The sequence below is a fragment of the Janibacter massiliensis genome (assembly GCF_900289115.1).
GTDB lineage: Bacteria > Actinomycetota > Actinomycetes > Actinomycetales > Dermatophilaceae > Janibacter_A > Janibacter_A massiliensis.
Map to the genome: position 1 here is coordinate 1,953,501 of NZ_LT985196.1, position 113,148 is coordinate 2,066,648.

Consider the following 113,148-nt stretch of genomic DNA (forward strand, 5'->3'; position numbering starts at 1 on the left):
AAACGAGATCACCCGTGCGCAGGACGTCGAGAAGGATCCGAACAGCTACCTCGACGGACAATCGATGGGCGCAACCGACGGCAGCTGCAAGCCGCTCCCGCCGAGCGGCAGCACCGGCTATTACGAGGCGAGCTGCAACTCGGGCACGAAGGTCGAGGAAGGCGAAGCGATCTGCCGCACGCCCCTCGTCGTCGACGTGATCCCGGGCTCGACCAAATACATCTATACCTGCGAGAACTGGGTGGGTCGCCGCCCGATGTCCAATGACAACACCGCTCGGCGTTGCACGCCGGCTTTCACGCAGCCAGTCGCCCAAGGCATTTGCCGCGAGCGATCACGCGCCACGGTTCTCTACAACGTCTGTCGTCAAGGCACGATCACCAAGTGCTACGAGCCCGACGTCGAAGAGGGCGAGGGCGGCCCGTGCGGCGTCGCACGTGACGGTCCCGTCGCCGTGGACCTGGGCCCAGTCCCGCACCCGGCGCAGCAGCCGGTTGGCGATCCGAGGTGTGCCCCGCGACCGGCCGGCGATCTCGGTGAGCGCCTCGTCGTCGGCCGTCAGGGCGAGCAGGCCGGCGGAGCGGACGAGGATCGCCTCGAGGTCGGCGACGTCGTAGAAGTCGAGGTGGCCGGTGAACCCGAACCGGTCTCGCAGGGGCGCGGGCAGGAGACCGGCCCGCGTCGTCGCACCGACGACGGTGAACGGCGGCAGCTCGAGGGGGATCGCGGTCGCGCCCGGCCCCTTTCCGACGATGATGTCGACGCGGAAGTCCTCCATCGCCAGGTAGAGCATCTCCTCGGCGGTGCGGGACATGCGGTGGATCTCGTCGAGGAAGAGGACCTCCCCCTCGACGAGGGAGGACAGCACCGAGGCGAGGTCGCCCGCATGCTGGATCGCCGGCCCGCTCGTCACCCGGATCGGGCGCTCGAGCTCGGCGGCGACGATCATCGCCAAGGTCGTCTTGCCCAGGCCGGGCGGACCGGACAGGAGGACGTGGTCGGGCACGCTCCCCCGCCGCCGCGCGGCCTCGAGGACGAGACCGAGCTGGTCGCGCACCCGCGGCTGGCCCGGGAACTCGCTCAGCCGCCGGGGACGCAGGGCGACCTCGACCGCGCGCTCGTCGTCGGCGCCGCCCGGGTCGACGATGCGGGCGGTGGCGTCGAAGGATCCGTCGTCCTCGCGCCCACCTCCGAAGCCCTCGACGATCTCCGACCGGAACCCCGGCCGGGGCTCGCCGGTCACGAGCCGAGCCCCCGCAGTGCGGTGCGCAGCGCGTCCCCGACGGGGGCATCGGCCGGCAGGGAGTCGGCGACGGCCGACACGGCGGACTCGGCCTGCTTGGTCGTGTACCCCAGCCCGACGAGCGCATCGGTCACCTGGCCGGCCCAGCCGGTCGTGACGACCGGGGCCGATGCGGCCTCGCCTGCCCCGCCCGCTCCCGTGCCGATCGTCGACGGGACCTTGTCGCGCAGCTCCAGGCAGAGCCGCTCGGCCCCCTTCTTCCCGATGCCGGGCACCTTCGTCAGCGTGGCGACGTCGTCGGTGGACACCGCGGCCGCGATCGCGTCGGGCGTGAGCACGGAGAGCATGGCCAGGGCGATGCGCGGGCCGACCCCGGACACCGTCTGCACCGACTCGAAGACGTCCCTCTCCCCCGGGTCTGCGAAGCCGAAGAGGGTGAGCGAGTCCTCGCGCACCACGAGGGTCGTCGCGAGGGTGGCGCTCGCGCCGACGCGCAGCTCGCCCATCACCCGGGGCGTCGTCCGCACAAGCATCCCGACGCCACCGACGTCGAGGACAAGGTGGTCAAGGCCGACGTGCGAGACCGTGCCGGACAGCGAGGCGATCATCGGGCCACCGCCGCGATCCGCGCACGCTCGGAGGCGGCGGCCACCGCGAGGCGGTCCGACCCGGCCCCCCGCCACTGGCGGCAGATGGCCACGGCGAGCGCGTCGGCCGCGTCCGCCGGCCGGGGCGCGGTCTCCAGCCCGAGGATCCGCACGACCATCGCCGCCACCTGGGCCTTGTCCGCACGGCCCGATCCGGTGACCGCGGCCTTGACCTCGGTCGGGGTGTGGAGCACGACCGGGAGGCCGCGGCGGGCGGCGGCGAGCATGACGACGCCGGACGCCTGCGCGGTCGACATGACGTTCGGCGTGTTCTGCCCGGCGTACACCCGCTCGATCGCGACGGCGTCGGGCTCGAAGCGGTCGAGCCAGCGCTCGACCTCGTCGCTGAGGAAGAGCAGCCGCTCGCCGGGATCGGAGCCCGCGGGGGTGCGGACCACCCCGACGGCGACGAGCGACAGTCCCCCACGGCCGGACGCCGCACGGCCGGGCCTGGGGCCGTCGACGACGCCGAGGCCGCACCGGGTCAGGCCCGGGTCGACACCGAGGGTGCGCACGACGGGCCTCCTGCGGACGATGTGGACAGGTGTTCGATCTCAGGCTACAGACGCCGGACGGCTCGGGCGGCGAGCAACACGCCCGCCGCCCGAGCCGTCCCGGGGTATCAGTCCTCGTCGAGCTGCGCGACGACGTCGTCGGGGATGTCGCCGTTCGCGTACACGTCCTGGACGTCGTCGCTGTCCTCGAGCGCCTCGACGACGCGGATCATCTTCCGCGCGCCGTCGGCGTCGAGCGGGACCTCGACGCTCGGCTTGAAGGAGGCCTCGGCCGACTCGTAGTCGATGCCCGCCTCCTGGATCGCCTTGCGGACCTCGACGAAGTCCGCCGCCTCGGAGACGATCTCGAACGCCTCACCGAGGTCGTTGACCTCCTCGGCGCCAGCGTCGAGGACGACCTCGAGCAGGGAGTCCTCGGTGACGCCGTCGGCCTTGGGCACGACGACGACGCCCTTGCGGGTGAAGAGGTAGGAGACCGACCCCGGGTCGGCAAGGCTGCCGCCGTTGCGGGACAGTGCGGTGCGCACCTCGGCCGCCGCCCGGTTGCGGTTGTCGGTGAGGCACTCGATGAGGATCGCGACACCACCGGGTGCGTAGCCCTCGTAGGTGATCGTCTCCCAGTCCGCGCCGCCGGCCTCGGCGCCGGAGCCGCGCTTGACGGCCCGGTCGATGTTGTCGTTCGGGACCGAGCTCTTCTTCGCCTTCTGGATCGCGTCGTAGAGGGTCGGGTTGCCCGCCGGGTCACCGCCGCCGGTCCGGGCCGCGACCTCGATGTTCTTGATGAGCTTGGCGAAGAGCTTGCCGCGCTTGGCGTCGATGGCCGCCTTCTTGTGCTTCGTCGTCGCCCACTTGGAGTGTCCGCTCACGTCTCTCTCTTCCCTCTGACCGGCGCTGGCTCAGCGGCCCACTGTAGTCACCGGGGGTCGCCCCCCCGCCTCAGGCGCCGACGACCCGCTCGACGAAATGGCGGTGGATCCGGCGGTCGCCGGTCACCTCGGGGTGGAAGCTCGTCGCGAGCACCCGCCCCTGCTGGACCGCCACGGCGCGCGTGGTCCCCGCGACCTCCACGGAAGCGAGGACGTCCACATCGGTCTCCCACTCCTCGACCCACGGTGCGCGGATGAAGACCGCGTGCACGGGCCCGCCGGGGATGCCCTCGATGTCGAGGTCGATCTCGTGGGAGTCGACCTGCCGGCCGAAGGCGTTCCGCCGCACCGTCGCGTGGAGCCCGCCGAAGGTCTGCTGGTCACGGTGCGCGTCGAGGATGCGGTCGGCCAGGAGGATCATCCCGGCGCACGACCCGTAGACGGGGAGCCCGCCAGCGATGGCGGCGCGCAGGGGCTCCCTCAGCCCGAAGATCCCGGCAAGGCGGTCGATGACCGTCGACTCGCCGCCGGGCAGGACGAGCCCGTCGAGCCCGTCGAGCTCCTGCGGTCGCCGTACCGCGGTCGTCGACGCGCCCACGGCCTCCAGGACGCGTCTGTGCTCTCGGACGTCGCCCTGGAGTGCAAGGACCCCGATCCTGGGGCGGTTCGCATCTGACACGGCCGGGAACGGTACCGCCCCGTCCGCACGCGGCGGACGGGGCGGTTCATCTCGGGTGGCTCGATCAGGCGCCGTGGCCGCCGGGCGGCGGCGGGGCGGGGTGGCCCGGGGTCTGCCCCGGCGCCGGCGGGTACGCCTGGCCCTGCCCCTGCCCGGGCGCGGGCGCGGCGTCCTGCCCCGGCGGCGGCGGGACGGGGGTGCCCGGCTGCGTCGCGTGGGGTGCCTAGTGGTGGCCGACCATCTGGTGCTGCGGGGTCTTGTTCTGCTGCGACTTCCACACGAGGAAGACGACGCCGGCCGCGACGGCCAGCAGGAGCAGGCAGCAGCACCCGAAGAGGCTGATCCCGCCGCCGCTGCGACGCCGGCGCCGGGTGACGACCTCCGCCAGGTCGGCGACCCACGGCTGGTCCGCGGCGTGGGCCACGAGGGCCTGCGCCTGCCCGACCACCGCGAACGGGTCGAGGGCGAGGAGTGATGTCGTGATCTGGCTCATGCCGTCATCCTGCCCGAGGAGGGGTCCGCGGGCACCGTGCTCACCAGCCGCGCTCGGCCAGGCGGTGGGGCTGGGCGATCTCGTCGACGTTGATCCCGACCATGGCCTCCCCGAGGCCGCGGCTCACGTCGGCGATGACCGCCGGGTCGTCGTGGAAGGTCGTCGCCTTGACGATGGCCGCGGCGCGCTGGGCGGGGTTGCCGGACTTGAAGATGCCCGAACCGACGAAGACGCCCTCGGCGCCGAGCTGCATCATCATCGCCGCGTCGGCGGGGGTCGCGATGCCGCCAGCGGTGAAGAGGACGACGGGCAGCGAGCCGGTCCGAGCGACCTCGGCGACCAGGTCGTAGGGGGCCTGCAGCTCCTTCGCCGCGACGTACAGCTCGTCCTCCGGAAGGTTCTGCAGCCGGCGGATCTCGGTGCGCATCGCCCGCATGTGGGTCGTCGCGTTCGACACGTCGCCGGTGCCGGCCTCACCCTTGCTGCGGATCATCGCCGCGCCCTCGGTGATCCGACGGAGCGCCTCGCCGAGGTTGGTCGCGCCGCAGACGAAGGGGACGGTGAAGGCCCACTTGTCGATGTGGTTGGCGTAGTCGGCGGGGGTGAGGACCTCAGACTCGTCGATGTAGTCGACACCGAGGGACTGCAGGACCTGGGCCTCGACGAAGTGCCCGATCCGGGCCTTGGCCATCACGGGGATCGAGACCGCGTCGATGATCCCGGCGATCATGTCGGGGTCGCTCATCCGGGACACCCCGCCCTGGGCACGGATGTCGGCCGGGACCCGCTCGAGCGCCATGACGGCGACGGCACCGGCGTCCTCGGCGATCCGGGCCTGCTCGGGGGTGACGACGTCCATGATCACGCCGCCCTTGAGCATCTCGGCCATGCCGCGCTTGACGCGGGTCGTCCCGGTCGTGGGGGTGGCGTCGGGGGCGGGGGACGGCTGGGTCATCGAACATCCTCAGGGGCTGGTGCAGGCGTGGGGCCCGGTGAGTCTAGGGACCCTTCCACCCCGACCGGGACCCCTGTCCGCCGATAGGCGTCCAGGACACGGTCCGTGACCACCGGCCATGCGAAATCGGCGACGCGCGCGAGGCCGCGGTCGACCAGACCGGCGCGTGCCTCGGCGTCCTCGAGCAGCCCGGTGATCGCACCGGCGAGGGCGTCGGGGTCTCCGGGCGGCACGAGGATCCCCGCGCCCCCGTCCGCGAGCACCTCACGGAACGCGGGGATGTCGCTCGCGACGACGGGGGCGCCGGCTCGCAGCGCCTCGAGCAGGACGATGCCGAACGACTCCCCCGAGGTGTGCGGCGCGACGAAGACGGTCGCCCCACCGACGAGCGCCTCCTTGTCGGCCTCGGGCACCGGGCCCAGGACGGTGACCCCGGCGTCGCGGGCGCGGGCGACGTCGATGCCGGCGACCGGACCCGCGACCACCACCTCGGCGCGGGCACCGATCCGACGTGCGGCCGCCAGGAGGACGTCGAGACCCTTGCGTGGCTCGCCCATCCGGCCAAGGGCGACGACCCGCGGTGGGGCGGCCGCTCGCACGCGACGCCCCGCTCGTGTCGAGTCGCCCAACAGCTGGATGCCGTTGGGCACGACGACCGGCCGCTGGCGCAGGTGGGGTGCGATCGTCTCGGCCGCCGTGCGGCTCACGGCGAGCGCGACGTCGACCCGCCGCAGCACGGGACCGACGACGCACCGACCCGCGTCGAGGACCCAGGGCGAGGCGAGGGCCGCGTGGAAGGTCGCGACGACCGGCACCTGCGCGGCGCGCGCGACGACCATGGAGACGCTCGGGACCGTCGGCTCGTGGACGTGGACGAGGTCGAACGGGCCCCCGGCCACGCCCCCGGCCAGCCAGCGACGCGCGGCCCGGGCCGCCACCGGTCCGGGGGTGATCCGCGCGACGGAGCCGTTGAACGGCACGGGCACGGCACGGCCCGCAGAGACGACGCGGACGCCGGCGACCTCCTCGCGCGGCTGCCCGGGCGCGAGGACCGAGACGAGGCAGCCGCGCCGGGCGAGCTGCTCGGCGAGCCCCAGCACGTGGGCCTGGACCCCGCCGGGCACGTCGAGGGAGTACGGGCAGACGAGGCCGACCCGCAGCGCCGCCCGGCTCATCGGGACCGCGCCGGGTCGAGGTCGACCGTGAACACGGGTTGCATCATGTGCCACTGGTGCGGCTCCGCCGCGATGGTCGTGCCGAGCGCGGCGATGCAGGCCTGGGTCGCCGCCCTGATGACGTCCGGGTCCGGCCGGCCAGCGCCTTCGGCTCGTGGCACCACGACCTCGTCGTGGAAGATGCACTCGATCCCGTACCCGCCGTCGGCCCGGCTCGCCTGCCGTATCGAGAGGGGGAACAGCGCGGCGCCGGTGGACGCGGCGAGGACCGTGGGGCCGGTCGCGACGCGGGCGGGCGAGCCGCAGAGGTCGACCTCGACCCCCGTCCGCCGCAGATCCCGGTCGGACAGCAGCGGGACGAGGAACGGGCCGCCACGGAGGTCGGTGATGTGCCCCTGCAGGGCGGGCACCACCGGCGGACCACCGGTGAGCGGAAGGATCGTCATGCCGAGCCCGGTCCGGAAGCGGACGAACTCGTCGAAGACCTCCTCCGGGCGGAGCCGCTCGGCGACCGTGACGACGGGCGCGAAGTGACGCTGCGACCAGGCGCCGGCGAGGTCCCAGTCCCCCATGTGGCCGAGGAAGAGGACGACGGAGCGTCCCGCGGCCAGGTGAGCCCGAGCCGGACCGTCGCCGACGAGCCGGACCGAGGCCGCGAGGGTCGACGGGGCGAGCGCGGGCAGCCGGAACACCGACCACCAGTAGCGCAGGTAGCCGCGGACACCCTCGGCGACCAGGTCCTCGACGGCAGCGTCGGACAGGTCGGGCCGAACCGTCGCGTAGTTGCTGCGCATCCGGTCCACCCCGGCCCCGCCGCGCCGGTGGACGACCTCGGCGGCCCGGTCGACGAGCCGGAGCGCGGGGCCCTCCTCGAGGTTCCGGACGGCCGCCCAGCCGCCGCGGAAGCCCGCCGTGACGAGCGCGTCCCGCAGCGCCATCCGCCCGAGGCTCACGCCGATCGAGCCTCGTGGGACTGGCGGTGGACCGCAGCGACCCGGTGGGCGATCGTCGCGGCACTGGCGAGGGCGATGAGAGCGAGCACGACCGTGAGCACGACCCGCGGCAGCCCGAGCCCGACGAGCCCGGTGGTCACCAGGGCGGCGACGAGACGGTCGGCACGCTCGGCGATCCCACCCGCCGCGGTCATCCCGAGCCCCTCGGCGCGTGCCCGCACGTAGGACACGACGAAACCGAGGACGAGGCACAGCAGCGCGAGCAGACCCGTCAGCCGGTGCTGACCGCCATCGAGGTACCACCACGCGAGGGCGGCGAAGACCGCGGCGTCGCCGAACCGGTCGAGGGTCGAGTCGAGGAAGGCACCCCATGGCCCGGTTCGTCCCTGCTCGCGGGCCATCATCCCGTCGATCATGTCGGAGAAGACGAACACGGTGATGACGACGACCCCGCCGAACAGGCGCCCCTGGGGGAAGAGCACGAGCGCACCCAGGCACACGCCGAGGGTCCCGATGATCGTCACGGCATCCGGGCTCACGCCGAGCCGCAGCAGTCCCCGCGCGATCGGCGAGAGGAGGCGCGTGAACAGGGCGCGCGCGTAGCGGTTGAGCATGGCGGTCGCCACCCTACCGACCCTCGACCCGGCTGGAGGAGCGCAGGGCGCCGGTCGCTGACCCGGCTGCGCCCCGGTCAGGCGCTCCGGGCGCGGGCCGGCCCCGGTCAGTCCGGGGTCGGCTCGCCCGGCCACGCCTCGAGCAAGCTTTGCCGGACGTCCTCGAGCAGCATCGGCAGCGCCTTCGTCCGTCCGACGATCGGGAGGAAGTTGGCGTCTCCGCCCCAGCGCGGGACGACGTGCTGGTGCAGGTGGGCGGCGACGCCGGCGCCCGCGACCGCGCCTTGGTTCATCCCGAGGTTGAACCCGTGCGGGCGTGAGGACCTCTCCAGGGTGCGGATCGCCGCCCGCGTCAGCGCGGTGAACTCGGCGAGCTCGACCCCCGTGAGGTCGACGTACAGCGGTACGTGGCGGTACGGGCACACGAGGACGTGACCCGGGTTGTACGGAAAGAGGTTCATCACGACGTAGCAGTGCTCGCCGCGGTGGACGATGAGCCCGTCGGCGTCGTCCTTGCCGGGCGCTGCGCAGAAGGGGCAGCCGTCCCCCGCCTCGTCGCTGGGCCGCTCGCCGCGCACGTACGCCATCCGGTGCGGGGTCCACAGCCGCTCGAAGCCGTCCTGCAGCCCCGCGTACTCACCCGCGGGCGTCGGCTCCGGACTGGCCTGCGGGATCGGCGTGTCAGGCATGGGGCGATCCTAGGACGATGCCCGTGTCGCGGGCGGCGTCCTGGACCGCCGCACGGAGGCGGCGGCCGATCCCCGTGCCCCGGTGGCCCGGGACGACGAACACGTGCTCGAGGTACCACCCCTCGGCGCGGCCCTCACGCGACAGCGAGGGCAGCGTCCGGACCCGCATGACCAGCGCGCACCCGACCGGCGAGCCGTCGTCCAGCTCGGCGATCCACCCCCTCCGGTGGTCCCACTCCTGCAGCAGCGCGTCGGCGTACTCGCGCAGGAACCCCGGCCGCGCCTCGCAGCCCTGCTGCCGGTCCTCCTGGATCCGCAGGGCCGCCAGGGCGAACGCGTCGGTGCGCTCGATCGGCCGGACGGTGACGTTCACCGGTCGCTCAAACCTGGACCCGGTCCGCGATCGCGCGCGTGATCTTCTCGATCGCGGCCTCGACCGGCACGCCGTTCTCCTGGGAGCCGTCGCGGTAGCGGAAGGACACGGCACCGGCCGCCTGGTCCTCCGCCCCGGCGATGAGGACGAACGGCACCTTGGACTTGCTGGCGTTGCGGATCTTCTTCGGGAAGCGGTCGTCGCTCGCGTCCATCTCGACGCGCACCCCGGCGACCGCCAGGCGGTCGAGCACCTCCTGCAGGTACGGCTCGAAGTCCTCGGCCACGGGCACACCGAGCGCCTGGACCGGCGAGAGCCACACGGGGAACGCCCCCGCGTAGTGCTCGATGAGCACGCCGATGAAGCGCTCGATCGAGCCGAACTTCGCCGAGTGGATCATCACCGGGCTCTGGCGGGAGCCGTCGGCGGCCTGGTACTCGAGCTCGAACCGCCGCGCCATGTTGAAGTCGTACTGGATCGTGCTCATCTGCCACGTCCGACCGATGGCGTCCCGCGCCTGGACCGAGATCTTCGGGCCGTAGTACGCCGCGCCGCCCGGGTCCGGGACGAGCTCGAGGCCGGTCTCCGTCGCGACCTTCTCCAGCGTCGCCGTCGCCGTGGCCCACTCCTCGTCGGACCCGATGAACTTGTCCTTCTTGTCCCCGTCCTCGTCGCGCGTGCTCAGCTCGAGGTAGAAGTCGTCGAGGCCGAAGTCACGCAGCAGACCGAGGACGAAGTCGAGCAGGTGGCGGATCTCGTCCGGCGCCTGCTCCGGCGTGACGTAGCTGTGGCTGTCGTCCTGGGTGATCATCCGCACCCGGGTCAGACCCGAGAGCACACCGGACTTCTCGTCCCGGTAGACGGTGCCGAACTCGAAGAACCGCAGCGGCAGTTCCCGGTAGGACCGCCCGCGGCTGCGGAAGATCTCGTTGTGCATCGGGCAGTTCATCGCCTTGAGGCGGTACGCCTGCCCGTCGACGTCGAGCGGCGGGAACATGCCGTCGGCGTAGTACGGCAGGTGCCCGGAGGTGTAGAAGAGGTCCTCCTTGGCCACGTGCGGGGTGCCGACGTACTGGAAGCCCTCCTCGATGTGCCGGCGGCGGACGTAGTCCTCCATCTCCCGCTTGATGACCCCGCCCCTGGGGTGGAAGACGGGCAGGCCCGGGCCGATGGTGCTGGGGAAGCTGAAGAGGTCGAGCTCGGGACCGAGCTTGCGGTGGTCGCGGCGCTCGGCCTCGGCGAGCCGGTCGAGGTACGCCTTGAGCTCGTCCTTCGTCGGCCACGTGGTGCCGTAGATCCGCTGCAGCTGCGGGTTCTTCTCGCTACCGCGCCAGTACGCCGCCGCGCTGCGCATCACCTTGAAGGCGTTGCCGATGAGCTTGGTGCTCGGGATGTGCGGGCCGCGGCACAGGTCGCCCCACGCGACGGTGCCGTCCTTGCGGACGTTGTCGTAGATCGTCAGCTGTGCACCGCCGACCTCGACCGAGGCCCCCTCCGCGGCGTCCTCGGCCGAGCCACCCTTGAGGCCGATGAGCTCGCACTTGTACGGCTCTGCGGCGAGCTCCTCGAGCGCGGCCTCGTCGGTGACCTCCCGACGGACGAAGGTCTGCCCCTCGTTGATGATCTTCTGCATCGCCTTCTCGAGGGCCTTGAGGTCGTCGGGGGTGAACGGCTCGGCGACGTCGAAGTCGTAGTAGAAGCCGTCGCGCACCGGCGGCCCGATGCCGAGCTTGGCATCGGGGTCGAGCTGCTGGACCGCCTGCGCGAGGACGTGGGCGGTCGAGTGCCGCAGGACGTCGAGACCGTCCTGCTCCTGCGCCGTCACGGGCTCGACGACGTCCCCGTCTGCGAGCACGTGGGTGAGGTCTCGCAGCTCGCCGTTCACCCGCGCGACGAGGACGGTGCGGTCGTCGCCGAAGAGGTCGGCCGCCGTCGTGCCGGGCTCGACGCTCCGCTCGTCTCCGGCGACGGTGAGGGTCAGCTGGCTGGCCACGGTGCGGCTCCTTCTCGGCGGGGTGCGGCGCCGGTCCGGCGCTCGGACGACTCTAGTCGGCCCCGCCCGCCTACGGCCGGGTGGTTTCGCCGCGACGGTCATCCCCCCGAGCAGGCAGAAGGCCCCCGGCGGCGCCGTGCGGGCGCTCCCGGAGGCCTTCTGCCTGGCGAGCGGGTGCTCAGTCCAGGGTGAGGACGAGGTGCTCGGTCTTCGGTCGCCGGCTGTCCCGGAGCCCGGCGACGACCTGCCCGTCGGCGACCGTCCCGGAGACGACGAGGTCGACCTTCCCGGGCAGGAGCACCGGCTTCATGAACCACACGTGCGACGTCGACGGGCCCTCCGGGCGACGCCCCAGGGCACCCAGCACCCGGGCGTAGGTCCACATGCCGTGGGCTATGGCGCGAGGGAAGCCCATCGCCTTCGCCGTCAGCGGGTGGAGGTGGATCGGGTTGACGTCGCCGGAGACCGCGCCGTACCGCCGACCGAGGCCACCGTCGAGGCTCCACTGCGCGGCGGCGAACCCCGTCGGCATCGGCGGGGCCGCTGCGCCTCGCTCGGCCTCCGGGTCGCCCTTGCCCCGCTTGAGGTAGGTGCTCCGCCCCGACCACGCGGACTCCCCGTCGACGGTGACCTCCGTGACGAGGTCGACCTGCGTGCCCTTCGGGTGTGCGCGCATCCGCTCGGCGTGGACGGTGAGCGTCAGCTCGTCCTGCGCGGTGAGCCGTCGCCGCACCGTGATCTCGTTCTCGATGTGGACGAGACCGGCGAGGGGCAGGGGGAAGGACCGTCGCGCCATGAGCTCGGCCTGGAGGCCGAACCCGAGCACGTGCGGGTACGTGTGCGGGAGGACGTCGTCGACGGTGAAGCCGCACAGCCGCTCGTAGTCCGTCAGGTGATCCCGGTCGATCCGGACGTTCTCGACGCGCAGCCTGGTGGTCGGCAGCTCACCCCGGCCCGACTTCTTCCCGCCGAGGACGGACCGCGCGAGGATCGGCGCGAGGACCGGCGTGCGCGGCAGCGTCTCGATCGTCGGCTCGGTGCTCTCGCCCGTCATGTCAGGCACCGAGGAGCATCTGGCCGCAGACGCGGACGGTGTTGCCGGTGACGCCGCGGTTGGAGTCCCAGGCGAGGAAGCCGATCGTCTCGGCGACGTCGACCGGCTTTCCGCCCTGCGACAGCGAGTTCATGAGCCGACCGGCCTCGCGCGTGGCGAAGGGCACCTTCGCGGTCATCTCGGTCTCGATGAAGCCCGGCGCGACGGCGTTGACGGTGACCCCCTTGGCGATCACCTGCGGGTCCGTCGCGAGCGCTCTGGTCATCCCGATGACACCGGCCTTCGAGGCCGCGTAGTTCGTCTGACCGCGGTTGCCGGCGATGCCGGCGATCGAGGCGACGTTGACGATGTGCCCGCCGTCGTTGATGGCCGGGACGAGCGCCTCGTTCATCCGCAGGATCGACAGGAGGTTGACCTGGAGCACGGAGTCCCAGCGGTCGGCGTCGGTGTTCGCGAGGAGCTTGTCGCGGGTGATGCCGGCGTTGTGGACGACGATGTCGAAGCCGCCGTGGCGGGCCTTCGCGTGCTCGACGATCTTCTCCCCCGCGTCCTGCGCGGTGACGTCGACCTGGAGCGCGGTGCCGCCCAGGCGGTTCGCGACCTCGCTCAGCGGGCCGCCCGCCGCGGGGATGTCGACGGCGACGATGGTCGCGCCGTCGCGCGAGAGGACCTCGGCGATCGAGGCACCGATGCCCCGGGCCGCGCCGGTGACGATCGCGACCTTCCCCGCGAGCGGCCGGTCGAGGTCGGCCGGCTGCTCGATCGGGGCGACCGGCGACCCGACGTGGACCACCTGCGCGGAGACGTAGGCCGATCGGCCGGAGAGGAAGAACCGGACCGGGGCGATGACGCCCTCGTCCGCACCCTCGGCGACGTACACGGTGTTCGCCGTGCCGCCGCCGCGCATCTCCTTGCCGATGGATCGGACGATGCCCTCGAGCGCCCGGCGGGCCGCGGACTGCGCCACGGAGCTCGCGTCCTCGACGGGACGCCCGATGACGATGACCCGACCGGTCGCCCCGAGCGTCTTCAGGGCCGGGCCGACGATGCCGCGCAGCGTCTCGAGGTCGGCCGGGGTCTCGATCTGCGTCATGTCGACGACGACCCCCGACACCGAGGTCGACGGGCTGGTCGCGATCTGGACGTCGGCCGACAGGGCGCCGGTGAGGAGCTCGGCGACGGGCGCATCACCGTGCCCGGCGACGAGGACCGCGCCGCCGATGAGCGGGTCACCCGGCTCGTGGCGACGCAGCCGCGAGGGCCGAGGGAGGCCGAGGGCGGTGGCGAGCTGCTTGCCGACGCCGGAGCTGACGAACTTGCCGTAGTCGAATGCCATGGGGTCTCTCCTGGTTCTCAGGTGGTCTGGTGTCCCGGGGTGCGCTCAGGCGCCCTCGACGATGGCGACGACGCCCTGGCCGCCCGCCGCGCAGATCGAGATGAGGCCGCGGCTGCCCGTGCCCTTCTCGTGGAGCATCTTCGAGAGCGAGGCGAGGATCCGGCCGCCGGTCGCGGCGAACGGGTGGCCCGCGGCGAGGGAGGAACCGTTGACGTTGAGCTTGCTCCGGTCGATCGAGCCGAGCGGCGCGTCGAGCCCGAGGCGCTCGCGGCAGAACGTCTCGTCCTCCCATGCCTTGAGCGTCGACAGGACGGTCGAGGCGAAGGCCTCGTGAATCTCGTAGAAGTCGAAGTCCTGCAGGGTCAGACCGTTGCGCTGGAGCATGCGCGGGATCGCGTAGGCCGGCGCCATGAGCAGACCCTCGGCGCCGTGGACGTAGTCGACCGCTGCCGCCTCGCCGTCGACGAAGTACGCCAGGGGCGTCAGGCCGTGCTCGGCGGCCCAGTCCTCCGAGCCCATGAGGACGACCGAGGCGCCGTCCGTCAGGGGCGTCGAGTTGCCGGCCGTCATCGTCGCGTTGTCGCCCTTGCCGAAGACCGGCTTGAGCTTGGCGAGCTTCTCCACGCTGCTGTCGTGGCGGAGGTTGGTGTCGCGCGAGACGCCGCGGAAGGAGGTGATGAGGTCGTCGAAGAAGCCGCGGTCGTAGGCGGCGGCGAGGTTCTTGTGCGATGCCGCGGCGAGGGCGTCCTGGGCCTCGCGGGTGATCCCCCACTTCTTCGCGGTGATCGCCATGTGGTCGCCCATGGACAGGCCGGTGCGCGGCTCGACGTTGGCCGGCGTGGCGATGCCGATGTCGCCCGGGCGGATCGAGCCGAGGGTCTTCACCTTGTCCGCGGTCGTCTTCGCGCGGTTGGCCTTGAGCAGCTTCCGGCGGAGCTTCTCGCTCACCATGATCGGGGCGTCGGAGGCGGTGTCGACGCCGCCGGCGATGCCGCTGTCGATCTGGCCCAGCGCGATCTTGTTGGCGACGAGGATGGCCGCCTGCAGACCGGTGCCGCAGGCCTGCTGGATGTCGTAGGCCGACGTCGTGGGCGCGAGCGAGGAGCCGAGGACGACCTCGCGCGTGAGGTTGAAGTCGCGCGAGTGCTTGATGACGGCTCCCGCGACGACCTCGCCGAGGCGCTCCCCAGCCAGGCCGTACCGGGCGACGAGGCCCTCGAGGGCCGAGGTCAGCATGTCCTGGTTGGAGGCCTCGGCGTACTCCTTGAACTGCCGGGCGAAGGGGATGCGGTTGCCGCCGAGGACGGCGACACGGCGGGGTGCGGTGAGGGCCACGATCAATCACTCCTGATGGGTGGGCGGGCGTCGCGAACCGGCGACAAGTACGCGGGACGCACGGTAACAGGTACGGTCAGTACCTGCTACCGTTCCCGCGTGAACCACACCCCCGACCGTACGCCCACGACCGGCGCCGACGTCGACGGGCGCAGCGCGCGCTGGGAGGGACACCGGCAGGCCCGCCGGGCCGAGCTCGTCACCGCCGCGATCACCGCGATCGAGGAGCGCGGCGCGGGCGCCGGGATGGACGAGATCGCCTCGGTCGCCGGGACGAGCAAGACGGTCTTCTACCGCCACTTCCACGACCGGGCGGGCCTGTACCGGGCGGTAGCGGAGCGGGTGGACCGGATCGTCCTCGCCAAGCTCCGGCGAACCCTGTCCGGTTCCGACGCCGACGCGGCCGAGGCCCCCGCGCGGGTGCCGGAGGACCCGAGGGGCGTGATCGGCGCCGCGATCGACTCCTACCTCTCCCTCGTCCAGGAGCAGCCGGAGGTCTACCGGTTCATCGTCGCCGCTCCCCTGCTGCGGGCGGGGTCGAGCGCCGAGGACGACCCGGCCGGGGAGGCGACGAGCCGGATGGCCGGTGCCGTCTCGGAGATGCTCGCGGTGTCGATGCGGGCGGCCGGGATCGACGAGGCACCGGCGCGGGTGTGGGGTGAGGCGCTCGTGGGGATGGTCCGCGCGGCCGCCGACACGTGGCTCGCGGGCGGGACGGACGCCATGCCGCGGGCGCAGCTCGTCGAGCACCTGACGACCCTGGCGTGGAGCGGGGTCGGGGACGTTCTCCGGCCCGCACGCTGACCGAGCCGGTCCCGTCGTGCAACCATGCAGGGCATGGCCGCGACGGAGCAGCTCGCCGAACGGATCCGGCACGTCCTCGACGGGCGGTGGGAGGAGACGCGCCAGCGCGTGCGGCGTGAGATCGACCCGGCGGCGTTCGCCCCGCCCACCGAGCTGCTCGACATCGAGACCCACCGGCAGCGCACGCTCGAGGCGATCCTCGAGCTGACGCACACGGACTTCGCCCGGGACGGCCTGTCCCCCGAGCAGGGCGGCACGGGGCGTCACGGCGCCTCGGTGACGGCCTTCGAGATGCTCGGGCACGCCGACCTGTCGATCTTCGTCAAGGCGGGCGTCCAGTTCGGTCTGTTCGGCGGCGCGATCGCGAACCTGGGGACCGAGCGGCACCACCGGGAGTTCCTGCCGGGGATGATCGACGGCTCCCTCCTGGGGTGCTTCGCGATGACGGAGACGGGCCACGGCTCCGACGTGCAGGCCCTGCTCACGACCGCGACCTACGACGCGGCGACCGACGAGATCGTCGTCCACACCCCGGACCTGCGGGCCCGGAAGGACTACATCGGCAACGCCGCGCGCGATGCCCGGATGGCCGCCGTCTTCGCCCAGCTCGTCGTCGACGGCGAGGACCACGGCGTCCACTGCGTGCTCGTGCCCATCCGGGACGAGCAGGGGTCCCCGATGCCCGGCGTGACCATCGGGGACTGCGGCGCGAAGATGGGCTTGCGCGGGGTCGACAACGGGCGGCTCACGTTCGACCAGGTCCGGGTCCCGCGGGCGAATCTCCTCGACCGCTACGGCTCGATCGACGACGAGGGGCGCTACCACTCCCCCATCGAGAGCCGCGGGCGCCGCTTCTTCACCATGCTCGGCACGCTCGTGCGGGGTCGGATCAGCGTGGCCGGCGGGGCCGGCGCAGCGACGCGGACAGCGCTGACCCTGGCGATCACCTACGGGCTGCACCGGACCCAGTTCGAGTCCGGCGACGGTGACGGGGAGGTGACGATCCTCGACTACCGGGCCCACCAGCGGAAGCTCCTCGTGCCGCTCGCCTCGAGCTACGCGCTCATGCTCGCGCAGAACGCTCTCGTCGAGCGGATGCACGAGGTCGCGAGCGGGCAGGACACCTCCGAGCACGCCCAGCGCGAGCTCGAGGCGCGGGCGGCCGGGATCAAGGCGGTGACGACGAGGCACGCGACCGACACGATCCAGACGTGCCGCGAGGCGTGCGGCGGCGCCGGGTACCTGTCGGCCAACCGGTTCGACGACCTCAAGGCGGACACCGACGTCTTCACGACGTTCGAGGGCGACAACACCGTCCTGCTGCAGCTCGTCGCCAAGGGGCTGCTCACGCAGTACAAGGACGCGTTCCACGAGCTCGACACCCGCGGCGCCTTCTTCTTCGGGGCGCGGCAGGTGACGGAGTCGGTCATCGAGCGGACGATCGGCGGGTCCCTGATCCAGCGGCTCATCAGCGGGGCGCCCGGGCGCGACGCGGACGACGCCCTGGGTGACCGTGGGGGTCAGCTGTCGCTCTTCGAGGACCGGGAGAGCCACCTGCTCGAGACGGCGGCGATGCGGCTGCGCCGCGCGGGCGAGGACGGCGCGGACTCGTTCGAGATCTTCAACGACGCGCAGCCGCACCTGCTGGAGACCGCGCGCGCCCACGTCGACCGGGTCGTCCTCGAGGCGTTCGTCAGCGCCATCGACGCCTGCGAGGACGAGGACGCCCGGGAGGTGCTCGACCTCGTGTGCGACCTCTACGTGTTCGCGACGATCGAGGCCAACCGGGCGTGGTTCCTCGAGCACGGCCGCCTGAACCACGCGCAGGCCAAGGGCGTCATCGCGCGGGTGGACGAGCTGTGCGCCCAGCTGCGGCCGCACGCCCAAACCCTGATCGACGCCTTCGCGATCCCGAACGCGTGGCGCGACACCGAGCTGCTCGAGTTCCTCGGCGAGACCTCGGGCTGATCCGGGGCCGGTCGGTCGGTCGGGCCGGCCCCCGGCGCGTCCGAGGATGATCGTCGGCAGCCCGCCCAGGGGCGCGAGCAGCGATCCGACCAGGACGAACGCGATCGAGATCAGCATCATCCTCTTCTTGCCGACCATGTCGGCCAGGCGCGAGACGATCGGCGTCGAGGCAGCGCCCGCCAGGAGGGTGGCGGTGACCGCCCAGGAGACGCTGCTGGGCGATGCCCCGAGGATCCCCGGCAAGCGCGGGATCGCCGGCACGACGAGCGTCTGCTGCAGCGCCACCACGAGTGCTGCGAGAGACGCCGCCGCCACCAGCGGTGTGCCGTGGGCGACCGGTGCCACCGGTTCGGCCAGTTGTGTCGGGGTGGCTGCGTGTGCCATCCGTCCTCCTGTGCGCTGCGAGTTCGGCACAGGGAACCAACGGCGCGAGCCCCGGGCTGCACGCGTGCAGGTTTCCGACACACAACGCGCCCGGAGATCGACCATCCGATTCCCGATCGCGGTGAGGGAGGCCGAGGACACCCGGCGCTACGCTGCGCAGGTCCAGCAGTCACGTCCCCGGAGGGTGCGTCGCGTGATCGACACCGTGGACCGGCGCCTGCTGACCCTCCTCGACGCCGATCCGACGTCGCCGTTCGCGGTACTCGCCCAGCAGCTGGACGTCAGCGAGCGAACCGTCTCCCGCCGCTACCACTCCCTGCACGCCCGGGGGCTGATCCGCGTCGTGGGCCGCACCCTCCCGGGCTTCGGGTCGCAGGTGGCGTCTCGTCCGGGCGCGAAGCACACCGTCACGGACCGAGCACCTGGCCGAACCCGGGGACATCGTCGAGGCAGGCACCCGTCTTCAGGCCCTGCCGGAGTGCCGGTTCTTCGCCGTCACCAGCGGCCCGAGCACCCTCGTCGAGAACGTCGCGACCGAGTCGGCACCGGCCCTGGTGGCGCTCGTCGACACCCATCTCACGGGGGTCGTGCGCCGGGTCGAGATGCTCACCACGGGCCGCGTGTTCAAGCGCCACGCAGGGCCGTCCACGCCGGTCTGAGCCTCGATCGGCCTGGGAACGACGCAGGGTGTGAAGTTCCCACAACTCCCTGACCTGCGGAAACGCTCCTTGCCCGGTGGGGGTAGGTCCCTAAGGATCGGGCACTTTTGTCCATCACCCGCGCAGCACCGCCGCTCAACAGTCCTCGTGGACCGTCAGTCCCTTCCCGACTTCGACCACGGAGAGCGCCACGAAGCACCGGGTGCAGACCACGGCCTTCGAGTTCGAGCACTCGCAACCCCGGCACTCCGGACACTTCCAGTCCCCACAGTTGGCGCACTGCCCGGATGAGGTGTCCGCCGCGAAGTACTCCCCGCACGCGGCGCACGCCTCACGCCAGTCCGAACTGTGGCGGGTGCGACTGTCGGGGCGCGTGGATGTCGCGACGGCGATCACGAGGCCCTCGTGGAGTGCGACGTCGATCCGGACGTCCGTGTCGGCCCAGCCCGTCGAGTAGCGGATGCCTTCGGAGCCTGACCCGGTTTCCCGGACAGTTTCGGTGTGTTGATCATGCCGCGGTTAGCGGCGTGGTGTGAAGGGCTTGGTATTCGTGCGGGCTGAGGTAGCCCAGTGCCGAGTGACGACGGCGGGGGTTGTACCAGCCCTCGATCCACTCGAAGATCGCCGAGGCCAGCTCGACGCGGCTGGTCCAGTGCCGGCGGTCGAGCAGCTCGCGTTGCATCGTCGACCAGAACGACTCGATGAGGGCGTTGTCGACACTCGACGCGACGCGACCCATCGAGCCGAGCAGCCCTGCCTCCCGCAGCCGGTGACCGAACACCCACGAGGTGTAGGCCGACCCGCGGTCTGAGTGCACGATCGTGCCCGGTGGTGGCCGGCGTTGCCAGCGGGCCATCTGCAGCGCGTCCACGACCAGCTCGGAGCGGATGTGGTCGGCGATCGACCAGCCCACGACCCTGCGGGTGCAGGCGTCGATGACCGCGCAGCAGTACACCCACCCGTCCGCGGCCCGGTGCTGCGTCACGTCGGTGAACCAGACCCGGTCGGGCGCGTCCGCGACGAACCGGCGCTGCACGAGGTCCTCGTGCACGGCCGGCACCGGACGATGCCCACGGCCCTTGCGATGGTGGCACACGCCCACCAACCCCTGCTGACGCATCAACCGGGCCACACGCTTGCGGCCGACCGCCACGCCCATCCCCAAGCGCAGCTCGGCATGCACCCGTGGCGCACCGTACGTGCCTCTCGAGGCTGCATGGACTGTCGCGATCGTCGCGCTCAGGGCCGCGTCCTGGGCCGCCCGCGCCGAGGGCGCCCGGCCCTGGCTGTCGTAGTACGACGAGCGAGGAATGTTCAGCACCCGGCAGGTCACCGCCACGGGAAACCCCTCAGCGGCCAGCTCACGGACCAGGCCGGCACTCATTTTGGGAGAACGTTCTCCTGCGCGAAGTACGCCGACGCGCGCTTGAGGATCTCGATCTCCATCGCCTGACGACGATTCTCCCGACGCAGCCGCACCAGCTCCTCCCGCTCGGCGCTCGACACGCCCTCCCTACGCCCTGAATCGACGTCGTCACGGGCCATCCACCGGCGCAAGCACGACTCGCTGATCCCCAGATCCTTCGCGATCGAAGCCACCGACGCGCCCGGCTCCCGGGTCAACGCCACCGCCCGACGACGGAACTCCAACGGCTTGGCTGCAGGCATCTTCCAGACTCCTCTCCGAGACGATCATCGCCCCAGCTCAGGTGTCCGGGAAAGCGGGTCAGGCTCCGNCGACGCGCCCGGCTCCCGGGTCAACGCCACCGCCCGACGACGGAACTCCAACGGCTTGGCTGCAGGCATCTTCCAGACTCCTCTCCGAGACGATCATCGCCCCAGCTCAGGTGTCCGGGAAAGCGGGTCAGGCTCCGGTGTCGGGTGGTAGGCCGGCGATCACTGCTGCCGGGTCGGTCAGGCGGCGCTGGGTCAGGCTGACAACGCGTTGCTCACGTTCACTACTTCGAGCAACGAGATGACGGTCCGGGCCGGCCCCACCCATTCCGGACGCAGCGGCCTCGTTCGCGGTGTGGCGGCGGGCTTCGACGGCGACGACGTCGGCGGACACTGCGCCCACGGACAGGGCGGCGATGATCCCAGCAGTCACCTGCTCGGTCGTGAGGGAGCGGTGGAGTAGGAGGACGTCGACGAGTTCGCGGGTGCCGTCGGCGTCGCCGTTGACCTTCCTCGAGGCGGCCCAGAACGCTTCATGTGCCGGCGTAAACACGCCGGCTGCACGGGCCTGGGCCAAGGCGGTCGACCCGGGCAGGGCGCCTGGTTTGAACCGCAGCACCTCCAAGGTAGTGATCGAGGGTGACGTGGCTGGTGCCGCGGGCCACGACCCGTGGATGGACCGCCGCCACGCTGCGGCCCTCGAACACGACGACCTCGGTCGCGCGCAGGCTGACGCGGACTCGTCGCCCGATGAGGTGTGCCGGGACGGAGTACTTCACCATCCGCACCGTGATCATCGAGGACCGGTCAACACGGGGGTGGAGCACCAGTCCGGGCTCGAACACCTCCATGGGCAGCGGTCGAAGCAATGGCTGCTCGAGCGCGAGGTCGTGGCCGATGGTCAGGACATGCCCGCTGATGCGCCGGCCCTCGTCAGCGGCCTCCCACCTCTTGATCTGCTCGTTGAGGTCGTCAAGGGAATCGACCTCGGGCATCGGGACCAGGTGGTTGCGACGGAACCAGCCGACCGCGCCTTCGACGCCACCCTTCTCGTGAGCGCCCTCGATGCCGGGCTGCAGTAGAACGCGTCGAACCCGTAGTGCGACCGGAACAGCACCCACCGATCGTTCTCGTTGCGGGCCCGGCCCGGGCCGTAGATGACGTTCGTGACGGCCGAGGTCAGGTTGTCGTACTTGATGTGCCGGGTCGGGACGCCGCCGATGGCGTCGAACGCTTCGATATGCCCTTGGAGGAAAGCTTCCTGAGCCTGGGTGGGGTACACCCGATGGATCGCCCTGCCCGAGTGGGAGAGCCAGAGCACGAACATGTAGCACTTGGTCTTCACCCCGCCGAGGACGACCCAGACCTCGCCGAAGTCGACCTCGGCCTCCTCGCCCGGGCCGTGTTGTTGTGCGATGAACGCCTCCAAGTGGCGCGCTCCCTCGAGGTCGATCTGTGCCCGCCGCACCCGGACGTAGTCACGCACCGTCGAATACGGCAACCCGGTAGCTGAGTGTTCGTCGACGAGGCGAGCGAGGATCCGGGTTGCGGTGTGGCGCTGCTTCTTGGGCGCGTCCAGATCCGCGCGGAGCATGCCGTCGATGGCGTCCTTAAACGGGTCCAACCGTGGCGAAGACCTCGTCGGTGCCTTACGGGTCGGTGGCTCGGCTGCGGCGAGGGCCCGCCGGACGGTGCGCCGGTGGACCCCATGACGGCGGGCGAGCTCGCGGATGGAGACCTCCTCGACCCGCGCGTCCCGACGTATCGCAGCGAACAACTCCACACGTGATCCCATCCCAACCCCGATCCCTCGAGTGCTCCGATGAAAGCAAGGCTGAGGTGGGGCCAGATCAAACCGTCACAACCACCCCGGCGCGTCGCCAGTGGGGCCAGTTCAGACAGTTGAGTCCCCGATAGTGGTGTAGCGCGGTCGCTGAGTTCGTCCCGGTCGTGGACGCAGGCGCGGCCACCGCGTGATCCTTCGAGTTCACCTTCCACAGCTCTCTCGAACGGAAACATCACGATGACCGCTCCACACATTGTCGACCCCGCCGGCCTGCTCGGTGAAGCCCTCGCTGAGGCCAGCCCTGATCTGATGCGCACCCTGCTCCAGTCGATCATCAACGCCCTGCTGTCCGCTGACGCTGACGCTGTCGTCGGTGCCGAGTACGGCCGGCCGACACCGGGCCGCACGAGTCAGCGCAACGGCTACCGGCACCGCGACCTCGATACCCGGGTCGGAACCATCGACGTCGCGATCCCAAGCTCCGCCAGGGCACCTACTTCCCCGAGTGGCTCCTGGAGCGCCGCAAGCGTTCGGAGTCCGCGCTGATCACGGTCGTGGCCGACTGCTACCTCGCTGGCGTGTCCACGCGCCGCATGGACAAGCTGGTCAAGACCCTCGGCATCGACGGCCTGTCGAAGTCCCAGGTCTCTCGCATGGCCGCCGACCTGGATGCCATCGTCGAGGACTTCCGCCACCGACCCCTTGGTGATGCCGGCCCGTTCACGTTCGTGACCGCCGACGCGCTGACGATGAAGGTCCGTAAAGGTGACCGCGTGATCAACGCGGTCGTGCTGCTCGCGACCGGGGTGAACAACGACGGCCACCCGTGGTCCTCGGGATGCGGGTCGCCACCGCCGAAACGGGGGCCGCGTGGAACGAGTTCTTCGCCGACCTGGCAGCCCGCGGCCTGACCGGGGTCCGGTGGGTCACCTCCGACGCCCACGCCGGGCTGGTCGAGGCGATCGCGGCGAACCTGCCCGGCGCCAGCTGGCAGCGGTGCCGCACCCACTATGCGTTCAACCTGATGGGCGTGACCCCCAAGAGCATGTGGCCAGCGGTCAAGGCCATGCTGCACAGCGTGTACGACCAGCCCGACGCGACCGCGGTCCACGCCCAGTTCGACCGTCTCCTGGACTACGGCCAGGAGAAGCTGCCCGAGGTGTTCGAGCACCTCGACCGTGCTCGTGCCGACCTGCTCTCGTTCACTGCGTTCCCCAAAGAGATCTGGACCCAGATCTGGTCGAACAACCCGACCGAGCGCCTCAACAAGGAGATCCGCCGGCGCACCGACGCCGTGGGGATCTTCCCCAACCGCGATGCCATCGTCCGGCTCGTCGGCGCGGTCCTGGCCGAGCAAACAGACGAAGGGGCCGAAGGCCGCCGCTACCTCGGACTCGACGTCCTGGCCCGCTCCCGCATCACCATCGTGCCCACCACCGAACCCGAGGTCGGAGCCGATGAACTGCCCGCCCTGACTGCCTGATCACCCCACCAAGGAACACGCAGCGCTACACCACTATCGGGGACTCAACTGCGCAAGACAGACTTCTGGGGCACCCTCCCTTCACTTCTCACCACGGTCATGCCGACCCAACCCTTCTAGCCCGCCCTCGAAATGAGAGCAGGCTGTCCGCGAACCCCTTCGAGGCCGTGCACAGCCTGGCGACAGGGCGACCCGAGCCGGTTCTGCGGGTCTTGGTGGAAAGTCACCGGAGGCGGTCGAGTTGGTTCGGACGGGTGGCGTTGACTCTCGCGACCGTCACGCGCGGCTGATGCCCTGGAGCGCCGCGCCGGGCCCTGACGGGCCCCTGGAGCGGCTAAGCGGGAATGGGTGCGGTCGAGTGAGCGCCCGGGTCTCCCGGACGCACAGAGCGACACAGGTCGCTCCAGTCGTGCTTTCGCTCGACCGGGACTAGATGCCCGGGAGCTGAGACGAGTACGCTGGCAACCACGGGAGACCTCCTAGATCTCTCGTCAGGCCCCGCACGGTGACCGCCGTGGCGGGGCCATATCTATGCCAAAAACCGACCCATCCGATGCATCTCGCGATGCAAGCAGGTAGACGAACGGCCTCTGACCTGGCGTTTGCCCAGGTGAGAGGCCGATCGTGGCTGGTGGACGTAAAGGGACTCGAACCCCTGACCTCTCGCGTGTGAAGCGAGCGCTCTAACCAGCTGAGCTATACGTCCAGGTCCAGCCCTGACGGGCCGGCAACCCGCAGATGGTACCGGTCCGGCCCGCGCACCTCGAAATCGGGTGGGCCGTCAGGACGGGTCGAGCCCCGGCAGCTGCACGAGGCGGTGCTCGATGACGTCGGGCACCCACCCGGGGATGCCGGTGAGCATGAACGAGGCGTACACGCACCCCCACGCGAAGATCGTCGTGAGGATCGCGCCGATGATGCGCCAGCTCCACGGGAGGGTGCGCACCCACCGTTCCTGCGCCTGGACGCGGGCCTTGCCGACGCGCAGCAAGCGCTGGGCGAACTCGAACTCGGTCGCCCAGATCGCGATGCCGAAGAAGATGACGAGCCAGCCCGGTCCGACGAACGGCACCATCGGGATGCCGACGAGGATGAGCCCGAGACCGACGATCCCCAGGACCGCGCGGTAGACGACGTTGGCCACCGGGTTGCGTCGGATCGCGCGTCGCCAGGCGATCTGGTCCTCGTGCGCGTCCACGGTGATGTTGTCGTCGGCGAAGCGAGCGTCGGACTCCTCCTTGGCCCGCCCGGCGGCCTCGCGCTGCATCCGCAGGAGGCGCTCCCAGTGACCCTCGCCACGGCGGATCTCGTCGTCCGGCGTCCACGGGTCGGCCTCCCGCCGCGCCCGCCAGCGCTCGAGTGCGCTCGTCACGGGTCGTTCCGCTCTGCAGCGAACCGGGCGAACGTCGCGGCGAGCTCGGCGGTGACGGGACCGGGGGCGACCGTGCGCGTCGTCACCTCGTCGGTCCGGGCGTCGAGCACCGTGTCGACCGGCAGGACGTCCTTCGTCGAGCTCGTGATGAAGACCTCGTCCGCAGTGGGCAACCGGTCGACCTCGATCGGCTCCTCGACGACGTCGAACCCGGCCTCGCGGCCCCACTCGATGACGAGCTCACGCGTGATCCCGGCCAGGCATCCCGATGCCAGGGCGGGGGTGACCACCCGCTCGCCCTCGACGAGGAAGACGTTCGATCCCGTGCCCTCGCACAGCAGGCCCCCGGTGTTGGTCACGAGCGCCTCGATCGCCCCGAGCTCCTGCGCACGTCGGAGCGCGACGACGTTCTCGGCGTACGACGTCGTCTTCAGCCCGGCCACCGCCGACCGCTCGTTGCGCGTCCACGGCACGAGGGCGACGCCGGCGGAGGCCGGAGGGTGGGGCTGCTCGGCGGCGAGCACGATGTAGGTCGCGGGGGCGTCGGAGCGGTCCGACCCGAGCGGGCCCATCCCCCCGGTGACGGTGTACCGCAGGCGGCCGAACTCGATCGGCCGGCCAGCGGCGAGGACGGCCTCGATCCCCGCGGCAATCGCGTCGTGGTCGGCGGGCGGCAGCCCGAGGCCGGCCAGGGTGCGATCGAGCCTCCGGAGGTGCCGGGTGGCAGCGAAGACGACCCCGCGGTCGATCTTCGCCGTCTCGAACGCCCCGTCGCCCACGGTCACGCCGTGGTCGAGCGCCCGCACGGTCGGCGCCTGCGGGTCGACGAGCGCGCCGTCCACCCACACCCGAACGTCGTTGTCCATACGGACCACCTTCTCACCCTGCAGCGGGCGGATGCTGGGAACCGCGGCCCCCACGGCCTCAGGCGCGGCGGGGGAACTGGCCGAAGTCGGGGGTGCGCTTCTCCTTGTACGCCTCGCGGCCCTCGCGGGCCTCCTCCGAGGCGTAGAACAGGAGGTTCGCGTCATGGGCGAGCTGCTGGATTCCGGCCATGCCGTCCTCGGCCGCGTTGAAGCTGGCCTTCATCAGCCGCAGCGCGAACGGCGACTTCACGAGCATCTCGCGGCACCACTGGACGGTCTCGTCCTCCAGCCGGTCGAGCGGGACGACGGTGTTGACCAGGCCCATGTCGAGGGCCTCCTGCGCCGAGTACATCCGGCACAGGAACCAGATCTCCTTGGCCTTCTTCACCCCGACGAGCTCGGCGAGCAGGCTGGCGCCGTAGCCACCGTCGAACGAGCCGACCTTGGGGCCAACCTGGCCGAACTTCGCGTTGTCGGCAGCGATGGTCAGGTCGCAGACGAGGTGAAGGACGTGGCCACCGCCGACCGCGTACCCGGCGACCATCGCGACGACCGGCTTGGGGAGCCGGCGGATCTGCAGGTGCAGGTCCGTGACGTGGAACCGGCCCACCGCACCCTCCTTGCCGGGCTCGGTGAGGTAGCCCGAGTCCCCGCGGACCCGCTGGTCGCCGCCGGAGCAGAACGCGTCCGGGCCCTCGCCGGTGAGCACGATCACCCCGACCTCGCCGTCCTCCCGGGCGAGGGTGAGTGCGGTCGAGATCTCCATGATCGTCTGCGGCCGGAACGCGTTGCGAACCTCTGGGCGGCAGATGGTGATCTTCGCGATCCCCTCGACGCTCTTCTCGTACCGGATGTCCTCGAAGGACTCGTGGGCGATCGTCCACTGCACGGGCTGGCTCGACTGGGTTTCGCTTGACATGCCCGCCACTCTAGGGCTCGGGTCAGACGACATCGGTCTGGCTCGTGCCGGTCGGGCAGATCCGTGCTCGCCATGGGGAGGACTCCCCGGGGTCACTCCGACGGTGGCGGCGTCGCCTGGGACCTCTTCAGCTCCTGCTCGGCCTTCGTCAGCTCGGCGCGACAGTCCTCGATGATCTTGGTCGCTGGGGTGCGCTTGCGCACGTTCTCACGCAGGCCCTCACCCCCGACCGAGTGCCAGCGGCCATCCTCGTAGACCATCGTCGCCACCCACGAGTCGCCGTCCTGGGTCGTCGTCACCTTGACCTGCGCGTGGGTCGGGTCGGTGAGGCGGACCCCCGTGGCCACCGAGGTCGGTGCGCCCTTCCCCGAGCACACCTCGAACATGTCGGTCATCTCGGTCTCGGTGTAGACCGAGCGGATCTCGTTGCTCAGGCGCAGGTACACCCGCTTCCAGTCGCCGGTGGCCGAGGCGTCGTCGAGCTCCTGGCGTGCGGCGGTCGCGGCCTCGAGGGTCTGTGGTTCCCCCGTCGGTGTCGTGCCGGAGTCATCGCCGCCGGCAACGCCGCAGCCGCCAAGCGTCAGCGCGGGCGCGACGACGAGGACGGGCAAGGTGCGCACGTGACGAGCATAGGGCGGCCGAACGCTCGCCGTGGTGCTCAGTCGCCGATCGCCAGGATCTGGCGACCGACCGCCCCACCGGCCAAGGCGTCCATCGCCTCGTTCACCTCGTCGAGGGGCCAGGAGTCGCCGGCGAGGGCGTCGATGGGGAGCAGACCCCGGGCGTGCAGTGCGGCGTACCGCGGCACGTCCCGACGCGGCACGGACGAGCCCATGTACGAGCCGACGAGGCGCCGCTCCTCGGCGACGAGACTCAGCGCGGGCAGCTCGAAGGTCGCGCCCGGTCGGGGCAGCCCGACGGAGACGGTCGTCCCTCCGCGGGCCGTCGCGCCGTAGGCGAGGGCGAGGGCGCCGGTGTGACCGACGGCCTCGACCGCGGTGTCGGCGCCGCCCCCGGTGAGGTCCTTCACCGCGGCGACGAGCTCGTCGGTGTCGTCCCCGCCGGTGAGGACGTCGGTCGCGCCGACCCGTCGGGCGAGCTCGGCCTTCGCCGGGTCGAGGTCGACGGCGACGATGCGGCGGCACCCGGCGACCGCGGCGCCCATGACGGCCGAGAGACCCACTCCCCCGAGGCCGACGACGAGGGCCGTCGACCCGGCCTCGGCTCGGGCGGTGTTGAGGACGGCGCCGATCCCGGTGAGCGTCGCGCACCCGAGGAGGGCGGCCGTCGTCGCGGGGACCTCGTCCTCGAGCGGGACGAGGGAGGCCGCGTCGGCGACGGTGCGGGTCGCGAACCCGGAGACCCCGAGGTGGCTGTGCACCTTCGTGCCGTCGGCGCGGCGGAGCGGGCGGGCCCCGGACAGCAGCGACCCGGCGGTGTTCGCGGCGGCGCCGGGCTCGCACAGGGCGGGCCGGCCGCTCGTGCACGGGACGCAGTTCCCGCACGAGGGAACGAAGGCGAAGACGACCTGCTGGCCGACCTCGACGCCGCGGACACCGGGACCGACGGCCTCGACCCAGCCAGAGGCCTCGTGCCCCAGTGCCATCGGGACCGGGCGCGGACGGACCCCGTCGACGACGGACAGGTCGGAGTGGCACACCCCCGCGGCGCCGATCCGCACGAGCGCCTCGCCGGGGCCGGGCGCAGCGAGCTCGAGCTCCTCGACGGACAGCGGTCGGGAGCCGGCGTACGGCGCCTGCGCACCGATCTGGGTGAGGACGGCGGCGCGGGTGGTCGTCGGAGCGCTCATGCGAGGGCCTCCACAGCCGTCCGGAGCGTGTCGGTGAGCGGCGCCGGTCGGCGCGTGGCGCGGTCGACGAAGACGTGGACGAAGCGCCCCTCGGCGACGCGCTCGCCGTCGCTGGCTCGATCGATCGCCGTCTCCCAGACGATGCTGCTCGTGCCGACCTTCGCCGCGCGCAGGCCGACGCGCATCGTGTCCGGGTACTCCATCGGCGCGAGGTAGCGGCAGCCCGACTCGACGCACAGACCGATCGTGTCGCCCTCCCCGATGTCGAGCGCGCCCTGCCCGATCATCCACGCGTTGATGACCGTGTCCATCGCGGCGTAGTGGACGGTGTTGTTCACGTGCCCGTAGACGTCGTTGTCGTTCCACCGCGTCGGCACGTCCATGACGTACGGGTACCCCCGGTCGGCCTCGTCGCTCATGGGCCCATCCTGCCGAACCGCGTGGCTACGGTGGAGACATGAGCCCTGTCGTCACCACCGCCGCCGAGCTCTCCAGCGCCATCCAGGACGGCATCGTCGAGATCGTCGTCGAAGGGACCATCAGCGGGTCCCCGTCCATCACCCTGCCCGAGGGAGCCACGCTCCGAGGCGAGGGAGATGGGGCGACGCTCGCAACTGGGGCGAGGTCGCCGAGTGGGTCGCCCAGGCCCAGGTGACGACCACCGGCCCGTCCGGCATCGGCTTCGTGAACTTCGGCGACATCGGGCGGCTCGAGGTCAACGGCCCGATCGTCACGACGGGGTCCGGGGCTCGGGGATTCAACCTCTACGACGGAAGCCTGCCCGAGGCGATCTTCGACCAGATCACCACGACCGGGGACGGGTCGGTCGGCGTCCAGGTGAGCAAGCCGATGAACTCCCTCACCGTGCGCGGTGACGTCGAGACCCACGGCGGCGAGGGGATGAGCCTGGTCAAGGGCAAGCAGACGAAGCTCAAGGCCATCGCGCTGAGCGTCAAGAGCGGCGGAGAGCTCGGGCGCATCGCCGTGAAGGGTGCCCTGCGGACCCGCGGCGACGACGTCACGACCTTCGAGGTGGCCGAGGGTGGCGTCGTCGACGAGATCGCGCTCGGCGGGATCGAGGTGCTCGGGCAGGGGTCGCACCTCACGGACGTCGCTGGCCAGGTGCCCTCTCTCGACGGCGTGCCGACGCCGGGCGCCTGACGAGCGATCGCGCCCGGCCCCATCTGGCTGCGGTCCCGGTCAGGGGCCCGGCGGGCGGGGTCGGCGCGTCCCGTCAGGCCGAGGTGCGCTCCGTCCCGGCCATCGCCCAGCGCACCATGGCCGTGCTGGCACGACCCACCGGGGCCATGACGCCTCGGGCGAGGAGCGCCGACGAGGGCAGTCGGAGCTCTCGGCGTGCCCACGGGTCGAGGAGCGCGACCCCGCCCGATGCGATGGCCCAGTACCCGGGCCTGGCCGCGAGCGGGAGGGGCGGCTCGACGAGGAGGAAGCGCGCCGCGTCGAGCGCGGCATCGGTGGCCGTGAGCTCGGGTCGGTAGGCCGCGAGCACGGACTCGAGCTCGGCGAGCGTGCGCGGCGGGTCGATCACCCCGAGCCGCTCCGCCGACCAGCCGGCCTGCTCGACGTAGGTGTCGCACTCCTGCGGCGTCAACGGGTCGGCGCCGTACCGCTGGAACGCGCGGAGGAACGAGGCGATCTCGGCGACGTGCACCCACATGAGCAGGTGCGGGTCGTCGGCGCGGTACGGGCGACCGAGCGCGTCCTTTCCGCGGACCCGGGCGTGGATGCTCCGGACGTGGTCGATCGTCGCCTGGGCATGCTCGATCGTGCCGAAGGTTGTCGTCGCGATGTACGTGCTCGTGCGCTGCAGGCGCCCCCACGGGTCGCTCCGGTAGCCCGAGTGGCCCGCCACCCCGGCCATCGCCATGGGGTGGAGCATCTGCAGCAGGAGCGAGGCCACCCCGCCGGGGAACATCGCGGCGTCGGCGTGCACCCGCCAGACGGGGTCCTCCGGGACGAACCTGCGCTCCCCCGGCGATCGCCAGATGATCTCTGCCCGCTCGTCCGCATCCTCGCCTGCGACCCGGTTGCGCACCGCCTGGGCGAGCGACCGCTGGAGAGGAGAGAACGCATTCATCTTCACAGGACGACCATACGAGATGGTTCCACGATGGAATAACCGGCCGGATCGCCCGGGGCGTGCGCCATCACAGGCCGCCGTCTGGGCACGAATCTGGCACGCGAAGGGCCCCTGATTCGCGTTTCCGCAGGTCAGGGGCCAATCTCGATGGTGGGCGATACTGGGTTTGAACCAGTGACCTCTTCCGTGTCAAGGAAGCGCGCTACCGCTGCGCCAATCGCCCGTGAGGGGTGGACCTCGAGGTGGAGACGGGATTTGAACCCGTGTAAACGGCTTTGCAGGCCGCTGCCTCGCCTCTCGGCCACTCCACCAGTGTGGGGGCTACGTACACCCTCCGAGCGGATGACCGGCCTCGAACCGGCGACCTCAACCTTGGCAAGGTTGCGCTCTACCAACTGAGCTACATCCGCACATCCCTTGGTGACCGTCGTCCCCGCGGGTGCGGACAGACATTAGCCCATGCGCCACACCATGACCAAACCGGGGGTGGACGACGGGTGACGAGCACGTGACGAGCCGCCCGGCGCGGGTGGGGGCCGCCCGGGTTGACCCCGGACGGCCCCACCACGGTGAGCGAGCCTCAGGTCGCGGCCAGTCGCTTCTTCTCCGCCTCGACGTCGAAGTCCGCCGCCGGCCACTGGGGGTCGAGCGCCTCGAGGTGCTCGACGAGGAGGTTCATCACGGCCAGCCGCGCGTACCACTTTCGGTCTGCCGGGACGACGAACCACGGCGCGTGATCGGTCGACGTCTTCTCGATCGCCGTCTGGTACGCGGCCTGGTAGTCCGTCCACAGGGCGCGCTCGTCGATGTCGCCGGGGTTGTACTTCCAGTGCTTGTCCGGCCGGTCGAGGCGGGCGGCGAGGCGCTCCTTCTGCTCCTGCGAGCTGATGTGGAGCATCACCTTGATGATCGTCGTGCCGTCGGCGACGACGTTCGCCTCGAAGGTGTTGATCTGACCGTAGCGCCGGGAGATCGTCGCCGGCGGCGCGAGCTGGCGCACCTTGCCGATGAGCACGTCCTCGTAGTGGCTGCGGTCGAAGACGCCGATCTGGCCAGGCGTGGGCAGCGCGTTGCGGATGCGCCACAGGAAGGGGTGGCGACGCTCCTCCGCGGTCGGGGCCTTGAACGCCGTGATGTCGACGCCCTGCGGGTCGACCGCCCCGACGACGTGCCGCATGATGCCGCCCTTACCGGAGGTGTCCATCCCCTGGATGACGAGCAGCACGGCCTGGGTGGCACCCCCCTTCGACTGGGCGAACAGCCGCTCCTGCAGCTCGGCGGCCCGCTCGGAGAGGGCGATCAGCTGAGCCTCTGCCTCGGTCTTGTCGCCCTCGAAGTTCGGAGTCGATCGCGGATCGAGGTCGGCGAGGACGAAGCCCTCCTGGGCACGCAGAGCCTCGGAGAACGAGTGGGTGCCCTGGACGGCCTTCGCGACCTGCTTGGCACGCTTCGCCTTGCTCTTGCCGCGACGGATGGCCTCTGCCTTCGCCTCCTTCTTGGCGACCTTCTTGGCGTTGGCGATGACCCGCTCGACGATCGCGTCCGGTGTCGGGCGGCGGCGGCGCGCCCGGGCAGGCGTCGGGGCGGGCACCGCGGACGGTGAGGCCGCGGAGACCGGGCTCGGGGCGGTCGCGGTCGTCTTCTTCGCCGTGGTCTTCGACGCCGCCGCGGTCGTCTTCTTCGCAGCGGGCTTCGATGCCGCCGCGGTCGTCCGCTTCGCCGCGGTCGTCTTCCGCGCCGTGGTCGTCTTCTTCGTGGCCGCGGTCGTCTTCGTGGCGGCGGTCGAGGCCGCGCGCGGCGAACGCCGACTGGGGCTGGGCTCGGGTGTGGTGGTCGTCATCACCCCATGATGGCAGGTGAACACAAGGTGAACCCGGACCGTGGGACAGCGACCGCTCGGGAACACTGACCCCGTGCGCAGCCTCCTCCCGCCGATCGCTGGCCCGGTCTCCGACCACGTCCTCCGCTCGCTCTACCGGCCCTCCCCGCGGCGCAGCGTGCGGGCGATGATGGTGAGCACGGTCGACGGGGCGGCCACCGGCAGCGACGGCACCTCCTCCTCGATCAACGACACGGTCGACGCCCGGGCCTTCGCCGCGACCCGCCACCACGCGGACGTCGTGCTCGTCGGTGCCGGCACGGTCGACGCCGAGGGGTACCCGCCGTTGCGGGAGGAGGACCCCGACGGGCCCGTCCTCGCGGTCGTCTCGGGCGCCGGTCGCCTGCCGGCATCCGCACACCCGCGCAGCCCCGGGACCGGCTCCGTCCTGCTCGTCACGTGCGCGCCCGAGGATGCACTGCGCGAGGCCCGGCGCGTGCTCGGCGAGGAGGACCTCATCCGCTGCCCCGCGAACGCCGACGGGAAGGTCGACCTCGTCGTCGCGCTCGACAGACTCCGAGAGCGGGGCCTCGAGCACGTCGTCCTCGAGGGCGGACCGCACCTGCTCGCCGCGGCGCTGCGCGCGGGCGTCGTCGACGAGCTCGCACTCACGTGGGTGCCCCGGCTCGTCGGCGGAGACCACCCGCGGATCGTCGCACCCCCCGCGCCGGAGGTCGCCCTCGAGCCCGTGCACCTCCTGGAGCAGGACGGCACCCTCCTGGGGCTCTGGGGCGTACGCCGGTGAGCCCGGGCCGGGCCGTCAGGAGATGAACTCCCGGACCACGCGCTCCCATCGTTCGGGGTCGACGTTCCACTCCTTGCAGTGCCGGGCGTGCTCCCACTCCTCGTAGCGGATGAGATCCGGCCGGGCAGCCGCGAGCGCGCGGGAGGACTCGACCGGGACGAACTCGTCGTCGCGGGAGTGGATGAGGAGCATCGGCGTCCGCAGCTCCTCGGCCCGGTTCACCCAGTCGGTGACGGCGACGTCGATCGGCTCGTGCACCCCGACGAACCGTCGCGCCGACCGCCGTCCGAGCAGCGAGGTCCCGAGCCGGCCGATGGGGCGCGGCACGCGGTTGAGCCGCGCATGGTGCAGGAGCACCTCCGACCACGACACGACCGGACCGTCGAGGACGATCTTCGTCACGCGGCCGGCGAGCTCGGACCGGTCGAGCAGCTGGAGGATGATCGCGCCGCCCATCGACCAGCCGACGAGGTCGATCTCGCGCGCCCCGTGGTCGATGGCGAAGCGCATGGCGGCCTCGATGTCCCGCCACTCGCTCAGGCCCAGGTTGTACCGACCGTCGGGGCCGGGCGGCGCCTCCTCGTCGTTGCGGTACGCCGGGACGAGCGTCGTGTACCCGGCCGCGTGGAGAGTGGGCACGGCGCGCAGCCCCTCGAGCCGTCGCGCGCCACGCCCGTGCACGGTGATCGCCCAGCGGGTCGACTCCCCCGCCGCCGGCACGAGCCAGGCCGGCAGGTCGCCGATGTCGCTGCGGACGAGGACGTCGGTCGTCGGCAGGCCGAGCGAGCGCTGCGGCGTCTCACCGAAGAAGTACTGGTCCCACCGCGCGGGGCCGACGACGAGCTCGCCGAAGTCGACGCCGATGAGCTCGCGCGTCACCGTCCCGGCGGCCTCGTCGACCGACAGGACGTCACCGATCCGCACGTGGGTGTCATCGCCCGCGCCGATCCACAGCCCGTACCGGCCGGGGACCGTCGAGTCCGGCGTGATCGCGAGGTCGATCTCCCCGACCCGGACGGCGCGGATCTCCTGGTCGTTGGGCTTGCGCCGGTCGGGAGTGACGACGCGGCGCGCGAAGTACGCCGCTCCCCCGACCCAGACCGCGCCCGCGCCGAGCGCCGCCGCGCCACCGGCCGCACCACCGAGCCGGGCCGCCGCCCATGCGCGGTTCGACCACACCGACCGTCCCGAGTTCGTGTCCACACGGGCATCCTGCCAGCGGCCCGGTCGGGCACGATGAGGCGCATGGACCTCCCCATCGACCTGCCGGTCACGCCGATGCTCGCCAAGGCCGCACCGGCGGTCCCGGGCGGGGACGCCGTCGACGGCGGCTACCTCTACGAGCCCAAGTGGGACGGCTTCCGGTGCGTCGTGCTCAAGGACGGCGACGAGGTCGAGCTCGCCAGCCGGGGGAAGAAGCCCCTGACCCGGTACTTCCCCGAGGTCGTCGACGCGTGCCGCCGGCTGCTGCCGGACCGCTGCGCCATCGACGGGGAGATCGTCGTGCGCGCCGGGTCCCCGGGCGCGGAGCACCTGTCGTGGGAGGCGCTCTCCCAGCGGATCCACCCGGCGGCCTCACGCATCGAGAAGCTGTCCTCCCAGACGCCCGCCGAGGTCGTCGCGTTCGACCTCCTCGTCGACGCGGACGGCAGCGACGTCATGGACCTCGCTTTCGCGGACCGGCGCGCCCGGCTCGAGACCCTGTTCGCACGCGTCGCGGACGGGCCGATCCACCTCACCCGGGTCACGGACGACCCCGCCGTCGCGCAGGACTGGTTCACCCGCTTCGAGGGCGCCGGCCTCGACGGGGTGATCGCCAAGCCCGCCGCCGCTCCGTACGCCCCGGGCCGGCGGACGATGCTCAAGGTGAAGCACAAGCGCACCGCCGACGCCGTCGTCGTCGGCTACCGCGTCCACACCTCCGGCTCAGGCGTCGGCTCCCTCCTGCTCGGCCTGCACACCGGCGACGGCGACGACGCGCGGCTCGTCAACGTCGGAGGCATCGCGGCGTTCACCGCCAAGCGCCGGCTCGAGCTCGTCGACGAGCTCGCCCCGCTCGTCGTGCGCGACGACGACGGGAACCCCGCACGCGCCGAGACCGAGCGCTCCCGGTTCAGCAGCAACAAGGACATCGGCTTCGTCCCGCTGCGGCCCGAACGAGTCGTCGAGGTCGCCTTCGACCAGCTCGAGGGTGACCGCTTCCGGCACGCCGTCCAGCTCGTCCGCTGGCGGCCCGACAAGGACCCCGCCGACTGCACCCTCGACCAGGTCGACCGGGCGACCGCCTACGACCTCGCCGAGGTGCTCGCCGACGAGTGAGGGTCAGTCGACCCGGTTGCCGTCCTCGTCCCAGTGCGCGGCGACCTTCTTGCTCGGCTGGACCCTGGGCGGCTCCCCCGGCTGCTTGGGGTAGTCCGGCGGCCAGCTGAGCTCACCGCCGGGCAGGGTCTCCCACAGCTCGAGCAGGGGCTCGATGGAGTGATGCGTCTGCTCCATGTCGGCCCACGGGTCACCGTCCGCGAGGTGGTCGGCGACGGTCGTCAGGTTGAACGCCCGCGGGTCGTCGACCGCGGCGAGCTGCTCCCACGTCACGGGCGTGCTCACCGGGGCTCCCGGGCGGGCCCGCAGGCTCCACGCGCTGGCGATCGTCCGGTCGCGCAGGTTCTGGTTGTAGTCGACGAAGATCCGCTCGCCGCGCTCCTCCTTCCACCACGCGGTCGTCACCCCCTCGTCGCGGCGCTCGAGCTCGCGCCCCAGGCCGATCGCGGCGTGCCGCACCTCGTCGAAGGTCCACCTGGGCTCGATCCGCACGTAGACGTGAACCCCGCGGTTGCCGCTGGTCTTGGGGTACCCGCGCAGCCCGAGCTCCTCCAGCAGCTGCCTCGTCACGGCGGCGACCCGCTGGGCATCGCGGAAGGTCGTCCCCGGCTGGGGGTCGAGGTCGATGCGCAGCTCGTCGGGGTGGTCGACGTCGGCCCGGCGCACCGGCCACGGGTGGAAGGTCAGGGTGCCCATCTGCGCGGCCCACACGAGGGAGGCCGGCTCGGTCGGGCACAGCTCGTCGGCGAAGCGGCCACCGGGGAACTGGATCCGCACCGTCTCGACGAAGTCGGGTGCGCCGCGCGGGAGCCGCTTCTGGTAGAAGCCGTCACCCTCCCGGTCCTGGGGCCCCGTCGCCAGGCGCATCCCGTCCCGCCAGCCGTCGGGCCAGCGCTCCATGGCGGTGGGGCGCTCGCCGATGCTGCGCATCATCACGTCCCCGACGGCGGCGACGTACTCGCACACCTCCAGCTTGGTGATCTGCGGGGTGCGCTCGGTCGCCTCGTAGACGACCCTGTCCGGGCTGGAGACCCGCACCTCCCGGTCGCCGACCGTCACCATCGCCGCTGCGCTCTTGGCCATGCGCCCACGCTAGGCCCCGCGCGCCACCCGACGGACATGCAGAAGCGCGCGAAACCGTCTGCGAGCCCCCCTCCACCCGGTCTTCTGCATGTCCGGCGGCCTAGGGTGGCCGCATGAGTGAGCACGGCCTGACCCCCTCCGGGCGCGAGTACCCGGTCACCCTCACCGACGCGCAGTGGCGCGAGCGGCTCTCTCGCGACGAGTACGGCGTCCTGCGCCAGGGCGGCACGGAGCGCCCGTTCACCGGTGAGTACACGGACGCGACGACCGAGGGCACGTACTCCTGCCGCGCCTGCGGCGCCGACCTCTTCACGTCCGAGACGAAGTTCGAGAGCCACTGCGGGTGGCCCTCGTTCTTCACCCCGCTCGCCGGGGACGCCGTCGAGTACCTCGAGGACACCTCGATCCCCGGCCGCCCGCGGACGGAGGTGCGGTGCGCGACGTGCGGCAGCCACCTGGGGCACGTCTTCGAGGGCGAGGGCTACCCGACCCCGACCGACCAGCGCTACTGCATCAACTCCATCGCGGTCCGGCTGCGCCCGAAGGGCTGACCGTCAGCGGAGGCGGCCGACGAGGTCGACGATCTCCACCCGGGGACCGGTGAAGAACGGGATCTCCTCGCGGACGTGGAGCCGCGCCCGCGAGGCCCGCAGCTCACGCATGAGGTCGACGATCCGGTGCAGCTCGTCGGCCTCGAACGCCAGCAGCCACTCGTAGTCCCCCAGCGCGAACGACGCGATGGTGTTCGCCCGCACGTCGGGGTAGTCGCGCGCCATCTGACCGTGCTCGACGAGCATGTCGCGGCGCTCCTTCTCGTCCATGACGTACCAGTCGTACGACCGGACGAACGGGTACACGCAGACGTAACGCTTCGGCGTCTCGTCGGCCATGAAGGCCGGGATGTGGCTCTTGTTGAACTCCGCCGGGCGGTGCAGGGCCGCGCTGCTCCACACGGGCTCGAGGTGCTGGCCGAGGTGGGTGCGCAGCAGGCGGTGGTAGGCGTCCTGAAGCTGCTCGATCGTCTCTGCGTGCCACCACACCATGAGGTCGGCGTCCCCGCGCAGCCCGGCGACGTCGTAGAACCCACGGATCGCGACCCCCGCGGCCGTCAGGTCCTCGACGAGCTGCTCGACCTCGGCAGCGGTCGCGTCGCGCTCGTCCCCGAGCGGGCTCGTCACCGCGAAGACGGACCACATCGAGTAGCGGATCGTGTCGTTGATCTCCCGCATGCGCGCGGGCGACGGCTTCTCGAACGACGGGTTGTCCTGGCGGGACCCGGGGGCGTGCGTGGTCATCCTGCGTCTCCTTCGGTGAGGGTGCCGGCCGCTGCGCCGGCGAGGTGGTCGCGGACGATGCGAGCCGCGGCCCGCGCCGATCCGATGGTGGCCGCGATGCCGACGCCGTCGTAGGTGGCACCGGCGACGGCGAGGCCCGGAAGACGTCCGACCGCGGCCCGCACGGTCCCCACCCGGTCGGCGTGGCCGACGCCGTACTGCGGCAGGCCGCCCACCCAGCGCTGCACGTGGGTGTCCACGGGCGTCGGCAGCTCCCGGCCGAGCGCGGCGGCCAGGTCGGCCAGCGCCAGGTCGAGGATCTGCTCGTCGGGCAGGTCCAGGACCTCCGCCTCCCCCGCGCGGCCGAGCGAGGTGCGCAGCCACACCGTGTCGGGCGAGAGCGCGTCGACCCACGGCCACTTGCCGCTGCTGAAGGTCGCGGCCTTGATGTCGCGGCGCTCGACGGCGGGCACGAGAAAGCCCGACCCGGGAAGCGCGCCGATCTCGGTCCGGTCGAAGGCCATCGTGACGACCGCCATCGACGCGAGCTCGACCCCGACGAGCGCGTGGGCCGCGGCGGGGACGAAGGCCGCGAGGACGCCCGCGGCCTGCGGCGCCGGCAGTGCGACGACGACGGCGTCCGCCTCGATCGCCCCGTGGGGTCCGACGACGCGGTACCGATCACCGAGCGGTTCGATCCGTTCGACGGGCCACCCGGTGCGGACGTCCGCACCGTCGGCGAGGAGGCGGTCGTGGAGGACGCGCGGGACGACGTTCGTCCCGCCCTCGATCGTGAAGAAGACGTGGCGCGGAGGTGCGTCCGGGTCGGGCTCCCGCGGCTCGGGCACGATCGCCGCGACGGCGTCGAGCACGGGCTCGCCGGCGGCGACGGCCGTCCACAGCCGCGGCATCGTCGAGCGCATCGACAGGTCGTCGACGCGGCCCGCGTAGACCCCGCCGAGCAGCGGCTCGACGAGGCGGTCGACGACGGCGCGGCCCACCCGTTCCGCCAGTGCCGGACCGACCGGCAGGTCGGGCAGGTGGACCGGCGGGTGCTGCACGGTGGAGGCCTCGCGCAGGTCGGCGGCCTCGTCCTCGGTCAGGACGTCGCCCGCACCTCGGGGAGAGCGCGGCACGCCCATGAGGGTCCCCTTGGGGAGGGGCACGAGCCGGCCGCGCGACCACACCGATGCCGAGGTCGTCGCGGGGTGGGTGATCCGGTCGTCCAGGCCGAGGCTGGACACGAGCCACCGCGCGTCGTCGTTGCCGTAGAGCATCGACTCGGCGCCGACGTCGACGACCTGGCCGCCGACCTCCACCCCGTGCAGGACGCCCCCGACCCGGTCGGCGGCCTCGAGGACGGTCACCCGTGGCGCGTCAGCGCCAGCCCCGTGGTCGTCCGCGAGGATCGCGTGCGCCGCGCTGAGCCCGGCGATCCCGGCACCGACGACGACGACGACGTAACCTGTCCGGGGCTGCATGGCCCCACTGTCTCACCCGGCCCAGCGCCGTCCCACCCGGGAGGGAACCGATCACCGGCCCACACCGTCGGACCACCGACACGTACCGGAGGGGACCCGGTCACGACAGGGAGAGGCAGGCGCGATCACCATGAGCACCACCAGCACGGCGACGACGACCAGCGGTGGGTCGACCACCACGGGCAGGGCCGCACCCGCTGCCCGGGCCGGACGGCGCGCCCGGCGGATCGCCGGTGTCATGACCGCCCTCGTCCTCGGGCTCGGCACCCTGGGGGCATGCGCGTCCGAGGGCGACCGGTCGGACGCCGCCGCTCCACCGGCGTCCGGGGTGAGATCGACGTCCGCCGATGCAGCGGGCGCGCCGAGCAAGGCTGCGACCCGTTCGGCGGAGAGCCCGGGCCGCGCGCAGCAGACCGCTCCGGTCGACCGCCGGCTCGTGCGCCAGGCGACGATGTCCCTCGAGGTCGACGACGTGGCCCGCGCGAGCAGCGACGTCGCCGCGGTGGCCGACGAGCTGGGCGGCTACGTCCACTCCGAGAACCTCGGATCGGCCTCGCGCGAGCGGACCACGAGCACGTGGGGCCGGGTGACGATCAAGGTGCCGACCGCCAAGCACGCCGAGGCGATGCGTCAGGTCGCGGGCAAGGGAACGCTGCTGTCCCGGTCGAGCTCGGTCGAGGACGTCACGACCCAGTACGTCGACACCAAGGCCCGGGTGCGAACGATGAGGCTGGGCATCCAGCGCATCCAGCGCCTGCTGGCGAAGGCCACCTCCCTCGACGACGTCATCGCGCTCGAGTCGGAGCTGACGACCCGCCAGAGCGAGCTGGAGACGACGCTGGCGCAGATGAAGTCCCTCGAGGAGCGCACGTCGATGTCGTCGATCTCCGTCGAGCTGACGACCGACGCCGCCCTCGCCAGCGAGGAGGAGGAGACCGGTTTCGTCGCTGGGCTGAAGCGGGGCTGGTCGGCGTTCCTGTGGTCGGTCACGGCCGTGCTCACGCTCCTTGGCGCGCTCCTGCCGTTCGTCGTCGCCCTCGCCCTGCTCGTGGGGCCCGCCGTGTGGTGGCTGCGCCGGCACCGCCGGGCACGGGCGGGGTCAGCGCCGCGAGTGCTCGTGGACGAGGTCCACGACCCGGGTCAGCACGTCGGGGTCGGTGCTCGGCAGAACCCCGTGACCGAGGTTGAAGATGTGCCCGGGGGCGGCGGCGCCCTCGGTGAGGATCGCCCGCACGCGTGACGCCAGCGGCTCCCACGGGGCGAAGAGCAGCGCCGGGTCGAGGTTGCCCTGCACGGGCAGTCTCGACCCGGTGCGCTCGAGGGCGTCGGGGATGCTCACCCGGTAGTCGACACCGATGACGTCGCAGCCGACCTCGCTCATCTGCGCGAGCAGCTCGCCGGTGCCGACGCCGAAGTGGATCTTCGGGACGTCGAGCCCCTCGAGCGCCGCGAGCGCCGCCGCGGAGTGCGGCTGCACGTGCCGGACGTAGTCCGCGCGCGAGAGGGCGCCGGCCCAGGAGTCGAAGAGCTGGACGGCGCTCGCGCCGGCCTCGACCTGCACCCGCAGGAACGCCCCGGAGATGCGGGCGAGACGGGCGCACAGGTCGCTCCACAGCTGCGGGTCCCCGTGCATGAGCGCCTTCGTCCGCTCGTGGTTGCGGCTCGGGCCGCCCTCGACGAGGTAGGAGGCGAGCGTGAACGGCGCACCGGCGAGGCCGATGANCGAGGGGGGTCAGCGGGGTGCGCATCGTCTGTGTTGGCCGGCGGCGCGAGTGGGGTAAAGGGGAAGGGCGGGGGGGGGGCCCGGGGCGCGGCGGGGCGGGGCCAGGGGGCCGGGGAGGTGGGCGGGGGGCGGGCGGGGGGGGGGGCGAGGGGACACCCGGGGAGCGGTGGTCCGCGGCAGGTGACCGGCCGGGTGCCACGCCGGGGCACCGCGCCCCGGCGTGGCACCCGGCCGGTCACCTGCGCCGGACCTACGCTGCCGGTGTGTCCCGTCGCCCCGCACCCGGCCTGCCGCCGGCCGACGTCGCCGTCGCCATGGCCCAGCTGCGTGACGCCCGGGTCCGCCCCCAGGTCGTCGTGACCGAGGTGCCGGCACCGACCCGGCTCGCGCCGTACGCCATGGCCCTGACCGCGGACGTCCTCGGCGCACCGGACGAGGAGGACGCCGAGGAGCTGGCGTCGGGCCGGTTCGTGCTCCTGCACGACCCCGCCGAGCCCGAGCCGTGGGGCGGCCCGTGGCGGGTCGTCACCTTCACCCGCGCGGCTCTCGAGCCGGAGCTCGCCCACGACCCCGTGCTCGGGTCCGTCGGCTGGTCGTGGCTCGTCGACGCGCTCGACGCCCGCGGCATCGACTACCTCCGCCCCGCGGGCACGGTGACCCGGGTCGTCTCCGAGTCCTTCGCCGACCTCGCCGACAAGGCGCCGAGCGTCGAGATGGAGGTCCGCGCCTCGTGGAGCCCGCTCGACGAGAACGCCGGCGACCACTTCCTCGCGTGGTCCGACCTGCTGTGCACCATCGCCGGCCTCCCCCCGCTGCCCGAGGGTGTCGTGGCCCTCCCGGGGAGGCGCCGATGACCGCGTCCCGCACGCCCGACGCCGGGAGCCTCCCCCTGCCCGACGAGCCGGACGAGCCCGCCGAGGTGCCCCTGCCCAAGCTGTCCGAGCCCGCTGACGGCATCCCGGCGGTCATCGGGTCCGAGCGCGAGCTCGCCGAGTGCGCCGCCGCGATCGCCGGCGGTGTCGGGCCGGTCGCGCTCGACGCCGAGCGCGCCTCGGGCTACCGGTACGGCCAGCGCGCCTACCTCGTCCAGGTCCGCCGCGAGGGCAGCGGGACCTGGCTCATCGACCCGATCCAGCTGCCGGACCTCACCCCGCTCGACGAGGCCATCGGGTCGGCCGAGTGGCTCCTGCACGCCGCCTCGCAGGACCTCGCGTGCCTCGCGGAGGTCGGCCTGCGCCCGCGCCAGCTGTTCGACACCGAGCTCGGCGGTCGGCTGCTCGGGCTGCCACGTGTCGGCCTCGCGGCCGTCGTCGAGCACTACCTGGGGGTCACCCTCGCGAAGGAGCACTCGGCGGTCGACTGGTCCACCCGCCCGCTGCCGGAGCCGTGGCTGCGGTACGCCGCGCTCGACGTCGAGGTCCTTGCCGAGGTCCGCAACCTCATGGGGATCGACCTCGCCCGCGCGGGGAAGTCCGAGTGGGCCCGCCAGGAGTTCGAGGCGCTCCTGACGTGGGAGCCGACCGTCAAGGTCGACCCGTGGCGCCGGACCTCCGGCACGCACCGGCTGCGCAAACCACGGGCCATGGCCGCCGTGCGCGAGGTGTGGTTCGCCCGGGACGACATCGCCCGGGAGAAGGACGTCTCCCCCGGCCGGATCATGCCCGACCAGGCGATCGTCGACATCGTCACCGCGGACCCGCACGACGTCTCCGGCCTGCCGTCGGGCCACAAGGCCATCCGCAAGCACGCCGACGTGTGGCTCGCCGCGCTCGACCGCGCCCGGGAGCTGCCCGAGCGGCGGCTGCCCGCGGCCGCGCTCAAGAGCGACGGCCCTCCCCCGGCCCGCTCGTGGAGCGACCGCGACCCGACGGCCGCGGCCCGGCTCGCCGACGTCCGCGAGGCGCTCGCGGCGTTCTCGGACGAGCGTTCGGTGCCCGTCGAGAACATCTGCTCCCCCGACTCCCTCCGCCGCGTCATCTGGCGGCCGCCGACCGACCCGGACGCCCCGGCGTTCGACCGCGCGCTGGCCGAGCTCGGAGCGCGGCCCTGGCAGCGCGAGATCGTCGTGCCGCTGCTGGTGGCGGCATTCGCCGCCCATCCCGACTGACGAGACCCGTGACGGCGCTCACGCGGGTGGGCCTGTGCGGGTGAGCGGGTGCTTAGTAGCCTGAGCGGGACCGGGCGTGCTCGCCCGGCACCCAGCCGCACCCTCACCAGGAAGGCCCCATCGTGCCCCGCACCCTGCGAGAGGTCGTGTTCGTCGACGGTGTCCGTACGCCGTTCGGCAAGGCCGGCGAGAAGGGCATGTACGCCCAGACCCGCGCCGACGACCTCGTCATCACCTGCATCCGCGAGCTCCTCCGCCGCAACCCCGACCTCGACCCCGCGAAGGTCGAGGAGGTCGCCATCGCGGCGACCACCCAGACCGGTGACCAGGGCCTGACGCTCGGCCGGATGGCCGCGCTCCTGTCCGGCCTGCCGAAGACGACCCCGGGCTACTCGGTCGACCGCATGTGCGCCGGCGCCATGACGGCCGTCACGAACGTCGCGGGCGCGATCTCCTTCGGTGCGATCGACCTCGCCGTCGCCGGCGGCGTCGAGCACATGGGGCGCCACCCCATGGGCGAGGGTGCGGACCCCAACCCGCGCATCGTCGCCGAGAAGCTCGTCGACCCGAGCGCGCTCGTCATGGGCAAGACGGCCGAGAACCTGCACGACCGCTACCCGCAGCTGACGAAGGAGCGCTCGGACGAGTACGCCCTGAACAGCCAGCGCAAGCTCGCCCAGGCGTACGCCGAGAACAAGATCCAGCCCGACCTGGTGCCGGTCGCGACGCGTCACGACGTCAAGGGCTGGGGCCTGGCGACGACCGACGAGCCCCCGCGTCCGCAGACGACGATGGAGGACCTGCAGAAGCTCAAGACGCCGTTCCGCCCGCACGGCAAGGTCACGGCCGGTAACGCCGCTGGCCTCAACGACGGCGCGACGGCGTGCATCCTCGCCGCCGAGGAGACGGCCAAGGAGCTCGGCCTGCCGGTGAAGATGCGGCTCGTCGAGTTCGCCTTCGTCGGCGTCGAGCCCGAGGTCATGGGCTACGGCCCCGTCCCGGCCGCCGAGAAGGCCCTCGCCAAGGCCGGCCTCACCATCGACGACATCGGTCTGTTCGAGCTCAACGAGGCCTTCGCCGTCCAGGTCGTCGCCTTCCTCGACCACTTCGGGATCCCCGACGACAGCGACAAGGTCAACAAGTACGGCGGCGCCATCGCCACCGGTCACCCCCTCGCCTCCTCCGGCGTGCGCCTGATGAACCAGCTCGCGCGTCAGTTCGAGGAGAACCCGGACGTCCGCTACGGCATGACCGCGATGTGCATCGGCATCGGCATGGGCGGCGCCGTCATCTGGGAGAACCCGCACCACGCCGACTACGGCAAGGAGAACTGAGCCATGAGCACGGAGACGCAGCAGGTCCAGCCCACGGCGGACTTCCCCGACGAGGTCATCACCCGCACCCCGGTGCAGGACGTCCAGCTCGCCGGCGACGTCGGCACCATGGCCCTGATCACCCTCGACAACGGCTTCGACCACTCCAAGCCGAACACCTTCGGCCCGGCGACCGTCGCCGGTCTCACGGCCACGATCGAGCGGCTGCGCGAGCGCGCGGAGGCCGGTGAGATCCAGGCCGTCGGCATCACCGGCAAGCCGTTCATCTTCGCCGTCGGCGCCGACCTCACGGGCGTCCCGAGCGTGACAACGCGCGACAAGGCGCTCGAGATCGCCCGCAGCGGGCACACCGCGTTCGCCGCGATCATGGACCTGCCGGTCCCGACGTTCGCGTTCGTCAACGGCGCCGCGATGGGTGGCGGCGTCGAGATCGCCCTCGCCTGCGACTACCGCTCGATCAGCTCCGGCGTCCCGGCGATCGCCTTCCCGGAGTGCTTCCTCGGCCTCGTCCCCGGCTGGGGCGGGTGCTACCTCACCCCGCGCCTCATCGGCCCGGCGAACGCGCTGAAGATGATCATCGACAACCCGCTGAGCCAGAACCGGATGCTCAAGGGCCCGCAGGCCTTCGAGCTCGGGCTGGCCGACGTGATGATCGAGCCGGTCGACTTCCTCACCGAGTCCCTCCGGTGGGCCGCGCGGGTCGTCACCGGGCAGGAGATGGTCGAGCGCACCGACCACACGGCCGACGAGGCCGCGTGGACCGCCGCGGTGCAGAAGGCCAAGGCCGTCGCCGACGCGAAGACCTCGGGCAAGAGCCCGGCGCCCTACCGCGCGATCGAGCTCGTCGAGGCGGCCCGCACGGCCGACCGGGACGAGGCGTTCGCGGCCGAGGACGACGCGCTGGCCGACCTGCTCATGTCCGACGAGCTGCGCGCCGGTCTCTACTCGTTCGACCTCGTCCAGAAGCGGGCCAAGCGCCCGGCCGGCGCGCCGGACAAGTCGCTCGCGCGCAAGGTGACGAAGGTCGGCATCGTCGGTGCCGGCCTCATGGCCAGCCAGCTCGCGATGCTCTTCGTCCGCTCCCTCAAGGTCCCGGTCGTCATGACCGACCTCGACCAGGAGCGGGTCGACAAGGGTGTCGGGTACGTCCACAACGCGATCGACACCTCCCTCGCGAAGGGGAAGATCACCCAGGACAAGGCCAACCAGCTCAAGGCCCTCGTCAGCGGGTCGACGAGCAAGGACGGCTTCGCGGACGCCGACTTCGTCATCGAGGCCGTCTTCGAGGAGATGTCGGTGAAGAAGACGGTCTGGGCCGAGGTCGAGGCGATCGTCTCGCCCGAGTGCGTCCTGGCCTCGAACACCTCGTCGCTGTCGATCACGGAGATGGCCTCCGAGCTGCAGAACCCCGAGCGGGTCGTCGGCTTCCACTTCTTCAACCCGGTCGCCGTCATGCCGCTGCTGGAGATCATCCCGGGCGAGAAGACGGACGACGCGACGCTCGCCACGGCCTTCGCGACGGGCAAGCAGCTGAAGAAGACGTGCATCCTCGTCAAGGACAGCGCCTCCTTCATCACGAACCGCCTCCTGGGCCGCTTCATGGGCGAGTTCAGCAAGATCGTCGACGAGGGCACCCCCGTCGACGTCGCGGAGAAGGGCGTCGCCGGCCTCGCGCCGATGCCGCCGTTCGTCCTCCTCGGGCTCGTCGGCCCGGCGATCGCGCTGCACAACAGCGAGACGCTGCACCGCGAGCTCGGCGACCGGTTCTACGTCTCACCGAACCTGCAGAAGATGGTCGAGATGAAGAAGCCGGGCTACTACGTCTGGGACGACGGCACGCCGAAGCCGGACCCGGAGCTCCTCGCGGCGCAGGTCGCCCCGGAGAACCCGGTGGAGCTCACCGCCGAGGAGGTCCGCGAGCGGATCCTGTCGGTCATCGCCGAGGAGGTCCGCACGATGCTCGACGAGGGCGTCGCACAGGAGGCCAAGGACATCGACCTCGCCCTCATCACGGGTGCCGGCTTCCAGTTCTGGAACGGTGGCGTCACGCCGCTGCTGGACCGCGAGGGCGTCTCGGAGAAGGTCAACGGAGCCCGGTTCCACGCCCCCGGCGTGGCGAGCGTCCCGGCCTGATCGATCGCACCGCGCGCCGACGGCCGTCCCGGGATCCGGGGCGGCCGTCGGCGCGTCCGGGTTCGCCTGAACTCATATATGAGTTACCGTGCCGCAATGACCGATGACTACCTGATCAAGGTCGGCTCCCTCATCCGGGACGCCCGACGGCACAAGGGCATGTCGCAGTGCGACCTCGCCAAGGAGCTCGGCACGAGCCAGGGCGCCGTCACCCGGATCGAGTCGGGCAAGCAGAACCTCAGCCTCGAGATGCTCGCCCGGATCGGCGAGGCGCTCGACAGCGAGTTCGTCGCCCTCGGCCAGCCCGGCCCCGTGAACCTCCGGGTCGTCGGCGGCCAGAAGCTCTCGGGTGCGATCGACGTGAAGACGAGCAAGAACGCCGCGGTCGCCCTGCTGTGCGCGAGCCTGCTGAACAAGGGTCGCACGACGCTGCGCAACCTCGCCCGGATCGAGGAGGTCAACCGGATCCTCGAGGTCCTCGCCTCCATCGGCGTGAAGACTCGCTGGCTGCCGGGCACGAACGACCTCGAGATCTGCCCGCCCGAGCAGCTCGACCTCGACTCGATCGACGAGGAGGCCGCCCGACGGACGCGCACGGTCATCATGTTCCTCGGCCCGCTGCTGCACGAGGCCCGGGCCTTCCGCCTGCCGTACGCGGGCGGCTGCGACCTCGGCACCCGGACCGTCGAGCCGCACCTGGCGTCCCTGCGCCGCTTCGGGCTCGACGTCACGGCGACGCACGGCTGGTACGAGGCCGCCGTCACCCCGGGGGTCTCCCCCGACCGCGCCATCGTCCTCACCGAGCGCGGCGACACGGTCACCGAGAACATCCTCATGGCCGCCGCGCGGCACGAGGGCAAGACCGTCATCCGCAACGCCTCGAGCAACTACATGGTCCAGGACCTGTGCTTCTTCCTGCAGGAGCTCGGGGTCGAGATCGACGGGATCGGCACGACGACCCTGCGGGTGCGTGGCCGCGCGTCGATCGACGTGGACGTCGAGTACTCACCGAGCGAGGACCCGATCGAGGCGATGAGCCTCATCGCGGCCGCGGTCGTGACGGAGTCGGCGATCACCATCCGCCGGGCGCCGATCGAGTTCCTCGAGATCGAGCTGGCGACGCTCGAGACGATGGGGATGCGCTACGACCTCACCGACGAGTACGTCTCCGCGAACGGACGGACCCGTCTGGTCGACATCACGACCGTGCCCGGTCCGCTCAAGGCGCCCATCGACAAGATCCACCCGCTGCCCTTCCCCGGGCTCAACATCGACAACCTGCCCTTCTTCGCGCTCATCGCGGCGTGCGCCGAGGGCCAGACGATGGTCCACGACTGGGTGTACGAGAACCGCGCGATCTACCTCACCGAGCTGACGAAGGTCGGAGCGCGGGTCCAGCTGCTCGACCCCCATCGGGTCCTCATGAACGGCCCGACCCGCTGGCGCGCGGCAGAGGTCGTCTGCCCGCCCGCGCTGCGGCCCGGCGTCGTCATCCTGCTGGCGATGCTCGCCGCGCCCGGGACCTCGATCCTGCGGAACGTCTACGTCATCAACCGCGGGTACGAGGACCTGGCCAACCGGCTCAACGACCTCGGCGCCACGGTCGAGACCTTCAGGGACATCTGAGCCTCCGCCCGGACGCACGGCGGCCCGCGCCATCCGGCGCGGGCCGTCGAGCTCCTTCCCTTCCGGCTCAGCCGAGCCGGTCCCGCAGGCGCTCGGCAAGGCGGCTCGCGGTGAGACCGGCTGCCTCGAGCACCTGGCCCCGGGAGGCATGGTCGATGAACTCCTTCGGCAGGCCGAAGCGGTGCACCCGGGCGCGGACGTCGGCCTCGTCGAGGACGCGCTGGACCTCCGCGCCGACACCGCCGGCGACGTTGCCGTCCTCGAGGACGACGACGTGCGCGGCACCGCGGCCCTGCTCGACGAGCGCCTCCGGCACCGGCAGGACCCAGCGCGGGTCGACCACGCGCACGCGGTGGCCGTCGTCGGCGAGGTGCTCGGCAAGCGTCGTCGCGATCGTCGCCATCGCCCCGACCGAGACGACGAGGACCTCGCACGCCCCCTCGTCCGTCTCGAGGAGGACGTCGAGCCCGTCGGCGACCCGAACGGCCTCGATGGGTGCGGCGATCGAGCCCTTCGGGAAGCGGATGACGGTCGGCCCGTCGTCGACCCCCACGGCCTCGCGCAGCGCCACCTTGATCTGCTCCCCGTCGCGCGGGGCAGCGACCCGGGCACCGGGCACCATCGCCAGCAGGGCGAGATCCCACATGCCGTGGTGGCTCGGCCCGTCCGGGCCGGTGACCCCGGCGCGGTCGAGGACGAAGGTGACGGCCTCGCGGTGCAGCGCGCAGTCCATGAGGAGCTGGTCGAAGGCGCGGTTGAGGAAGGTCGCGTAGATCGCGACGACCGGGTGCAGACCCGCATGGGCGAGCCCGGCGGCCATCGTCGCGCCGTGCTGCTCGGCGATGCCGACGTCGAAGATCCGGTCGGGGAAGGCATCGGCGAACGGCTGGAGGCCGACCGGCATCATCATCGCCGCGGTGATCGCGACGACGTCCCGACGCTCGTGGCCGATGCGCAGGAGCTCGTCGCTGAACTCGTCGGTCCAGCTGCGGCCGGCGATCTCCAGGGGCAGGCCGGTCTCGGGGTTGATCTTCCCGACGGCGTGGAACTGGTCGGCGATGTCGTCGACCGCCTTGTCGTAGCCGCGCCCCTTCTGCGTGATGAAGTGGACGAGGACCGGCCCGCCGTACGCCTTCGCCCGGCGGAGGGCCTGCTCGAGCGCCTCCTCGTCGTGCCCGTCGACCGGACCGAGGTACTTGATGCCGAGGTCCTCGAACATGCCCTGCGGCGCCCAGAAGTCCTTGGCGCCCTTCTTCAGCGAGTGGAACGCCTGGTACGCCGTCCGGCCGACGAGGGGAGCCTTTGGCAACGCCTCCTTGCCGAAGGCGAGGACCTGCTCGTACTGCCGGCTCGTGCGGAGCATCGCCAGGTGGTCGGCCAGGCCCCCGATGGTCGGCGCGTAGGAGCGCTCGTTGTCGTTGACGACGATGACCAGGGGGAGGTCCTTGTCGGCGGCGATGTTGTTCAGCGCCTCCCACGCCATGCCCCCCGTGAGCGCGCCGTCTCCGATGACCGCGACCGTGTGGGCCCGCTCCCCGCGCAGCCGCCGGCCGGTCGCGATGCCCTCCGCCCAGGACAGCGACGTCGACGCGTGGGAGTTCTCGACGTGGTCGTGCTCGGACTCCGCCCGGCTGGGGTAGCCCGCGAGCCCGTCGCGCTGGCGGAGGGTGGAGAAGTCGGTGCGGCCGGTGAGGATCTTGTGCACGTAGCTCTGGTGGCCGGTGTCGAAGACGATCGCGTCGGCCGGCGAGTCGAACACCCGGTGCAGCGCGATCGTCAGCTCGACGACCCCGAGGTTCGGGCCGAGGTGCCCCCCGGTGCGGGAGACCTCCCGCACGAGGAAGTCCCGGATCTCCTGCGCGAGCTCCTCGATCTGCTGCCGCGACATCGCCTTGACGTCGGCGGGGCCGGTGATCGACTCGAGGTGGGTCACGAGGAGGGGTCCTTCCTGAGGGGCATCACCGCAGTGTAGGCGGGCGGTCCCGAACGTTGTCTGGACTGCCGCGACCCCCGGGACTGGCGTGTCCCGGGGGTCGCGACGAACGTCAGCGGATCACTTCACGAGCGACCGGAGGACGTACTGCAGGATGCCGCCGTTGCGGTAGTAGTCCGCCTCACCGGGCGTGTCGATGCGGACCACCGCGTCGAAGGTGACCTGCTCGCCACCCTCCTTCGTCGCCGTGACCGACACCGTGCGCGGCGTCGTGCCCTCGTTGAGGGCCGTCAGACCGGAGATGTCGAACGTCTCCGTGCCGTCGAGGCCGAGCGACTGCGCGCTCTGCCCCTCGGGGAACTGGAGCGGGACGACCCCCATGCCGATGAGGTTGCTGCGGTGGATCCGCTCGTAGGACTGCGCGATGACCGCGCGGACCCCGAGCAGGCTCGTGCCCTTGGCCGCCCAGTCCCGGGAGCTGCCGGACCCGTACTCCGCGCCTGCGAGGACGACGAGCGGGACACCGGCCTCCTGGTAGGCGACCGACGCGTCGTAGATCGTCGTCTGCTCGCCCCCGGCGAGGAAGTTGCGCGTGAAGCCGCCCTCGACCCCGTCGAGGAGGAGGTTCTTCAGGCGGATGTTCGCGAACGTCCCGCGGATCATCACCTCGTGGTTGCCGCGGCGCGACCCGTAGGAGTTGAAGTCCTTCCGGTCGATGCCGTGCTCGGCGAGGTACCGGCCCGCGGGGCTGTCGGCCTTGATCGCACCGGCCGGGCTGATGTGGTCGGTCGTCACCGAGTCGCCGAGCAGCGCCAGCACCCGGGCACCGCTGATGTCCTCGACCGGAGCGGCCTCCATACCCATCCCCTCGAAGTACGGGGGCTTGCGGACGTAGGTCGACTCGGCGTCCCAGGCGAAGGTCTGCCCCTCGGGCGTCGGGAGCGAGCGCCACCGGTCGTCACCGGCGAAGACGTCGGCGTAGTCCTCGACGAAGAGGTCCTTGGTGATGGCCTGGGCGATCGTCGCCTCGACGTCCTGCGCGGAGGGCCAGATGTCCTTGAGGAAGACGTCGTTGCCCGCCTGGTCCTGGCCGAGCGGCTGCGTGTCGAAGTCGAAGTCCATCGTGCCGGCGAGGGCGTAGGCGACGACGAGCGGCGGCGACGCGAGGTAGTTCATCTTCACGTCGGGGTTGATCCGGCCCTCGAAGTTGCGGTTGCCGGACAGGACCGCGACGACGGCGAGGTCGTTCTCGTTGACCGCGGCGGAGACCGCCTCCGGCAGCGGACCGGAGTTGCCGATGCAGGTCGCGCAGCCGTAGCCGACGAGGTTGTAGCCGAGCTGGTCGAGGTAGGGCCACAGGCCCGCCTTCTCGTAGTAGCCCGTGACGACCTTCGAGCCGGGCGCCATCGAGGTCTTCACCCACGGCTTGACCTGCAGGCCCTTCTCGACGGCGTTCTTCGCGAGCATGCCCGCCGCCATCATCACCGAGGGGTTGGAGGTGTTCGTGCACGAGGTGATCGACGCGATGGCGACGATGCCGTGGTCGATCTCCGTCTCCGTGCCGTCGATCGTCACCCGGACCTTTCGGGTCGGGCGGGTGTCGCCGTCGCCCTGCTCGGCGGGCTTCTGCCCGCCGTTGAGGCCGTCCTCGGCTCCCTGCGGCGAGGGGTCGCTGGCCGGGAAGGAGGTCGCCTGGCCCGGGGCGCCCTCGTCGTGGTTCACGTACGTCGGGAGCACCTTGCGGAAGGACTCCTTCGCCTCCGTCAGGACGATGCGGTCCTGGGGCCGCTTCGGGCCTGCGATGGACGGGACGACGGAGGAGAGGTCGAGCTCGATCTTCTCGGAGAAGCGCGGCTCGGCCGTCGGGTCCAGCCACATGCCCTGCTCCTTGGCGTACGCCTCGGTGAGAGCGACCTGCTCGTCGGAGCGGCCGGTGAGCCGGAGGTAGTCGAGCGTGACGTCGTCGATGGGGAAGATGGCGCACGTCGAGCCGAACTCAGGGCTCATGTTGCCGATCGTCGCCCGGTTGGCGAGCGGGAGCGCGGCGACGCCCTCCCCGTAGAACTCGACGAACTTCCCGACGACGCCGTGGCGGCGGAGCATGTCGGTGATCGTGAGGACGACGTCGGTCGCCGTGACACCCGGCTGCATCTCGCCGGAGAGCCTGAAGCCGACGACCCGCGGGATGAGCATCGAGACGGGCTGACCGAGCATCGCGGCCTCGGCCTCGATACCGCCGACGCCCCAGCCGAGGACGCCGAGGCCGTTCTCCATCGTCGTGTGCGAGTCGGTGCCGACGCAGGTGTCGGGGTAGGCGACGGTCTTGCCGTCGGCCTCGCGGGTCATCGTCACCCGCGCGAGGTGCTCGATGTTGACCTGGTGGACGATGCCCGTGCCCGGCGGGACGACCTTGAAGTCGTCGAAGGCGGTCTGGCCCCAGCGGAGGAACTGGTACCGCTCCCTGTTCCGGCCGTACTCGATCTCGACGTTCTTCTCGAAGGCGTCCTTCGTGCCGAAGACGTCGATCTGCACGGAGTGGTCGATGACGAGCTCGGCGGGGGCGAGCGGGTTGATCCGGCTCGGGTCGCCGCCGAGGTCGGCGACGGCCTCACGCATCGTCGCGAGGTCGACGACGCAGGGGACGCCGGTGAAGTCCTGCATGATGACGCGAGCCGGGGTGAACTGGATCTCGGTGCTCGGCTGCGCCGTCTCGTCCCACGAGCCGAGGGCGCGTATGTGGTCGGCGGTGACGTTCGCACCGTCCTCGGTCCGCAGCAGGTTCTCGAGGAGGACCTTGAGGCTGTACGGCAGGTTCTCGTGGCCCTCGACCGTGCTGATGCGGTGGATCTCGTACTCCTTGCCGCCCACCTCGAGGGTGCCGCGGGAGGTGAAGCTGTCCGGGTTCGTCACGACCGGTCCTCGCTCTCGTGTCGGAGATATCTTGACGTCAAGATATTTCTATCACACCGCGTCGGCGCGCCGGAAGGTCGCGACGCACTCGACGTGGTGGGTCATGGGGAAGGCGTCGAACGCCCGCAGCGCGCTCAGCTCGTAGCCGCGGGCGACGAACGCGGCCGCGTCCCGCGCGAGGGCCGCCGGGTCGCAGGCGACGTGGACGACGGTTCTGGGTCGCAGGTCGGCGATCGCCGCGACGACGGCAGCGCCCGCACCCTCTCTCGGTGGGTCGAGCACCACGACGTCCGCCGTCGGGGGGAGCAGGTCGTGGCGCGCCCGCGGCCCGCCGCGGGTGCGTCCTCGGCGCGGTCGCCGACGGCCGGGGTCCGTGCGGGCCAGTCCGAAGGCCTCGTCCACCCGGCTCGCCACGAGGGCCACCCACGGGTGCTCGGCCAGGGCGGCCCGCGCGTCGTCGACGGCAGGGCCGGCCGCCTCGACGCCGACGACCTGGCCGCCGTCTCCCGTCGCCTCGGCCAGCGGCAGGGTGAGCAGGCCCGCGCCGCAGTAGAGGTCGAGGACCCGGTCGCCCGGCTGCACGGCGGCCGCCTCGAGCACCGCGGACACGAGGGTCGCGGGCGCGCCGGGGTGGACCTGCCAGAACCCGCGGGCCCCGATGGTCCAGCGCCGCTCCCCCTCCGGGGTCGCCACCGCCTCCGTCACCCGCGGGACCTCGTGCAGGGGGCGGCCCCGCTCCCCCACCGGCACGAGGACGGGATCGCCGACCGACGGGGCGACCGCCGTGACCGCGAGCGCGCCCTCCCAGTCCTGCTCGAGCACCCCGGTCGCCAGGGCGGGACGGACGGTGATCGGGCAGTCGTCGACGGGGACGATCTCGTGGCTGCGGTGCGCCCGCAGGCCGGGTCGGCCACGATCGTCGACGGCGAAGGTCGTCCGGGTCCGCCACCGCAGGCCCGACTCGTCACCCGCCACCGGCTCGGCCTCCGGCGCGAGGAGCCCGGTGACGTCGAGCCCACCGATCCGCTCCATCGACGCAGCGACCGCGGCCGCCTTGAGGCGGCGCTGCGCGGCGAGCTCGACGTGCTGGAGGTCGCAGCCCCCGCACAGGCCGGGCCCCGACCACCCGCAGCGCCGCTCGACCCGCTCCGGCGCGGCGCGCAGCACCTCGACGGCGTCGGCCCGGACGAAGGAGCGGCCGGGGGTCGACTCCGTCACCCGGGCCCGCACCCGCTCCCCCGGCAGGGTGTGCCGCACGAAGAGGACCCGCCCGTCGTGCCGGGCGACGCAGTGCCCCCCGTGCGCGTACCGCTCGACCTCGACGTCGACCTCGACCCCCTCGAGGAGGTCATCGCCCGTGAGACCCTCGCCGACGGCCCGCTGCTGCTCGCTCATCCCTGTCCCATCCGCACCGAGCCCACGGTCGGCGGGGCGTCGTCGAAGAGCTCCTCCTGCCCCTCGGCCGAGCGCAGCTGCCAGGGCACGGCGGAGATCATCACGCCGGGCTCGAAGAGGAGCCTGGTCTTCAGCCGCAGCGCGCTCTGGTTGTGCAGCAGCTGCTCGTACCAGCGTCCGAGCACGTACTGCGGGACGAAGACGACGACGAGGTCGCGCGGGCTGTCCCGTCGGATCTGCTTGACGTACGTGACGACAGGGTTGGTGATCTCCCGGTACGGGCTGTCGAGCACGGTGAGGGGTACGGGGATGTCGCGCCGGTCCCACTCCTCCTGCAGGGCCCGGGTCTCGGCGGTGTCGACGCTCACCGTCAGAGCCTCCAGGGTCGTCGGGCGGGTCGCACGGGCGTAGGCGAGCGCGCGGATCGCGGGCTTGTGGATCTTGCTCACGAGGACGACGGCGTGCACCCGCGAGGGGAGGATGTACCCCCGGACGTCGTCCTCCCGTACCGCGATCTCGTCGGCCACCCGCGCGTAGTGCCGCCGGATGCCGATCATCAGCACGAACAGCACGGCCATCGCAGCCACGGCGAAGCCCGCGCCGTGGACGAACTTCGTCAGCAGGACGACGACGAGGACGGTGCCCGACATGATCGCGCCGACGAGGTTGATGACGCGGCTGCGGTGGATCCGCCCGACCTCGGCGGGGTCCGGCGACCCGGCGAGCACCCGGTTCCAGTGCCGGATCATGCCGATCTGGCTCAGGGTGAAGCTGACGAACACCCCGACGATGTACAGCTGGATGAGCCGGGTGACCTCCGCGTCGTAGATGACGACGAGCGCGATCGCGGCCCCGGCGAGGAAGAGGATCCCGTTGCTGAAGGCGAGGCGATCCCCCCTGGTGTGCAGCTGGCGCGGCAGGTACCCGTCCCGGGCGAGGATCGAGGCGAGGACCGGGAAGCCGTTGAAGGCCGTGTTCGCCGCGAGGACGAGGATGATGCCGGTGACGACGGACACGAGCACGACCCCCGGCTGGAAGCCGGAGAAGACCGACTGGCTCACCTGACCCATGACGGTCTCCTGGACGTAGCCGTCGCCGACCGGCACCCCGTCGCGGGTCAGCTGGGTGGCCGGGTCCTCGGCGAACCGGACCCCCGTCCACCTGGCCAGCAGGATCATCGACAGGAGCATCGCGATCGCGATCCCGCCCATGAGCAGGAGCGTGGTCGCGGCGTTGCGGCTCTTCGGCTCGCGGAAGGCGGGCACTCCGTTGCTGATCGCCTCGACGCCGGTGAGCGCCGCGCACCCCGAGGAGAACGCCCGCAGCAGGAGGAAGGCCATGGCCAGCCCGCCGAGCGCCTCGTACCCGGGCTCCGGGCGGAGCTCGAAGGCCGCGCTCTCGGCCATCGGCAGCGTCCCCGACGCCCGGCGCACGAGCCCCGTCACCGCCATCGCCGCGACGGTGAGCATGAAGAGGTACGTCGGCACGGCGAACGCCATCCCCGACTCCCGCACGCCGCGCAGGTTCATCGCAGCGAGCAGCACGATGAGGAGCACCGCGACCTCCGCCTCGTGGCCCCGGACGAAGGACATCGCCGTGCTCGCGTTCTGGACCCCGGAGCTGATCGACACGGCGACCGTCAGCACGTAGTCGACGAGGAGGGCGCTGGCGACGGTCAGGCCCGCCCGCGGCCCGAGGTTCGCGTTGGCCACCTCGTAGTCGCCACCACCCGAGGGATAGGCGTGGACGTTCTGCCGGTAAGAGGCGACGACGACGACCATGACGAGGACGACGAGCAGGGCGATCTTCCACGAGGCCGTGAGCGCGAGCGCGCCGCCGGCGAGACCGAGGGTCAGGAAGATCTCGTCCGGCGCGTAGGCCACCGACGAGAGTGCGTCGCTGGCGAAGATCGGCAGGGCGAGCTTCTTCGGCAGCAGGGTCTCGCCGAGCCGGTCGCTGCGCATCTTCCGACCGAGGACGAGGCGCTTGAGGACGCGTCCGGGAGCCACGATCGCCCACTCTACGACCGGGGCCGGTCCACCGGGCTGGCGTGTACCGTCGAGCCGTGCACTTCGTCATCATGGGCTGCGGACGCGTCGGCGCCTCGCTGGCTCGGGCGCTCGACCGGCGCGGCCACGAGGTCGCGGTCGTCGACCAGGACGAGCTCGCCTTCCGGCGTCTCGGCCCCCAGTTCGGTGGCCGTCGCGTCACCGGTGTCGGGTTCGACCGAGACACGCTCGTCGCCGCCGGGATCGAGCGCGCGGACGCCCTCGCCGCCGTGTCCTCGGGCGACAACTCGAACATCCTCACGGCACGGGTCGCCCGGGAGACCTTCGGCGTCGAGACCGTCGTCGCGCGCATCTACGACCCCGCCCGCGCCGAGATCTACCAGCGGCTGGGCATCCCCACCGTCGCCACGGTGAAGTGGACCTCGGACCAGATGCTGCGGCGGCTGCTGCCCGAGGGCGCGCTGCCGGCCTTCACTGAGTCCTCCGGCAAGGTCGTCATCGCCGAGGTCCCGGTCTCCCCCGACTGGATCGGCCGCCGCCTCACCGACCTCGAGACGGCCAGCGGCGCACGCGTCGCCTTCGTCACGCGGCTCGGCGAGGGATTCGTCCCGCACGCCGACACGGTCCACCAGGAGGGCGACCTCGTGCACCTGGCCATCGAGCGGGCGCGGCTGCGCGAGGTCGAGGCGATCCTCGCCGCGCCGCCCGTCGCACACCACTGAGAAGAGGCACGATGCGAGTCGTCATCGCCGGCGCGGGCAGCGTCGGCCGGTCCATCGCCCGGGAGCTGCTCGCCCACGGGCACGTCGTCCTCCTCGTCGACAAGGACGCCAACGAGTCCCGGGTGGCGAAGGTCCCCGAGGCCCACTGGCTCTCCGGCGACGCCTGCGAGATCTCGACCCTGCAGGAGGCGGGACTCGTCGACTGCGACGTCGTCGTCGCGGCGACCGGTGACGACAAGGCGAACCTCGTCGTGTCGCTCCTGGCCAAGACGGAGTTCGGCGTGCCTCGGACCGTCGGACGGGTGAACAACCCCAAGAACGAGTGGATGTTCGACGACTCGTGGGGCGTCGACGTGGCGGTGTCCACCCCCCGCCTCATGACGGCGCTCGTCGAGGAGGCCGTCACCGTCGGGCAGCTGGTCCACATCTTCGAGTTCCAGCAGGGCCGTGCCTCGATGGTCGAGCTGACCCTGCCGACCGGGAACCCGGTCGTCGGAGCCCGGGTCGGGGACGTGGACTTCCCGGCGGACACCGTGCTCGTGGGCATCATCCGCGACGGCCGCCCGATCGCACCGACCCGCGACGACAGCCTCGAGGCAGGCGACGAGCTGCTCTTCCTCACGGTGCCGAACGAGCTCGGCGAGCTCGAACGACTGCTCAGCGTCCGGGCTGCGTCGCCCGGTCGGGGATGATCTCGTAGGCGGGGTTGAACATCGTCACCCCGCGGCGGTGCTCGGTGATCCGCCCCCGGGCCCGGAGATAGACCCCCGGCTCGACACCGCGGATCGTCCGGCGCCCGAGCCACACCAGGCGCAGGGCCGAGGACCCGTCGTACAGCTCGACCACGTAGGCGGGGACATCGGCCCGCGGCGCGAGGTTCGTCGAGCGGACCGTCCCGCACACCGTCACCTCGTCGCCGCCGCACACGGCCGCGAGCGGGGTGCCCCCGAAGCGGTCCCGGTCGGTGGCGAGCTCGTCGGCCTCGAGACGGTCGGTGGGGCTCGTCAGGCTGGCGACCCAGCGGCCGAGGCGACCCATCAGCGGGTCTCGGTCAGCTCGGGGCCGCGCTCGAAGGGGCGGAGATCGTCCTCGCCCTCCTTCTCGGCCTCCCGCTCGGACTCGTCGACCTCGCCGACTCCCGACGGGAGCTCGGGCATCGTCAGGGGAAGCATCTCGCGCGGGGCCATGGGACCGCTGCCGCGGTGGACGACGACGTCACGAAAGACCCCGACGAGCGCGGCGGCCGCGTCCACGTCGATGGCGGCAGGGCCGGAGAGGACCCCGCGCAGGAACCAGCGCGGTCCGTCGAACCCGAGGAACCGGGCGGGCGCGAAGACGGTGCGCCCGTCGGGACCGGCCTGCGGCATCCGGCACCGCAGCTCGGCGCCGAGCGGACCGTCGACCTCGTCGGCGGTCCCCCCGGCGGCGACGATCGCATCGGCGATCTCGCGGCGGACCCCGTCCCAGATCCCGCTGGTGCGCGGCGCGGCGAACGCCTGGAGCTGCAGCGCGGACTCGTCCATGACGGCTTGGACGGAGGAGACCTCGTCGGTCTCGCGGTCGACCTCCAGGCGCAGCTCCATCCCCGGCAGCCCCGGCAGCCACAGCGCGCCGAGGTCGATGCGATCGCCCCGCTCGGTGACCTGGGCGGCGTCGAACGGCCCGGCGCCGGGCTCGACCGGGGTCGACTCCTCGACCGCCTCGGCGGGAGCCGTCTTCTTCGTGCGTCGCCCGAACATGGTCATCGTCCTGTCGTCGGCGGGGAGGGTCGGTCGAATCCCCCGGTGGACCCGTGACCAGTCTCGCCCCGTTCCGTTTCCGAGAGCGAATCGGTCTCCTCGAAGAGGGCCTCCCCGACCTCCTGCAGCACGAGCTGGGCGATGCGGTCACCCGTGCGGACGGTGAAGGCCTCGGCAGGGTCGAGGTTGATCAGGTTGACGAGGATCTCGCCCCGGTAGCCGGAGTCGACCGTGCCCGGCGCGTTGACGACGGTGACACCGTGCCGCGCGGCGAGACCCGACCGCGGGTGGACGAGTCCCACCCAGCCGTCCGGGACCGCGAGCGCGATGCCCGTCCGCACGAGGACCCGATGCCCGGGCTCGATCGTCGCGTCCTCGACCGAGGTGAGGTCCGCCCCGGCATCCCCGGGCCGCGCGTAGCGCGGAGCGACGGCGGCCGGGTGCAGGCGCCGCCACGGGACGGTCGGGCGCGCGGTCACGGGATCAGGCGGCGCACTCACGGCAGATCGGCTGGCCGCCGTTCTCGTCGGCGATCTGGCTCACGTGATGGACGAGGAAGCAGCTGCTGCACGTGAACTCGTCGGACTGGCGCGGGACGACCTGGACGGCGAGCTCCTGGTCGGAGAGGTCGGCACCCGGCAGCTCGAAGCCCTCGGCCTGCTCGGTCTCGTCGACGTCGACGGAGGAGGCGCTCTTGTCGACCCGGCGCGCCTTCAGCTCCTCGAGGGAGTCCTCGGACATCTCGTCGTCGGTCTTGCGCGGCGCGTCGTAGTCGGTCGCCATCTCATCCCTTCCGTGGCGGAGGTCTCCGCTCCAGCCGGCCATCGGACGATGTCCGTGCGCGCGGATTGTGCCCCATGCGACGTGGTCGTGCCACACCGGGGTCGGCGCAGCGCGGTTACCCGCCGGTACGGCTACGGTGCGGCCCATGGAGAGTCTCGGCTCGATCCCCCACGCCATCGGCGACCTCGAGGTCCTCGGGGCCCTGCCGGAGAACGCCCCGGGCCGCCCGGTGCTCGTCGTGCCCGCCATGGGCGTCCCCTCCGGGTACTACGCGCCCTTCGTCGACGCCCTCGCCGCGGCGGGGTTGACCACCGGGGTGGTCACCCTCCCCCAGGTGCCCCGCGGCCATCGCGGCCGGTACCCCGCGGGCGACGGGTACGCGGCGCTCGAGGAGCACGTCGTCGCGCCGGCGATCGACGTCGTGGGCACCCTCGGCGACGGCCGCGACCCGGTGCTCGTCGGCCACAGCCTCGGCGGGCACCTGTCCGCGGCGCTCCTGTCGCGTCACCCCGGGGCGGCGGCCGGACTCGTCCTCGTCGCCTCCGGCTCGCCGCACTGGCGGTCGTACGGGCGTCGAGCCGCGCCGATCCTCGTCCAGACCCAGCTCGCCGCAGCCATCAGCCAGGTCCTCGGGTACTGGCCCGGCGATCGCCTCGGGTTCGGGGGTCGGCAGACGCGGGCGACGATTGCGGACTGGGCGCGCATGGCACGGCGCGGCGGTCTCGTCGCCGGGCTCGACCGTGCGCCGGGCCTCGCCCCGCTCGACCTGCCCGTCCTCGCGGTCGACGTCGAGGGCGACCGCTACACCCCACCGCCCAGCGTCGACGCCCTGCTGCGACTCATGCCCGGAGCCCGCGTCACCCGGCACCATCACGGCGAGGCGAGCGCACCGGGGCACACCCGCTGGGCGCGAGACCCCGAGGACCTGCCGCGCCGCATCGGGACCTGGATCCGCGCCGAGGTGGACGAGCGCGGCGGCGAGCGGGCGGGGGACGACGCCGCGCACCCGGACCTCGCGCTCGGGCGCTGAGTCAGGACGGCAGGACCGGCGCCTCGTCCGGAGCCACCGTGGCGGCCGCCTCGGCGACCGCGGCGACGAGGGCGGGGTGGACCCCCGGGGCGGCGGCCAGGGTCATCGCGTTGCCGGGGGCGCCGCCCTGCGCGTCGTCGACGGCTCCCCCCGCCTCGGTGACGACGAGCCAGGCCGCGGCCATGTCCCACGGGTGCAGACCACGCTCCCAGTACGCATCGAGGCGCCCGGAGGCCACGTGGCACAGGTCGAGCGCGGCGCTGCCGAAGCGACGGATGTCGCGCACCTGCGGCAGGACGTGCGCGAGGACGGCCGCCTGCCACGCGCGACGGCGGGCGTCGTACCCGAATCCGGTCCCGACGAGGCTGGTCGACAGGTCGGTGGCGCCGCTCACCGAGATCGGGCGGCCGGGGCCGTCGGTCGGGTCGCCGGGACCCCACCGCCGGGCGCCACGGCCGAGAGCGGCCGCGAAGCGCTCGGGACCCAGCGGGTCGATGACGGCGCCCGCGACGGGCCGCCACGCCCCGCGGACGGTCGGGTCCCCGACGACCGCCGCCACGGAGACCGACCACGCGGGGATGCCGTAGAGGTAGTTCACCGTGCCGTCGATGGGGTCGACGACCCACGTGACGCCGGTCGTCCCGGTGTGGCCGCCCTCCTCCTCGCCGTGGAAGCCGTCGTCGGGCCGCAGGCGGGCCAGCTCGGCACGCAGGTGGTCCTGGGAGCGCTGGTCCATCGCGGTGACGACGTCGACGGCGCTCGTCTTCGTCGACGCGACGACGCGGTCCGCGGCGCTCGCGCCGGCCACGAGGTCGGCGGCGCCGGTCGCGACCTCGAGGGCGATCCCGGCGAGCGCGCTGACGTCGATGCCGGCCGGTACGGGCGGGGCCTCGGGACCACCGCTCACCGGTCGGCCCCGCAGAGCGCCGGACGGTCCGCGCGGAGGTTCGGGCAGCACCCGGGGGCGCACACGTCGGGCCGGACGTCGGCCCCGGCGGGCCACACGAGCGGCCCCGCGTCCTCGCCGCGCGCGTGCGCGGCGCGCTCGAGGAGGAGGTCGACGAGCCCCTCGTGGAAGGCCGGGTGGGTGCCGACGGTCGGGACTCGGATCATCTCGACCCCGGCGTCCTGCGCGACCGCGGCCGCCTCGGTGTCGAGGTCGTAGACGACCTCCATGTGGTCGGAGACGAAACCGATGGGGTGGACGATCACGCAGCGCGTCCCGGCCGCCGCGAGCTGCGCGATGCGGTCGCCGACGTCCGGCTCGAGCCAGGGCTGGCTCGGTGGCCCGGACCGCGAGCAGAACGACAGCTCCCCCTCCACCTCGACCCCGAGCTCGGCGGAGATCCGCTCGTGGATCCCTGCGGCGACCTGCCGCTGCTGCGTCGTGTACAGGTGCCCGGGCCCGTCACCGGGCCCGGAGGTCTCGTCCATCGACAGCGGGATCGAGTGGGTGACGTGCAGGACGTGGACGTCCTGCGCGGGGTAGCGGGTGAGCGCGTCCCGGACCGCGGCGAGCACGAGCTGCGCCGCGGGCTCGCCGAAGGCCGGCGTGGGTCCGTACGGGCGCACCTTGTCGACCTCGATCCCGAGCTCCGCGGGGAAGGCGTCGGCGAGGTTCTCGCGGTACTGGCGGCACGAGGACCAGCTCGACCACACGCTCGTGAGGAGCGCGAGGACCCGGCGGGCCCCGCCGTCGGCCAGCTCGGCGGCGGCGTCAGCGAGGAAGGGCGAAGAGTTGCGGTTGCCCCAGGCGATCGGGACGTCGATCCCGCGGGCGTCGAGCCGCGCCCGGAGGTCGGCGATGAGGGCCCGGTTCGCGTCGTTGATGGGGCTGCGGCCGCCGAAGAGCGCGTAGTGCCGCCCGACCTCGACGAGTCGCTCGTCCGGGATCCCGCGCCCGGCGGTCACCCGCCGGAGGAACGGGAGCACCTCGTCGGGGCCCTCCGGCCCGCCGAAGGAGACGAGGAGGATCGCGTCGTAGGGCGCGAGGGCGTCGGGGCGTGCTTCCACGGCATCCACGCTACCGGCGGGCGCCCGACCGGCGTGGTGCCGCTGGTCGAAGCCGGTGCGGTGGCATCGTCGATGCCGAAGCCCGGCGCCCGGACGCCGCGGCCCGACCGACGAAGGGACCTCGCGATGCACGACCTGCGCCTCATCGGCGTGCACGAGGACGGCGAGCACCTGCTCCTCGCCGATCGTGACGGCGGCCGGTACCGCGTCCGGATCGACGACGCCCTGCGGGCCGCCACCCGGCGTGACCGCCCGCGGCTGGGCCAGCTGCAGATCGAGATCGACAACGGCGTCCGGCCGCGGGACATCCAGGCGATGATCCGGGCCGGCGCGAGCGCCCGAGAGGTCGCGGAGCGCACCGGGTGGAGCATCGAGCGGGTCGCGCGCTTCGAGGGTCCCGTCCTGGCGGAGCGCGAGCACGTGGCGAACCTCGCCCGTGACGTCGTCCTGCGGGTGCGCGGCGGGGACGGCCGGGGCGAGGAGACGCTCGGCGGGCGGGTCGGGGAGCGGCTCGCGGCGCGGGGCGTCGCGGCGGACGGCGCGACGTGGGACGCGTACCGCGGCGAGGACGGCACCTGGAACGTCACCGTCGAGTTCGCCGCCGGAAGCCGGACCCGCGCAGCGCGCTGGCACGTCGACCCCGAGACCCGCACGGCGCTGCCCGTCGACGACGAGGCACGGTGGCTCACCGAGGACGACACCCCCGCCGGCCCGATCCCCGTGCCCCACCGGCTCGCCGGTCCGGACGAGGTGTTCGACGCCGAGGCCGAGCGCACCGACCGCCTGAAGCGTCACCCGGCGAGCCACGACTCGGAGAACGACCTCGCGAGCTCGGTGCGCAACCACTCCGGCGCCCGACGGCGGGCGCGCCGCTCGCGTGGGCAGGGTCCGGCGCGGCTCGTGTCCGTCGTCGACCCGCCCGCGGACGCCCTCCCCCTCGAACCGCTCGCGACCGAGCCGGCCGGTCCTCCTCCCGCTGCGCGCGGCACCCACCCGCACGACGAGGGCGGGGCCGCGCCCACCGAGACGGGGCCGACTCCGTCGACGCCCACCCCGCACGAGGGCGCGGTCGACGGTCCGAGCGACGACGACGCCGTCACCGAGGACGACCGTCGGGTGACCGAGGGCGCGCCGGACGACGGCCCGCAGGAGACGCCGGACGACCGGGGGGACGCCGCCGAGGAACCCGCCGAGGACGCGGCCGACCCGGTGGAGGAGCTCGACGACGCCCCCGACGCCCCCGCCGAGGACGAGGACGGGAACGAGAACGGGTCGCGCGGGCGGAAGGACGCCCCCGCCGCGGCGGAGACGGGCCGCAAGCGTCGTCCGTCCGTCCCCAGCTGGGACGACGTCATGTTCGGAGCAGGCCGCCCCCGCCGCTGACGAGCCCCTCCGGGCCACGGGGAGGACGCCGGGTCCGTCACGCGGGCGGCCGCCGGCGAGAGGACGTCAGCAGCGCGGCGGGACCGGGCAGGCGACGAGGTCGAACGGCAGCGTCTCCGCCGACGGCGCGGCCGCCCGGGCCGCGCCCGAGGTCATCCGGCGCATGAAGTGGCGGCGGCAGAGGACCTCGTACTCGACGGTCGAGCTCGACCCGCCCGGCCCGTCGGCCTCCGAGGCGGTGTCGCCGACGACGACCTGCTCCCCCTCGAGGGTCATCACCCCGTCGACGACGCGGGCGTTGTGCGTCCCGCGGCGACCGCACCAGCACAGGGCCTCCACCTGCAGCACCTGCACCCGGTCGGCGAGCTCGATGAGCCGCTGCGACCCCGGGAACAGCCGGGCGCGGAAGTCGGCCGTGATCCCGAAGGCGAACACGTCGATGTCGAGGTCGTCGACGATCTGCGCGAGCTGCTCGACCTGGGCGGGCGTGTAGAACTGCACCTCGTCGCACAGGAGGTAGTCGATGCGGTCGCCGGCCGTCAGCTGATCGACGACCGTGTCCCACAGGTCGAGGTCCTCCGGGACCTCGTTCGCGGCCGTCGACAGGCCCAGGCGCGAGGACAGCACGTGGTCACCGGCCCGGTCGAGCCGCGTGAAGATGAGGCCGCGACGTCCGCGTGCGCGGTGGTTGTGATCGATCTGCAGGGCGAGGGTCGACTTCCCGCAGTCCATGGTCCCGGACCAGAAGACGAGCTCAGCCATGGCCGCACGCTCCCCCGGTCACGCCGTCACCGTCAACCACGGCACGGCGACCTCGTCGTCGGTGAGGGACCCGTGGACCCCGCGCAGCGCGACGAGCTGCGGCCGCTGGCGCCGGGAGTCGACGACCGACAGCCCGGGGCCCATCGCGACGACGACGTCACCGATCCGCGCGGCCACCTCCGGCCGGACATCACCGAACCACCGCTCCGCGACGGCCTCGGCCCGCGTGCGGACCGCGGCACCCGCGCCGAACCTGCCCCGCCAGGCCGCGACGACGTCGTCGAGCGCCCCGGGGCGGACGTGGAGCTGGAGCGACCTCGGCTCACCCGCGACGAGGCGGACGCCGGCCTCGAGGTCGGGCGCGTCGGCGAGCTCGAGGCGACCGGAGTCGGGGACGTCGACCATCCCGTGGTCGGCGGTGACGTGCAGGCTCGTGCCCGGCGGGAGGCACCGGGCCAGGCGAGCGAGCTCGCCGTCGACCGCCGTCAGCTCGTCGCCCCACTGCCAGGACCCGCACCCGTGCACGTGGCCGACCTTGTCGAGGTCGCCCCAGTAGAGGTAGACGAGCGAGCGCGGCTGCTCCCGGACCGTCCGCACGGCGGCGTCGACCCGGTCGGCGAGCGAGCCCGCGGCGACGAACCGCCCACCGCGCAGGGCCGCCTCCGTCAGGCCGGAGCCGTCGAAGAACCCCGGGCCGATCCGCGTCACCGCCACCCCGTCCGCCACGGCCCGCTCGAAGACCGTCGGGTGCGGCTGCCAGCGGCGCGGCGCGGGCCCGTGCTCCCACGAGAGCTCGTTGAAGACGCGGTCGGTGGCCGGGTCGAGCACCTCGTACCCGACGAGCCCGTGGGCACCCGGCGCCAGTCCGGTGCCGAAGGAGCCCATGGACGTCGCGGTCGTCGTCGGGAACCCGCAGTCGACGACCGACCCCGCCGGCAGGAGGGACCGCAGGAAGGGCGCGTGCCCCCCGCGCCGCTCGAGCAGGCGCGCCCCGAGCCCGTCGACGAGGACGACGACGGCGGAGCGAACCCGTGGCCCCTCGCCGTCCCCGAGCAGGTCGGCGAGGACCCGGGGCAGCACCGCGGGCAGGGACGCCTGGCCGTACCGCGGGACGACGGGGACGAAACCGGTCACGCGCCGACGACGGTCGAGAGGGTCCGGGCGAACTCCATCGCGTCGGCGAGCGCGTCGGGGCCGTCGGCCTCCGCACTGATCCGCAGCGCGATGTCGTCGGCGGACACGGTCCCCTCGTAGCCGTGGTCGGCCTCGCAGCCCGGGTCGCCGCACGTCGCGGGCATGACGTCGACCCGGTTGACCGCACCCCACCCGATCGTCAACGTCACCTCCCGACCGAGCTGGCCGGGGACGTAGCTGGCCGGGTCCGGGACGACGTGCGTGAGCATGACCGCCCGCAGCGCCGAGCGGGGCACCGACTCCGTCGTCGCGGTCGCGACCTCCGACGTCGGCCCGGCCCCCTCGGCGTGGTCGTCCGCGTGCGCGACGACCAGGCGGGTCCCGGTGAGGACGAGGACGGTGACGTGCCGGCGCACGTCACCCCGGTCGAAGGTCGTCTCGAGGTGGACCAGGTGCCCCTCGACCCGGTCCCGCCCGAGAGCGGCGCGCACGACGTCGGCGACGAGCTCGGGGTAGTAGCCCGCGCGTTCGATGGCCGCGACGAGACCCTCGGGAAGCGGGACGGCGGACAGGTCGCTCACGGGCTCGGGACGCACCGGTCCATCGTGCCACTCAGGTGAGCGTGCGGCGGCCGGGGTCGGTGCGGCGCTCGACGGCGGCGAGCACGGCGGTGGCGCCGAGCACCTCGCAGCCGCGGGCGTGGGCGACCAGCGGGTTGAGCGTCACCGACGCGAGCTCGGGCAGGTCGTCGGACATCTGCGAGACGCGGGCCACGACGTCGGCGACCGCCTCGAGGTCGACCGGTTCCGTCCCCCGGTGCCCCTGGAGCAACGGCGCCGCCTTGATCGAGGTGATGAGCTCGCGGACGTCGACGTCGGTCATCGGCGGGATGCGGTAGGCGATGTCGCCCAGCAGCTCCGTCGCGGGCCCGGCGAGGCCGAAGCTGACGACGGGCCCGAACAGCGGGTCCTCGTCGCCGGTGAGGACGCAGGCCACCCCGGCCGGCGCCATCCGCTGGACGACGAAGTGGTTCGCGTCGATCGGGGCGAGCCGCGCGTCGAGGGTCGTGAAGGCCCGGCGCACGTCCTCGGGGGTGTCGAGGTCGACCCGGATGCCCTCGAGGACGGAGTGCCCGCGCACGAGCGGCGAGAGCGACTTGACGACGACCGGGTAGCCGAGCTCGTCGGCGACGGCGACCGCCTCGTCGGCGCTTCCGGCCTCCCGCACGGGCCACAGCGAGATCCCGTACGCAGCCAGCAGCTCGCCCGTCTCGTCGACCGTGAGGACGCGGCCCTCCGGGTCGTCCCCGAGCACCCGCTCGACGACCGCCCGCGCCGCGGCTCGGTCGACGTCGTGGACGACCACCGGTGTGCCCTTGTCCTTCTCCCGCCACAGCCCGTAGCCGACCGCCGCCGAGAGCGCCCGGACCGCGTCCTCGGTCATGGGATAGAGCGGGATCGCCTCCCGGGGGCTGGCGGAGTCCTCGGCCGGACGCTCGGTGAGCAGGTCGGTGGACCGCATCCCCGGGACGGCACCGGTCTCGCTCGCGTCGCGCCCCGGGTCGACGCCGCGCAGCCCGAGGAGGGTCGCGACGAACGTCTTGTCGGTCGTGGCCGCCGTCTGGCGGACCGCGTCGAGGACCTCCTCATCGAGGGCCCCGATCGGCGGGATGAAGCACGCGACGATGCAGTCGACCGACTCGTCCGCGACCGCTGCGGCCAGCGCGTCACGGAAGGCCGCCGCGGATGCCACGGTCGACAGCGAGACCGGACCGTGCACCACCTGCAGCCCCCAGCTGACGCAGGCGTCGGCCGTGAGGGCGCCGAGCTGGGAGGAGTTGCCGACGACCGCGACCCTCGGCCCCCGCGGCAGCGGCTGGTGCACGACGAGCTGGGCGACGTCGAGCATCTGGTGGACGTTCTCGACGCGGATGACGCCGGCCTGCCGGAGCATCGAGGCGAACGCCGCCGGGCGCGCCTTCGTCGGACGGACCCGGTGCCCGGGCGGGGCGCCGAAGCTCGACACGCCCGACCGCACGACGATGACGGGCTTCGTCACCGCGAGGTTGCGCGCGATGCGGGAGAACTTGCGCGGGTTGCCCATCGACTCCAGGTAGAGACCGACCGCGCTCGTCGCGTCGTCGTCGATCCAGTACTGCATGACGTCGTTGCCGGACACGTCGACACGGTTGCCCGCCGAGGCGAACACCGAGATGCCCAGGTTGCGTGACGCCGCGGAGGCCAGCACCGCGACGCCGAGCGCACCGCTCTGGGAGAAGAGACCGAAGTGACCGGCCGGGGGCAGCTGGGGCGCGAGCGTCGCGTTGAGGCGCACGCCCGGGTCGGTGTTCGCGACCCCGAAGGAGTTCGGACCGACGACCCGCATCCCGTGCTCCCGGGCGGTCCGCAGGAGCCGGTCCTGCAGTCGCCGCCCCTCCTCCCCCGCCTCCGCGAACCCGGAGGAGATGACGAGCAGCGAGCGCACGCCGGTCCGCGCCGCCTCCTCGACGACGTCGAGCACGGCGGGTGCGGGGACCGCGACGACGGCGAGGTCGACCGGCTCGTCGATGTCGGACAGCCGGGCGACCGCCTCGATCCCGGCGATCGTCCCCCCGCTGGGGTTGACGGCGTGCACCGTGCCGGTGAAGCCGGAGTCGACGATGTGCGCCAGGAGGGAGTACCCGATGGTGCCGGGGGCGCGGCTGGCGCCGACGACCGCGACGGACGCCGGGTGCAGCAGCGACTGGATGCTCGCCACCTCTGCCCGGTGCTCCCGCGCCAGCCGCACCGACTGGCTCTGCTCCGTCGGTTCGATGTCGAAGTGGACCATGACGACGCCGTCCTCGAAGCGCCGCGACACCTCGTACCCGGCGTCGGAGAACACCCCGAGCATCTTCCGGTTCTGCGGGAGAACCTCGGCCTCGAACCGGGTGATCCCGTGCTCCTGGGCGATCGCGGCGAGGTGCTCGAGCATGACCGACCCGATGCCCTTGCCGTGGTGGTGGTCGCTGACGTTGAACGCGACCTCGGCGCTGCTCGGGCTGACCCGGTCGTACCGTCCGATGCCGACGATCTCGTCGTGCACGAGGGCGACGAGGGCCATCCGGTCGACGTAGTCGACGTGGGTGAAGCGGTGGATGTCCTTGGCGCTCAGCTCACGGAGGGGGGCGAAGAAGCGGAGGTAGATCGACTCCTCCGACTGCTGGGCGTGGAAGGCGCGGATGAGGTCGCCGTCCGACGGCACGATCGGGCGCACGCGCGAGACGGAGCCGTCCCGCAGGACGACGTCCGCCTCGGCACCCGCCGGGTAGCCCGGGGGCAGCTCTGGGTCGGCCATGCCCCTCAGGATGGCAGACGCGTGGCGGGCCCACGGGGCACGCGTCCCTCCCCGCCCGACCCGGACGGCCGACCGGCGCGCCGCCGGTCCGCCGAGCGCGGGCTGGGCGAGGATGGGCCGGTCCCCGTCCCCGCCGCAGGAGCCGCCCCACCGATGGCCCGACGCCCGAGCGCACCGCCCGCCCCGCAGATCGACGAGACGATCGTCGACATCGACGTCACGGACGAGATGCGGAACGCGTTCCTCGAGTACTCCGTCTCGGTCATCCACTCACGAGCCCTCCCCGACGCGCGGGACGGTCTCAAGCCCGTGCACCGGCGGATCCTCTGGTCCATGTCGGAGATGGGCCTGCGCCCCGACCGGGGGCACGTGAAGTCCTCGCGCGTCGTCGGCGACGTCATGGGCAAGTACCACCCGCACGGCGACACGGCGATCTACGAGGCACTCGTCCGCATGGCCCAGCCGTTCGCGATGCGGCTGCCGCTCGTCGACGGGCACGGCAACTTCGGCTCGCTCGACGACGGCCCCGCGGCCTCCCGGTACACCGAGGCGCGGATGGCCCCCGCCGCGCTCCACATGATCACCGGCCTGTCGGAGGACACGGTCGACTTCGTCCCCAACTACGACGAGCAGCTGACCCAGCCCGGGGTGCTCCCGGCCGCCTACCCCAACCTCCTCGTCAACGGGACGACCGGGATCGCCGTCGGCATGGCGACCAACATGCCGCCGCACAACCTCGGCGAGGTCGTCGCGGCCGCCCGGCACCTCATCGCTCACCCCGAGGCATCGCTCACCGAGCTCATGCGCTTCGTCCCCGGGCCGGACCTTCCCGGCGGGGGGCGCATCGTCGGGCTCGAGGGCATCAGGGACGCCTACCTCACCGGCCGCGGCACCTTCCGCACCCGGGCCACGGCCCGGGTCGAGAAGACCTCGGCCCGCCGACGCGGCATCGTCGTCACCGAGCTGCCCTACCTCGTCGGCCCCGAGAAGGTCATCGAGAAGGTCAAGGACCTCGTCCAGGCCAAGAAGCTGCAGGGGATCGCCGACATCACCGACCTGTCCGACCGGCAGGCGGGCATGCAGCTGGTCATCGAGGTGAAGAACGGCTTCAACCCCGAGGCCGTCCTCGAGGACCTGTACCGGCTGACGCCGATGGAGGACAGCTTCGGCATCAACAACGTCGCCCTCGTCGACGGCACACCGCGGACGATGGGGCTGAAGGAGCTCCTGACCGTCTACGTCGACTTTCGCATCGACGTCGTCCGGCGGCGCTCCCAGCACCGTCTCGACCGGGCGCTCGAGCGGCTCCACCTCGTCGAGGGCCTGCTCGTCGCGATCCTCGACATCGACGAGGTCATCCAGGTCATCCGCAGCAGCGACGACGCGGGCACGGCCCGCGACCGGCTCATGGTCGTCTTCGAGCTGTCCGAGGCCCAGGCGTCGTACATCCTCGACCTCCAGCTGCGCCGGTTGACGAAGTTCTCCCGCCTCGAGCTCGAGAAGGAGCAGGAGGAGCTGCGCTCGGCCATCGAGGAGCTGCGGGAGCTGCTCGCGAACGACGCCTCGCTCCGCAAGGTCGTCTCCGCGGAGCTCGCCGCCGTCGCGAAGGAGCACGGCACCCCCCGACGGACCGTCCTGCTCGAGTCGGCGGGCACGCCAGCAGCGGCCGCGCCGCTCGAGGTGACCGACGACCCGTGCTGGGTCCTGCTGTCGACCACCGGGATGCTCGCGCGGACCGCCGACGCGACCCGCCCGGGGATCTCCGGCGCCCGCGTCACGCACGACGCGATCGCCTCGGCCGTGCCGGCGACGGCCCGGGGTGAGGTCGCGGTCGTCACCACCCGCGGACGAGCGGTGCGCCTCTCAGTCCTGGAGATCCCGACGATCCCCGGCACGGACGCCGCGCCGTCGCTGTCCGGGGGCAGCCCCGTCGCCGCGCACGTCGCCCTCGCCGACGGGGAGGAGTCGCTCGCGCTCGTGACGATCGACCCGGCAGCCGCGGGCCGGGCCGGCGTGGCCCTCGCGACCGCCCACGGCGTGGTCAAGCGGGTCGCTCCCGAGGCGCCTCCCGCCAGGGCGACGGACTGGCCCGTGATCACGCTCAAGGACGGCGACCAGGTGGTCGGGGCGGTCGACCTCCCCGCCGACGACGTCGAGCTCGTCCTCGTCGCCTCCGACGGCCAGCTGCTCCACTTCCCCGCGTCCGCCGTCCGCCCGCAGGGCCGGTCGGCCGGCGGCGTCGCCGGCATCAAGCTCGGGCCGGGGGCGAGGGTCGTCGCGTTCGCCGCGGTCTCCCCCGCCGAGGAGAACGTCGCCGTGACGATCGCGGGCAGCCGGGACGCCCTCCCGGGCACCGAGGCGGGGTCGATCAAGGTGACGCCGTTCAGCGAGTACCCCGGCAAGGGCCGCGCGACCGGCGGGGTGCGCGCGCACCGGTTCCGGGCCGGGGAGGACGTCCTGCGGCTGGCGTGGGTCGGCCCGGCTCACGCGCGCGCAGCGACCTCTGCCGGGGCCGCCGTCCGCCTGCCGGAGGCGACCGGGAAGCGCGACGGCAGCGGCGAGCCGGCCGCCGGGATCATCGCCGCGATCGGCGCGCTGCCCCCGGCACCCGTCACCGACTGACGGGCTCGACCGACCGACAGCCCCGACGACGAACGGCACGGACCGCCCGGTCCGTGCCGTTCGTCGATCGGCGTGCTCAGCCGCCGAGGTTCTCCGGGTCCCGCATGTACGTCGACCGCGCGTGCAGGCCTCGGTTGGCCATCCACGCGAGGAGCCACAGCAGGACGCCGAGCGCAAGGAGCCCGCCCGCGATCGCGTACTGGATCGCCGGGCGACCCGTGATCGGCAGGACGAAGTAGAGGCACGCGACGGCGCCGGCGACGGCCACGACCTTCGAGGTCCGGAAGTGCCGGTGGGCGACCGTGTCCTTCCGCAGGACGAGGACCGCGACGTTGACGATCGCGAATACGGAGAGCAGGAGGAGCGCTGTCGTCCCGCCGAGCTCCTTGACGACCGACGAGGCGTTCATCGTCACGACGGTGATGAGGCCGTACGCCAGAGCCGTGGTGAAGAGGATCGCGACCCACGGCGACTGGCGGCCGCTGTGCACCCGGCCGAAGACCGGCGGCAGGACGGCCTGCCGTGCGAGCCCGTACACCAGTCGGCTCGCCATGAGCATGTTGAGCAGCGCGGTGTTCGCGACGGCGAACATCGAGATGAAGGGGAAGATCGTGTCGATCGGCACGCCCGGCGCGCCCATGTGGACGACGTCGACGAGCGGGGTCTTGCTGGCGGAGAGCTGGTCGACGGGCACCACCGCGACCGCGAGGACGGACACCAGGACGTAGATGACGGCGGTGATCCCCAGACCGGTGAACATGATCCGGGGGAAGATCCTCGACGGCTCGTGGGTCTCCTCGGCCATGTTCACCGCATCCTCGAAGCCGACCATGGCGAAGAACGCGAGCGACGTCGCGGCCGTGATCGCCAGGAAGGTCGACTTGTCCGAAGGGCTGTCGAAGACGACCGCGCGGGAGAAGTCGGCCTTGCCCTGGCTCGCGGCCCAGAAGCCGACCCCGATGACGAGCAGGAGGCCGGTGAGCTCGATCACCGTGAGGACGATGTTCGCCGTGACGCTGTGGCTGACGCCGATGAAGTTGACGATCGCGACCAGCGTGATGAACACGATGGCCATCGTCAGGACGAGCCCGGAGTCCTTGGGGTCGAGACCGAAGCCCTTGGCGAAGTTCTCGGCGAACGCCTGCGCAGCGGTCGACGCCGACGTGATGCCCGAGGACATGACCGTGAAGGCGACCATGAACGTCAGGAAGTGGATGCCGAACGCCTTGTGCGTGTAGAGCGCGGCACCCGCGGCCTGCGGGTACTTCGTCACCAGCTCGAGGTAGGACGCCGCCGTGAGGAGCGCGATGACGAACGCGACGATCAGCGGCAGCCACGCGGCACCCCCGACCTCGCCGGCGACCTTCCCGACGAGGGCGTAGATCCCCGTACCGAGGATGTCGCCGATGATGAACAGGAGCAGCAGCTTGGGGCCGATGGCCCGCTTGAGCTCACCCCCGCCTTGAGTGCCGCTGGGGGTGGCGTCGGCGACCGCCGTCGCGCCGCTGTCGTTCGCGGACATCGTCGTCCCTCTCGCTCGCCTGGTGCGGGTCCGATGCCGGGGGACCAATAGATCGCCCCGCGCACCCTGTGGAGGCAACGGTAACGCCGAGGCCTGCGGGCGGGCGGGTATTGCACCCCCGACATGCGACTCGCGTCGCTTCCGCGGTTCAGCGCCGACTGCGGGTGACGTGATGGCTACTGCGCTGCGGAGTCGGCAGTACCTAGCGTTGTGAGCTGCGCGAGCAGGCCGGCCTGACCCAGGCTCAGGTCGCCGAACGCATCGGTGTCGGCCAACGGCAGGTGTCCAAGATCGAGAACGGGGACATCGACAACGCCAAGGTCAGCACGATCCGCAACTACCTGGAAGCCGTCGGCGGCTCGATGGCCATCGAGTACGTCATCGGCGACCAGCGCGTTCAGGTCGCCTGACTCTCCGCGAGGCCGTGACGAGACGCCGTCGCCTAGGCGTCGATCCGGTCGGCGTCGAGGGTGCCCGCGCTCGAGACGATGAAGTCGCGCCGAGGGGCCACCTCGGCCCCCATGAGGAGGTCGAAGACCTCGTCCGCCGCGGCCGCGTCGGCGAGGGTGACCCGCCGGAGCGTGCGGTGCCGGGGGTCCATCGTCGTCTCCGCGAGCTGGTCGGCGTCCATCTCCCCCAGGCCCTTGTACCGCTGGATGGGCTGCTTGATCGCCCGGCCCTTGCGGTTGAGCGCGGCCACGGTGCGCCGCATCTCGGCCTCGCTGTACGTGTAGTGCAGCTCACCCTTGCGCGATCCCTGCGCGACCGTCTGGATCCGGTGCAGCGGGGGGACGGCGGCGTAGACCCGCCCGGCCTCGACGAGCGGCCGCATGTAACGGAAGAACAGGGTCAGCAGCAGGGTGCGGATGTGGGCGCCGTCGACGTCGGCGTCCGTCATGATGATGATCCGCCCGTAGCGCACGGCCTCGAGGTCGAAGGACCGGCCCGAGCCTGCGCCGACGACCTGGATGATCGAGGCGCACTCGGCGTTCTTCAGCATGTCGGTGATCGACGCCTTCTGGACGTTGAGGATCTTCCCCCGGATGGGCAGCAGCGCCTGGAACTCGCTGTCGCGGGCCTCCTTGGCCGTTCCCATCGCGCTGTCCCCCTCGACGATGAACAGCTCGGTGCCCTCCACGTCCTTGCTCCGGCAGTCCCGCAGCTTGGCCGGGAGCGTCGAGGACTCGAGCGCGTTCTTCCGGCGCTGCGTCTCCTTGTGCAGGCGTGCGGAGATCCGCGAGCGCATCTCGGCGACGACCTTCTCCAGCAGCTGTCCCGCCTGGGCCTTCTCGTCTCGCTTGGTCGACGCCAGGCGGGCGGTGAGCTCCTTCTCGACGACCTTGGCCACGATCGCGCGGACCGCCGGTGTGCCGAAGATCTCCTTCGTCTGGCCCTCGAACTGCGGCTCGGCCAGCCGGACGGTGACGACCGCGGTGAGGCCGGCGAGGACGTCGTCCTTGTCGACCTTGTCCTGCCCGAGCTTGAGCCGGCGAGCGTTCACCTCGAGCTGCTTGCGGAAGACCTTGAGCAGCGCCTGCTCGAACCCGGACACGTGGGTGCCGCCCTTGGGGGTCGCGATGATGTTGACGAAGCTCGTCACCTTCTCGTCGTAGCCGGTCCCCCACCGCACGGCGACGTCGACCGCGCACTCGCGCTCGACCTCGGTCGGGGTCATGTGCCCCGCGGCGTCGAGGACGGGCACCGTCTCGGTGAAGGTCCCCGACCCCGTCAGGCGCCACACGTCGGTCACGGACGGGTCGGGAGCGAGGAACTCGACGAACTCGGCGATCCCGCCCTCGTGGTGGAAGACCTCCTCGTGCGGCCCGTCCTCCCCCGGCGTGCCGGGCAGTCCCCGCTCGTCGCGGACGACGATCGTCAGGCCCGGGACGAGGAAGGACGTCTGGCGCGCGCGTCGGACGAGCGCGTCGACGTCGAACTGGGCGTCCTTGACGAAGATCTGCGGGTCGGCCCAGTACCGCACCCGCGTCCCGGTGACCCCCCGCTTCGCCTTCCCCACGACCGCGAGCTCGCTGCCCTGTTCGTACGGCGTGAAGGGGTTGCCGGGGTCCTTGGCACCGGCGGACCCCGCGACGTCGGAGAAGGTCCCCGGCTCGCCGCGCCGGAAGCTCATCGCGTACGTCTTGCCACCGCGGTCGACCTCGACGTCGAGCCGGGCCGAGAGGGCGTTGACGACGGAGGCCCCGACGCCGTGCAGACCACCGGAGGCCGTGTAGGAGCCCCCGCCGAACTTGCCGCCGGCGTGAAGCTTGGTGAAGACGACCTCGACGCCGGTCAGCCCGGTACGCGGCTCGATGTCGACGGGGATGCCGCGCGCGCGGTCGCGGACCTCGACGGACCCGTCGGCGTGCAGGACGACCTCGATCCGGTCGCCGTGGCCCCCGAGGGCCTCGTCGACTGCGTTGTCGATGATCTCCCACAGGCAGTGCATGAGGCCGCGACCGTCGGTCGAACCGATGTACATGCCCGGCCGCTTCCGCACGGCCTCGAGCCCCTCGAGGACCTGCAGGTGGTGGGCGGTGTACTCGGGGGCGGACTTGCTCGTCGCGGCCTTCTTCGCGCTGTCGATCGGCACCGCAGCAGGGTAGGCGGGCGCGCGGTGGAGGCCGGGGAGGCGCGACGGAGGGACGGTCGACGACCGCGGCCGCGCGGCCGGTCCTACCCGGCGGGAACGAACCGGCGTGCTTGACTGTTGACCACCCTCGACGCAGGATCGCCCGCCCGGCATCCTGCGGCGAGAACGAACCACCGAAGGAAGGCGCACCATGAACACCGCGATCGCAGCACCCCTGACCGCCGCGGACCGGTGCGACCGCTGCGGCGCCAAGGCATACGTCCGCGCCCGCCTCCACGCCGGGGGCGAGCTGCTCTTCTGCGCCCACCACGGCCGCGAGCACCTGCCCCGCCTGCGCCACCTCGCCGAGATCGAGGACCACAGCGCGAGCCTGCAGGAGACGACCCCGACGGCCCCCGCCGACGAGCGGTGAACGTCCTCGCGACCGCGGGGCCCGACCCCTCGCAGGTCCTCCCGTGGGTCGCGCTCGTCATCTACGTCGTCGGCCTGGCCGGGATCGTCATCCCCGTGCTGCCGGGGCTCATGCTCTGCGTCGTGGCCGTGCTCGTGTGGGCGATCGGGGAGAACGACGTGGCAGCCTGGCTCACGCTCGCCGTCGTCGCGGCGCTGTGGGCGCTCGGGATGGTCCTCCAGGTGACGATCCCCGGGCGCCGCATGAAGCGCCAAGGGGTCGGCGGCTCGACCCTGCTCGTCGGTGCGCTCGCGGGCATCGTGGGCTTCTTCGTCATCCCGGTCGTCGGGCTCCCCGTCGGTTTCGTCCTCGGGGTCCTCGGCGTGGAGTACACGCGCACCCGCGACCTCGGACGGGCGTGGTACGCGACGAAGCGGGCGCTCGTGGGCGTGCTGCACTCGATGGGGATCGAGCTCGGGACAGCCGTCGTCATCGGCGGCGTGTGGGCGACCAGCGCCTTGGCGTTCTGAGCCGCCCGCTCACCAGCCGTTGCGCCGGCGCTCCCAGCGGTCCTCGAGCATCGACATGAACTCCGAGCGGCTCCGGTCCCGTCGAGCGGCACCGGGTCGCCCGGTCCGTCGCGACACCGTCGGCCGACCCGTGTCGTCCAGCGCCGACAGCGTCTGCGGCACCGGGGCGAGCGCGAGAACGGCTCCGGCGACAAGCAGCGCGAAGCCGATGCCGCCGAGCCAGACGAGCTGGGCGTAGACCCCGACGGCCACCAGCACGAGCCCGCCGACCGCGCCGAGGAGCCCTAGCAGGTGGGTGCGCCCGAGGCGGGCCCGCCGCGTCGGTGTGGAACCCCGCATGCTGCTGGCGAACCGAGGGTCCTCCGCGATGAGCGCCTGCTCCATCTCGTCGAGCATCTGCTGCTCGCGCTCGGACAGCGGCACGGGGACCTCCTCGTCGTCCGTCGTCGGTTCGGGAACCTCAGGATAGGCCGGGACCCTGACGACGGGAAGACGGCCGCCCATCGCCGAGGAGGCTGGCGGGCCGGACCGCGCCCGAGCCGAACCGTTCCCCGATGCGGTCCGCGGCGCGCTCGGCGTCCCGCCACCCGTGCTCGGGCTCGTCGAGGGTGACCTGCACGGGCGTCACGGACGCGTCCGAGAGCTGCTCGAGCCGGACGCCCAGGAGGCGCACGGGTCGGCCGCGCGGTGCGAGCTCGGCCAGCAGCGCCGCCGCGGTCCGGTGCACCGTGCGGGTGCTGTCCGTCGGCACCTCGAGCGTCCGCGACCGGGTCACCGTCGTGAAGTCCGACCAGCGGACGGACAGGGCGACGGTCCGCCCGAGGACACCCTGCGCCCGGGCCCGCGCGCAGGTGCGCCCCGCCAGGGCGAGCAGGGCACGGTCGAGGTCGTCGGCATCGGTGAGGTCGGTCTCGAAGGTCCGGTTCGACCCGATGCTCTTGCCCGCGCGCTCGGGCTGCACCCGGCGCGGATCCCGGCCGTCGGCCAGCTCCCTCAGGTGCGCGGCCGCGGCGAGGCCCACGGCGCGCTCGAGATCGGCCCGGCGCGCCGTGGCGATGTCCGCGACCGTCCGGATCCCGGCGGCGACGAGCCGCTCCTCGGTCCGGTCCCCCACGCCCCACAGCGCCCCGACCGGCAGGCTGCGGACGAAGGTGACGGCCTCGGCGACGGGCACGACGATCATCCCGTCCGGCTTCGCGAGCCCGGAGGCGATCTTGGCGAGGAACTTCGTCGGAGCCACCCCGACGGAGCACGTGATCCCCTGCTCGTCCTCGACCCGGGCACGGATCGCCGCACCGATCGACGCCGGGTTCCCCAGCAGCCGGATCGCCCCGGAGACCTCCAGGAAGGCCTCGTCGAGCGAGAGCGGCTCGACGAGCGGCGTCACGTCGTGGAAGACGGCCATCACGGCGCGGGAGATCTCGGCGTACAGAGCGTGCTCGGGCGGCAGGACGACCGCCTCCGGGCACAGCCGGACGGCGCGGGCCATCGGCATCGCCGAGGTCACCCCGTGCGCCCGCGCCTCGTAGGTGGCCGAGAGGACGACCGACCGGCCCGAGCCGCCGATGATGACGGGGCGGCCGTGGAGCTCCGGGCGGGTGCGGAGGGTCGCCGACGCGTAGAACGCGTCCATGTCGACGTGGAGGATCGTGCACCCGGTGTCGTCGGGCGGGTCGGAGCTCTCCCGAGGCGGCGCGACGAACCGGCGCCGACTCACGTCGCCCCGCTGCGCCGGGGGTCAGTCACGGCTGGCGATGACGTGGACGCTCGTCCCGATGCCGGCGAGGAACGCGGTGTCGGGGTCGGCGAGCACCGCCTCCTCCAGCTCGAGGAGGGCGGCACGGGCGGCGTCGGAGTCGAGGAGGGCGGACGGCACGAGGTCGCTGAACATCCGCACCCCTTGGACCTGCTCGACGGTGAAGCCGCACCCGTGGAGGAGCTGTTCGAGCTCGGCCCGGTGGAACCTGCGCGGCAGGGGGTCCTTGGGCCCGTACCGGCCGTCGGGGTCGGTGACGACCGACCGGGCCTGACCGAACTGACCGGCGAGCACCCGCGCGAGCACGGCCGCAGCGCGCTGGGCGGTGACGAGCGAGAGGTGGGCGCCGGGACGGAGGACGTCGGCGATGCGGGCGATGGTCGTCTCCGGGTCGTCGACGACCTCGAGCGTGCCGTGGCAGCAGACGAGGTCGACGCCCTGCAGGTCCCCCAGGCCCTCGAGGGTCTCGGCGTCCCCCTGCACGGCCGTGACCCGGCTGCCCGCGCTCGACTCGGCCGCGCGCCGCCGCAGGGAGGCGAGGGCGTCGAGGTTGGGGTCGACGACGGTCACCGTGTGGCCGCGCTCGGCGAGGGCGACGGCCAGACCGCCCGTTCCGCCGCCGAGGTCGAGCACCCGCAGCGGTCGGCCGATGTCCTGCTGGCGTCCGGCGACGAGGGCGTCGATCGCCCGCCAGACCGCTCCTGTCCGCAGGCCCGTCTCGACGCCGCCGCGTCGCTGCTGCCGTCGCTCCGTGGTCACCCTCGTCTCCTTCGCCGCGCTCGCTGCCACCCTAGGCCCGTCCCCCGACGCGGACGCCGCGCGCCACCCGCAGCGGCGCGAGCGGCAGCGTCCCGGCGACGGGTGGGGGTACCTCCAGGCGGCCGGCGACGAGCGTGACGAAGTCGGAGGAGCCACGCAGGAGGTCGTCGACCTCGCGCGGCGACGCCGGCCGGCTCACGCCGAGGTCGCGCAGGTCGGCGTCGGAGAAGTACCGGGCCCACTCCCCCAGCTCCGGCGCGACGTCCGGCAGGACCTCCCACACCGCGTCACCATCCACCCGGGCACGTCGACCGCCCGCGAGGACCTCCGCGGCGGCCCGACGCGCTGCGATGCGAGCGTGCAGCGCCCGTTCCAGCGGTGAGCTCGTGGCCCCGGCCGCCCTGAGGTGCTCGCCCGCGGACTCCAACGGCAGTCCCATGCTGCTGCTCCGATCCCGACCCGCCCGACCGATCGAACACATGTTCGATCTGGGGCCGATCGTACGGGTCGGCGCGCCCGGACGCCAGCGGGGCCGGCGTCAGCGGTCCCCGAGACCGAGCGCGCCGTGGACCTCGAGCGTCGCCGTCGACCGGTTCATCGTGATGAAGTGCAGCCCGGGTACGCCCTCGTCGAGAAGTCGCTGGCACATCTCGATGGCGATCGCGATCCCCTCGGCCCGCACCGCGGCGGGGTCGCCCTCGACCGCGTGCAGCCGCTCCACGGTGGCCGCCGGGATCGGGGTGCCCATGAGCTCCGACATGCGCCGGATCTGCTTGAGGTTGGTGATCGGCATGATCCCGGCGGTGATCGGCAGGTCGACGCGCGCGTTCACCCGGTCGCGGAGGGCGAGGTACGTCTCGGGGTCGAACACCATCTGGGTGACGGCGAAGGAGGCACCCGCCTCCGCCTTGCGGACGAGGGTCTCGACGTCGGCGTCGAGGTCGGCGGACTCGGGGTGGACGTCGGGGAACGCGGCGACGCCGATCTCGAACCCGCCCCGGCGCGCGATGAGCTCGACGAGCTCGGAGGCGTACGTCAGCCCTTCGGGATGGGCGGTCCACGTCGCGCGGACGTCGCCGGGCGGGTCGCCACGCAGGGCGAGGACGTGGTCGATGCCCGCGTCGGCGAACTCGTCGAGGACGTCCTCGAGCTCGCGGACCGACTTGCCGACGCACGTGAGGTGCGCCATCGCCGTCAGGGAGGTCCGCCGCGAGATCTCCTCGGTGATCCGCACCGTGCGGTCCTGCGTCGTGCCGCCCGCGCCGTAGGTCACCGAGACGAAGTCCGGCGAGACCCGCTCGAGCCGCCGGATCGCCTCCCAGAGCACGTCCTCACCCGCGTCGTCCTTCGGCGGGAAGAACTCGAAGCTGACGGAGACGTGGTCGGCGCGCAGGCGGGCGGGGATCGTCTCGGGCTCGGGCTGCGACATGGGCGCGATCCTAGTGACGAGGCCGCCACGTAGGCTGGGCGCGACCCGCCCTGCGTGCGGGTCGTGACCCACCTCACCGGCCCCGGAGGTCTTCGTGACGCACCCGCTCGACGTCGCCGACCTGCGCCCCCGGGTCCAGGCGTGCCTCGACGGCGAGCTCGTCACCCAGCGCACGGTCCTGGCCGAGCTCGGCCCGGACGTCCTCGAGCTCGTCGATGCGATCGCGCGGCTGCTCGCCGGCGGCAAGCGGCTGCGCGCGGCCTTCCTCCACTGGGGCCTGCGGGGTGCCAACCCCGACCTCGGGGCCGGGGCGGGCGCGGTCCGGCTCGCGTCGAGCATGGAGATGTTCCAGGTGGCGGCGCTCATCCACGACGACGTCATGGACGACAGCGACACCCGCCGCGGACAACCGGCGGCCCACCGGGCGATGGCCAGGCAGCACGTCGCGCGCGGCTGGCTCGGGGACGCCGACCGCTTCGGCGCCGCGGGGGCGATCCTCGCCGGAAACCTCTGCCTCACGTGGGCGGACGAGATGTACGCGACCTCCGGGCTCCCACCGGAGGCACTCGCCCGGGGCCGGGCGACGTTCGACCGGATGCGCACGCAGCTCATGGCGGGGCAGTTCCTCGACGTCGTCGAGTCCGTCCGACCGTGGGACGACATCTCCACGAACGAGCGAGCAGCACGGGCGCACCACGTCATCCGCTACAAGAGCGCGAAGTACTCCATCGAGCACCCGCTCGTCATCGGCGCCCGCGTCGGTGGGGCCGACGAGGCGACCGTCTCGGCGCTCGGGGCCTACGGGCTGGACCTCGGGCACGCCTTCCAGCTGCGCGACGACGTCCTCGGCGTCTTCGGTGACCCCGCGATCACCGGCAAGCCCGCGGGTGACGACCTGCGGGAGGGCAAGCGCACCGTGCTCGTCGCCCGGACCCTGGAGCTGGCGGGCGCGACCGAGGCAGCGGCCCTCGTCGGCGCGCTCGGCACGGAGCTGGACGAGGAGGGTGTCGAGCGCGTGCGCGATCTCATGGCCGGTTCCGGCGCGCTCGCGGCCGTCGAGGCGGAGATCGCACGGCTCGCGGGCTCGGCGCGGGCGCACCTGGCGGCGGCCGACATCGACGCCCAGGCGCGCGGCGTGCTCGGCGACCTCATCGACGTGACGACCGCCCGGTCGAGCTGACCGTGGGTCGGCGCCCTGCCGACCGCCATCTCACCAGGCCGACTCCATCGCCCGGCGGCGCACCTCGGTCTTGAAGCCGGCGCGGATCGCCGCCGCCGGATGGGGTCCGGCCGGCAGGGTGGCGTCCGGGGTGAGGAGCCAGCGCACGATCTCCTCGTCCCTCAGGCCGGCGTCGCCGAGGACGGTGATCGTGCCGCGCAGGGCCGCGAGGGGTACCGGGCGCTCGCCGGCCGCAGGCGTGTCCGGGATCCGGCCGTGGAGGTCGGGCTCGGGGGCAAGGAACTCGGCCGGGACGGCGAGGACGCTCCGCTCCCCGATCCGGCACGCGACGAGGTCCCGGTCCTCCAGGAGCCGGCGCGCGTCCTGCAGGCGCATCCCCAACCGCTCGGCGAGGTCCGGCATGGTCAGCCACTCGGCGGACAGGCTCTCGAGCGGCGCGTCGGTCGGATCGGTCGTCGGCACGCCGCGACGCTACCGCAGCGCGTGGCGCTCACCGGGGTAGCGTCGCGCCGAGCGCGCACGTCACACGGGCACCACCCGTCACGTGCCCACCCGACCCAGGAAGCGACCATGGCCCCCGTTCTCCCGCCCGCGACCGTGCCCCCCACCGTCGACCTGCCCGAGACGGCCCCCGTGCTGGCGACGCACGACGACCGCCGCTGGACCCGGCACACGGTCCGGCCCGGCGAGACCCTCTTCGGCATCTCGATGCGCCACGGGGTCGACGTGGCGACGCTCGTCCGGCGCAACGATCTCGGCTCGCGGCGGATGATCATGACCGGGGAGGTGCTCGAGGTCCCCCTCCGGGGCGCGGCCCGGGCGACCGCCGCACGTCCGGCGTCCCGCTCGTCGTCCCGCCCGGTGACCAAGACCCGCGACCCGGGCTCGGTCCACCTCGTGCGCCCCGGCGACACCCTCTCGGGCATCGCCGCCGAGAGCGGGACGACGGTGGCGCGTCTGGCGAAGCTCAACGGCATCTCCCCCAGCGATCCCCTCGCGGTCGGCCGACGTCTGCGGGTGCCGGGCACCGCGGCGCGCTCGACCTCCCCCCGGTTCGACGAGAACACCTTCGAGGGCCGTGACTACCCCCGCGCCGTCGTCGCCGCGGCCGAGCGGAACCGACGGGCACTCGCGGGCCGAGAGGTCCCCAGCAGAGACGCGGTCCGGGCGATGATCGTCCGCACGGCGCGCGCCCACGGGGTCGATCCCCGGCTCGCGCTGGCGATCGGCTACCAGGAGTCGGGCTGGGACCAGCGGCAGGTGAGCGTCGCGAACGCGGTCGGGGTCATGCAGGTCGTGCCGAGCACGGTGGAGTGGACCTCGCAGCTCGCCGGGCGCCGCCTGGACCCCCTCGAGACGCAGGACAACATCACCTCCGGCGTGGTGCTGCTGCGCGTCCTCACCCGCTCCGCGGACACCCGGGCCGAGGCGATCGCCGGCTACTACCAGGGCCTGGCCTCCGTCCAGCAGCACGGCCTCTACCCCGACACCCGCCGGTACCTCCGTCGGGTCGAGCGGCTGCGCCGGTCGATGTGACTCGGAGGACCGGGGCCGACGAGAGGGGCCGCAGCGAGCTCGCAGCGACCGGCCTGCTCGTCGCCGTCACCGCCGTCTGGGGGTCGACGTTCTTCCTCATCCGAGACCTCGTCCGGGTCGTCCCGAGCGCGGACTTCCTCACCGTCCGGTTCGCGATCGCCGCGATCGCGGTGGCGCTCGTCCTCCACCGACCCGTGCGGGCGCTCACCCGCCGGGACGTCCTCGTCGGCATCGGGCTCGGCGCCCTGTACGGAGCCGCCCAGCTGCTGCAGACCGTCGGGCTCGAGCACACCTCCGCGTCGGTCTCCGGCTTCATCACGGGCATGTACGTCGTGCTCACGCCCGCGATCACCGCGCTCCTGCTGCGGGAACGGATCGAGGCCTCGACGTGGATCGCCGTCGCGCTGTCGACCGCGGGCCTGGCCATCCTCTCGCTGCGCGGGGTGAGCGTCGGGGCGGGCGAGGCCCTGACGCTGGGCTCGGCCGTCGTCTACGCGCTGCACATCATCGCGCTGGGCCGGTGGAGCACGCCCGAGCGGGCCGTCGGCCTCGCCGTCGTCCAGTCCGCGACGATCGCGATCGTCTGCCTCCCCTTCGCCGCGCCCGGCGGAATCACCCTTCCCCGGGACGGCGGGCAGTGGGCCGCCCTCGTCTACATGGCTCTCGCCGCCGGCGCGGGCGCCCTGCTCGCCCAGACGTGGGCCCAGGCGCACCTCAGCGCCACCCGTGCCGCGGTCGTCATGACCCTCGAGCCGGTCTTCGCCGCACTCTTCGCGGTCCTGCTCGGCGGCGAGAGCGCGACCGCGCGCATGCTTCTCGGCGGCGCGCTCGTCCTCGCCGCGATGTACGTCGCCGAGCTCGCCGGGCGGAGCAGCACGACGCCCGCGGTGGAGGACCCGCCGAGCGAGGCCCTCCACCACGACGCCTGAGGGTCAGTCGGTCGCGAGCATCTCCGCGACGAGGAAGGCGAGCTCGAGCGACTGCTGGTGGTTCAACCGCGGGTCGCACAGGCTCTCGTACCGCTGCGAGAGATCCGCGTCGGCGATCCGCTCCGCGCCGCCCACGCACTCGGTGACGTCGTTGCCGGTGAGCTCGACGTGGATGCCGCCGGGCACGGTCCCGAGCTCACGGTGGACCTCGAAGAAACCGCGCACCTCCTCGACGACGTCCTCGAAGTCGCGCGTCTTGTACCCGGACGCCGAGGTGAAGGTGTTGCCGTGCATCGGGTCGCAGATCCACGTCACGGTCGCGCCGGTCCGCCGGACGGCCTCGACGATCCCCGGGAGCGCCTCCCGCACCCGACCGGCGCCCATCCGCGTGATGAACGTGAGGCGGCCGGGGCGGCGCTGCGGGTCGATGCGCTCGATGAGCTCGGCGACGTCGTCGGCGCTCGCGTTCTGCGACAGCTTGACCCCGACCGGGTTCTGGATCCGGGAGACGAAGTCGACGTGGGCGTCGGAGAGCCCGCGGGTTCGCTCCCCGACCCAGATGAAGTGGCCCGCGGTGTCGTAGAGGTCACCCGTGCGTGAGTCCACCCGCGTCATCGGACGCTCGTAGTCGAGGAGGAGCCCCTCGTGGGCGGCGAAGAACTCCGTCGTGCGCATCGCGTCGAAGTCCGCGCCGCACGCCGACATGAACCGCATCGCCTTGTCGATGTCGCGCGCCAGGCCTTCGTAGCGCGTGTTGGCCGTGTTGGCGATGAAGCCGCGGTTCCAGTCGTGCACGTGCCGCAGATCGGCGAAACCCCCGGTGGTGAACGCACGCACGAGGTTGAGCGTCGACGCGGACGCGTGGTACCCGTGCAGCAGCCGCTGCGGGTCCGGGGTGCGCGCCTCGGGGGTGAAGTCGAAGGCGTTGACCATGTCACCGCGGTAGGCCGGGAGCGTGACCCCGTCGCGGGTCTCGGTCGTGCTGCTGCGGGGCTTGGCGAACTGGCCGGCCATCCGACCCACCTTGACCACCGGCAGCGAGGCGCCGTACGTGAGCACGGCGGCCATCTGCAACAGCGTCTTCACCCGGTTGCGGATGTTCTCGGCGGTGACGTTCTCGAAGGTCTCCGCGCAGTCGCCGCCCTGGAGGACGAACGCCTCGCCGCGTGCGGCGGCCGCGAGGTGGTTCGTGAGGACGTCGCACTCACCGGCGAAGACGAGGGGCGGCTGGGCCGCGAGGGTGCGGCGCACCTCCTGGACAGCGGCCTGGTCGGGCCACTCCGGCTGCTGCGCGGCCGGCAGCTTCGCGTTCGCTCCGAGGCTCGCGTGGTGGTGCTCGTCGATGGTCGTCGGCGTGGTCACGCCCGCAAGGATAGGCGCGCACGTCCGGCAGGCCCGACCGGCCCACCACGTGGATGGCCGGGCCGCCGTCGCCGTCACGCGGGCGGCTCGATCCCCCGCTCCATCGCGAACCGGGTCAGCTCGACCCGGTTGTGGAGGTGGAGCTTGCCGAGGATGTTCTGGACGTGGTTCTGGACCGTGCGGTGCGAGATGAACAGCAGCGCCGCGATCTCCTTGCTCCCCATGCCCGTCGCGACGTGGCGCAGGATCTCGACCTCGCGGGGCGTCAGCTCGGGGACGGGGTGCGCGTTCGAGGTCGCCGCCTGCTCCTTCTTCATCTGGCGGAACTCGCCGAGGACGAGCCCGGCGAGCCCGGGCGTGAACACGGCCTCCCCCCGGGCGGTCGCGTGGACGGCCTCGAGGATCTGCTCGCTCGAGGCGGACTTGACGAGATACCCCTGAGCCCCGGCCTTGACGGCCGACAGCACGTCCGACTCCTCGCCGCTCGCGGAGAGGATGAGGACCCGGGTGGGGACGTCGCCCAGCTCGCGCGTGACCTCGTCGCCGCGCATCTCGGGCAGGTTGAGGTCGAGCAGCAGCACCTCGGGTCGGGTCGCCCGGGTCCGCGCCACCGCCGCCGGACCGTCGCCCGCCGTGCCGACGACGTCGATGCCGTGATCGGCCAGGTCACGGGCGAGGGCGTCGCGCCACAGGGGGTGGTCGTCGGCGACGAGGACGGTGAGGGGCTTCTCCAGGGGTGCCGTCGTCGTCGGGGCCTGCTCGTCCATCGTGCGTCCTCGTCGCTCGCCGTGGCTCACGCCGGGGCCGGCGTGCGCTCCTGCGGGACCGGGACGGAGAGGGTGATCGTGCAGCCGGACCCCGGCGCCGTCGCCCAGGTCGCCCGGCCGCCGAGATCGGTGACCCGGCCGCGGATCGAGGATGCCACACCGAGGCGGCCCGCCGCCTCGGCCTCGGCGAGCCGCTGCGCCGTCGTCCCCACACCGTCGTCGCGGACGGTCAGGAGGATCTCGTCACCCTCGTCCTCGACGAGGATCCAGGTGCGGGCCCCGTCCCCGGCATGCTGCCGGACGTTGTCGAGGGCCGCCCCGACGGCGTCGCGCAGCTCGGTGCCGACGTGCAAGGGGACGATGACCGGGTCCGCGGGCCGGACGACGTCGACCCGTTCGGAGGCGAACGGGCCCAGCAGCTCACCGAGGTCGACCCTCCCCGTCCGCCCCGTGTCGTCGGCGGCGACCGCGGAGGCCTCGGGAGCCCGCGCGATGAGCGTGCGCAGCGACGACTCCGAGTCCGCGGCGAGGTCGGCGAGCTCGGCCGCCTCACCGCCGATCTCGTGACCGCGGCGGTTGATGAAGGCCAAGGTCTGGAGAACCCCGTCGTGCACGGCTCGGCTCAGGCGCTCCCGCTCGGCCATCCGTTCCTGGGCGGCGAGCGCCGCCACCATCCGCGCCTGGGTGACCCGGGCGACGTCGAAGGCCCACCCGAGGATCCCCCCGGCGAGCAGGAGCAGGACGATGCTGTGCAGGGTGGTCGAGCTGACGGACCCCGAGAGCAAGTTGACGGTCGCGATGAACACCCCGGACGCGAGCCCGCCCCGCGCGCCCCACCGGACGGCGGCCAGGAGCACGGGCGCGGCGCTCCACACCCCCGTCAGCGTCGGGACGCCCACGGCCACCTCGGAGCGGGGGTAGGCGTCGACGGTGAGCACGATGCCCAGGGCGGCGACCGCGAGGCCCGCGAGGACGAGGGGTACTGTCGCCCGACGAAGCACCGTCGCGAGCGCGGTCACGGCCGTCATGGCGACGACGGCGGCGACCGCCAGCCACGGCCGGGACATGCGGTCCTGCCACTGCCACGACACCCACGAGACGTAGACGAGGGTCATCCAGTGGTAGCCGAGGGCGCCACCCGTCGCGGCCTGGACGAAAGCGACCTCCTGGGCCCTGCGCCCGGTCATCGCGTCAGGCGGAGCTGGCGCGCGAGCGGGCCGCAGGCTCGTCGTCGACGGCGTCGAGAGCCTGCTCGAGGTCCTCGTTCGTCCGCCCCGGGCGCGCCGCCTCCTGCAGGCGTGCGGCCTTCTCCTTGGCCGCGGCGAGGATCCGTTCCTTCATCGACGTCGCGTACATGTCGACGTACTCCTGGCCCGAGAGCTCCATGAGGGCGTACATGATCTCGTCGGTGATCGACCGGAGGACGAAGCGGTCCCCGGCCATACCCTCGTACCGGGAGAAGTCGAGCGGCTCGCCGAACCGCATCCCGACACGGGTGATGTTCGGGATGATCTTCCCGGTGGGCTGGGCCTTGTCCGTGCCGACCATGACGACGGGGATCACGGGCACCCCGGCCTCCAGCGCCATCCGGGCGACGCCGGTCCGACCCCGGTAGAGACGACCGTCGGGGCTCCTCGTGCCCTCGGGGTAGAGCCCGAGCAGCTCGCCCCGGCGCAGGATCCGCAGACCGGTGTTCAGCGCGGCCTCGCTCGCCCGGCCGCCGGACCGGTCGATCGGGACCTGGCCGACCCCGGCGAAGAAGCTGCGGGAGAACCACCCCTTGAGGCCGGTCCCGGTGAAGTAGTCCGACTTGGCGAGGAACGTGATCCGCCGCTCGCACATGAGCGGGAGGAAGAAGGAGTCGGAGAACGACAGGTGGTTGCTCGCGAGGATGGCCCCGCCCTGCCGGGGGACGTGCTCGCCACCCTCGACCCACGGGCGGAAGAGCACCCGCAGCAGCGGACCGAGCAGCACGCGCTTCAACGTCCAGTAGAGCACCTGCCCGCACCTCCGCGCCGAGACGTCGACCCGGGCCCGACCGGCCGGTCGGTCCCGCCGGAGGCACTGTAGTGCAGGTCACGTCGTCGGCGAAGGAGCCGTCAGGCCGGGGCACGGCGCGTGCGAGGATGAGCGGCGTGGAGCAGGCCCGCAGGTCCGACGACGACGAGGAGATCCGACGGCGGTTCGACGCGATCGTCGGTGACTGGGACGTCCCGATCGAGCCCGAACCCGACGGGGCGCCCGAGCCGGCGAGCGGGATCCGTTCCCTGCCGGTGGCGCCGGGCGTCGACGCCCCGTGGCGGGGCAGCACCGGATCGCTCCTCGACGGGGTCCTCGCCGCGGGGGTGGACGACGACGAGGACGGCGCAGCCCATGACGCGGAGTTCGTCCCACCCCGACCGGCCCTCCCCCCGGCGAGCGACACGGGGTTCTGGGTCGCGACGATCGGTCTCGTCGCGGGGCCGGCGCTCCTGCTCTGGGTCGCGTTCTTCGACCCGGGCGCCTCACCGTGGTGGATGTGGCTCGGCATCGCGCTCGCCGCTGCCGGGTTCGGCGTCATGGTGATGCGCCAGCCGCGTCACCGGCAGCCCATCGACGACGACCACCCGGACGGCGCACGCGTCTGACCCGGGGCTCAGGCGCGGCGTCGCGCGATGGTCCCGTCGGCCTCGTCGTCGTGGACCGGGATGGGCCCGTCGTGGTTCGCCGCGGCGGCCTCGTCCTCCGCGCCCTCGGCGTCCTCGGCCCCCGGCACGACGATCTCGGCGAGGGCGGCGGCCACGGCGGTGACGAGATCCACCGCGGCTGTGACGACGGCGGCGCGGGTGCGCGGCGAGACCCGACCGGCGGCGCTCCGGGCGCGGCAGAGCGGACATGCCGAGCAGGGTGCCGTCGGGTCGTCGGTCATCGGGGCCACCGGGCGGGATCAGGGACGAGGTCGAGGGTGAGCCTGCCGCCCGCGAGGCCGGCACGCTCGACGGCGCATCGTCTCAGGCCCGGCGGGAGGGGCACCACCCGCATCGTGCCGTGGGCGGACAGCTGCAGGGCGTCGTCGTGACGGGACAGCTCGACCTCGTCCGCGGTCACCTCGGGCAGGTCGAGGACGAACCGGTACCCGGTTCCGACACGCTCGACCGTGGGCTCGACCCGGGCCGCGGGTTCCCGGCGCGCAGAGGCGGTGACCCCCCGGTGGGCGAGCCCGTCCGCACGTCGCGGCGCCGCCGGCGGAACGACGTCGGGACGGAGGCCGTGGACACCGAGCGCCGCCGTCAGCCCCGCGCCGTTCGACGGCAGGACCACCCGCACCGAGTCGACGACGGCGTTGCCACGCCTCAACGTCGCCTCGAGCGCGTCGAGGTCGGCCGCGACGGCGACCGGATCCCCCAGGTCCGCGGACCGGGCGAGCACCCCGCGAAGCTGCCGGACGATCCCGGGTCCGACGGAGACGGCCTCGAGCCACATGAGGAGGTCATCCTCCGTCAGGGCGAGGACCACCGCACCCTCGGCGGCGGCGTCGACGGCCTCGAGCAGGGGCACCGCGTCGAGGAGACGAGGGCTCATCGCGGCGCGGACCGCTGGCCCGTCCGCGCCCAGGCCGACCGTCGCCGCCACGAGCAAGGCCGTCCCGGCGCCCTCGGGCCAACGCGCCACGTCGGTCCAGACGACCCCCGGGCCGATCGGGTCACCGCTCGGATCGGCACCCGGGAGCGCCGCGCGCACCCCGTCAGGCCGGTGCCGGTCCCCCCGGGTGAGCAGCGTCGCGCCGCCGTGCCGGTCAGCGCTCAGCACCGCGCTCCGCACCGCACGCGACACGGTCTCCCGGCGGTCGGGGCCGACGTGGACCTCCAGCTGGGTCACCCCGTCAGGGACTCGACGCGCTTCTTCAGGTTCTTCAGAGCCGTGTCGATGATGACCTTCTCGGCCTTCCGCTTGAGCATCCCGAGCATGGGGATGCGGACGTCGACGGTGAGGTCGTAGGTCACCTCCGTGCCGCCGTCGTGCTGGGCGAGGACGTACGCGCCGTCGAGCGCCTTGAGGACGGTCGCCTCGACGAGGTGCCAGGAGACCGTGCCCGTACCGTCCTCGGCGACGTCCCAGTCGTAGTCGAGGACGTAGGTGTCCTTCACCGCCGTGGCGTCGAGGGACATCCGGACCTGGTCCGGCCACCCGTCCCCATCCTCGGCGAGGATCTCGATCTCCGTGAACTCGGGCGCCCACTCCGGGTAGGACTCGAGATCGGCGATCACGTCGAGGACGGCCCCGGGATCGGCGGCGATGACGATGCTGGAGCGGGTGCGTTCGGCCATGACGAGAGGGTATCCGCCTCGAGGGCGTCCTTGACGGCATTGAGGACGATCTTGAAGCGGCGTCGGTGCGCGGCGACCGCGGCCCGCGCGGACCGGGCGGTCAGCGCCCGCGTGGTCCCCCGGACGTAGTGGTGGACGATCGTCCCGTCGTCGAAGGGCTCGAGCCAGACCTCGGCCACCCCGGTGATCCGCCCGGCGACGGCGTAGTGCCGGCCCTTGTGGCCGCGGTCACGGGTGACGCTCACCTCGTGCCCCGGCCACACGAGGGCATCCAGACGCGGGTCCTCGAGGACGGCGCGCAGCACGGTGGGCCGAGCACGCACGAAGGACTCGTCGACGAGGTCCACCACGTGGTCCGACGGGGTCCGGAGAGGGATGGGCACGGGTTGATCGTCTCAGGTCGCGAGACCCCAGCGACCGGTTCCATCACGGAATCGACGCGAAGACCCGTTCCCGGTTCCCGACCGGTAATGTGTGCACCGGCCGCACGTCGATCAAAGGAGACCCCGTGCAGGAGAACGTGACCCCAGCCCTCACCACCGGTGCGCCGGGGGACAGCCTCGCCGACCTGCCCCACCGCAACGCGGAGCGGGCCCCCGAGCGTGTGGCCTTCAGCAAGCCGACCGACGACGGCGGGTGGACGGACGTCACGACCACGCAGTTCCGTGACACCGTCGACGCGGTCGCCAGGGGCTTCGTGGCCGCCGGGATCCAACCGGGCGACCGCATCGCGATCATGAGCAAGACCCGCTACGAGTGGACGGTCGTCGACTTCGCGGCGTGGACGGCCGGCGCGGTCGTCGTCCCGGTCTACGAGACGAGCTCCGCCGAGCAGGTGCAGTGGATCGTCGAGGACTCCGGCGCCGTGGCGATCGTCGTCGAGACGCCGGGCCACCTCGCGGTCGTGGAGTCGGTGCGCGACGCGCTCCCGACGCTCGCGCACGTCTGGCAGCTCGACGCGGGTGACCTGGAGACGCTCGCCGCCTCGGGCGCCGGCATCGGCGACGTCGAGCTCGACGCGCGTCGCGACGCGCTGGGCCGCGACTCGATCGCGACGATCATCTACACCTCCGGGACGACCGGCCGGCCCAAGGGCTGCGAGCTCACCCACGACAACTTCCTCGGGCTGGTTGAGAACACGGTCAGCCGGCTCGGCGACGTCGTCTCCGCCGAGGGTGCCTCGACCCTGCTCTTCCTCCCGCTGGCGCACGTCTTCGCGCGCTTCATCGAGGTGCTCGCGGTCGTCGGCGAGGCGCGGATGGGTCACAGCTCGAACCTGGCGAACATCCTCGACGACTTCGGGGCGTTCCGGCCGACGTTCATCCTCGCCGTCCCCCGGGTCTTCGAGAAGATCTACAACAAGGCGCAGGAGCAGGCCCACGCGAGCTCGAGCGCCAAGGGCAAGATCTTCGACGCGGCGGCCGCGACCGCGATCGCGTGGTCCGAGGCCGTGGACACGGGCCGGGTGCCCTTCGCCCTCAAGGCGCGGCACGCCCTGTACGACAAGCTCGTGTACTCGAAGATCCGCACGAAGATGGGCGGCCAGACGCGGTACGCCGTCTCGGGCGGCGCGCCGCTCGGTACGCGCCTGGGGCACTTCTTCCGCGGCATCGGGGTGACGATCCTCGAGGGGTACGGCCTCACGGAGACGACCGCCCCGATCACGGTCAACGTGCCCGACCGGGTGAAGATCGGCACGGTCGGCCTGCCGCTGCCGGGATGCGGTGTCCGCATCGCCGAGGACGGCGAGGTCCTCGCGCAGGGCGTGAACATCTTCACCGGTTACCGCAACAACGAGAAGGCGACGGCGGAAGCCATCCGTGACGGCTGGTTCCACACCGGGGACATCGGCGAGCTCGACGAGGACGGCTACCTGACGATCACGGGCCGGAAGAAGGAGATCCTCGTGACCGCCGGCGGCAAGAACGTCGCCCCGGCCGTCCTCGAGGACCGGCTGCGGGCCCATCCGCTCGTGTCGCAGTGCATGGTGGTCGGCGACCAGCGTCCGTTCATCGCCGCGCTTGTCACCCTCGACCCCGAGATGCTTCCCGGCTGGGCCGCCAACAACGGCCTCGAGGGGATCTCGATCGAGGACGCCCGGACGAACGAGAAGGTTCTCGGAGCCATCCAGGACGCCGTCGACGACGCGAACAACGCGGTCTCCAAGGCGGAGTCGATCCGCAAGTTCATCGTCCTCGAGGGCGACTTCACGGAGGACTCGGGTCACCTCACGCCGTCGTTGAAGCTCAAGCGGTCCGTCGTGATGCGCGACTACGCCAACGCCATCGAGGACATCTACGGCTGATCCCTCCCGCACCGCGGGGCGTCGCAGCGGGGTGGCACCGACCGGGTGTCACCCCGCTGCGGCGTTCCGGGTCGCCCACGGCTCGCGGCGGGCGACCGCGCCGGCCGCCTCCCTCGCCGTGACGAGCCCCGCCCTGGCGAAGAGATCCACCGCGTGCGCCTCGAGGGCGTCGAGGGGGACGGTGGGGCCGGTCAGCGCGAGCCCGATGACGCAGTCGTCGCAGCGGTGACCCCGGACGGGGCAGCTGTCGCAGTCGATGATCATGGCGGCCTTCCTTCGTCGCGGCGCCGGGGCGCCGGCCGGTCCTCCACCGGCACCGACGACGCTACGGACGACCACCGACAACGCCCGACGACCTCGCGTCGGACCATCGAGAGGGCACGTGCGACCGCCGTCGACCGGTCCGGCCCGGCGTGGGTCCGTGGCGTTGTCGGCCCCCTCTCCTACGGTCGTCGGCATGCAGATGGTGCAGGACGTCCTCGACCTGGGCACCGCCCTGTCGGAGACGACCTTCGTCGTCGTCGACCTCGAGACGACGGGCGGCAACCCGGCCGAGTGCGGGATCACGGAGATCGGCGCGGTGCGGGTGCGGGGCGGGGTCGTCCTCGGGGAGCTGCAGACCTTCGTCGACCCCGGGTGCGCCATCCCCCCCTTCATCCAGACCCTGACGGGGATCACCGACGCGATGGTCCGGGACGCGCCCCGGATCGACGCGGCGCTGCCGGCCTTCCTCGAGTTCGCCCGCGGGGCCGTCCTCGTCGCGCACAACGCGCGCTTCGACATCGGCTTCCTCAAGGCCGCTGCCGAACGGACCGGCACCCCGTGGCCGGGCTTCCAGGTCCTCGACACCGTGCACCTCGCCCGCCAGCTCGTGACCAAGGACGAGGCCCCCAACCACAAGCTCGCGACGCTCGCGAGGGTCTTCGGTGCGTCCGTGCAGCCGACCCACCGGGCGCTCGACGACGCCCGGGCCACGGTCGACGTCCTCCACGGCCTCATCGAACGGGTCGGCACGCTCGGCGTCTCCAGCCTCGAGGAGCTGCGCAGCTACAGCGCGCGGGTCCCGGCGTCGACCCGGCGCAAGCGGCACCTCGCCGACGGCCTGCCGCACTCCCCCGGCGTCTACGTGTTCTCCGACGACGCGGGCACCCCCCTGTACGTCGGCACCTCCGGCGACATCCGCACCCGGGTCCTCACGTACTTCACCGCAGCCGAGCGCCGGCGCCGGATGCGGGACATGGTCGCCCTCGCCACCTCGGTCACCCCGATCGTCTGCGCCACCAGGGTCGAGGCACAGGTCCGGGAGGTCCGGCTCATCGCCGAGCACCGGCCGCGGTTCAACCGCCGGTCGACCCGCCCGGACAGGGCGGCCTGGGTCCGGATCACCGACGAGCCGTTCCCCCGGCTGAGCATCGTAGGCCGGGTGCGCGCCGGCGACATCCACGTCGGGCCCTTCCCGTCCCGCGCGGTCGCGACGGAGGCGGTCGAGGCGCTGCACGAGGCGGTGCCGATCCGCCGGTGCACGACCCGGATCTCCGCCCGCACACCCCCCGGCGGCGCGTGCGCGCTCGCCGAGATGGGCCGGTGCGTCGCACCGTGCACGGGTTCGGTCGACGTCGACGAGTACCGGGCCGTCGTCGACGACATCGTCACCGTCATGGCCGGCGACGCGTCGTCGGTCGTCGAGGCCCTGACGGCACGCATGGCCGAGCTCGCGGCGTCCGAGCGGTTCGAGGAGGCAGCGACCGTCCGTGACCGCACCCTCGCCCTCGTCCGGGGCGCGTCCCGGGCACAGCGGATCGCCCCGCTGGCCGCCAGCCCCGAGCTCGTGGCTGCCCGGCGGCTGCCCGCGGGCGGCTGGGAGGCGATCTGCGTGCGGCACGGCCGGTTCGCCGCATCCGTGTCGGTCCGTCCCGGGGTCGACCCCGTCCCGGCGATCGACGCGATGCGCGCGACCGCGGAGGTGGTGCCGGTACCGGACACCGTCCTGGGGGCGACGATCCCGGAGGAGACGGACATCCTCCTGCGGTGGCTCGAGCAGCCGGGGGTACGCCTCGTCCACCTCGACGGGGTGTGGGACTGCCCCGTCGGTGGCGCGCAGTCCGCATGGGCCCGGCTCGAGCCGGTGGCCCAGTCCGCACGCGGCGCCGTCGGCTTCGCGTCCTGACCGGGTCGCTAGGGTGGAACGGTGATCACCGCCATCGTCCTCATCAACGCCGAGGTCCACCGCATACCCGAGGTCGCCGAGGCCATCGCCGGCCTCGACGGGGTCACCGAGGTCTACTCGGTGGCGGGCGACGCCGACCTCATCGCGATGGTCCGGGTCCGCGCGCACGAGGAGCTCGACGACGTCATCGCCGGCCGCCTCAACAAGGTCGACGGTGTCGTGGGCACGAGCACGCACATCGCCTTCCGGACCTACTCGTCGCACGACCTCGAGGCCGCGTTCAGCCTGGGTATCGAGTGACGCGACCGCGTCCGGGCGCTCGGCTCAGGACGAGGCGATCGCGGAGCTGACCGTCACCCACCGCTCGAGCTGCGCGGTGGCAGCGCCGGAGTCGATCGCCTCCTCGGCCCGCTCGATCCCCGCGCGGATCGCCGCGTCGACGTCCGCCACGGGCGCGCCGTCGGCGGCCGCGAGCGCCAGCGCCGCACCGGCGTTGAGGACGACCGCGTCGCGGACGGGCCCCCGTTCACCGGCCCACGTGCGCCGGGCGACGTCTGCGTTGTAGTCGGCCTCCCCGCCGACGAGCGCCTCGCGGGGGCTGATCGCCAGCCCGAGGCGGGCGGGGTCGACGACGTGCTCGCTCACGTGACCGTCGACGACCCACCACAGGCGCGAGGTCGTCGAGGTCGTCAGCTCGTCGAGGCCGTCGTCCCCACGGAAGACGAGGGCCTCGGCGCCCCGGTCTGCGAACACCCCGGCCATGAGCGGCGCGACGCGCGGGTCGGCGGCACCGATGGCGCTGAAGCGGGGCTGAGCGGGGTTGGTCAGGGGGCCCAGGACGTTGAAGGCCGTCGGGACCCCGAGCTCCTTGCGGGCCGCGGCGGCGTGACGCATCGAGGGGTGGAACGTCTGGGCGAAGCAGAAGGTGATTCCTGCCTGCTCCGCGACGGCGACGACCTGCTCCGGGGTGAGCCCGAGGACGACGCCGAGGTGCTCGAGGACGTCGGCCGTCCCCGTCGTGCTCGAGGCCGACCGGTTGCCGTGCTTGACGACCCGGACCCCGGCCCCCGCGCACACCACCGCTGCCATCGTCGAGATGTTGACGGAGTTCGAACGGTCCCCGCCCGTGCCGACGATGTCGAGCGCCGGCCCGTCGACCTCGATGCGTCGCGCGACGCCGAGCATCCCGTCGGCCAGCGCCCGCAGCTCGGCGACCGTCTCCCCCTTCGCGCGGAGCGCCACGAGGAAGCCGGCGACCTGCACCGGGGTGGCCTCCCCCGCCATGACCCGGTCCATCGCCCAGCGGGTGTCCTCCGGAGGGAGGTCCTCGCCCCGCAGGAGCAGCGAGAGCAGGTCCGGCCAGGTCGTCATCGTCGTGCCGGTGCGCGTCGCGTCGCCGGTCACGCGCCCAGGGACCGGGCGAGGCCGGCGACGACGTCGGCGATCTCCACGCCGTCGATCGGGTGCGAGGCGACCCCGTCGGCGAGGGACCACGTCGCGAGCCACCCGTCCTGCGGACGGCCGGTGATGACGATCACCGGAGGGCAGTCGGGGACCTCGGCCTTGAGCTGTCGGCACAGGCCCATGCCGCCGACCGGGTTGGCCTCGCCGTCGAGCACGACGAGGTCGAAGGCGCCGCTCTCGACCGCCTCGAGCACGGCGGGCGCCGTCGCGCCCTCCCGCCACGACGCGACCTCGACGTCGCGCGCCGGCCGCCGGCCGACACCGACCCGCACCGCGTCCCGCGTCGTGATGTCGTCGCTGTAGAGCACGACGTCGACGCTGCGCACCGCGGCCGGCGTGGCGCCGGGGCCGGACGGCCGGACGGGGGTCGACGTCGGGTGTGCGGGGCTCGCGGTCATGCGCGCGATCGTACCGATCTCACGGGGCGACGCACCGAGTCGGGGGGTGGGCACGACTTTCCCCACCGGTACCGACATAATGGCGCGCGTGACATCCGTACCCGCCGCGCAGCCCGCCACCGCGCCCGCGCATCCGACGACCCCCGCCGTCGATCTGTCGCGCCCGCCGTCGACCGGTCCCGTCACCCGCCCGGACCTCGTGTCCGTGGGCACGATCGTGTGGCTGTCGAGCGAGCTGATGTTCTTCGCCGGCCTGTTCGCGATGTTCTTCACGATCCGCTCGCAGGCGCCCGAGCTGTGGGCCGACCGCTCCGAGATGCTCAACGTGCCGTTCGCCGCGGCGAACACCTTCCTGCTCGTCCTCTCGTCGGTCTGGTGCCAGCTCGGCGTGTGGAAGGCGGAGAAGCTCCAGCCCTACCGGACCGGGTCGCTCCTGCAGGTCGGCTCGTGGGGCATGCGCGAGTGGTACGTCCTGACGTACATCTTCGGCGCGATCTTCGTCAGCGGTCAGGTCGTCGAGTACGCGACGCTCATCAGCGAGGGACTCACCCTCAGCTCCGACGGGTACGGCTCGATCTTCTACCTCACGACGGGCCTGCACGCGATCCACGTCACCGGCGGCCTCATCTTCTTCCTCCTGATCATCGGCCGGACCTTCACCTCCCGGCGCTACGGCCACCACCAGGCCTCCGGGGCGATCGCCGCCTCCTACTACTGGCACTTCGTCGACGTGGTGTGGATCGGTCTCTTCTTCTGCATCTACATCCTGAAGTGACCCTCCCCTCCCGCCGCCGACCGACGACAGGAACCTCGTGAACGCCCTGACCAACCGACGCCACCCCGCGGCCGTCGTCCTCCTGCTCCTCCTCGGCCTCCTGCTCACGGGCACCGCCTACGCGGCCCTGGCCCCGAAGCAGGCCACCGCCGCGTCGACCGCCGCCGGCGCCGACCAGGTCGCGTACGGCAAGGAGCTCTTCGTCGCCAACTGCGCGACGTGCCACGGCAAGAACGGGACCGGCACGAAGTCGGGCCCGAGCCTGGCCGGCGTCGGCGCCGCAGCGGTCGACTTCCAGGTCGGTACGGGCCGGATGCCGTTGATGAACCCCGGCGCCCAGGCGCCGCGGGGCACGGACGTGAAGTTCGACGACGAGCAGATCGCGGCGATGGCCGCCTACGTCGCGTCCCTCTCGCCCGGTCCGGCCGTCCCCGAGGCCAAGTGGCTCGACGCGAAGGCCGGTGACCCGGCCCGCGGCGGCCAGATCTACCGCGTCAACTGCGCGATGTGCCACAACGCGCGCGGTGCGGGCGGTGCGCTGACCCGCGGCAAGTACGCGCCGCCGCTCATCGGCGTCGAGGAGAAGCACATCTTCGAGGCGATGGAGACCGGCCCGCAGTCGATGCCCGTCTTCAACGACAAGAACCTCTCGCCGGAGGACAAGCGGGACGTCATCGCCTACCTCAAGAGCATGGACGAGGAGGGCAACCCCGGCGGCCAGGCCCTCGGCTCCCTCGGTCCCGTCTCTGAGGGCATGTTCGCCTGGATCTTCGGCCTGCTCATCCTCGTCGGTGCGGCCGTCTGGCTCGGCCAGAAGTCCGCCTGACGCACCCGCTCCCCTGAAGAACGCAGACAGGAACCCCGTATGAACGAGCAGGACCGACCGGCCGAGGGCGGCGCGCGCACGGTGAGCCCCGGCCACGGCGCGGCCATCCCGACGGGTGACGTCGTCGCCCACGAGCCCGCCATCGGCACGCCCGAGCGCTTCGAGAACCCCGGCCTGCCGGCCCACGTCCACCGCCTGGCAGACACGGATGAGAAGGCCGCCAAGCGCGCCGAGAAGCAGGTCGCCGGCCTGTTCCTCCTGTCGATCCTCGGCACGCTCCTCTTCCTCGTCGCCTACTTCATGTTCGGGACGGACGAGCAGACGTGGGTGCCCGGCATCGGTCGCACGAGCGTCTCGAACGTCCTCCTCGGCACCGGGCTCGGTCTGTCGCTGCTCGGGATCGGTCTCGGTGCCGTGCACTGGGCCAAGACGCTCATGCCCGACACCGAGGTGATCGAGGAGCGCCACCCGCTGCGCTCGAGCGACGAGGCTCGCGCCGGCTTCGTCCAGACCCTCACCGAGGGTGGCGAGGGAGCCCAGCTCAAGCGGCGCCCGATGGTCAAGTACACGTTCGGTGCTGCGATGGGCCTCTTCGCCATCCCGCTGCTCGTCCAGGTCGTCGGCAGCCTCGGCCCGATGGGTGAGGCCACCGAGGACCTCCGCCACACCTACTGGAACGGCAAGAAGCGGCGCGACGGGTCGTACGCGTTCAGCAAGCCGCGCCTCGTCCGTGACCCCGAGAACACCCCCATCCGGGCCTCCGACGTGACGATCGGGTCCGTCTTCCACGTGCAGCCGGAGGGCCTCCTCGACGAGGAGCACCACGTCCTCGACTACAAGGCGAAGGCCTCGGTCATCGTCATGCGGCTCGACCCCAAGGACATCAAGTCCCAGAAGGAGCTCGACTGGGGTCACGAGGGGATCGTCGCCTACTCGAAGATCTGCACCCACGTCGGCTGCCCGGTCGGCCTGTACGAGCAGACGACCCACCACCTCCTCTGCCCGTGCCACCAGTCGACCTTCGACGTGACGGACGACTGCAAGGTCGTCTTCGGCCCGGCGAAGCGGCCGCTCCCCCAGCTGCCCATCACCGTCGACGACGAGGGCTACCTCATCGCCGAGAAGCCGTTCCAGGAACCCGTCGGCCCCAGCTTCTGGGAGCGTGAGAAGTGAGCACCGTCCCTGCCAACCGTCCCGTCGACGCGATCCGCGCCGACGATGCGCCCGTCAAGCCCTCGCCGAGCGCCGCCGCCCGGCGGGCCGGTGGCATCGCTGGCTGGGTCGACGACCGCACCGGCGCCGCCAAGGGCGTCGGGTACCTCCTCAAGAAGGTCTTCCCGGACCACTGGTCGTTCATGCTCGGCGAGATCGCGATGTACTCGATGATCATCTGCCTGCTGACCGGGACCTTCCTCACGTTCTGGTTCACCCCGAGCGCCGGGCACACGGTGTACGAGGGCTCCTACGCGCCGCTGCGGGGCGTCGAGATGTCGGAGGCCTACGCCTCGACCCTCGACATCTCGTTCGACGTCAAGGGTGGGTTGCTCATCCGGCAGCTGCACCACTGGGCCGCCCTGATGTTCATCGTCTCCCTGTCGGTCCACATGCTGCGCGTGTTCTTCACCGGCGCGTTCCGCAAGCCGCGCGAGCTCAACTGGGTCATCGGCACGCTGCTGTCCATGCTGGCGCTCGTCGAGGGCTTCGCGGGCTACTCGCTGCCGGACGACCTCCTCTCCGGCACCGGTCTCCGCGCCGCCCAGGGCTTCATGCTCTCCGCCCCGATCATCGGCTCGTACCTCTCGTACGCGGCCTTCGGTGGCGCGTTCCCGGGCGAGGACATCATCCCGCGCCTGTACTCGGTGCACATCCTGCTTCTCCCGGCCCTGCTCATCGGCCTGTTCACCGCCCACATCGTCCTCGTGGCGCTGCAGAAGCACACGCAGTACCCCGGCCCGGGCAAGACGAACGACAACGTCGTCGGGTATCCGGTCATGCCGGTGTACGCGGCGAAGGCCGGCGGCTTCTTCTTCATCGTCTTCGGCATCCTCGCGCTCATCTCGGCGCTCGTGCAGATCAACGCGATCTGGGTCTACGGCCCGTACGACCCGAACGCGACGACCGCCGGCGCCCAGCCCGACTGGTACATGGGCTTCGCCGACGGCGCGCTCCGCCTCCTCCCGGGCTGGCTCGAGTTCACCACCTTCGGCTACACGTGGAGCCTCAACGTCGCGATCGGCGCGCTCATGCTCATCCCCGTCATGTACGGCCTCATGGGTGCCTACCCGTTCCTCGAGGCCTGGGTGACCGGCGACAAGCGGGAGCACCACCTTCTCGACCGGCCCCGGAACATGCCGGTCCGTACGGCGCTCGGCATGGCGGCCATGACCTTCTACGGCGTGCTGCTGTTCGCCGCGAGCAACGACATCATGGCGATCAAGTTCAACCTGTCCATCAACGACATCACGAACCTGTTCCGGATCTCGGTGTTCGTCCTGCCGGTCATCGTCTTCTGGGCGACGAAGCGGATCTGCATCAGCCTCCAGCGGGCCGACCGGGACAAGGTCCTCCACGGCCGCGAGACCGCACGGATCATCCGTACGCCCGAGGGTCGCTTCTTCGAGGCCCACGAGCCGCTCGACGAGTACACCCGGTGGAACCTCGTCCAGCACGAGGCGCACGTCCCCGTCGGGATCGAGGCCCCGGAGGACGGCAACGGCGTCTCGCGCCGCCGCCAGGGTCTGGCCAAGCTCCGGTCCCGTCTGTCGCACTTCTACTTCGCCGACAGCATCGACCCGGTCACCCCGGCAGAGCTCCAGGCGGCCCACCACGACCACGGCGGGCACGACGGCGACAGCATCGAGCACCAGCACCGCGAGGCCGTCGCCTCGGGCAACACCGCTGGCGAGCGAGGCCTGGGTCGCGACTGACGAGCGACCTCGCTCCCCGACCGGTGCCCCCAGCGCGATCACGTGCTGGGGGCACCGGCGTGTGGCCCTTCGGCCGGGACACCGCGCTCAGGCCCCGAGCAGCTCCTCCCACCGGGCCTGCACTGCGGCCGCATCGTCCTCCGAGGCTGCACGGATCTCGAGGATCTTCGTCCGGCTCGTCGCGGCGCCGTCGACCGCCCTCTGGGTGACGGAGACACCCAGCACCGGTGGGTCGTCCTCCCCGTACCGACCACCGACCCGCGTCCGTGAGGCACCGGGTCGGACCCGGACGGCGATCCGGACGGTGGTCATGACCCGATGATGGCAGGCTGACGCCCGTGCCCACCGACGACGACCGTTGTGCCTTCCTGGGCAGGCAGGCCTTCGAGCAGGCGGTCTCGGCCGCCCTCGACGAGGTCCCCTCCGAGCTCATGGACCTCCTCGACAACGTCGTCTTCCTCGTCGAGGACCACCCCGCCCCGGATCTTCCGCCCGACCTCCTCGGCATCTACGAGGGCCTGCCGCGGACGGAGCGCACCGACCCGTGGGGCGCCGTCCTCCCGGACCGGATCACCGTCTTCCGGGTCCCGACCCTGGCCACGTGCCGCTCCTCCGAGGAGGTTCAGGACGAGGTCGCCGTGACCGTGGTGCACGAGATCGCGCACCACTTCGGTATCGAGGAGGACCGCCTGCACGCCCTCGGCTGGGGCTGACCCGGCGCCGGGTCCCCGGAGGACAGCGCGCCGGAACGAGACGTGCCCAGACCGCGTCAGCGCAGGGCGCTGCGCTTCTGCCACTCGGCCCACGAGTACTGCCAGACCCCGATGCCCTCCGTCGGCTGGAAGACGCGCGAGGACCCCGTGAAGTCGACGACGTCACCGATCATCGAGTTGTCGAACATCCACTTCGCGTTCTCCGGCGCCATGTTGACGCACCCGTGCGACACGTTCGACGAGCCCTGCGAGCCGACGGACCACGGGGCGGAGTGGAGGTACTCCCCCGTCCACGTCACCCGCATGTTCCACCGCGTGTCCAGCTTGTAGTAGCCGGGCTCGCCCTTCTCGATGCCGACCGTGGCCGAGTCCATCGTCACGGTCGGCTCCTTCGACATGACGACCTTCACCCCGGAGCGGGTCTCGGTCTCCGGCCCGGGACGGCCCGTGCTCACCGGGATCCGCCGAACGACCGCGCCGTCGCGCTTGACGGTCATCACGTGCTTGTTCATGTCGACGAGGCTCGTCATCGAACGGCCGATCGTCATCGTCCCACCGTCGTCGTTGGCGACCCATTTGTCCTTGCCGGTCTGGAACCCCGTGAACGGCGTCCGCACCGTGACCTTCGTCCCTGGCTGCCAGTACGTCTTCGGGCGCCACATGAGCTGACGGTCGTCGAGCCAGCCCCACGACCCCTCGGTCCTGGGGGTCGTCGTGATGCGCACCCGCTTCTCGATCTCGCGTCGCATCGCGGGCGTCTCGACCGGGGAGTCGAACTGGACGGTCGCCGGCATGCCGGTCCCGACCGTCGAGTCACCGTAGGGCAGGGAGTACGTCGCGGTGACCTTCGGCGTGCGGGTCGTGAACGATCCGGTGAAGGCCGCGGGGGTGCCGTCGGTGCCCGTGGCCCGTACCCGCACGGTGTAGGTGGTGCTGGGCTTGAGGCGAGCCCCCTCGGTGCTGCGCCACCGCGCACCGTCGATCGAGCCCGGGACCTTCGTCCCGCCCGGGTCCGTGACGCTCACCGAGTCGAGGTCCCCCATGACGACGGTGACGGTCACCGGGTCGGTCGGCAGCGCGCCGATCGACCCCTTCGCCGGTGTCATCCCGATCTCCGGGGGCGTCGGCTCCGGCGTGGTCGACGTCGACGTCGTGGACGAACCGGTCGCAGGACTCCCCGACCCGCGCGGCACCGCGCTGCACGCAGCCAAGGTCACCGGCAGGCCGAGCAGACCGGCGACGATCGCGGCGACTGCCGCCGAGCGGCTGTGCGCCCGGCGACGTCCGAACGGCATACTGGCTGCCGACCGGGCGGTGCCCACCGTCAGAGCGAGTGCTTTCCCGTGTAGGACTCGAACGTCCAGCCCAGGAGCGCGACGAGACCGACGACGGCGCCGATGATGAAGAACCACCACCCCACGGCGACACCGAGGGAGAGCATCGCCGTTGCCAGCGCGAGCCAGAGCGGCCACCAGCTGCCCGGCGAGAAGACGCCGTACTCGCCGGCCTGCTGGGCGATCTCGCCGTCGGAGTCGTCCTCGGGACGCAGTCCGAGACGTCGACCGGTCGCGTGCAGGTACCCCGCGATCATGTAGCCGAGACCGGCGCACAGGCCCATGCAGGCGACCCCGACCGGCTCGCCCCACCCGGTGACGACGCCGTACACGATCGCCACGATGACGAAGAACGTGCCGATGACGGCGAAGAGATCGCGCTCGACCTTCATCGGTCAGGCCTCCTTGTCGTGGGCGGCCGTGGCGCCGCGGGTGGTGCGGGTCGCCGGTGCGACGCTCGGCTCGACCACGTCGCCAGCGAGGTCCTCGCCGTGGTGGAGGTCGAACGCCGGACGCTCGGAACGGATCCGCGGGATGGAGTCGAAGTTGTGCCGCGGCGGCGGGCACGACGTCGCCCACTCGAGCGAGTTGCCGTAGCCCCACGGGTCGTCGACCGTCACACGCTCGCCGTACTTCGTCGTCTTCCAGACGTTGTAGAAGAACGGCAGGAACGAGACGGCGAGGACGAACGAGCCGATCGTCGAGATCTGGTTGCCCAGCTGGAGCCCCTCACCGGGCATGTAGTCGGCGTACCGGCGCGGCATGCGCTCGGCACCCAGCCAGTGCTGGATGAGGAAGGTCGTGTGGAAGCCGATGAACAGCAGCCAGAACTGCAGCTTGCCGAGCTTCTCGTCGAGCATCTTCCCCGTGAGCTTGGGCCACCAGAAGAACAGGCCGCCGAAGAAGGAGAAGACGATCGTCCCGAAGAGGACGTAGTGGAAGTGCGCGACGACGAAGTACGTGTCCGACACCTGGAAGTCGAGGGCCGGGGCCGCGAGGATGACGCCGGTCAGACCACCGAAGAGGAAGGTCACCAGGAAGCCCATCGCCCACAGCATCGGCGTCTCGAACGTGAGCTTGCCACCCCACATCGTGCCGATCCAGTTGAAGAACTTCACGCCGGTCGGGACGGCGATCGCCATCGTCATGATCGCGAAGAAGGGCAGCAGGACCTGCCCGGTGACGTACATGTGGTGGGCCCAGACGCTCACCGACAGCGCCGCGATGGCGATGGTGGCGAAGACGAGCGTCTTGTACCCGAAGATCGGCTTGCGGCTGAAGACCGGGATGATCTCCGAGATCACGCCGAAGAACGGCAACGCGAGGACGTACACCTCGGGGTGCCCGAAGAACCAGAACAGGTGCTGCCAGAGCACGGGTCCGCCGGTCGCGGGGTCGAAGATGTGGGCGTCGAACTTCCGGTCCACCCCCAGGCCGATGAGCGCGGCCGCGAGGACCGGGAACGCCATGAGGACGAGGATCGAGGTGATGAGCACGGTCCACGTGAAGATCGGCATCCGGAACATCGTCATGCCCGGGGCGCGCATGCACAGGATCGTGGTGATGAAGTTGACGGCACCGAAGATCGACGAGAAGCCACCGAGAGCGAGGCCGAAGACCCACAGGTCACCGCCGAGGCCGGGGCTGTAGTCGGAGTTCGCCAGCGGCGAGTACGCGGTCCACCCGAAGCCCGCCGCGCCCTGGGGGGTGAGGAAGCCGGCCGAGGCGATGATGCCGCCGAAGAGGTAGAGCCAGTACGCGAACATGTTCAGCCGCGGGAACGCCACGTCCGGCGCACCGATCTGCAGCGGCATGAACGCGTTCGCGAACGCGGCGAAGGCCGGGGTCGCGAAGAGCAGCAGCATCACCGTGCCGTGCATGGTGAACAGCTGGTTGAACTGCTCGGGGTCGTCGACGACCTGGAGCCCGGGCGCCCAGAGCTCGAGGCGGATCAGGAGAGCCATGATCCCGCCGATGAGGAAGAAGATGAACGAGGAGATGAAGTAGAGGTTGCCGATGACCTTGTGGTCGGTGCTCGTCAGCCACTTCACGACGAGCGAACCCATGCTCGACTCGCGCTTGGCGCCGATCGTCGCGCCGACCGGCAGGGTGTCCGGTCCGAGACTCTCGCGTGCGACGGTCATTCGTTGCTCCCGGTGGTCGTGAGCTCGTCCCGGTCGGCCGGGGCGATGGGCTCGCGGTTGACGTCGTTGCCGAGCGTGCCGGTCTGGCCGCGCTTCTCGAGGTCCTTCATGTGGGCGTCGAACTCCTCGCGCGAGACGACCTTGAGGCGGAAGAGCATCTGGGCGTGGTAGGAGCCGCACAGCTCGGCGCACTTGCCGATGAACTCGCCCTCCTCGGTCGGCGTCACCTGGAAGGTGTTGACGCGGCCGGGGATCATGTCGAGCTTCTTGAGGAACTCGGGGACCCAGAAGGAGTGGTTGACGTCGCGGGCCGTCAGCTGGAACTCGGTCCGCTCGTTCACCGGGATCCACAGCTCGGGCAGCTGCTGCTCCGCGGCGGGCCTACCCGTGAGCTGCGCCTGCGTGCCGGCCTCGTGGACGTTCTCGGACGTGTAGTTGAAGTCCCAGCTCCACTGCTTCCCGACGACGTTGACGACGTTGTCGGGCTCGGTCTCCGTGCCCATCGCGGTCGCGGCCACCTTGTTGTTCCAGAAGAACAGCGCGGCGAGCGCGAGGATCGGGACGATCGTGTAGAGGATCTCGAGCGGGATGTTGTACTGCAGCTGCTCGGGCAGCGTCTCGTCGCCCTTCTTCTTGCGGTACATCGCCCAGCACCAGAAGGAGAGCGCGAGGACCAGCGCGCCCACGAGGAGCGCGGCGATCCACGTGTACACCCAGAAGTTCCGGATGAGCTCGGCGTCCTCGGTGATGGGGCGGGGCAGGTAGCCGTCCTCGACCCTCGTGTTGACGCCGACCGCGCCGCACGCGGTCATGAGGACGGACGCCAGTGCGAGACCGCCGGCAGCGCGCAGCGCCCTCGGACGGTGTGGCGTGTCGAGATCGGGACGACTCAACGGGCACCTGCTTCTGGATCGGGCGGACGGGAGACGAGCAAACGCTACCGCAGCAGCGGGATCGGTCGACGGCGGGGGACGGGCGCGTCGTCCTGCCGGAGCGCCTCGGCCCGGCGAACGGCCCGCGGCGGGGGCCGGACCCTCAGCGGGGCGACGGTCCGTGGCGCACGACGTCGAGGGGCGGCGCAGCCAGGGCGTCGGCGAGGCGTCGCCGGTACTCGCGCCGAGGCACATCGACGACGCCCAGGGAGGCGAGGTGGTCGGTGCGCCACTGGACGTCGACCAGCCGCCGGGGATCGCCGTCCGCGCGGACCATCTCGACGAGGGCGACGAGGGCCACCTTCGAGGCGTCGGTCGCCCGATGGAACATCGACTCCCCCGCGAACAGCCCGGCGACCGCCACCCCGTAGAGGCCACCGGCGAGCTCCTCGCCGTCCCAGACCTCCACGCTGTGGGCCCAGCCGAGACGGTGCAGCCGACCGTAGGCGGCGGCGATCTCCGGGGTGATCCACCGACCGTCCCGGGCCGGGTCGGCGCACCCCTCGAGCACGGCCTCGAAGGCGGTGTCGACGGTGATCTCGAACCGCCGCACCGACCGGCGCAGGCTCCGGCTCACGTGCAGCCCGTCCAGCGGGAGGATCCCTCGCGGGTCGGGCGACCACCAGCCCAGGGGCGGTCGCCCCTCGTCGCCCAGCCCCATGGGGAAGAACCCCGCCCGGTAGGCCGCGATCAGCGTCCCGGGGTCGAGGTCACCCCCGGCGAACGGCCGCTCGTCGCCGTCCTCGAGGACGAGGGCGTCGAACGGCCACGCGGACGGCGGGACCTCTCGGGGCGGGAAGGGGACGCCCGGCGACACCGGTCAGGGACGCGGGAAGGAGATGACCGAGCGGAGCTCCTCGGCGGCCCCGTCGCCGTGGACCCCCGCGAGCCGTCCGAGGAACTCGTCCCCGGTCAGGACGTACTCCTGGGTCCCCACCGTCTCGAGGCACTCCGTGGCGAGCGCCGTGCCGAGCTGGGCGCACCGCTCGTGCGACAGCCCGTGCGCGAGACCGGTGAGGAAGCCGGCGCGGAAGGCGTCGCCGACGCCGGTGGGGTCCGCGACCGACGCAGCCGGCACCACGGGCACCTGGACCGGCTCTTCACCGCGGGTGACGACCGACACCCCGTCGGCGCCGCGGGTGATGACGCGGGTCGTCACCCGCTCCGCGATCTCCTCGGCGCTCCAGCCCGTCTTCTGCTCGACCAGGTGCGACTCGTACTCGTTCGTCACGAGGTACGTCGCGCCCTCGATGAGGGAGCGGATCATCGGCCCGTCACCCCACGCGAGCTGCTGGCTGGGGTCGGCGACGAACGGCAGGGACCGGTCGCGGCACTCCTGCGTGTGCCGGACCATGGCCTCGGGGTCGTCCGGGCCGATGAGCACGAGGTCGAGGCCGCCCAGGCGGTCGGCGACCGGCTTGAGCTCGACCTCCCGGGCCTCGGACATCGCGCCCGGGTAGAAGGTCGCCATCTGGGCCAGCTCGGTGTCGGTCGTGCAGACGAACCGCGCGGTGTGACGGGTGTCGGAGATCTTCACGGACTCGCAGTCGACGCCGTGGCGCTCGAGCCAGCTGCGGTAGTCATCGAAGTCGACGCCCGCAGCACCCACGAGGGCGGGGCGCTGACCCAGGCTCGCCATGCCGAACGCGATGTTGCCGCCGACACCGCCCCTCCGGATCTGGAGGTCGTCGGCCAGGAAGGACACCGAGATCTTGTCGAGCTGCTCGGCGACGAAGGAGTCGGCGAACTTCCCGCCGAAGGTCATGAGGTGGTCGGTCGCGATGGACCCGCAGATGGCGATGTGCACGCCGGGGATCGTAGCGAGCGCCGCAGGACGGCACGCACGACGGCGCAGCTACCGCGGGTCGGCGCGTGTGTCCTGGATCACATCGGAGTACGGTGCCGGGGCATGAGCGAGAACGAGCCCACTCCCATCGACGCCCTCGACACCGGGACCGTCACCGACCTCGCGGACGACTGCCGACGGATCGTCGCGGCGGGCCGGCTGCGCCGTACCCCCGCGCGCCCATGGACCCCGCGCTGCGTCACGGAGGACCCGCGGACGCTCGAGAGCGCCGCCGACTGCGTCGCCGACCTCGACGCGTTTCGGGCCTGAGTCGGGCTCAGCCACGGCGTGTCCACGCCGCGGGAACGACGCCGACGACGGATCGGCTCAGCTGAAGGAGTCGCCGCAGGCGCACGAGCTGCCCGCGTTCGGGTTGTCGATCGTGAAGCCCTGCTTCTCGATCGTGTCCGCGAAGTCGATGGACGCGCCGTCGAGGTAGGGAGCGCTCATCCGGTCGACGACGACCTCGACACCGTCGAAGTCGCGGACCAGGTCGCCGTCGAGGGTGCGCTCGTCGAAGTACAGCTGGTAGATCAGGCCGCTGCAGCCGCCCGGCTGGACGCCGACGCGCAGGCGCAGGTCGTCCCGACCCTCCTGCTCCAGGAGCGACCTGACCTTGCCCGCGGCGACGTCGGTCAGCGTGACGCCGTGCGTCGTGGCGGGAGCCGTGTCGGTGGTCGGCGTGGTCTCGTTCTGGACGCTCATGGGAGCCCCTTCGGATCGTGGGTGTGCGGGTGTGTCCAGCGGCGTCAACGCGACGGCGGGTGCCGCTGTTCCCGCGACCGAGGATACGCACCGGTCGGTCACGACCGGTGCGGGCGGTCACCGCCGGGGCGACCAGGTGCCCGCGACGGCCGCGGCCCGCGCACGGAGCGTGCCGACGGGGTCGGCCATCGCCGCCTCCACCTCCTCGGGCGTGACGGCGACGGGGTAGCACCCGTTGATCCCGACGGCCATCGTCTCGCGGCGCCCGACGAGCGCCTGCCCCGGGACGACGACGACGGGCGTGGCGGTGCGTTGGGCCCGCTGCGCCACCCCGGCGACGACCTTCCCGCGCAGGGACTGCCAGTCCAGGCAGCCCTCCCCCGTGACGACGAGGTCTGCGGCCGCGAGGACCTCGTCGACACCGAGCTCGTCGAGCACCATCGCCATGCCGCTGCGCCGCACGGCGCCGAGGACCAGGAGCGCGTAGCCGATCCCCCCGGCGGCACCGGCGCCGGGCTCGCGATCGAGGCGGCGTGCTCGACCGGTGAGCAGGTCCCGCTCGGCCGGAAGGCTGCGGCCGACGACCTCGTGCCACCGGCCGAGCGCCCGCTCGAGGTCCTGGGCGGTCTGCGGGTCCGCCCCCTTCTGCGGGGCGTAGACGGCGCTCGCCCCCTGCAGGCCCAGGAGCGGGTTGTCGACGTCCGTCGCCGCGATGAGCTCGACCCCCGCGAGACGGCGCCGCACCTCGGCGATCCGCGGGAGGGCGTCGTCGGGCAGGTCGGCCAGGCCGAGACCGCCGCAGCGCAGGACCGGGTCGTCGCCCGCCCCGAGAGCCGCGAGCATGCCTGCTCCCCCGTCGTTCGTCCCGCTCCCGCCGAGGCCGACGACGATGCGCCGAGCCCCTGCCGCGAGGGCTGCGTCGAGGAGCATCCCCAGGCCGGCCGTCCCCGTCACCCGGGGGTCGCGCTCGGCCGCACCGAGCAGGTGCAGGCCGCACGCCTGGGCTGATTCGATCCATGCGGTCGGCACGCCCTCGCCGCCGTGCCCCTCCCCCGTGAGGAGGATCAGCGCGGGGACGTCCCGACCGAGCGGGTCGGAGACGGTGACCGCGACGGTCTCCCCCGCCGGACGCCCCGGACCGCCCGGGGCGAGCACGTCGATGAAGCCGGGGCCGCCGTCCGACAGCGGCACGAGGGTGAGCAGGTCGTCCGGCGCGCGCTCGCGCCAGCCGGCCGCGATCGCCTCCGCGGCCTGGGTCGCCGTGAGGGTGCCGGTGTAACAGTCCGGGGCGATGAGCACGTGCATCCGCCCACGGTAGCGAGCCGGACCCTGCCCGCCGGGGTCAGTCCGAGCCGCGCGGGCCGGTCGGGAGTCGACCGAGACGGGCCAGGAGCAGCGCCTCGGCGACGCAGACGCGCTCGAACTCACCGAGGTGGAGCGACTCGTTCGCACCGTGCGCCCGGGTGTCGGGGTCCTCGACCCCCGTGACGAGGATGGCGGCCTCGGGGAAGCGCTCGGCGAACGCGGCCACGAAGGGGATCGACCCGCCGCACCCGATCTCGACCGGCGCGGCGCCCCACGCGTCGGCGAACGCCGCGCGGGCCTCGTCGTGGGCCGCACCGTCCGTCGCCGCCGCGAAGCCGGGCCCCTCGTCGGAGAGGGTCACCTCGACGGAGGCGCCCCACGGCGCCCGCGACAGCAGGTGCTCCCGGAGCGCCTCGAAGGCACGGCCGGGGTCCTGGGTGGGCGCCAGACGCATCGACACCCGTGCGCGGGCCGACGGGACGAGGGTGTTCGAGGCGGCCTCGACGGCCGGGGCGTCGAGGCCGATGACGCTGAGCGCCGGACGCGTCCACAGCCGCGAGAGGATCGAGCCTGACCCGATGAGGGCGGTGCCCTCGAGCGCACCGGACTCGGCCCGCAGGCGCGCCTCGTCGTAGTCGAGGTCGGCCGCCTCGGCGTGGTCCAGCCCCGCCACCGCGACGTCCCCGGCCGCGTCGTGGAGGGTCGCCAGCAGGCGGCAGAGCGCGGTCAGCGCGTCGGGCAGCGGACCACCGAACATCCCCGAGTGGACGCCGTGGTCGAGCGTGGAGACGGTGATGTCCGCGCGGACGAGGCCGCGCAGCGTCGTCGTGAGCGCGGGCGTGCCGACCTCCCAGTTCATCGCGTCCGCGAGGACGATGACGTCCGCGTCGAGCCGGTCCCCGTGGCGCTCCAGCACGGTGGCGAGGGAGTCGCTGCCGACCTCCTCCTCACCCTCGACGAACACCGTGACCCCGACCGGCAGATCACCGGCGTGGGCTCGCAGGGCGGCCACGTGCGCCATGATGCCGGCTTTGTCGTCGGCGGCGCCGCGGCCGTACAGCCGACCGTCGCGCTCGGTCGGCTCGAACGGGTGGCTGTCCCACTCGGCGGCGTCGCCGGGCGGTTGGACGTCGTGGTGGGCGTAGAGGAGCACCCGCGGCGCGCCGGCCGGGCCCTCGCTCCGACCGATGACTGCGGGCCGTCCCCCGTCCTCCCGGACGATCTCCACCTCGAGGCCCTCGGCGCGCAGCAGGCGGGCGGTCACCTCCGCCGACTCCTCGACGCGCGCCTGGTCGAAGCTGCCGAGGCTGACGCTCGGGATCCGGGTGAGCGCGCGCAGGTCGTCGAGGACGGCAGGCATGAGGCCGACGACCCGCTCGCGGATCGCGGCGGTCTCGGCGGGGGTGAGGGTCGGCTCCGGCATGGCCGCGACCCTATCCGCGGTGTCCTAGCGGGTACGGGACCTATGGTTCTCCCCGTGCTGGGACGTAGGAAGACGGAGAAGTCGGGATCGACCGGGGCCACCGCGGCGGGTCGTGCGCGGACGGCGGCGCCGGTCGACGCCGATGCCGCCCACCCCCGCCGGGAGGGCGCGAAGAACCGGCCGACCCCCAAGCGACGCGAGCAGGAGGCGAAGCGCCGCAAACCACTCGTCGGCAACGACCCGAAGGCGTCCCGCCGCGCCGAGGCCGAACGGCGTCGGGAGGCCATGCTCACCGGTGACGACCGCCACCTGCCCGAGCGGGACAAGGGCCCCGTCCGCCGCTACGTCCGGGACGTCGTGGACGCCCGGTGGAGCCTCGGCGAGCTCGTCCTGCCCCTCATGATCCTCGTGCTGCTCTTCTCCGTCATCGCCCGCGGCTGGGCGACGTACGGCTACCTCCTGACCTACGGCCTGCTCGTCGTGGCGATCATCGACGCGATCGTGCTGTGGTTCCGCACGAAGCGCCGGATCCTCACGCGGTTCGGGCCCGACACGCCGCTGCGAGGCGTTGCGCTCTACCTCGTCACGCGCACCTTCCAGCT

The 113,148-nt window shown here is 72.4% G+C and carries 107 protein-coding genes, 4 tRNA genes and 7 pseudogenes (1 of these 118 cut by a window edge); 37 read left to right on the plus strand and 81 right to left on the minus strand.

All coding sequences use genetic code 11. The features are described from left to right. Window positions 1–382 precede the first annotated feature (382 nt). From ruvB to DAA34_RS09565, 16 genes and pseudogenes are all read right to left on the minus strand, one after another. Window positions 383–1,207 (minus strand): annotated as a pseudogene (gene ruvB / locus DAA34_RS09490) (Holliday junction branch migration DNA helicase RuvB); the annotation flags it as partial. Between the two features lie 32 nt (window positions 1,208–1,239). Continuing rightward, complete coding sequence (gene ruvA / locus DAA34_RS09495; protein ID WP_106818802.1) at window positions 1,240–1,851, minus strand: Holliday junction branch migration protein RuvA; 612 nt, start codon at window positions 1,849–1,851, stop codon at window positions 1,240–1,242. After that, window positions 1,848–2,405: a crossover junction endodeoxyribonuclease RuvC gene (gene ruvC / locus DAA34_RS09500; RefSeq protein WP_106818804.1), complete on the minus strand. Its 558-nt coding sequence runs from the start codon at window positions 2,403–2,405 to the stop codon at window positions 1,848–1,850. The genes ruvA and ruvC overlap by 4 nt, the downstream gene beginning before the upstream one ends. Before the next feature lie 107 nt (window positions 2,406–2,512). Then, complete coding sequence (locus DAA34_RS09505) at window positions 2,513–3,271, minus strand: YebC/PmpR family DNA-binding transcriptional regulator (RefSeq protein ID WP_106818806.1); 759 nt, start codon at window positions 3,269–3,271, stop codon at window positions 2,513–2,515. Between the two features lie 70 nt (window positions 3,272–3,341). Next, the gene (gene pdxT / locus DAA34_RS09510; RefSeq protein WP_106818808.1) at window positions 3,342–3,950 is read right to left on the minus strand and encodes a pyridoxal 5'-phosphate synthase glutaminase subunit PdxT; all 609 of its coding nucleotides are present in this window, start codon (window positions 3,948–3,950) and stop codon (window positions 3,342–3,344) included. 223 nt (window positions 3,951–4,173) lie between these two features. Continuing rightward, window positions 4,174–4,443, minus strand: a complete 270-nt coding sequence (locus DAA34_RS09515; protein WP_106818810.1) for a hypothetical protein — start codon at window positions 4,441–4,443, stop codon at window positions 4,174–4,176. Between the two features lie 40 nt (window positions 4,444–4,483). Then, window positions 4,484–5,398: a pyridoxal 5'-phosphate synthase lyase subunit PdxS gene (pdxS, locus tag DAA34_RS09520; RefSeq protein ID WP_106818812.1), complete on the minus strand. Its 915-nt coding sequence runs from the start codon at window positions 5,396–5,398 to the stop codon at window positions 4,484–4,486. Next, window positions 5,395–6,573: a glycosyltransferase family 4 protein gene (locus DAA34_RS09525; RefSeq protein ID WP_106818814.1), complete on the minus strand. Its 1,179-nt coding sequence runs from the start codon at window positions 6,571–6,573 to the stop codon at window positions 5,395–5,397. Before DAA34_RS09525 ends, pdxS begins: the two co-directional genes overlap by 4 nt. Further along, a complete protein-coding gene (locus DAA34_RS09530; RefSeq protein ID WP_234354196.1) occupies window positions 6,570–7,526 on the minus strand; it encodes a phosphatidylinositol mannoside acyltransferase in 957 nt (318 codons plus the stop codon). Before DAA34_RS09530 ends, DAA34_RS09525 begins: the two co-directional genes overlap by 4 nt. Further along, on the minus strand, window positions 7,523–8,140 hold the full coding sequence (gene pgsA, locus DAA34_RS09535; protein WP_106820055.1) for a phosphatidylinositol phosphate synthase: 618 nt from the start codon (window positions 8,138–8,140) through the stop codon (window positions 7,523–7,525). The genes DAA34_RS09530 and pgsA overlap by 4 nt, the downstream gene beginning before the upstream one ends. A gap of 107 nt (window positions 8,141–8,247) precedes the next feature. Next, window positions 8,248–8,829, minus strand: a complete 582-nt coding sequence (locus DAA34_RS09540; RefSeq protein WP_106818816.1) for an HIT family protein — start codon at window positions 8,827–8,829, stop codon at window positions 8,248–8,250. Next, window positions 8,822–9,202 (minus strand): GNAT family N-acetyltransferase, encoded by a 381-nt coding sequence (locus tag DAA34_RS09545; protein WP_106818818.1) that lies wholly within the window; start codon window positions 9,200–9,202, stop codon window positions 8,822–8,824. Before DAA34_RS09545 ends, DAA34_RS09540 begins: the two co-directional genes overlap by 8 nt. A 7-nt stretch (window positions 9,203–9,209) precedes the next feature. Beyond that, window positions 9,210–11,195 carry a threonine--tRNA ligase gene (gene thrS, locus DAA34_RS09550; protein WP_106818820.1) on the minus strand — a complete coding sequence of 662 codons (1,986 nt, stop codon included), beginning with the start codon at window positions 11,193–11,195 and terminating at the stop codon, window positions 9,210–9,212. 178 nt (window positions 11,196–11,373) lie between these two features. Then, window positions 11,374–12,249, minus strand: a complete 876-nt coding sequence (locus DAA34_RS09555; protein WP_106818822.1) for a MaoC family dehydratase — start codon at window positions 12,247–12,249, stop codon at window positions 11,374–11,376. Window position 12,250: 1 nt separating this feature from the next. Then, window positions 12,251–13,585: a 3-oxoacyl-ACP reductase gene (locus DAA34_RS09560; RefSeq protein WP_106818824.1), complete on the minus strand. Its 1,335-nt coding sequence runs from the start codon at window positions 13,583–13,585 to the stop codon at window positions 12,251–12,253. 45 nt (window positions 13,586–13,630) lie between these two features. Beyond that, entirely contained in the window at window positions 13,631–14,920 is a 1,290-nt protein-coding gene (locus DAA34_RS09565; protein ID WP_106818826.1) for an acetyl-CoA C-acetyltransferase, read from the minus strand. A 99-nt stretch (window positions 14,921–15,019) separates the two neighbouring features. On the opposite strand from DAA34_RS09565, the gene DAA34_RS09570 reads away from it, so the two are divergent. Continuing rightward, entirely contained in the window at window positions 15,020–15,724 is a 705-nt protein-coding gene (locus DAA34_RS09570) for a TetR family transcriptional regulator (RefSeq protein WP_234354197.1), read from the plus strand. A gap of 33 nt (window positions 15,725–15,757) precedes the next feature. Next, window positions 15,758–17,692 (plus strand): acyl-CoA dehydrogenase family protein, encoded by a 1,935-nt coding sequence (locus DAA34_RS09575; protein WP_325027568.1) that lies wholly within the window; start codon window positions 15,758–15,760, stop codon window positions 17,690–17,692. Between the two features lie 45 nt (window positions 17,693–17,737). On the opposite strand, the pseudogene DAA34_RS12750 reads toward DAA34_RS09575, so the two are convergent. Beyond that, a pseudogene (locus DAA34_RS12750) lies at window positions 17,738–18,181 on the minus strand (MFS transporter); the annotation flags it as partial. Window positions 18,182–18,281: 100 nt separating this feature from the next. Here DAA34_RS12750 and DAA34_RS12755 point away from each other — a divergent pair. Further along, window positions 18,282–18,404: pseudogene (locus DAA34_RS12755) on the plus strand (AsnC family transcriptional regulator); the annotation flags it as partial. Window positions 18,405–18,483: 79 nt separating this feature from the next. Here DAA34_RS12755 and DAA34_RS12310 read toward each other — a convergent pair. The 4 genes and pseudogenes from DAA34_RS12310 to istA all read right to left on the minus strand — a co-directional run. Beyond that, window positions 18,484–18,711 carry a hypothetical protein gene (locus DAA34_RS12310; protein WP_199847515.1) on the minus strand — a complete coding sequence of 76 codons (228 nt, stop codon included), beginning with the start codon at window positions 18,709–18,711 and terminating at the stop codon, window positions 18,484–18,486. Between the two features lie 532 nt (window positions 18,712–19,243). Next, window positions 19,244–20,119, minus strand: a complete 876-nt coding sequence (locus DAA34_RS09590; protein ID WP_106818835.1) for an IS3 family transposase — start codon at window positions 20,117–20,119, stop codon at window positions 19,244–19,246. Then, the gene (locus tag DAA34_RS09595; RefSeq protein ID WP_106818248.1) at window positions 20,116–20,403 is read right to left on the minus strand and encodes a transposase; all 288 of its coding nucleotides are present in this window, start codon (window positions 20,401–20,403) and stop codon (window positions 20,116–20,118) included. Before DAA34_RS09595 ends, DAA34_RS09590 begins: the two co-directional genes overlap by 4 nt. 208 nt (window positions 20,404–20,611) lie before the next feature. Beyond that, window positions 20,612–22,204, minus strand: a pseudogene (gene istA / locus DAA34_RS09600) (IS21 family transposase); the annotation flags it as partial. A 228-nt stretch (window positions 22,205–22,432) separates the two neighbouring features. Here istA and DAA34_RS09605 point away from each other — a divergent pair. Next, window positions 22,433–23,678 (plus strand): annotated as a pseudogene (locus DAA34_RS09605) (IS256 family transposase). Window positions 23,679–24,307: 629 nt separating this feature from the next. On the opposite strand, the gene DAA34_RS09610 reads toward DAA34_RS09605, so the two are convergent. The 7 genes from DAA34_RS09610 to DAA34_RS09640 all read right to left on the minus strand — a co-directional run bounded on the left by DAA34_RS09610 (window position 24,308) and on the right by DAA34_RS09640 (window position 29,064). Beyond that, a tRNA-Val gene (locus tag DAA34_RS09610) sits at window positions 24,308–24,384 on the minus strand. A 75-nt stretch (window positions 24,385–24,459) separates the two neighbouring features. Next, window positions 24,460–25,050 carry a PGPGW domain-containing protein gene (locus DAA34_RS09615; RefSeq protein ID WP_106818837.1) on the minus strand — a complete coding sequence of 197 codons (591 nt, stop codon included), beginning with the start codon at window positions 25,048–25,050 and terminating at the stop codon, window positions 24,460–24,462. Next, window positions 25,047–25,916 carry an aminotransferase class IV gene (locus DAA34_RS09620; RefSeq protein ID WP_106818839.1) on the minus strand — a complete coding sequence of 290 codons (870 nt, stop codon included), beginning with the start codon at window positions 25,914–25,916 and terminating at the stop codon, window positions 25,047–25,049. Before DAA34_RS09620 ends, DAA34_RS09615 begins: the two co-directional genes overlap by 4 nt. A gap of 58 nt (window positions 25,917–25,974) precedes the next feature. Beyond that, complete coding sequence (gene menB, locus DAA34_RS09625; protein ID WP_106818841.1) at window positions 25,975–26,835, minus strand: 1,4-dihydroxy-2-naphthoyl-CoA synthase; 861 nt, start codon at window positions 26,833–26,835, stop codon at window positions 25,975–25,977. A gap of 92 nt (window positions 26,836–26,927) precedes the next feature. Next, window positions 26,928–27,455, minus strand: a complete 528-nt coding sequence (locus DAA34_RS09630) for a hypothetical protein (protein ID WP_106818843.1) — start codon at window positions 27,453–27,455, stop codon at window positions 26,928–26,930. Window positions 27,456–27,493: 38 nt separating this feature from the next. Continuing rightward, the gene (locus DAA34_RS09635) at window positions 27,494–28,645 is read right to left on the minus strand and encodes a zinc-binding dehydrogenase (RefSeq protein WP_106818845.1); all 1,152 of its coding nucleotides are present in this window, start codon (window positions 28,643–28,645) and stop codon (window positions 27,494–27,496) included. After that, entirely contained in the window at window positions 28,642–29,064 is a 423-nt protein-coding gene (locus tag DAA34_RS09640) for an acyl-CoA thioesterase (protein WP_106818847.1), read from the minus strand. The genes DAA34_RS09635 and DAA34_RS09640 overlap by 4 nt, the downstream gene beginning before the upstream one ends. A 38-nt stretch (window positions 29,065–29,102) precedes the next feature. Here DAA34_RS09640 and DAA34_RS09645 point away from each other — a divergent pair, with 38 nt between their 5' ends. After that, window positions 29,103–29,300 (plus strand): hypothetical protein, encoded by a 198-nt coding sequence (locus DAA34_RS09645; protein WP_106818849.1) that lies wholly within the window; start codon window positions 29,103–29,105, stop codon window positions 29,298–29,300. Then, on the plus strand, window positions 29,297–29,806 hold the full coding sequence (locus DAA34_RS09650; RefSeq protein WP_106818851.1) for a hypothetical protein: 510 nt from the start codon (window positions 29,297–29,299) through the stop codon (window positions 29,804–29,806). The genes DAA34_RS09645 and DAA34_RS09650 overlap by 4 nt, the downstream gene beginning before the upstream one ends. Before the next feature lie 73 nt (window positions 29,807–29,879). Here DAA34_RS09650 and DAA34_RS09655 read toward each other — a convergent pair whose 3' ends face one another. The 5 genes from DAA34_RS09655 to DAA34_RS12525 all read right to left on the minus strand — a co-directional run bounded on the left by DAA34_RS09655 (window position 29,880) and on the right by DAA34_RS12525 (window position 32,139). Continuing rightward, on the minus strand, window positions 29,880–30,743 hold the full coding sequence (locus tag DAA34_RS09655; protein WP_106820057.1) for an oxygenase MpaB family protein: 864 nt from the start codon (window positions 30,741–30,743) through the stop codon (window positions 29,880–29,882). Window positions 30,744–30,894: 151 nt separating this feature from the next. After that, window positions 30,895–30,969 (minus strand) — tRNA-Val (locus DAA34_RS09660). A gap of 17 nt (window positions 30,970–30,986) precedes the next feature. Continuing rightward, window positions 30,987–31,057, minus strand: a tRNA-Cys gene (locus tag DAA34_RS09665). Between the two features lie 26 nt (window positions 31,058–31,083). Then, window positions 31,084–31,156: transfer RNA gene (locus tag DAA34_RS09670), tRNA-Gly, on the minus strand. A gap of 170 nt (window positions 31,157–31,326) precedes the next feature. After that, the gene (locus DAA34_RS12525; RefSeq protein WP_234354281.1) at window positions 31,327–32,139 is read right to left on the minus strand and encodes a PPK2 family polyphosphate kinase; all 813 of its coding nucleotides are present in this window, start codon (window positions 32,137–32,139) and stop codon (window positions 31,327–31,329) included. 520 nt (window positions 32,140–32,659) lie between these two features. On the opposite strand from DAA34_RS12525, the gene DAA34_RS09680 reads away from it, so the two are divergent. Continuing rightward, window positions 32,660–33,370: a dihydrofolate reductase family protein gene (locus DAA34_RS09680; RefSeq protein ID WP_106818855.1), complete on the plus strand. Its 711-nt coding sequence runs from the start codon at window positions 32,660–32,662 to the stop codon at window positions 33,368–33,370. Between the two features lie 15 nt (window positions 33,371–33,385). Here DAA34_RS09680 and DAA34_RS09685 read toward each other — a convergent pair whose 3' ends face one another. Beyond that, window positions 33,386–34,573 (minus strand): alpha/beta hydrolase family protein, encoded by a 1,188-nt coding sequence (locus DAA34_RS09685; RefSeq protein ID WP_234354198.1) that lies wholly within the window; start codon window positions 34,571–34,573, stop codon window positions 33,386–33,388. 42 nt (window positions 34,574–34,615) lie between these two features. On the opposite strand from DAA34_RS09685, the gene DAA34_RS09690 reads away from it, so the two are divergent. After that, window positions 34,616–35,689 carry an ATP-dependent DNA ligase gene (locus DAA34_RS09690; protein WP_106818857.1) on the plus strand — a complete coding sequence of 358 codons (1,074 nt, stop codon included), beginning with the start codon at window positions 34,616–34,618 and terminating at the stop codon, window positions 35,687–35,689. A gap of 3 nt (window positions 35,690–35,692) precedes the next feature. Here DAA34_RS09690 and DAA34_RS09695 read toward each other — a convergent pair whose 3' ends face one another. After that, entirely contained in the window at window positions 35,693–36,772 is a 1,080-nt protein-coding gene (locus DAA34_RS09695) for a DNA polymerase domain-containing protein (RefSeq protein WP_106818859.1), read from the minus strand. A 113-nt stretch (window positions 36,773–36,885) separates the two neighbouring features. On the opposite strand from DAA34_RS09695, the gene msrB reads away from it, so the two are divergent. Continuing rightward, entirely contained in the window at window positions 36,886–37,323 is a 438-nt protein-coding gene (msrB, locus tag DAA34_RS09700; RefSeq protein WP_106818861.1) for a peptide-methionine (R)-S-oxide reductase MsrB, read from the plus strand. A 3-nt stretch (window positions 37,324–37,326) separates the two neighbouring features. On the opposite strand, the gene hemQ is transcribed toward msrB, so the two are convergent. Both hemQ and hemG read right to left on the minus strand, forming a co-directional pair. Beyond that, window positions 37,327–38,067: a hydrogen peroxide-dependent heme synthase gene (hemQ, locus tag DAA34_RS09705; RefSeq protein WP_106818863.1), complete on the minus strand. Its 741-nt coding sequence runs from the start codon at window positions 38,065–38,067 to the stop codon at window positions 37,327–37,329. After that, window positions 38,064–39,527, minus strand: a complete 1,464-nt coding sequence (hemG, locus tag DAA34_RS09710; RefSeq protein ID WP_106818865.1) for a protoporphyrinogen oxidase — start codon at window positions 39,525–39,527, stop codon at window positions 38,064–38,066. Before hemG ends, hemQ begins: the two co-directional genes overlap by 4 nt. Window positions 39,528–39,765: 238 nt before the next feature. On the opposite strand from hemG, the pseudogene DAA34_RS12530 reads away from it, so the two are divergent. Then, window positions 39,766–40,581 (plus strand): annotated as a pseudogene (locus tag DAA34_RS12530) (DUF4349 domain-containing protein); the annotation flags it as partial. A gap of 45 nt (window positions 40,582–40,626) precedes the next feature. Here the strand turns inward: DAA34_RS12530 and DAA34_RS09720 are convergent. Then, window positions 40,627–41,247: pseudogene (locus DAA34_RS09720) on the minus strand (uroporphyrinogen decarboxylase family protein); the annotation flags it as partial. A gap of 266 nt (window positions 41,248–41,513) precedes the next feature. Here DAA34_RS09720 and DAA34_RS09725 point away from each other — a divergent pair. From DAA34_RS09725 to DAA34_RS09745, 5 genes are all read left to right on the plus strand, one after another. Next, complete coding sequence (locus tag DAA34_RS09725) at window positions 41,514–42,104, plus strand: DUF3000 domain-containing protein (protein WP_267894615.1); 591 nt, start codon at window positions 41,514–41,516, stop codon at window positions 42,102–42,104. Continuing rightward, window positions 42,101–43,357, plus strand: coding sequence for an HRDC domain-containing protein (locus DAA34_RS09730; RefSeq protein WP_106818872.1), 1,257 nt, complete (start codon window positions 42,101–42,103; stop codon window positions 43,355–43,357). Before DAA34_RS09725 ends, DAA34_RS09730 begins: the two co-directional genes overlap by 4 nt. A 122-nt stretch (window positions 43,358–43,479) precedes the next feature. Beyond that, window positions 43,480–44,691 carry a thiolase family protein gene (locus DAA34_RS09735; protein WP_106818874.1) on the plus strand — a complete coding sequence of 404 codons (1,212 nt, stop codon included), beginning with the start codon at window positions 43,480–43,482 and terminating at the stop codon, window positions 44,689–44,691. Window positions 44,692–44,694: 3 nt separating this feature from the next. Then, on the plus strand, window positions 44,695–46,824 hold the full coding sequence (locus DAA34_RS09740) for a 3-hydroxyacyl-CoA dehydrogenase NAD-binding domain-containing protein (protein WP_106818876.1): 2,130 nt from the start codon (window positions 44,695–44,697) through the stop codon (window positions 46,822–46,824). 96 nt (window positions 46,825–46,920) lie between these two features. Then, window positions 46,921–48,450, plus strand: a complete 1,530-nt coding sequence (locus tag DAA34_RS09745) for a helix-turn-helix domain-containing protein (protein WP_106818878.1) — start codon at window positions 46,921–46,923, stop codon at window positions 48,448–48,450. A gap of 67 nt (window positions 48,451–48,517) precedes the next feature. On the opposite strand, the gene dxs is transcribed toward DAA34_RS09745, so the two are convergent. The 4 genes from dxs to DAA34_RS09765 form a co-directional block, all read right to left on the minus strand. After that, complete coding sequence (dxs, locus tag DAA34_RS09750) at window positions 48,518–50,383, minus strand: 1-deoxy-D-xylulose-5-phosphate synthase (RefSeq protein ID WP_106818880.1); 1,866 nt, start codon at window positions 50,381–50,383, stop codon at window positions 48,518–48,520. A 120-nt stretch (window positions 50,384–50,503) separates the two neighbouring features. Next, window positions 50,504–53,293, minus strand: coding sequence for an aconitate hydratase AcnA (gene acnA, locus DAA34_RS09755; RefSeq protein ID WP_106818882.1), 2,790 nt, complete (start codon window positions 53,291–53,293; stop codon window positions 50,504–50,506). Window positions 53,294–53,344: 51 nt separating this feature from the next. After that, entirely contained in the window at window positions 53,345–54,688 is a 1,344-nt protein-coding gene (locus DAA34_RS09760) for a class I SAM-dependent RNA methyltransferase (protein ID WP_106818885.1), read from the minus strand. Further along, window positions 54,685–56,652 (minus strand): APC family permease, encoded by a 1,968-nt coding sequence (locus DAA34_RS09765; RefSeq protein ID WP_106820063.1) that lies wholly within the window; start codon window positions 56,650–56,652, stop codon window positions 54,685–54,687. The genes DAA34_RS09760 and DAA34_RS09765 overlap by 4 nt, the downstream gene beginning before the upstream one ends. Window positions 56,653–56,753: 101 nt before the next feature. Here DAA34_RS09765 and DAA34_RS09770 point away from each other — a divergent pair, with 101 nt between their 5' ends. Next, a complete protein-coding gene (locus tag DAA34_RS09770; RefSeq protein ID WP_106818886.1) occupies window positions 56,754–57,419 on the plus strand; it encodes a potassium channel family protein in 666 nt (221 codons plus the stop codon). A gap of 11 nt (window positions 57,420–57,430) precedes the next feature. Continuing rightward, window positions 57,431–58,111: a potassium channel family protein gene (locus tag DAA34_RS09775; RefSeq protein WP_106818888.1), complete on the plus strand. Its 681-nt coding sequence runs from the start codon at window positions 57,431–57,433 to the stop codon at window positions 58,109–58,111. Here the strand turns inward: DAA34_RS09775 and DAA34_RS09780 are convergent. From DAA34_RS09780 to DAA34_RS09795, 4 genes are read right to left on the minus strand one after another with little or no spacing between them, the layout of a single operon-like run. Then, on the minus strand, window positions 58,077–58,457 hold the full coding sequence (locus DAA34_RS09780) for an OB-fold nucleic acid binding domain-containing protein (protein ID WP_106818889.1): 381 nt from the start codon (window positions 58,455–58,457) through the stop codon (window positions 58,077–58,079). The two genes, DAA34_RS09775 and DAA34_RS09780, sit on opposite strands and share 35 nt — an antisense overlap. Then, window positions 58,457–59,164, minus strand: coding sequence for a DUF3710 domain-containing protein (locus DAA34_RS09785; protein WP_106818891.1), 708 nt, complete (start codon window positions 59,162–59,164; stop codon window positions 58,457–58,459). The genes DAA34_RS09780 and DAA34_RS09785 overlap by 1 nt, the downstream gene beginning before the upstream one ends. Next, window positions 59,161–59,637, minus strand: coding sequence for a dUTP diphosphatase (gene dut / locus DAA34_RS09790; RefSeq protein WP_234354199.1), 477 nt, complete (start codon window positions 59,635–59,637; stop codon window positions 59,161–59,163). Before dut ends, DAA34_RS09785 begins: the two co-directional genes overlap by 4 nt. Window positions 59,638–59,641: 4 nt before the next feature. After that, window positions 59,642–59,941, minus strand: coding sequence for a DUF4193 domain-containing protein (locus DAA34_RS09795; RefSeq protein ID WP_106818895.1), 300 nt, complete (start codon window positions 59,939–59,941; stop codon window positions 59,642–59,644). A gap of 145 nt (window positions 59,942–60,086) precedes the next feature. Here DAA34_RS09795 and DAA34_RS09800 point away from each other — a divergent pair, with 145 nt between their 5' ends. Continuing rightward, a complete protein-coding gene (locus DAA34_RS09800; protein ID WP_106818897.1) occupies window positions 60,087–60,971 on the plus strand; it encodes an alpha/beta fold hydrolase in 885 nt (294 codons plus the stop codon). A 1-nt stretch (window position 60,972) separates the two neighbouring features. Here the strand turns inward: DAA34_RS09800 and DAA34_RS09805 are convergent, their stop codons facing one another. Both DAA34_RS09805 and DAA34_RS09810 read right to left on the minus strand, forming a co-directional pair. Then, on the minus strand, window positions 60,973–61,878 hold the full coding sequence (locus tag DAA34_RS09805) for an inositol monophosphatase family protein (RefSeq protein ID WP_106818899.1): 906 nt from the start codon (window positions 61,876–61,878) through the stop codon (window positions 60,973–60,975). Next, window positions 61,875–62,984 carry a ferrochelatase gene (locus DAA34_RS09810; protein WP_106818901.1) on the minus strand — a complete coding sequence of 370 codons (1,110 nt, stop codon included), beginning with the start codon at window positions 62,982–62,984 and terminating at the stop codon, window positions 61,875–61,877. The genes DAA34_RS09805 and DAA34_RS09810 overlap by 4 nt, the downstream gene beginning before the upstream one ends. Before the next feature lie 126 nt (window positions 62,985–63,110). Between DAA34_RS09810 and sepH the strand changes: the two genes are divergently transcribed. Beyond that, window positions 63,111–64,367 (plus strand): septation protein SepH, encoded by a 1,257-nt coding sequence (gene sepH, locus DAA34_RS09815; RefSeq protein ID WP_158707695.1) that lies wholly within the window; start codon window positions 63,111–63,113, stop codon window positions 64,365–64,367. 66 nt (window positions 64,368–64,433) lie between these two features. On the opposite strand, the gene DAA34_RS09820 is transcribed toward sepH, so the two are convergent. Genes DAA34_RS09820 through DAA34_RS09835 form a run of 4 tightly spaced genes read right to left on the minus strand, consistent with a single transcriptional unit; the run spans window position 64,434 to window position 69,599 of the window. After that, complete coding sequence (locus DAA34_RS09820) at window positions 64,434–65,129, minus strand: thymidine kinase (RefSeq protein ID WP_106818905.1); 696 nt, start codon at window positions 65,127–65,129, stop codon at window positions 64,434–64,436. 18 nt (window positions 65,130–65,147) lie between these two features. Further along, complete coding sequence (locus DAA34_RS09825) at window positions 65,148–66,263, minus strand: alkaline phosphatase family protein (protein ID WP_106818907.1); 1,116 nt, start codon at window positions 66,261–66,263, stop codon at window positions 65,148–65,150. Further along, window positions 66,260–66,859, minus strand: coding sequence for a DUF5998 family protein (locus tag DAA34_RS09830; protein WP_234354200.1), 600 nt, complete (start codon window positions 66,857–66,859; stop codon window positions 66,260–66,262). The genes DAA34_RS09825 and DAA34_RS09830 overlap by 4 nt, the downstream gene beginning before the upstream one ends. 16 nt (window positions 66,860–66,875) lie before the next feature. Next, the gene (locus tag DAA34_RS09835; RefSeq protein ID WP_106818910.1) at window positions 66,876–69,599 is read right to left on the minus strand and encodes a bifunctional acetate--CoA ligase family protein/GNAT family N-acetyltransferase; all 2,724 of its coding nucleotides are present in this window, start codon (window positions 69,597–69,599) and stop codon (window positions 66,876–66,878) included. A 153-nt stretch (window positions 69,600–69,752) separates the two neighbouring features. Here DAA34_RS09835 and DAA34_RS09840 point away from each other — a divergent pair, with 153 nt between their 5' ends. Further along, on the plus strand, window positions 69,753–72,221 hold the full coding sequence (locus DAA34_RS09840; protein ID WP_106818912.1) for a DNA gyrase/topoisomerase IV subunit A: 2,469 nt from the start codon (window positions 69,753–69,755) through the stop codon (window positions 72,219–72,221). A 76-nt stretch (window positions 72,222–72,297) separates the two neighbouring features. On the opposite strand, the gene DAA34_RS09845 is transcribed toward DAA34_RS09840, so the two are convergent. Next, entirely contained in the window at window positions 72,298–73,743 is a 1,446-nt protein-coding gene (locus DAA34_RS09845; RefSeq protein ID WP_106818914.1) for an APC family permease, read from the minus strand. 215 nt (window positions 73,744–73,958) lie between these two features. On the opposite strand from DAA34_RS09845, the gene DAA34_RS09850 reads away from it, so the two are divergent. Then, window positions 73,959–74,153: a helix-turn-helix domain-containing protein gene (locus DAA34_RS09850; protein ID WP_106818916.1), complete on the plus strand. Its 195-nt coding sequence runs from the start codon at window positions 73,959–73,961 to the stop codon at window positions 74,151–74,153. 32 nt (window positions 74,154–74,185) lie between these two features. Here the strand turns inward: DAA34_RS09850 and DAA34_RS09855 are convergent, their stop codons facing one another. Continuing rightward, complete coding sequence (locus DAA34_RS09855; RefSeq protein WP_234354201.1) at window positions 74,186–76,336, minus strand: DNA gyrase/topoisomerase IV subunit B; 2,151 nt, start codon at window positions 76,334–76,336, stop codon at window positions 74,186–74,188. 190 nt (window positions 76,337–76,526) lie between these two features. Between DAA34_RS09855 and DAA34_RS09860 the strand changes: the two genes are divergently transcribed. Next, window positions 76,527–76,748, plus strand: a complete 222-nt coding sequence (locus DAA34_RS09860; protein WP_106818920.1) for a DUF7455 domain-containing protein — start codon at window positions 76,527–76,529, stop codon at window positions 76,746–76,748. After that, the gene (locus DAA34_RS09865; protein ID WP_106818922.1) at window positions 76,745–77,257 is read left to right on the plus strand and encodes a DUF456 domain-containing protein; all 513 of its coding nucleotides are present in this window, start codon (window positions 76,745–76,747) and stop codon (window positions 77,255–77,257) included. Before DAA34_RS09860 ends, DAA34_RS09865 begins: the two co-directional genes overlap by 4 nt. A gap of 9 nt (window positions 77,258–77,266) precedes the next feature. On the opposite strand, the gene DAA34_RS09870 is transcribed toward DAA34_RS09865, so the two are convergent. The 5 genes from DAA34_RS09870 to metF form a co-directional block, all read right to left on the minus strand. Continuing rightward, entirely contained in the window at window positions 77,267–77,680 is a 414-nt protein-coding gene (locus DAA34_RS09870) for a DUF3040 domain-containing protein (protein WP_158707696.1), read from the minus strand. A gap of 37 nt (window positions 77,681–77,717) precedes the next feature. Continuing rightward, window positions 77,718–78,974 (minus strand): DNA polymerase IV, encoded by a 1,257-nt coding sequence (locus DAA34_RS09875; protein WP_106818926.1) that lies wholly within the window; start codon window positions 78,972–78,974, stop codon window positions 77,718–77,720. Window positions 78,975–78,995: 21 nt separating this feature from the next. Further along, window positions 78,996–79,772, minus strand: coding sequence for a class I SAM-dependent methyltransferase (locus DAA34_RS09880; protein ID WP_106820067.1), 777 nt, complete (start codon window positions 79,770–79,772; stop codon window positions 78,996–78,998). 31 nt (window positions 79,773–79,803) lie between these two features. After that, window positions 79,804–80,211: an SAV_6107 family HEPN domain-containing protein gene (locus DAA34_RS09885; RefSeq protein WP_106818928.1), complete on the minus strand. Its 408-nt coding sequence runs from the start codon at window positions 80,209–80,211 to the stop codon at window positions 79,804–79,806. 99 nt (window positions 80,212–80,310) lie between these two features. After that, window positions 80,311–81,201 carry a methylenetetrahydrofolate reductase [NAD(P)H] gene (metF, locus tag DAA34_RS09890; protein WP_106818930.1) on the minus strand — a complete coding sequence of 297 codons (891 nt, stop codon included), beginning with the start codon at window positions 81,199–81,201 and terminating at the stop codon, window positions 80,311–80,313. A gap of 94 nt (window positions 81,202–81,295) precedes the next feature. Here metF and DAA34_RS09895 point away from each other — a divergent pair, with 94 nt between their 5' ends. Next, on the plus strand, window positions 81,296–82,381 hold the full coding sequence (locus DAA34_RS09895) for a polyprenyl synthetase family protein (protein WP_106818932.1): 1,086 nt from the start codon (window positions 81,296–81,298) through the stop codon (window positions 82,379–82,381). Between the two features lie 30 nt (window positions 82,382–82,411). Here DAA34_RS09895 and DAA34_RS09900 read toward each other — a convergent pair whose 3' ends face one another. Next, a complete protein-coding gene (locus DAA34_RS09900; RefSeq protein WP_106818934.1) occupies window positions 82,412–82,843 on the minus strand; it encodes an Rv2175c family DNA-binding protein in 432 nt (143 codons plus the stop codon). A 108-nt stretch (window positions 82,844–82,951) separates the two neighbouring features. Between DAA34_RS09900 and DAA34_RS09905 the strand changes: the two genes are divergently transcribed. Together DAA34_RS09905 and DAA34_RS09910 are read left to right on the plus strand one after the other, a co-directional pair. After that, window positions 82,952–83,917 carry a lytic transglycosylase gene (locus DAA34_RS09905; RefSeq protein ID WP_106818936.1) on the plus strand — a complete coding sequence of 322 codons (966 nt, stop codon included), beginning with the start codon at window positions 82,952–82,954 and terminating at the stop codon, window positions 83,915–83,917. Then, entirely contained in the window at window positions 83,914–84,846 is a 933-nt protein-coding gene (locus DAA34_RS09910) for a DMT family transporter (RefSeq protein WP_106818938.1), read from the plus strand. The genes DAA34_RS09905 and DAA34_RS09910 overlap by 4 nt, the downstream gene beginning before the upstream one ends. Before the next feature lie 3 nt (window positions 84,847–84,849). Here DAA34_RS09910 and DAA34_RS09915 read toward each other — a convergent pair whose 3' ends face one another. The 4 genes from DAA34_RS09915 to DAA34_RS09930 form a co-directional block, all read right to left on the minus strand. Next, window positions 84,850–86,208, minus strand: coding sequence for a class II 3-deoxy-7-phosphoheptulonate synthase (locus DAA34_RS09915; protein WP_234354202.1), 1,359 nt, complete (start codon window positions 86,206–86,208; stop codon window positions 84,850–84,852). A 74-nt stretch (window positions 86,209–86,282) separates the two neighbouring features. Next, a complete protein-coding gene (locus tag DAA34_RS09920) occupies window positions 86,283–86,975 on the minus strand; it encodes a response regulator (protein ID WP_106818940.1) in 693 nt (230 codons plus the stop codon). A gap of 26 nt (window positions 86,976–87,001) precedes the next feature. After that, window positions 87,002–88,162, minus strand: coding sequence for a MacS family sensor histidine kinase (gene macS / locus DAA34_RS09925; protein ID WP_106818942.1), 1,161 nt, complete (start codon window positions 88,160–88,162; stop codon window positions 87,002–87,004). A gap of 4 nt (window positions 88,163–88,166) precedes the next feature. Next, window positions 88,167–88,973 (minus strand): lysophospholipid acyltransferase family protein, encoded by an 807-nt coding sequence (locus DAA34_RS09930; RefSeq protein ID WP_106818944.1) that lies wholly within the window; start codon window positions 88,971–88,973, stop codon window positions 88,167–88,169. A gap of 137 nt (window positions 88,974–89,110) precedes the next feature. Between DAA34_RS09930 and DAA34_RS09935 the strand changes: the two genes are divergently transcribed. Then, window positions 89,111–89,602 carry a hypothetical protein gene (locus DAA34_RS09935; protein ID WP_106818946.1) on the plus strand — a complete coding sequence of 164 codons (492 nt, stop codon included), beginning with the start codon at window positions 89,111–89,113 and terminating at the stop codon, window positions 89,600–89,602. An 8-nt stretch (window positions 89,603–89,610) separates the two neighbouring features. Here the strand turns inward: DAA34_RS09935 and DAA34_RS09940 are convergent, their stop codons facing one another. The 4 genes from DAA34_RS09940 to DAA34_RS09955 are packed head-to-tail and all read right to left on the minus strand — an operon-like array spanning window position 89,611 to window position 91,665. Then, entirely contained in the window at window positions 89,611–89,883 is a 273-nt protein-coding gene (locus DAA34_RS09940) for a hypothetical protein (RefSeq protein WP_158707697.1), read from the minus strand. After that, the gene (locus DAA34_RS09945) at window positions 89,880–90,833 is read right to left on the minus strand and encodes a hypothetical protein (RefSeq protein WP_106818950.1); all 954 of its coding nucleotides are present in this window, start codon (window positions 90,831–90,833) and stop codon (window positions 89,880–89,882) included. The genes DAA34_RS09940 and DAA34_RS09945 overlap by 4 nt, the downstream gene beginning before the upstream one ends. Continuing rightward, window positions 90,830–91,282: an SRPBCC family protein gene (locus DAA34_RS09950; RefSeq protein ID WP_106818952.1), complete on the minus strand. Its 453-nt coding sequence runs from the start codon at window positions 91,280–91,282 to the stop codon at window positions 90,830–90,832. The genes DAA34_RS09945 and DAA34_RS09950 overlap by 4 nt, the downstream gene beginning before the upstream one ends. Further along, window positions 91,219–91,665 carry a hypothetical protein gene (locus tag DAA34_RS09955; protein WP_106818954.1) on the minus strand — a complete coding sequence of 149 codons (447 nt, stop codon included), beginning with the start codon at window positions 91,663–91,665 and terminating at the stop codon, window positions 91,219–91,221. The genes DAA34_RS09950 and DAA34_RS09955 overlap by 64 nt, the downstream gene beginning before the upstream one ends. 125 nt (window positions 91,666–91,790) lie before the next feature. Here DAA34_RS09955 and DAA34_RS09960 point away from each other — a divergent pair, with 125 nt between their 5' ends. Further along, window positions 91,791–93,587, plus strand: coding sequence for an AMP-dependent synthetase/ligase (locus DAA34_RS09960; RefSeq protein ID WP_106818956.1), 1,797 nt, complete (start codon window positions 91,791–91,793; stop codon window positions 93,585–93,587). 48 nt (window positions 93,588–93,635) lie between these two features. Here DAA34_RS09960 and DAA34_RS09965 read toward each other — a convergent pair whose 3' ends face one another. After that, window positions 93,636–93,851 carry a hypothetical protein gene (locus DAA34_RS09965; RefSeq protein ID WP_106818958.1) on the minus strand — a complete coding sequence of 72 codons (216 nt, stop codon included), beginning with the start codon at window positions 93,849–93,851 and terminating at the stop codon, window positions 93,636–93,638. A gap of 193 nt (window positions 93,852–94,044) precedes the next feature. Between DAA34_RS09965 and DAA34_RS09970 the strand changes: the two genes are divergently transcribed. After that, on the plus strand, window positions 94,045–95,754 hold the full coding sequence (locus DAA34_RS09970; protein ID WP_106818960.1) for a DEDD exonuclease domain-containing protein: 1,710 nt from the start codon (window positions 94,045–94,047) through the stop codon (window positions 95,752–95,754). 21 nt (window positions 95,755–95,775) lie between these two features. After that, on the plus strand, window positions 95,776–96,054 hold the full coding sequence (locus tag DAA34_RS09975) for an Lrp/AsnC family transcriptional regulator (RefSeq protein ID WP_106818962.1): 279 nt from the start codon (window positions 95,776–95,778) through the stop codon (window positions 96,052–96,054). A 24-nt stretch (window positions 96,055–96,078) separates the two neighbouring features. On the opposite strand, the gene trpD is transcribed toward DAA34_RS09975, so the two are convergent. Both trpD and DAA34_RS09985 read right to left on the minus strand, forming a co-directional pair. Then, on the minus strand, window positions 96,079–97,125 hold the full coding sequence (trpD, locus tag DAA34_RS09980; RefSeq protein ID WP_106820071.1) for an anthranilate phosphoribosyltransferase: 1,047 nt from the start codon (window positions 97,123–97,125) through the stop codon (window positions 96,079–96,081). A 29-nt stretch (window positions 97,126–97,154) separates the two neighbouring features. Beyond that, window positions 97,155–97,616 (minus strand): hypothetical protein, encoded by a 462-nt coding sequence (locus DAA34_RS09985; RefSeq protein ID WP_234354203.1) that lies wholly within the window; start codon window positions 97,614–97,616, stop codon window positions 97,155–97,157. 79 nt (window positions 97,617–97,695) lie between these two features. Between DAA34_RS09985 and ctaE the strand changes: the two genes are divergently transcribed. From ctaE to qcrB, 4 genes are read left to right on the plus strand one after another with little or no spacing between them, the layout of a single operon-like run. Beyond that, on the plus strand, window positions 97,696–98,391 hold the full coding sequence (gene ctaE, locus DAA34_RS09990) for an aa3-type cytochrome oxidase subunit III (protein WP_106818964.1): 696 nt from the start codon (window positions 97,696–97,698) through the stop codon (window positions 98,389–98,391). A 37-nt stretch (window positions 98,392–98,428) separates the two neighbouring features. Next, window positions 98,429–99,217 carry a cytochrome bc1 complex diheme cytochrome c subunit gene (gene qcrC / locus DAA34_RS09995; RefSeq protein ID WP_106818966.1) on the plus strand — a complete coding sequence of 263 codons (789 nt, stop codon included), beginning with the start codon at window positions 98,429–98,431 and terminating at the stop codon, window positions 99,215–99,217. A 39-nt stretch (window positions 99,218–99,256) separates the two neighbouring features. Continuing rightward, window positions 99,257–100,390, plus strand: coding sequence for a cytochrome bc1 complex Rieske iron-sulfur subunit (gene qcrA, locus DAA34_RS10000; RefSeq protein ID WP_106818968.1), 1,134 nt, complete (start codon window positions 99,257–99,259; stop codon window positions 100,388–100,390). Then, the gene (qcrB, locus tag DAA34_RS10005; RefSeq protein ID WP_106818970.1) at window positions 100,387–102,144 is read left to right on the plus strand and encodes a cytochrome bc1 complex cytochrome b subunit; all 1,758 of its coding nucleotides are present in this window, start codon (window positions 100,387–100,389) and stop codon (window positions 102,142–102,144) included. The genes qcrA and qcrB overlap by 4 nt, the downstream gene beginning before the upstream one ends. Window positions 102,145–102,231: 87 nt before the next feature. On the opposite strand, the gene DAA34_RS10010 is transcribed toward qcrB, so the two are convergent. Continuing rightward, window positions 102,232–102,456 (minus strand): DUF167 domain-containing protein, encoded by a 225-nt coding sequence (locus DAA34_RS10010; protein WP_106818972.1) that lies wholly within the window; start codon window positions 102,454–102,456, stop codon window positions 102,232–102,234. A gap of 26 nt (window positions 102,457–102,482) precedes the next feature. Between DAA34_RS10010 and DAA34_RS10015 the strand changes: the two genes are divergently transcribed. Then, window positions 102,483–102,857, plus strand: a complete 375-nt coding sequence (locus DAA34_RS10015; RefSeq protein ID WP_234354204.1) for a metallopeptidase family protein — start codon at window positions 102,483–102,485, stop codon at window positions 102,855–102,857. Window positions 102,858–102,913: 56 nt separating this feature from the next. Here DAA34_RS10015 and DAA34_RS10020 read toward each other — a convergent pair whose 3' ends face one another. The 6 genes from DAA34_RS10020 to DAA34_RS10045 form a co-directional block, all read right to left on the minus strand. Continuing rightward, on the minus strand, window positions 102,914–104,152 hold the full coding sequence (locus tag DAA34_RS10020; protein WP_106818974.1) for a L,D-transpeptidase: 1,239 nt from the start codon (window positions 104,150–104,152) through the stop codon (window positions 102,914–102,916). Window positions 104,153–104,181: 29 nt separating this feature from the next. Then, on the minus strand, window positions 104,182–104,583 hold the full coding sequence (locus DAA34_RS10025) for a cytochrome c oxidase subunit 4 (RefSeq protein ID WP_106818976.1): 402 nt from the start codon (window positions 104,581–104,583) through the stop codon (window positions 104,182–104,184). A gap of 3 nt (window positions 104,584–104,586) precedes the next feature. After that, window positions 104,587–106,257 carry an aa3-type cytochrome oxidase subunit I gene (gene ctaD / locus DAA34_RS10030; protein ID WP_234354284.1) on the minus strand — a complete coding sequence of 557 codons (1,671 nt, stop codon included), beginning with the start codon at window positions 106,255–106,257 and terminating at the stop codon, window positions 104,587–104,589. A gap of 74 nt (window positions 106,258–106,331) precedes the next feature. Then, entirely contained in the window at window positions 106,332–107,228 is an 897-nt protein-coding gene (gene ctaC, locus DAA34_RS10035) for an aa3-type cytochrome oxidase subunit II (RefSeq protein ID WP_234354205.1), read from the minus strand. Between the two features lie 142 nt (window positions 107,229–107,370). After that, complete coding sequence (aat, locus tag DAA34_RS10040) at window positions 107,371–108,084, minus strand: leucyl/phenylalanyl-tRNA--protein transferase (protein WP_106818980.1); 714 nt, start codon at window positions 108,082–108,084, stop codon at window positions 107,371–107,373. Between the two features lie 3 nt (window positions 108,085–108,087). Next, on the minus strand, window positions 108,088–109,074 hold the full coding sequence (locus tag DAA34_RS10045) for a carbohydrate kinase family protein (protein WP_106818982.1): 987 nt from the start codon (window positions 109,072–109,074) through the stop codon (window positions 108,088–108,090). Window positions 109,075–109,176: 102 nt separating this feature from the next. On the opposite strand from DAA34_RS10045, the gene DAA34_RS10050 reads away from it, so the two are divergent. Beyond that, complete coding sequence (locus DAA34_RS10050) at window positions 109,177–109,383, plus strand: hypothetical protein (protein WP_106818984.1); 207 nt, start codon at window positions 109,177–109,179, stop codon at window positions 109,381–109,383. Between the two features lie 57 nt (window positions 109,384–109,440). Here DAA34_RS10050 and DAA34_RS10055 read toward each other — a convergent pair whose 3' ends face one another. The 3 genes from DAA34_RS10055 to DAA34_RS10065 form a co-directional block, all read right to left on the minus strand. Further along, complete coding sequence (locus DAA34_RS10055; protein ID WP_106818986.1) at window positions 109,441–109,818, minus strand: HesB/IscA family protein; 378 nt, start codon at window positions 109,816–109,818, stop codon at window positions 109,441–109,443. A 117-nt stretch (window positions 109,819–109,935) separates the two neighbouring features. Then, window positions 109,936–111,123, minus strand: coding sequence for a glycerate kinase family protein (locus tag DAA34_RS10060; RefSeq protein WP_106818988.1), 1,188 nt, complete (start codon window positions 111,121–111,123; stop codon window positions 109,936–109,938). A 37-nt stretch (window positions 111,124–111,160) separates the two neighbouring features. Continuing rightward, window positions 111,161–112,546: a dipeptidase gene (locus tag DAA34_RS10065; protein WP_106818990.1), complete on the minus strand. Its 1,386-nt coding sequence runs from the start codon at window positions 112,544–112,546 to the stop codon at window positions 111,161–111,163. Between the two features lie 54 nt (window positions 112,547–112,600). On the opposite strand from DAA34_RS10065, the gene DAA34_RS10070 reads away from it, so the two are divergent. Continuing rightward, window positions 112,601–113,148 carry the 5' portion of a DUF3043 domain-containing protein gene (locus DAA34_RS10070; protein ID WP_234354206.1) on the plus strand. It continues 55 nt past the right edge of the window, so 548 of the gene's 603 nt are visible here — the first part of the coding sequence; its start codon is at window positions 112,601–112,603; its stop codon lies off the right edge, out of view.

Coding starts and splice junctions, on each gene's coding strand:
- ruvA (WP_106818802.1), bottom strand. CDS start 1,851: ATGATCGCCTCGCTGTCCGGCACGGTCTCGCACGTCGGCCTTGACCAC.
- DAA34_RS09515 (WP_106818810.1), bottom strand. CDS start 4,443: ATGAGCCAGATCACGACATCACTCCTCGCCCTCGACCCGTTCGCGGTG.
- pdxS (WP_106818812.1), bottom strand. CDS start 5,398: ATGACCCAGCCGTCCCCCGCCCCCGACGCCACCCCCACGACCGGGACG.
- DAA34_RS09525 (WP_106818814.1), bottom strand. CDS start 6,573: ATGAGCCGGGCGGCGCTGCGGGTCGGCCTCGTCTGCCCGTACTCCCTC.
- pgsA (WP_106820055.1), bottom strand. CDS start 8,140: ATGCTCAACCGCTACGCGCGCGCCCTGTTCACGCGCCTCCTCTCGCCG.
- DAA34_RS09540 (WP_106818816.1), bottom strand. CDS start 8,829: ATGCCTGACACGCCGATCCCGCAGGCCAGTCCGGAGCCGACGCCCGCG.
- DAA34_RS09555 (WP_106818822.1), bottom strand. CDS start 12,249: ATGACGGGCGAGAGCACCGAGCCGACGATCGAGACGCTGCCGCGCACG.
- DAA34_RS09560 (WP_106818824.1), bottom strand. CDS start 13,585: ATGGCATTCGACTACGGCAAGTTCGTCAGCTCCGGCGTCGGCAAGCAG.
- DAA34_RS09575 (WP_325027568.1), top strand. CDS start 15,758: ATGGCCGCGACGGAGCAGCTCGCCGAACGGATCCGGCACGTCCTCGAC.
- DAA34_RS09590 (WP_106818835.1), bottom strand. CDS start 20,119: ATGAGTGCCGGCCTGGTCCGTGAGCTGGCCGCTGAGGGGTTTCCCGTG.
- DAA34_RS09595 (WP_106818248.1), bottom strand. CDS start 20,403: ATGCCTGCAGCCAAGCCGTTGGAGTTCCGTCGTCGGGCGGTGGCGTTG.
- DAA34_RS09620 (WP_106818839.1), bottom strand. CDS start 25,916: ATGGACAACGACGTTCGGGTGTGGGTGGACGGCGCGCTCGTCGACCCG.
- menB (WP_106818841.1), bottom strand. CDS start 26,835: ATGTCAAGCGAAACCCAGTCGAGCCAGCCCGTGCAGTGGACGATCGCC.
- DAA34_RS09635 (WP_106818845.1), bottom strand. CDS start 28,645: ATGAGCGCTCCGACGACCACCCGCGCCGCCGTCCTCACCCAGATCGGT.
- DAA34_RS09640 (WP_106818847.1), bottom strand. CDS start 29,064: ATGAGCGACGAGGCCGACCGGGGGTACCCGTACGTCATGGACGTGCCG.
- DAA34_RS09645 (WP_106818849.1), top strand. CDS start 29,103: ATGAGCCCTGTCGTCACCACCGCCGCCGAGCTCTCCAGCGCCATCCAG.
- DAA34_RS09655 (WP_106820057.1), bottom strand. CDS start 30,743: ATGAATGCGTTCTCTCCTCTCCAGCGGTCGCTCGCCCAGGCGGTGCGC.
- DAA34_RS09690 (WP_106818857.1), top strand. CDS start 34,616: ATGGACCTCCCCATCGACCTGCCGGTCACGCCGATGCTCGCCAAGGCC.
- DAA34_RS09695 (WP_106818859.1), bottom strand. CDS start 36,772: ATGGCCAAGAGCGCAGCGGCGATGGTGACGGTCGGCGACCGGGAGGTG.
- msrB (WP_106818861.1), top strand. CDS start 36,886: ATGAGTGAGCACGGCCTGACCCCCTCCGGGCGCGAGTACCCGGTCACC.
- hemQ (WP_106818863.1), bottom strand. CDS start 38,067: ATGACCACGCACGCCCCCGGGTCCCGCCAGGACAACCCGTCGTTCGAG.
- hemG (WP_106818865.1), bottom strand. CDS start 39,527: ATGCAGCCCCGGACAGGTTACGTCGTCGTCGTCGTCGGTGCCGGGATC.
- DAA34_RS09730 (WP_106818872.1), top strand. CDS start 42,101: ATGACCGCGTCCCGCACGCCCGACGCCGGGAGCCTCCCCCTGCCCGAC.
- DAA34_RS09740 (WP_106818876.1), top strand. CDS start 44,695: ATGAGCACGGAGACGCAGCAGGTCCAGCCCACGGCGGACTTCCCCGAC.
- DAA34_RS09745 (WP_106818878.1), top strand. CDS start 46,921: ATGACCGATGACTACCTGATCAAGGTCGGCTCCCTCATCCGGGACGCC.
- DAA34_RS09760 (WP_106818885.1), bottom strand. CDS start 54,688: ATGAGCGAGCAGCAGCGGGCCGTCGGCGAGGGTCTCACGGGCGATGAC.
- DAA34_RS09765 (WP_106820063.1), bottom strand. CDS start 56,652: ATGCGCAGCGACCGGCTCGGCGAGACCCTGCTGCCGAAGAAGCTCGCC.
- DAA34_RS09775 (WP_106818888.1), top strand. CDS start 57,431: ATGCGAGTCGTCATCGCCGGCGCGGGCAGCGTCGGCCGGTCCATCGCC.
- DAA34_RS09780 (WP_106818889.1), bottom strand. CDS start 58,457: ATGGGTCGCCTCGGCCGCTGGGTCGCCAGCCTGACGAGCCCCACCGAC.
- DAA34_RS09785 (WP_106818891.1), bottom strand. CDS start 59,164: ATGACCATGTTCGGGCGACGCACGAAGAAGACGGCTCCCGCCGAGGCG.
- DAA34_RS09795 (WP_106818895.1), bottom strand. CDS start 59,941: ATGGCGACCGACTACGACGCGCCGCGCAAGACCGACGACGAGATGTCC.
- DAA34_RS09800 (WP_106818897.1), top strand. CDS start 60,087: ATGGAGAGTCTCGGCTCGATCCCCCACGCCATCGGCGACCTCGAGGTC.
- sepH (WP_158707695.1), top strand. CDS start 63,111: ATGCACGACCTGCGCCTCATCGGCGTGCACGAGGACGGCGAGCACCTG.
- DAA34_RS09820 (WP_106818905.1), bottom strand. CDS start 65,129: ATGGCTGAGCTCGTCTTCTGGTCCGGGACCATGGACTGCGGGAAGTCG.
- DAA34_RS09835 (WP_106818910.1), bottom strand. CDS start 69,599: ATGGCCGACCCAGAGCTGCCCCCGGGCTACCCGGCGGGTGCCGAGGCG.
- DAA34_RS09840 (WP_106818912.1), top strand. CDS start 69,753: ATGGCCCGACGCCCGAGCGCACCGCCCGCCCCGCAGATCGACGAGACG.
- DAA34_RS09845 (WP_106818914.1), bottom strand. CDS start 73,743: ATGTCCGCGAACGACAGCGGCGCGACGGCGGTCGCCGACGCCACCCCC.
- DAA34_RS09860 (WP_106818920.1), top strand. CDS start 76,527: ATGAACACCGCGATCGCAGCACCCCTGACCGCCGCGGACCGGTGCGAC.
- DAA34_RS09885 (WP_106818928.1), bottom strand. CDS start 80,211: ATGGGACTGCCGTTGGAGTCCGCGGGCGAGCACCTCAGGGCGGCCGGG.
- metF (WP_106818930.1), bottom strand. CDS start 81,201: ATGTCGCAGCCCGAGCCCGAGACGATCCCCGCCCGCCTGCGCGCCGAC.
- DAA34_RS09905 (WP_106818936.1), top strand. CDS start 82,952: ATGGCCCCCGTTCTCCCGCCCGCGACCGTGCCCCCCACCGTCGACCTG.
- DAA34_RS09920 (WP_106818940.1), bottom strand. CDS start 86,975: ATGGACGAGCAGGCCCCGACGACGACGGCACCCCTGGAGAAGCCCCTC.
- macS (WP_106818942.1), bottom strand. CDS start 88,162: ATGACCGGGCGCAGGGCCCAGGAGGTCGCTTTCGTCCAGGCCGCGACG.
- DAA34_RS09940 (WP_158707697.1), bottom strand. CDS start 89,883: ATGACCGACGACCCGACGGCACCCTGCTCGGCATGTCCGCTCTGCCGC.
- DAA34_RS09950 (WP_106818952.1), bottom strand. CDS start 91,282: ATGGCCGAACGCACCCGCTCCAGCATCGTCATCGCCGCCGATCCCGGG.
- DAA34_RS09965 (WP_106818958.1), bottom strand. CDS start 93,851: ATGATCATCGACTGCGACAGCTGCCCCGTCCGGGGTCACCGCTGCGAC.
- DAA34_RS09970 (WP_106818960.1), top strand. CDS start 94,045: ATGCAGATGGTGCAGGACGTCCTCGACCTGGGCACCGCCCTGTCGGAG.
- trpD (WP_106820071.1), bottom strand. CDS start 97,125: ATGACGACCTGGCCGGACCTGCTCTCGCTGCTCCTGCGGGGCGAGGAC.
- DAA34_RS09985 (WP_234354203.1), bottom strand. CDS start 97,616: ATGACCGCGAGCCCCGCACACCCGACGTCGACCCCCGTCCGGCCGTCC.
- ctaE (WP_106818964.1), top strand. CDS start 97,696: ATGGCGCGCGTGACATCCGTACCCGCCGCGCAGCCCGCCACCGCGCCC.
- qcrA (WP_106818968.1), top strand. CDS start 99,257: ATGAACGAGCAGGACCGACCGGCCGAGGGCGGCGCGCGCACGGTGAGC.
- DAA34_RS10010 (WP_106818972.1), bottom strand. CDS start 102,456: ATGACCACCGTCCGGATCGCCGTCCGGGTCCGACCCGGTGCCTCACGG.
- DAA34_RS10020 (WP_106818974.1), bottom strand. CDS start 104,152: ATGCCGTTCGGACGTCGCCGGGCGCACAGCCGCTCGGCGGCAGTCGCC.
- DAA34_RS10025 (WP_106818976.1), bottom strand. CDS start 104,583: ATGAAGGTCGAGCGCGATCTCTTCGCCGTCATCGGCACGTTCTTCGTC.
- ctaD (WP_234354284.1), bottom strand. CDS start 106,257: ATGGGTTCGCTCGTCGTGAAGTGGCTGACGAGCACCGACCACAAGGTC.
- DAA34_RS10050 (WP_106818984.1), top strand. CDS start 109,177: ATGAGCGAGAACGAGCCCACTCCCATCGACGCCCTCGACACCGGGACC.
- DAA34_RS10055 (WP_106818986.1), bottom strand. CDS start 109,818: ATGAGCGTCCAGAACGAGACCACGCCGACCACCGACACGGCTCCCGCC.
- DAA34_RS10060 (WP_106818988.1), bottom strand. CDS start 111,123: ATGCACGTGCTCATCGCCCCGGACTGTTACACCGGCACCCTCACGGCG.
- DAA34_RS10065 (WP_106818990.1), bottom strand. CDS start 112,546: ATGCCGGAGCCGACCCTCACCCCCGCCGAGACCGCCGCGATCCGCGAG.